The sequence below is a fragment of the Pseudoalteromonas sp. H105 genome, assembly GCF_001469215.1.
In the GTDB taxonomy this organism is placed as follows: domain Bacteria; phylum Pseudomonadota; class Gammaproteobacteria; order Enterobacterales; family Alteromonadaceae; genus Pseudoalteromonas.
This window is the reverse complement of sequence record NZ_LOFH01000007.1, coordinates 173,015-257,710: the sequence shown is the minus strand read 5'-3', so window position 1 is coordinate 257,710 and position 84,696 is coordinate 173,015. Positions and strand designations below refer to the sequence as shown.

The following is an 84,696-nucleotide window of genomic DNA, read 5'->3' as shown; positions in this document are numbered from 1 at the left end:
AGTTAGCCGGTGCTTCTTCTGTCAGTAACGTCACAGCTAGCAGGTATTAACTACTAACCTTTCCTCCTGACTGAAAGTGCTTTACAACCCGAAGGCCTTCTTCACACACGCGGCATGGCTGCATCAGGCTTTCGCCCATTGTGCAATATTCCCCACTGCTGCCTCCCGTAGGAGTCTGGACCGTGTCTCAGTTCCAGTGTGGCTGATCATCCTCTCAAACCAGCTAGGGATCGTTGCCTTGGTGAGCCATTACCTCACCAACTAGCTAATCCCACTTGGGCCAATCTTTAGGCGAGAGCCGAAGCCCCCTTTGGTCCGTAGACGTTATGCGGTATTAGCAGTCGTTTCCAACTGTTGTCCCCCACCTAAAGGCATGTTCCCAAGCATTACTCACCCGTCCGCCGCTCGTCAGCAAAGTAGCAAGCTACTTTCTGTTACCGCTCGACTTGCATGTGTTAGGCCTGCCGCCAGCGTTCAATCTGAGCCATGATCAAACTCTTCAATTAAAAGTTTTTTGTCTTTCGACAGCTCAATGAATTCTGAATTTATTTAATATCTTTCGATATTGAATTGACTGTGCTGCAATTCCTACCGAAGTAGTTATTGCTGTTGGTCACTCAGTTTCAATTGAGACTCTAAATTTTTTGCCTCACTACCTAAGTAGCTTGGCTGTTAGAACTCAATCTGTACGAGTGCCCACACAGATGATTGCTTTATATTGTTAAAGAACGTTGCGGTTAAAGTGTTTACTTTATCTCGCTAGGGCTGCGCATGTTACGCTTTCCATTTTTTTTGTCAATACTTAATTTTAAACTTTCTAAAAAATCTAAACTCAAGTTTTACTCGACTTACTGAGTAGCTGCTTGCCTCGCTAAGCGTTGCCTGCTCTGCCGTCTCAGTGGGGTCGCATTATAGGGAGAACAGATTTTTACGCAAGCATTTTTTTAAGTTATTTGTAATTAATTAGCATTTGGTACAATTTTCAAACGAACAGTGTAAAAACACAGCTAAACTAGCCACAAAACAACCCAAATATCCAAGTTAACTTTATAGTTGAACCTGATTCACACCGTTTAAAATAGAATTATTACTTTAAAAGGCCCCCTTGCACTTGAACATACACAAAATCGAATATACACTTTATTGCATATTAAGTATTAGGCGTTATTTATGAGTAATCAACCTTCAACTAAGCGTTCGGTTTTATTCCTTTGTACTGGTAACTCCGCTCGCTCACAAATGGCTGAAGCATTACTTCGTCACAAAGCAAGCGAGCTATTTGATATCTCCAGTGCAGGCACGTCACCAGAATTGATTGATCCCCGCACCTTAGATGCGCTTGAAAAGTTTGGTTTGACTATAGATGACCTTAAATCTAAAAGTGTCGATGAGCTCTCAGACCAAGAGTTTGACTTTGTTATCACCCTTTGTGATAAAGCAAATCAAGAATGCCGTAATTTCCCTGGTGCCAAGGCGCAATTAGCTTGGGACTTTCCAGACCCTAAAGAACGAAGTTGTAACAACCCTTTTTCTACTACATTAAGTGAATTAAATAATCGCTTGTCTATGTTTCTACTTTTAGAAAGTAAAAACCAGCCAAATAATGAGACGGCATCAAGCCAACGTATTGATGAACAAATCTCTGAACTTGATACCTTTACGATTGATCCTATTTCATTTTATAAGTGCTTAACTGACGAGATACGCATAAAAACATTGATGCTTACTAATTATCACGGCGAGCTATGTGTATGCGAATTGATGGAGGCTCTACAAGAAAACAGTCAACCCAAAGTGTCGCGTAATTTAGCTGTTTTAAAGCGAGCGGGTATTATCATTGATAGAAAGCATGGCCAATGGGTATTCTATAGAATTAATCCGGACCTACCGATATGGACTAAAAAAGTGATCAGTGAAACAACTGAAAACAACCTTCCTCTTATATCTAACAACCTGGACAACCTCGCAAACATGCGGAACCGCCCAAGTAAAACCGACTTTTGTCGCTAATATAGGAGATCACAATGGGAATTTTTGAACGATACTTATCTCTTTGGGTTGGCCTAGCCATCGTCACTGGTGTTGTGCTTGGCCAGTGGCTGCCTGATGTATTTCAAATGATTGCTGATTTTGAAATAGCCCATGTAAATATTGCCGTTGCAGTTTTTATTTGGGTGATGATCTTTCCGATGATGGCGCAAATTGATTTTTCGTCAATTAAAGATGTAGGTAAAAACCCAAAAGGCTTAATCCTTACGCTGATCATCAACTGGTTCATTAAACCCTTCACTATGGCTGCGCTTGGCTGGTTGTTCTTTAATTTTATATTTGCCGACTTAGTTGATGCACAATCTGCGCAAGCGTATATAGCAGGCATGATTTTACTGGGTGTTGCACCGTGTACTGCCATGGTATTTGTATGGTCGCAACTCACTAAGGGTGATGCTAATTACACGCTAATTCAAGTATCTGTTAATGATGTAATTATGATTTTTGCATTTGCACCTATATCCGCCCTGCTGCTAGGTGTTAGTGATATTCAAGTACCGTGGGAAACACTACTTATATCTGTGGTGTTATATGTATTACTGCCATTAACTGCGGGAGTGCTTGCCCGTAAGGCTTTAAATAAAGGCCAAGATGAGCATGCACTTGAACAATTTTTAGCTAAGTTAAAACCATGGTCTATGGTTGGGCTAATAGCAACGGTGGTTTTACTATTTGGTTTTCAAGCGAATACGATTATTTCAGAGCCACAAACGATTGTACTCATTGCTATTCCACTGATTATTCAAACATACGGTATTTTTATCATTGCTTATGCTGCCGCTATTTGGATGAAATTACCACAAAAAATAGCCGCGCCTTCTTGTTTAATTAGTACTTCAAACTTTTTTGAACTCGCTGTCGCGGTCGCTATTTCATTATTTGGTTTACACTCTGGCGCAGCACTTGCCACCGTTGTTGGAGTATTAGTAGAAGTACCTGTGATGCTATCGCTGGTTGCAATCATAAACCGCACCCACCATTGGTTTAAATAAAGATAAAAGAGGATTTTATAATGCAACTTCACCCGTTTGACACATTAACTTTAGATAATGGTGCAAAACTTATTTTTACACCTTGCCCTGGTACTAAACAAGCATCCCTTGAAGAGTCCGTACATACACTTAAACAAGCAGGGACCAGCATGTTACTGACACTGATGTATGATCATGAAATGGCTAAAAATAGCATAGAGCAACTCCCAACACTTTGCACTGAGCATGGTATCACTTGGTTACAACTGCCTATATTAGATGATGAGGCACCAGCAAAAGAGTTTGAAGTGAAGTGGCTACAATATAAAGAGGCTATTCTCGACGCTGTCAATAACCAAGCAACTATTGCGGTACATTGTAAAGGCGGTACAGGCCGCACGGGCTTAGTAATTGCACTTATTTTACTTATTCATGGTTGCCCTAGCGACAAAATCATGCAGCAGGTACAGCAAATAAGGCCTAAAGCACTTAGAAATACGTTTCAACTTAATTATTTTAATTCACAGTTATAATCGAAACTAAGGAATACACAATGACGATTAAAGTAGGTATAAATGGTTTTGGCCGTATGGGTCGCTTGTCTATGCGTGCAGCGTTTGATTGGGATGATATAGAAATCGTCCACATTAATGATCCTGCTGGTAACGCTGAAACTTTCGCTCATTTAATGACATTTGATTCAGTACACGGCAAGTGGCATCACGAAGCAAGCCACACCAACAATGCCATTATTATAAACGGTAAAGAAATTGGCTTTAGTCAAAATACTAAAACACAAGAGACTGATTGGTCGCAATGTGATGTGGTAATTGAAGCGTCCGGTAAAATTAAAACTAAAGCACGACTGCAAGCTTACCTTGCTCAAGGTGTAAAGCGCGTTGTGGTGACAGCGCCGGTAAAAGAAGACGGTATTTTAAATGTTGTGATGGGTGTAAACGACCACCTTTATAATAAAAATACTTACCCAATCGTAACGGCTGCATCATGTACAACAAACTGCTTAGCGCCTGTTGTTAAAGTTATTCATGAAAAAATTGGCATCAAACATGGTTCAATCACCACGATTCACGACATAACAAATACTCAAACAATTATTGATGCCCCACATAAAGACTTACGCCGTGCGCGTTCATGTGGCACGAGTTTAATTCCTACCACTACAGGGTCAGCAACAGCTATCACGCATATTTTCCCTGAATTAAAAGGCAAATTAAACGGTCACGCGATTCGCGTACCACTGACTAATGCATCAATCACTGATTGTGTGTTTGAACTTGAACGCGGCACAACGGTCGATGAAGTTAATACCTTACTTAAAGATGCAGCCGCGGGTGAGCTTAAAGATATTATGGGCTATGAAGAGCGCCCGCTTGTGTCTATCGATTATAAAACTGACCCTCGCTCAAGTGTTATCGATGCTCTTTCAACCATGGTGATCAACGAGACACAAGTAAAACTCTACGTGTGGTACGACAATGAGTGGGGTTATGCAAATCGTACGGCAGAACTTGTGCGCAAAGTTGGCTTAGCTGACAAGGAATAAATACCGTGGACCGATTGAAAGCACTCCCCCCACAAATAAAGCAATACTTAATAATTACTGGTAATTATTGGGCATTTACCCTTACTGATGGCGCATTGCGTATGCTGGTTGTTTTGTATTTTCACCAGCTAGGTTATAGCCCTATTAGCATTGCCATGCTTTTTTTGTTTTATGAAGTTTTTGGGGTGATCACTAATTTAGTGGGTGGATGGCTTGGTGCACGATTCGGTCTCAACAAAACCATGAATATTGGCTTAGGCTTGCAAATTGCTTCCCTAGCCATGCTCATGGCTCCCGTTGAATTGCTTACAGTATTGTATGTTATGGTCGTGCAAGCATTGTCTGGGATCGCAAAGGATCTCAATAAAATGAGTGCAAAAAGCGCGATTAAGCTTCTAGTCCCGCCAGATGCACAAGGACAATTATACAAATGGGTGGCTATTTTAACGGGGTCGAAAAATACGCTGAAAGGGGTTGGTTTTTTCTTAGGTGGGTTATTACTTACCTTACTAGAGTTTCATGGTGCAATACTTAGCATGCTAATTATGCTGTGTTTAGTCTGGGTATTTAGCCTATTCACATTAAAAGAAGATTTAGGCAAAGCTAAAAATAAAGCTAAGTTCAGTGAATTATTTTCAAAGAGTAAAGCTATCAATGTGCTATCTGCAGCAAGGCTATTTTTATTCGGGGCAAGAGATGTCTGGTTTGTTGTTGCTTTGCCTGTATTTTTAGCCGCAACGTTTGACTGGGATCATTGGTGGGTGGGTGGCTTTATGGCCTGCTGGGTTATCGGCTATGGCATAGTACAATCTTTTGCACCTGCCTTCACGGGGAAAAAATCAGGTCATCCTTCTAGTGGCCGTAGTGCATTTTTGTGGGCCTGCTATCTAAGTGTTATCCCAATAATGATTGCATTGGCATTACATTATAACGTCTATATTCAAGCATCCATTATTATCGGCCTACTTTTGTTTGGTGCTGTATTTGCAATAAACTCATCATTACATAGCTACTTAATTGTGAGCCTTGCCGATAGTGATGGCGTGTCATTAGATGTTGGGTTTTACTATATGGCGAATGCCATGGGCAGACTTATTGGAACTATTTTATCTGGTTGGGTATATCAAATGTATGGGCTAGAAGCGTGCTTATGGATCTCAAGTAGTTTTATTGCAATGGCAGCAATATTATCTTTATTTTTACCTCAATCACACAATTATCAGCAATGATGAGTGTGCATACGCTGACTAAATGCTAAAAACGGGTAACTAAGTAGGCATTTTTTTAGCTTTTTAACCAAAGTATCGTATATTTAAAGACAGTAATTAACTACAGAGTTGCACCCATGTTCCTTACTCGTTTAATTTACGCAAGCCGAATTACAGAAAGCTTTTCAAACTCTAGCATTGAGCACATTATCAAAAAAGCATCTGAGGATAACGTCAAAAATCACATAACAGGCATGTTATGTTTTAATAGTAACTATTTCTTGCAATGTTTAGAGGGATCACGCACGCAAGTAAATCAAACCTATAAACGAATTTTAAATGATGAACGCCACACTGACATAACCCTGCTTTGCTATGATGAGATTGCTGTTAGGGAGTTTGCTAACTGGTCAATGGGATATGTACCTTCTTCAAGCCTCAGCAGCCCTATAAACCTTAAGTTTTCCGGCGGCAGTGATTTTAATCCATATAAAATATCAGGAGACAGCGCATATAAAATGATGTTGGAGTTAAAAAGATTATTGCCATCAATAGAATGAATAGATTTAGAAATAAACGGAAGATTTTTTAAAGTGGTGGCCCCTCCCAGACTCGAACTGGGGACCTAACGATTATGAGTCGTGTGCTCTAACCAACTGAGCTAAGGGGCCACTTTTTATTAGCGTGTTATACACAGCTAAATTTTGAAGCGTTTAGTCACTTGATTGACTAAAGCGGGTTGCAGTATAAAAAGTTTTTACTGGCTTGTCACTAGCAAAAACCTTTATTTTAACAATCTGTAAGCCAACTGCCTAAATAGTAATCGCCACAATGCGTTATAGTGGTGTTTATAGCAATTTTAGCTTTAAAAACCACCTTCAAAGCACATAACACAAAGTTAGCAGTATTGCCCTGCTGCAAAACCACAACTCCACGCATACTGAAAATTATAGCCGCCCAGCCAACCCGTTACGTCGGTTACTTCACCAATAAAGTACAGACCTTGGGCTTTTTTCGCTTCAAAGGTTTTTGAACTAAGTTCGTCGGTGTCTACGCCGCCGAGTGTAACTTCTGCGGTGCGATAACCCTCTGTTCCGTTAGGCTTGATTTTCCAGTTATGAATGTAACTAGCTAGTTCGTCAATTTGGCTATGAGTGAGCTGATTTACGTTGCAATCAGGGATTGCTTTGCTTTCATGTAAAATTTCAATAAAGCGTTTTGGTAAAATAGTCGCGAGACTATTTTTTAATGATTTTTGTGCTTGGGTTTCTCGCCATGTTGCTAGCTGCTCTTTTAAATCAAGCTCTGGCAATAAGTTTATTGATACCGCCTGGCCCGCACGCCAAAACGAGCTTATTTGTAATATAGCAGGGCCGGATAAACCACGATGAGTAAAGAGAATATTTTCTTTAAAAGTCGTGCCATCTTCGCTACTAACAATACATGGAATACTAATACCTGATAACCCTTCAAAGCGATCTTTATCATGTTGGTGCAAGGTAAATGGTACAAGAGCGGCCATGGTAGGTAATACTTTTAAGCCAAATTGTTCAGCAATTTTATAGCCAATTGGTGTGGCACCCAACTTTGGCATTGTTAAACCACCAGCAGCAACTACCAATGATTCACACTGATAGGTTTCTTGCTCTGTAATTACCTGATATCCAGTATCAGTTTTTGCAACATTTATTACTTCATTACGAAGCGCAACATTTACCCCTGCCCACTCGCACTCAGTTAGCAAAATATCAACAATGTCTTGTGCACTGTTGTCGCAAAATAACTGCCCAAGCGTTTTATGGTGATAGGCTAAACCATGGCGATCGACCAATTCAATAAAGTCATGCTGGGTATATCGACTTAGGCATGATTTAACAAAATGAGGGTTGCCACATAAGTAGTTTTCAGGGCTGGCATTTTCGTTGGTGAAGTTACAACGTCCTCCTCCGCTTATCAAAATTTTACGCCCAGGCTTTTTCCCCATATCAAGTACTGTAACATTGCGTCCGCGGTAACCAGCTTGTGCAGCGCACATCAAACCTGCGGCACCGGCACCAATCACTATTACATCTACTTGGGTCATTTACTTATCTCGTTGAAGTTTTTTTGGATTATAACAAACTTAGCGCAACAAACTGAGATGTATTTAACTATTAAATTAATCACAATAAAGATTTTATTGGGATTATCACAACCTGAAAAGCAATACTTTAAGACCAAACAAATAGCCATTATTAAATACAAAACCACTATTTAGCCATTTAAACTTCTCTATATAACTAAAATGGAGACAGACATAACGAAACGTTATTTTCACCTTTTTAACAGATCGTTTACTTTTGTACCCCTTCACAAGTATTCATTGTGAAGTAATAAATAACAATCTAGGGATAATTATGACAACAACAAGTTTTAAAAAGTGTGCATTAGCGCTCACATTGGGTACGCTATTTACTGCAACGACTAGCATGGCTAATCCTAGCCAATCAATCATGCCATCAATGGCTGAAACAACGGCAAAACTTCAGGGCCAAGACCCTTTAGGTACGCGTTTCATTATCAAATATAAAAACAATACAAGTGAAATGGCGACACTTTCGGCTGTGGATGCTAGCCCACAGATGATGAACAAAAAAGCGCAAGGGTTTGTTAAAAACTTTACAAGTAAAAAAGGCAAAGTAAAAGCACAGTACGTTCGTGCTATGGCTTTAAACAATCACCACGTTATGCGTGCAGACAAAAAATTAAGCGCTTCTGAAGCACAAGAATACATGCAAGACGTTATCGCAACCGGTAACGTCGAGTATATTGAAATTGACCAAATGCTTAAACCATTTGCAACGCCAAACGATCCTCGCTATTCAGATCAGTGGCATTACTTTGAACAAGCCGGTGGTTTAAACTTGCCAACTGCATGGGATACAGCCACAGGTAGTGGCGTAACGGTTGCAGTACTTGATACGGGTTATCGCCCACACATTGATTTAAATGGTAATATTTTACCTGGCTACGATATGATTTCAGATACATTTGTAGCAAATGATGGTGGTGGCCGTGATAGTGATGCACGCGATCCAGGTGATGCGGTTGCTGCTGGCGAATGTGGCAACAACGGTGCTCAAGGGTCAAGCTGGCATGGTACTCACGTTGCTGGTACAGTTGCAGCCGTTTCAAATAATGGTGAAGGTGTTGCCGGTGTTGCTTATGACGCGAAAGTTGTTCCTGTTCGTGTGCTTGGCAAATGTGGTGGTTTAACATCAGATATTGCTGATGGTATTATCTGGGCTTCTGGTGGTTCTGTTTCTGGGGTTCCTAGCAACGCAAACCCTGCAGATGTCATTAATATGAGTCTGGGTGGTAGCGGTTCATGTAGTTCAACAACGCAATCTGCAATCAACCAAGCACGTGGCAATGGTGCTGTTATTGTTATTGCCGCTGGTAATGACAACGATAACTCAGCGAACTACAATCCAGGTAACTGTAGTGGCATAGTTAATGTTGCATCGGTTGGCCGTAACGGTGGCCGCGCATACTACTCAAACTACGGTAGTAACATCGATGTTGCAGCACCTGGTGGCGCACAAAGTTTTGCTAATGATTCTGAAGGCGTGCTTTCAACACATAACTCAGGTTCATCAAGCCCTTCAAGCGATAGTTATCATTACTCACAAGGTACGTCTATGGCGGCACCTCATGTTGCAGGTGTAGCTGCTCTAATTAAGCAAGCTAAGCCGTCTGCAACTCCGGATGAAATTGAAAGCATTCTAAAATCAACAACTCGTTCATTTGCTGCAACATGTAACAATTGCGGAACAGGTATTGTTGATGCTGCCGCTGCGGTTGCAGCTGCAACAGGTGGTACACCACCACAACCAGGCGGTAATGAATTGCTAGATGGACAAGCACAAACCGGCTTAAATGGCGCTGCTAGCAGCGAAACTTTCTACACAATGACTGTCCCAAGCGGTGCAACCAATGTGACTTTCACTATGAGTGGTGGTACGGGTGATGCTGACTTATACGTACGTGCAGGCAGTGCACCGACAACTTCAACCTATGATTGTCGTCCATATAAAGGTGGTAACAGCGAAGAGTGTTCTATCGATAACCCTACAGCAGGCACTTACCACGTAATGCTACGCGGATACTCTGCCTATTCTGGCGTAAGTTTAGTCGGTAACTTAACAACGCCTGGCGGTGGTACAGGTACTCCGCAACCAGGTGGCGGTACAGTTGAAAATGTATCAGCAAATGCAGGCCAATGGAAACATTATACATTAGATGTTCCAGCAGGTATGGCAAGCTTTACTGTGACAACGTCGGGCGGTTCAGGTGATGCTGACTTATTCGTTAAGTTTGGTAGTCAGCCTACATCGTCAAGCTATGATTGTCGTCCATATAAAAATGGTAATGCTGAAACATGTACATTTAGCAACCCGCAAGCAGGTACTTGGCACATGAGCGTTAACGCCTACAGAACCTTCTCTGGCTTAACGATTGATGCACAGTATCAACCTTAAGTAATAAAAGAGAAGCCTAGTTTATTAGGCTTCTCTTTAACCAGTTCCCCTGGTAATTTTTAGCCGAGCTTTGCTCGGCTTTTTTGCTAAAGTGTAGCTAACACAGCCTCAGCACGGCTCACTGCAAAATCTTTATCTTGCTCAACATACAAACCAGTCACGGTTTGATTTTCTACAACCATTGCATAACGCGTTGAGCGCACACCACCAAACCCAGCAGTGTCTTTGTCTAAACCTAAAGCTTTAGTGAAACTTGCATCACCGTCTGCCAGCATGTCAATTTCTTGCGCATTATGCTGCTCACCCCATGCCTTCATAACAAAAGCATCGTTTACTGATACACAATAAATAGCATCAATGCCTTTGGCTTTAATTTTATCTGCAAGCGCAATAAACTCAGGCAGATGTGCATTTGAGCACGTTGGAGTAAACGCACCAGGTACTGCAAATACAACGACTTTTTTGCCTAAAAAAAGCTCATCACTGGTAAGGGTTTGCAGCCCATCTTCTGTTAATTTTGTTAGGCTAACTGATGGTAATAACTTACCTTGAGTAATCATATTCTTTCCTTTACTGTTTCATCATGTGTGAAGATTTTTTAATGTTTGAAATTAAGTGTAATGTACCAGCCAAGGCATTACTATTAATGCCATCATAGAAAACAAAATTCACTTTCAACTGGGGGTTCCCTCTCTGTTATCATGAATTTGAGTGCACTTAACTTACAATTCCCAAAGGTTGAGCTGTTTTCCATGCACCTCGCGTAAAATCAGGAATATCCACTGATGAACTTCGATTACTCACTGACTGAGCTGATAGTGGCGAAATAACTGACCATGCAGCGCCATCGTAAACATCTTGATCGAGTGCTTCACCATTTCGTAAGCAATAGATCATGCGCCAAAACATCAGGAAGTCCATACCACCATGCCCGCCATTTCGTTGCGCTTCTTCGCCCATCTTAACCCACAATGGATGATCGTATTTTTTATACCATGGAGCCATGTCATGATCCCACTCATGAAAGCTCTTTTCACTTCCCTTTTCAAGTGCGATTCTATTTGGAAAGCCAGCAAACACACCATTTGTCCCTTGAATCAAATTATGACGAGAGTAAGGCCTTGGTGTCGTTGTATCGTGCTGTACCATAATGCTTCGACCCTTCACTGTTTTGATAAGTGTCGTGTTCATATCTCCGGCAATATAATTAAGCTGATTTCGCTGGTGATCTGATGGGAACTCTTGCTCTGCATATGCTTTTCGGCCAAGCGCAGGTGAACTCATAGAGGTTAAAAAGTCAAAGCGATCGCCTCTGTTGATATTCATGTACTGAGAAACGGGGCCTAAGCCATGAGTTGGATATAAGTTTCCATCACGCTCTGCATGCCATTGTGTACGCCATGAACCTGTTTTATGCGCTACCTCTTTCATTTGCCAACGAAGCTCATGAATATAAGCGGCTTCACCATGCAGTAGCTCACCAAATAGTCCTTGGCGAACCATATTAAGCACCATTAACTCATCACGCCCGTAGTTAACGTTTTCCATCATCATGCAGTTCTTTTGCGTACGCTCTGCCGTATCAACAATTTGCCACATTTCCTCTACAGTTAACGCTAAAGGCACTTCAACAAATGCATGTTTACCGCTATTCATGGTGTCGATCGCCATAGGTGCATGCCACACCCAAGGCGTGGAAATGATGACAATATCGATATCATCACGCTCAAGCATTGTTTGGTATGATTTATCTGCGCCTGAATACAATGCTGGCTTTGCTAAACCTCTTTCTGTTAGGTAATTTGATGAACGCTCAAGTACTTCTTCATGAGTATCACATATCGCAACGATTTGAGTGCCATCGATGTGACTCATTCTTTTGACGTGGCCAAATCCACGCTGGCCAACACCAATAAACCCAACCCGCACAACATCCATTTTGGGGGTAATTAAACCGATGACTGACTGCCCTTGTTGCGAAGGAATGATAGGAGTATTAGATGTTGCGCAGCCGGCTACAACGCTGGCTGCGGCAGCTGCACTGGCGGCCTTCAAAAAGTCGCGGCGATTAAACTGTTTCATTATTTTTTTCCTTGATTAACCTCACTTTAACTTACCTAAAATAGGTGTAGAGGTAAAGTCGACCAAGGTAGTTAACAAAAATATGAGATGAGGTAAGAGAAGTGAAGCCTAGCGCACGACACACTAGGCTTATTTATTATACGTCGCTTATTATTGCTTTGAGCGTTTGCTTTTTCGAAAGAATATCACGGTAAAGTGCAAACTGATTTTGAGCACGTTCGAGATTATGTGTTGCATGTTTAGTTGCAAAGTAATTGTCGCCATCGATGTAGTCAGTTAAAAAGCGCAAACCGATCATAAAGGTCATCACTTTTGTACCCAACCAGAAGCTTTGCTTCTCTGCATCGGTAATTAGCCCTTTTAGAGGTTCGAGATAGCCTTTTACCACAGCCGCAAAAATCTCTTCACGCACACGCACATTATCTAAGTTCGTTGAATCTTCTTCTTCTGGTGAACAAAAAGTACGTACCATATCGCCAAAATCATACAGCCAATAACCAGGCATGCAGGTATCTAAATCAATAACCGCTTTAGCCGTATGTGATTTATTACAAAACAACATGTTATTAATTTTTGTATCATTGTGACAAGGCCTAACAGGCACATTGCCCACCAAGGCTTTTAACTCATCAATCAAACCAAACTGAGACAAGCAAAAATCAACCTCAGACTGACAACTTGCTAAACGCGAAACCGGATCTTTTTCAATCACCGCTTTTAAGTTTTTGCCTCGCATGGCCAAATTATGAAAGTCAGGAATAACATGATGAAGTTGTTCAGCATCAAAATCTTCTAATGCCGCTGCAAACTGTCCAAATGCATTGGCGGCAACTTCTGCTTGTGAAGTATTAGATACTACGTCTTCACTATAACTGCCGCCAATAAATTCGAGGGCACGCCAGACACCTTCATCACAATCAACTAAGAATTCACTTGAATGAGTGGGTACATGCCTAATAATATCTAACTCATAATCTCCTGATTGGTGCTTTTTAGTTAAATGGCGCTCAATAAGTCGGGCATTCTTAACTAACATATCGGGCTCAGGAAACACTTCAGTATTTAACTTTTGTACTACCAAGGACTTTTCCGGCATTGTTAATAGCATCGTGCTATTAATATGGCCGTTACCGATTGGTTTTATGCTTACGCATTCAGCGCCAAGCCCAAAGCTTTCTGACAACTGCACTGCAACTGGGTCTAACTTCATACCTATTTCACTATTTTCGTGCCCAGAAAAGGGCTGGGATGGGATTACCTCATCCATGGCGTAGTTCATATAATTTCCCCGCAACATCCTGTAACTCAGACTTATAAGTCACGCCATACCACGACTCTTGGGCCGTATAAACGCACACTTTTTGTTTATTATTAATAATTGATTGCTGTATTTGATCGGGTAAATAATACTCCCTTTTGACATCGCTGTCATCCATTTCTAAAAACGCATTAAAGCCACGCTCCAAATGTTCAAATAAAGACGGCGTAATACCCCAAAAACTCATTGAGCTTAAGGCGTCTAAAGCTACTTTTTTACGTTCGCCTGATGCGCTAATGCCGGTTAACTCTGTATCGCTTTTAGTTATATTTAAGTACTCCTCCACCTCTTGTAAGTAACCACTTTTAACTTGGCAAATCCCTCTATTAACACCACCTTGTGCTGATAATGTGTCTTCGATAGGGTATCCGACCATGGCCCAACTTTGTTGAGACTTAAAATGATTACTGAGTATTTTGAATGACGAAGCACCGTAGTAGTCATCCGCTGTGATCACAATAGCAGGATTTTTAATGTGCTGTTTGGCACATAATAATGCGTGACCTGTCCCCCAAGGTTTCACTCGTTGATTTGCTAATTCAACAAAGCGCTGTGGGACTGAATCAATGCGCTGCTCAACCAGTATCACTTCGAGCCCTTGCGGTAATCGAGGTACAATTGTGCTTTCAATTTCGGCTCTAACAGCTTGGTTAATAATAAGTACAACTTGAGTAACCCCGACTGAATATGCATCAGCGATACTTAACTCCATTATTGTACAACCTAACCCAGTGACTTCTGCTATTTGCTTATTGCCACCAAAACGACTACCTAGACCGCCCGCAAGCACAACCAAGCTTAACGAATGCGTATTTCCGTCCATGCCAAACTCTTATAATGTGTATTACGAGGAATTGTATCAGTTTTCATTGATAGGTCTAGCTGAACGCATAGAGGAAATAACAGCGACACAATAAAAACGGCGGCTTGATCAGCCACCGTTTAGGCACTTTGCTTAACACTGAAGCATGAATAATTTAGTATTTATTCCAAAACTATTACCAAATTTTTACGCGTTCTTCTGGTTTTATGTACATTTCGTCACCTTCTTTGACATCAAATGCTTGATAAAATTCTGGCATGTTAGACAAAATTCCGATTACACGGTAATGGCTTGGTGAGTGAGAATCTGTCATGAGTCGGTTGCGTAACTCTTCATCACGATATTTACGACGCCAGATTTGTGACCACCCCATAAAGAAACGCTGATCCCCCGTGTAACCATCAATGATGGGGGCTTTCGTTTCACCTAGAGATAACTGGTATGCGGTATAAGCAACAGTTAATCCACCTAAATCACCAATATTCTCACCTAAAGTAAGCTCGCCATTCACGGGGGCATCTTCAAATGGTTTATATTCATTATATTGTGCAACAAGCTGTGCTGTTCGCTCTTCAAACTGTTTTAGGTCTGTGTCGCTCCACCAGTTACGTAGATTACCATCTCCATCATATTTTGCGCCTTGGTCATCAAAACCATGGCCCAATTCATGACCAATAACCGCACCGATAGCTCCATAATTAACTGCATCATCAGCCTCTAAATTAAAGAACGGTGGTTGTAATATCGCTGCTGGAAATACGATTTCATTATTAACAGGGTTATAATATGCGTTAACCGTTTGTGGCGTCATATGCCATTCAGACCGATCAACAGGCTGGCCGAGCTTCGCGGTCATATCAGCATACGACCATTCACTATAACGAATATAATTGCCAACTAAGTCATTCGCTTTGATTTCTAACTTAGAATAATCTTTCCATTTGTCAGGGTAACCAATCTTAGGCGTAAACTTGTCCAGCTTTTCTTTTGCTGCCAATTTTGTTTCGGGGCTCATCCATTCAAGATTTTCAATAGCAACGCTATAACCGCGGATCACGTGATCGACTAACTCTTCCATTCGTGCTTTGGCTTCAGGTGGAAAGTTTTCTTTAACGTAAACCTTACCAAGAATTTCACCCAAAACGTTATTAGAGGCATCCACCGTTTTCTTCCATAATGGCGCTTGTTCTTTTACGCCTCTCAAGGTGGTGCTATAAAAGTCAAAATTTAAGTCAACTAAGTCTTTGTTTAAGAACCTTGCATGATTACTAACAAAATGAAACTTTAGGTAGTTTTTCCATGTGTCTAAATCCGTACTGTTATAAATATTGGCAAACTTTTCAAAATAGCTAGGCTGGCCAATAATAATATCAGCGGAGTCTACTCCAGAGGCTGTAAAATACGCCTCTAAGTCAAACGAACCCGTTAACTTGCTTGCATCAGCGATGCTCATCTTATTGTATGATTTGGTTGCATCACGGCTTTCTACCCTGCTCCATTGAGCCTGTGCAATCATTTTTTCTAACGCTAAAATAGTGTGTGCGGCCTCTTGCGCATTGTCTACATTTGCTCGTTCAAGTACAGCAGTAATGTATGCCTTATACTCTTCTCGTATTTTACTAAATTTTTCGTCATCTTTTACATAATAATCACGATCAGGTAAACCTAAACCTGACTGATAAGCATAAAGAGCATATTCACTCGAATTTTTAGCGTCATTGTTAACATACCAACCAAACGGTACGCTACCACCTTGAACTCGCAACTGAGCCATTAACGTGACTAAATCACTTTTTACTTTAACATCATCAATATTCATTAACACTGGCGATAACGGTTGAATCCCCAAAGCTTCACGTTGGGCTTCATTCATATAGCTATTATAAAATGCGGCTAATTTGAATTCATCTGTACCAGCTTGAGCTGCTTTGTTCGCTGCTGCATTTTCCAATACGGCCTTCATTGCTTTTTGAGAGTCGTCATATAGCTGGGTGAAAGAGCCATAATTAGATTTATCACCGGGAATTTCTGTCGTCTTTAACCATTCACCGTTCACGTGATAGTAAAAGTCATCTTGCGCTCGCACTGATTTATCTATATTTGCTAGTTCTATTCCTGAGTCTAATTGCTGCTCATGTTTAACCTGCACTTGAGATGCTGATGTTTCTGATTGTTGTTTTTCACCACATCCTACCAAGCCCAACGCAAGTGCAATACTTGCTGCCGTTAGCGTTACTTTTTTCATGGAATTCTCGTTTATTAGCTATTATTTGAATATTTAGAAGCAATAACTTCATTGTTCTATTCGCTTCCAACATCTTAAACCTGAACTATCAAACAATAAATGGCTTAGCACAGCCTATCGACATTAATGTGTAACAAAGTTTATCAGTTAGCGTGTAATGCAATTCATCGCAGGGCTGTTGTACACATTACTTCAACCATCTATAAGTTTGCAGACACAAAAAAACCGCTAAAAAGCGGCTTTTTATATTATTTACGTTTTATTTTACAACACGTAAATGGGAACCTTTTTTCTTGTCAGGTTTAGATGACACAGGCTCATCAATGATTGGTTCATCAACTAATTCAACCGTCTCTGGCTGTAGTGCAAAATCGTCTTCGTCCTCTAAAAACTCTTCTGCGGTAAATACTGTTCCTTCACCGTTTTCACGTGCATATATTGCAAGTACAGCACCTATTGGTACATATACTTGCATTGGTTGACCACCAAATCGAGCATTAAAACTCAATTGTTGGTTATCCATTGAAAACTGTGTAACGGCTGACGGGCTTACATTCAATACAATTTGACCATCTTGAACAAATTGCGTTGGAATTTGCACTGCAGGAAAATCAGCATTCACAACAAGATGTGGTGTACACTGATTATCAACAATCCAATCAAAAAATGCACGAAGCAAATAAGGACGATTAGAGGTCATTACAAACGGATCTCGCGCTCAGCTTCTGTCAAAGAAGCTTGGAAAGATTCACGTTCAAATAAACGAATCATGTACTCTTTCATTTCTTTAGAGCCTGCACCATTTAGCTCAATACCAAGCTCTGGTAAACGCCATAATAATGGTGCTAAGTAACAATCAACTAAACTGAACTCCTCGCTCATAAAATATGGCGCTTCAGTGAAAATTGCTGATACAGCCAAAAGTGCTTCTGTAAGCTCTTTACGTGCTTGAACAGACTCTGCGCCGTTAGCATAAATCTTTGCTGCTAGGCTATACCAATCAGTGTCGATACGGTGCATCATTAAACGGCTACGACCACGCATTACCGGGTAAACAGGCATTAGTGGAGGGTGAGGAAAACGCTCATCAAGGTATTCCATGATGATGTTTGCCTGATATAAACCAAGCTCACGGTCAATCAGTGTGGGCACTGTACCGTAAGGGTTAATTTCGTGAAGTGCTTCTGGCAGATTATCCTTTTCAGCCAAATGAATATCTACACTTACACCTTTTTCTGCAAGTACAATGCGTACTTGATGACTGTACATACAGTTAGCACCAGAAAAAAGGGTCATTACCGGGCGCTTATTGGCAGCTACGGCCATGCCTACCTCCATTATATAACTAAAACAGCAATAGGGGCTTAAGCCCCTATTGCAAAATTACCTTTAAATATGTTCAAGATTAATGAACATCTCTCCAGTATTCTTTTTTCAGCATGAATGCCAAGATAAAGAGGATAATTAAGAATCCAATTACCTTAATACCTAACGCTTCTGACTCAAGACGTGTAGGTTCACCCACATACTCAAGGAAGTTAGTTAAGTCACGAACCGCTTGGTCGTATTCATCCACACTCATTTCGCCACTACCATCTGTCTCAATGCCGACGACTTTAGTCACTTTCTGACCGTTTTCTTCAACTTCTTCAACAATAGGTGTTGGCAAACCCTGCAATTCTTGCAGAACGTGCGGCATACCTACCGATGGAAATAGCGTATTATTTACGCCAAATGGACGAGATTCGTCTTTGTAAAATGATTTCAAATAAGTATATATCCAATCACTTCCACGAACACGTGCAACATTAGTCAAATCAGGTGGCGCTGCGCCAAACCATTTTGCTGCATCATCTTTTGCCATCGAATTGGTAATGTGGCTACCGACTTTTGAACCATCAAAAATAAGCTGCTCTTGGCCAACTTCCGTTGGAATACCAATATCACGGAAAGTACGTTCATAACGCTGATACTGCATTTGGTGGCAACCAAGACAGTAGTTCATGAACAACTTAGCGCCGCGTTGTAAAGATGGTTGATCAGAAATGTCGTTACCAGCTTCCATTAAAGGAACTGACGGACCTGCCGCCATTGCAGGTAACACGTTTACTGATAAAGCGAATAAACCAATAAGTAGTTTTTTCATCATTTCGTTAACCTCTCAGGCAATGGCTTAGTTTTTTCATTCTTACTGTAAACAAATAACAGTACGAAGAACATAAAGTAAGTCACAGTACAGACTTGCGAAACAATCGTTTTAAAATCAGTTTGTGGTGTAGCACCAACCCAACCTAAAAGAACAAAAGTAACAACAAAACCTGCAATGTTCCATTTGTGGAAACCACAACGGTAACGAACTGAACGAACCGAACCACGGTCAATCCAAGGTAATAATGCTAGCACAACAATTGATGCACCCATTGCAGCAACACCCATTAACTTATCAGGGATTGCACGCAAGATTGCATAGAATGGCGTGAAGTACCAAACAGGGAATATATGCTCTGGTGTTTTAAGCGGGTTAGCTGCTTCAAAGTTTGGCGCTTCTAAGAAGAAACCACCCATTGCTGGCATAAAGAATACAACCCAACAGAACAAGATTAGGAAACCAACTACACCCACAATGTCTTTCACTGTGTAATAAGGGTGGAACGGTATCGCATCAATAATGTCTTTCTTATCTGTATAGTATTCATGGAACTTAAATTTAGGCTTATCTTCTTCTGCCACTGTTCCCTTCTTACGTTTGTTATCAATGCCGTCTGGGTTGTTTGAACCCACTTCATGCAGTGCAACAATGTGTAAGAATACTAAGATAACAATTACCAATGGCAATGCAATTACATGCAATGCAAAGAAGCGGTTAAGCGTTGCACCAGAAATTACGTAGTCACCACGGATCCACAGTGTTAAATCATCACCAATAACCGGTATAGCACCGAATAGTGAAATGATTACCTGCGCACCCCAGAACGACATTTGGCCCCATGGTAATAAATACCCCATGAACGCCTCAGCCATTAGAGCTAAGAAAATGAACATACCAAACAACCACAGTAATTCACGCGGCTTTTGGTAAGAACCGTAGATCATGCCACGGAACATATGAAGGTATACAACAATAAAGAATGCTGATGCACCGGTTGAATGCAGATAGCGTAAAAGCCAGCCATACTCAACATCACGCATGATGTATTCAATAGAAGCAAACGCCCCTTCTGCTGAAGGCACGTAGTTCATTGTCAACCAAATCCCAGTTAGGATTTGGTTTACTAGTACCAGCATGGCTAGAGAGCCAAAGAAGTACCAGAAATTAAAGTTTTTAGGTGCTGGGTACTGTGCAATATGCATGTTCCAAACACGTGTCATTGGGATACGGTCGTCTATCCAATCAACAATTTTACCAAACATTAGGCCACCCCTTGTTCTTCGCCCACTAAGATAGTGGTCTCATCAAGAAAAGTATAGGGTGGAATTTCTAGGTTTAATGGTGCTGGTACCGATTGGAATACACGGCCAGCCATATCAAATTTAGAACCATGACATGGACAGTAAAAACCGTCTTCAGTCCCTTCCACTTTCTCACCAAAACCACCTTGAAGGAAGCTTGGTGAACACCCTAAATGCGTACAAATACCCACAGCGACAAAAATCTCTGGGCGTATTGAACGGAAATCATTCGTTGATGATTCTAATTGTTGTGGCTCTTGCGATTGCGGATCACGAAGTTGGCCTTCGTGAGCTTTCATCTGCTCAAGCATTTTTGGGGTCCGTGATACAACCCATACAGGTTTACCACGCCACTCGACACGTATTAATTGTCCTGGCTCAAGTTTGCTGATATCTACTTCTACAGGCGCACCCGCAGATTTAGCTCGCTCACTTGGATTCCAAGACGCAATAAAAGGAACAGCAGCCCCAGCCGCACCAACACCACCAACAACAGAGGTAGCTATGGTTAAAAAGCGACGTCGGCCATTGTCTACAGGCGCATTGCTCATCCACTTATCTCCACTATGATTCCCAACACTTGCTATATTGAGAACATCAGTTACAGCAGGTTAATTTTTCGAAATTTTAAAATAGAAGCGATCATAATTAAAACCCATTATTAAAACAAGGTTATTAACAGCCTCATGCTCGAATAATCCTGACTTTATCAAAAAGCTGATTAAGTTAGCTCGAGCATAGAGCCGTCTCTATGATATAACTTTTACAAAAACAATATACTGACCAAGATCAACCTCACTAAGAGGAAGCAGATAAACTGCACACGGTGCTGTTGAACTCACTCACATTACTTGCCAGACAATTGTAGCAAAAAAATCCATCAATTAACTGATGGATTTACACTTATTACGATAATTATTGAACTTTTTTTAAAGTTATACGCATCAAATGGACAACAAGATTAATTAATGAGCTGTTATTAAGAGGGTTTAAGTTTTTATGGTGGGTATGAGCGACTCATTGATGAACGCTTTAATACTCTGAAAGCTTGAACGAAACCGAGTGTTTCCGAGTTGAGTTTTTATATTTTCAATATACGTTTTCATTTTAAAATTTCGGCACTAATATTTTATCCAGAAAACAAAAAACCCAGCCGAAGCTGGGTTTTTGGAATTCTGTAAAACGTAATATTAACGTTTTGAGAACTGTGGACGCTTACGTGCTTTCTTAAGACCCACTTTCTTACGCTCAACTTTACGCGCATCACGAGTAACGAAACCGGCTTTACGAAGTTGTGGACGTAGTGACTCGTCAAACTCCATAAGTGCACGAGTGATACCGTGACGGATTGCGCCAGCTTGACCAGTAGTACCACCACCTGCAACAGTGATGTGTAAGTCAAACTTTTCAGTCATATCTACAAGCTCAAGAGCTTGACGAACAACCATGCGTGCTGTTTCGCGACCAAAGTACTCTTCTAAAGAGCGCTTGTTGATTACGATGTTACCAGTGCCTGGGCGTAAGAATACGCGAGCACTTGAACTTTTACGACGACCTGTACCGTAGTATTGATTTGCCATGATAGTGCTCCTTAAATGTCTAGAACCTGAGGCTGTTGTGCAGCATGGTTGTGCTCAGTACCCGCGTAAACTTTCAGTTTACGGTACATAGCGCGGCCTAAAGGACCACGTGGCAACATGCCTTTAACAGCTTTTTCGATGATCATTTCAGGCTTTGCAGCTTGAAGTTTATCAAAAGTAGTAGACTTAAGACCACCTGGGAAACCAGAGTGAGCGTAGTAAACTTTATCTTTGAATTTGTTACCAGTTACAGTAACTTTCTCCGCGTTGATAACGATGATGTAATCACCAGTATCTACGTGTGGAGTATATTCAGCTTTGTGCTTACCGCGTAGGCGATGAGCGATTTCAGTAGCGATGCGACCTAAAGTTTTACCTTCAGCGTCAACTACGTACCAGTCACGTTTTACTGTTTCTGGCTTAGCAACAAACGTTTTCATTTATAAAAATCCAATGTTTTTCAATTAAAACCACAGGTAATTATTATTAATTACCGCTCTAAATGTTTGCTCCAACCCCTTCGAGTTTAAGACTTTTGCGCCATTCAAAAGAGGCTAAGCTAATGAAGGCAATAGAACGCAACGTGGCAGACGCGGGAGTATACCAGCACTTAAACCACATTGCTACCTAGCGCTTGTTTTTTCCACAAGAAATTTAAGTGCTCTATCTAATTAACCAAAGTTCAGGTTGATTAAGCTAAATGCTCTCTTGCAAGATACTCCAGTGACTGCATTTCTTGTAACCGACTAATACAACGCTTGAACTCAAAGTTTAGATTCCCTTGAGTGTAAAGTTCAGTGATCGGTTTTTCTGCTGAGATGATTAATGTGACATTACGTTCATAAAACTCATCGACTAATGCGATAAAGCGGCGCGCGGCGTCATCGTTACTTTGTCCAAGCTGTTTTACATTTGATAAAATAACCGTGTTATACAAGCGGCTTATTTCCATATAATCTACTTGGCTACGGGCCGTTTCACATAACTCAGGGAAATCAAACATAACAATACAATCTGATACTTTACGAGTTTTAATCATTCGCCCTTCAATTTCTATCGCTGTATCCAATACACCGGGCTCAGGGGATAACTTATCAAAATATTCAAACAAATTATTATCAGCCTTTGCATCTAGTGGACTATGAAAAATTTCAGCCTGTTCGAGTGTCCGAAGGCGATAATCTACCCCCGAGTCAACATTAACGATCTCGGTATTTTGATTCACTAACGCAATTGCAGGTAAAAAGCGTGCACGCTGAAGTCCATTGCGATAAAGCTCATCTGGTACAATATTAGACGTAGCCACTAAAACAATGCCACGTTCAAAGAGTGCTTCCATTAGCCCCCCCAACAACATAGCGTCGGTGATGTCTTGCACAAAAAACTCATCAAAACAGATAATATCAGTCTCGGACTTGAATATATCTGCAACGACTTCAAGTGGATTGGATTTATTATGTAATTTTTTTAACTCATCATGAACACGATGCATAAACCGGTGAAAGTGCACGCGCATTTTTCGCGTTCCAGGCAGGGCCTCATAAAAGGTATCAACTAAGTAGGTTTTTCCGCGCCCTACGCCTCCCCAAAAATACAACCCTTTTATTGGCGGCGTGCTATCTTTATTAAAGAGCTTTGCAAACCAGCTTTTTTCAGCTGGATTTGCAGCTGTTAAATCATCGTATAACCGCTGTAGATGACGCACTGCATTTTCTTGTGCAGCATCGTAAACAAAGTCATCGCGCTGTAAATCTTGTTGGTACTTTTGCCAAGGAGTCATAGGTAGTTACAATAAAATACGGTTTAATTTACGCAATATATTAACACGCATCGTAACTCGGGGTATATTAGTCGCAGTAAGATTTATTTAACCTGACCTCAGGTTATCAAAGGACGTATCGAATTATTAATCGTGCGGACTATTGTCAGTTATTTTTGCATTTCCCAAAGGGGTGAATTTTATGGGTACAATTACTTGGGTGGGTATTATCGTAATCGTTGCTGTAGCGGCTTTCTTTCTTGGTGCATTTGTTACCAAAAAACAATTTAAGCAAGACGAACTTGAACAACAAGCTGAACAAGCTAAGCATGCTTTGGAGCAATACCGCCAAGACGTTGCAGATCATTTAGCAAGCACAGGTAAGTTAGTTAATCGTATGAAAGACAATTATGATCAACTGCTAAACCACGTCGATGAAACCAATAAGTTATTACTCAACGATAAAAAGCAGCACCCTGCTGAACCTTTTTTCTCAAAAGAAACCACCGAGCAACTACAACGTTCTTTAAAAGAACGTCAAAGTGACCGCTCATCGGCTCATGCTCAACCTGCAGATTATGTATCCGGTGAGTCAGGTTTATTTGTAGGTGAAGACAAAATTTCGGAACAATCAAAAGCATCTTGAGGAACTTTTTTTTGACCCCATAGTCTTTAGATATAACAGCTTTATATAATATCTATACCTTTATGAGGCTGCTATATGCAGCCTTTTTAGTTTTTACTTTTTCTGTGATGTGGAGTAAACCTTGACTATGAAAATGAAATTATCGTTAATCAGCGCAGCCGTATTATCTGCGAGCATATTATTAACCCCTGCAGTTTCAATGGCAAAAATGCCAGTTGCAGTAAATGGTCAACAACTACCAACCTTAGCGCCAATGCTAGAACAAATCACCCCAGGGGTTGTCAGTATACAAGTATCAGGCTCAAAAGAAGTACGCAGACGCGCAGACCCCCTTGACTTCTTTTTCGGTAACCCTCAACCGCGCAGCCAAAAACGTGAATTTAGCGGGTTAGGGTCTGGCGTTATCATTGACGCTGAAGAAGGTTATGTTGTCACCAATAATCATGTGGTACAAGATGCCGAAAAAATGCTTGTTACACTTGAAGATGGCCGTGAATATGAGGCTAAGCGTATCGGTAGTGATAAAGAATCCGACATTGCATTATTACAAATTGATGCCGATGACTTAGTCGAAATCCAACTAGCCAATTCAGATCAACTGCGTGTTGGCGATTTCGCCGTAGCCATAGGAAACCCATTCGGCTTAAGCCACACTGTGACATCAGGCATTGTTAGTGCTCTCGGCCGCAGTGGCTTGAATATTGAAGGTTATGAAGATTTCATTCAAACTGATGCTGCAATAAACCAAGGAAATTCAGGTGGGGCATTAGTGAACTTAAATGGCGAACTAATTGGTATAAACACCGCTATTTTAGGTGCATCAGGAGGCAATGTAGGTATTGGCTTTGCAATTCCATCTAATATGATGAAAAACCTAGTCGATCAACTTGTCGAACATGGTGAGACACGTAGAGGCTCTTTAGGTATTTCAGGTCGTGCGCTTGACGCTGGCCTCGCTAAAGCGCAAAAGCTAGATGTAAAGCAAGGCGCCTATGTTATGCAAGTAATGGACGACTCTGCAGCAAATAAAGCAGGCATTAAAGCGGGTGATGTAATTACTAGCGTCGATGGCACTAACATCAGCGGATTCCATGAACTGCGCAGTAAGATTGCAACACTCGGCGAAGGTAAAAAAGTAAAATTGGGTATTTACCGTGACGGTAAAGTAAAAACAGTGAATGTAACCCTTGATGGAGCTTCAGGTCAAAGCGCGGCGGGTGATGAATTACACCCTGCCTTCAAAGGCGCAACGTTAGAAACCACGCAGAAAAATGGTATGAAAGGCGTAGAGCTCACATCCATTGACCCTCGTTCACCAGCCGCACGTGTCGGCTTAGAAGAAGGTGACATTATTATGCAGGTTAACCGTCAACGCGTAGAAAATATTAGAGATATGAACAAAATTATCGAAAATACGAGAGGTAATATTGTTCTTGGCGTACAAAGAGGGCGCGAATCTGTGTTTGTACTGATTCAATAATATAAATATCGATTAAATAACTGAATTAATGACAGCGGCACTTGCCGCTGTTATTTTTTTTGTGCCAAAATAAAGGGATTGCCTCCTAATAATAAGAATACCGTGCTGAAATTTTTTAAATTTGTACTTCCTCCTTTATTTGCCGGTCTCGGTATCGCTTTCTTGGTGGTATTTTTTAGTCCGACTATGCGAGCAAGCCTTTTACCGAATGTTGCTCTTCCCAGTGCCATAACAAGTCAACATTTGAGCTTTTCTGATGCAGTAGAGCGCGCAGGCCCCTCCGTTGTCACCATTTTTTCTGAAAGCATCTCAACCCAGCCCCGATATAAGCGACAAAATACAGTGCAAGAACTTGGCTCGGGAGTCATCATGTCGAGTGATGGTTACATACTAACTAACTATCATGTGATCAATAACGCAGATCAAATAATGGTGATCCTCACTGATGGCCGCCGCTTTTTTGATGTGCAACTTATTGGCTTTGACACAATTACTGATTTGGCGTTATTAAAAATTAATGCTGAGCACTTACCTGTTATTCCTGTGAATAATAACTTTAACCCACGTGTAGGTGATGTCGTACTTGCGATAGGAAATCCACTCAATTTAGGGCAAACAATTACACAGGGTATTATCAGCGCAACAGGAAAACAAAAAATCACTGACAGCCCATTTAATAGCTTGTTGCAAATGGATGCTGCTATTAATGTAGGCAACTCAGGCGGCGCGTTAGTCAATTCTAAAGGTGATTTGGTGGGTATAACATCGGCACAGTTTAAAACACGTGAAAATTTGGATATTCAAGGTATTTTCTTCGCTGTGCCTTATTCTTTAGCAAAAGAAGTGATGGATAAGTTAATCCGCCATGGCCGTGTTGTAAGAGGTTATTTAGGCTTCACTGGCACTGCTGTTGATAGTACTGGGAAAGAAGTCAGCGACAATTATACGCCTGTTGCCGGGCTTCGTATAACAAGCCTAGATCCTTTTGGTCCTGCATGGCAGGCTGGTATAAAAGAGCAGGATATAATCGTTAAGATTGCAGGTAAAGATGTTAGTAACCCACAACATACACTCACGTTAATAGGTAACTCAGAGCCTGGTAACGAGATTGAATTTCAGCTTTATCGAAGTGGGGAGATTTTAAAAGTGATGGTCAAAGTGGCCGAACTTGAAACTGAATTATAAACCAAGGGCCTATGGCTAGGCCCTTGGTTTTGCCGATTTACGCGTTTTTCCGCTTGATATTGGCACCTAAAGCACTGAGTTTATCTTCTATACGTTGGTAACCACGGTCAACATGATAGATACGATCGACAATGGTTTCACCTTTAGCGACGATTCCCGTTAAAATCAAGCTCGCAGAAGCACGCAAATCTGTTGCCATCACTTGCGCACCACTTAAGCTTTCAGTCTCACCACAAATTGCAGTGTTTCCTTCTAAACGAATATTAGCACCCATACGTTGTAATTCAGGGACATGCATAAAACGGTTTTCAAAAATCGTTTCAGTGATGGTTGCACTGCCATTAGCCACAACATTAAGTGCTGTGAATTGCGCCTGCATATCAGTGGGAAAACCCGGATGTGGCATGGTTTTGATATTCACCGCTTTTAATTCACGGTTACGCATATCCAAATAAATGCTGTTACCCGTAACATCAACGAGCGCATTAGCTGCGCGAAGCTTTTCAATTACTGGCTCAAGGCTGTGAAAATCTGTAGATTTACATAACACCTCTCCCCCAGCCATGGCTGCAGCCACTAAAAAAGTTCCCGTTTCAATGCGATCAGGTAAAATACGGTGTTCACAACCATGCAGTTTTTCTACGCCTTCGACTTCAATACGACTCGTACCCACACCTGAGATTTTCGCGCCCATCGCTGTTAAACAAGCGGCTAAATCAGCGATTTCTGGCTCACGTGCAGCGTTTTCTAACACCGTTTTACCATCTGCCAAAGTGGCTGCCATTAACAGGTTTTCTGTTGCGCCAACACTGACCATTTCCATGAAAATCTCAGCGCCTTTCAAACGACCTTCAACACTTGCGTTAATATAGCCATTTTCAACTTTAATGGTTGCGCCCATGCGCTCAAGACCTTGAATATGAATATCTACAGGGCGTGCACCGATTGCACAACCACCAGGAAGCGAGACTTGGGCTTCACCAAAACGAGCAATAAGAGGCCCTAACGCTAAAACGGATGCACGCATCTGCTTTACAAGCTCATAAGGCGCAAGTGTTTTATTTACCGTTGCACCGTCAATAATTAACTGTTCATTTTGCCATTGAACTTGTGCACCCAGCGTCTTTAATAGCGCTTCTGTTGTGCCAATATCACGTAAACGAGGAACATTATTGAAGGTACTTTTTCCATCAGCCAACAACGCAGCAAAAAGAATAGGTAAAGCGGCATTTTTTGCGCCAGAAATGGTTACTTCACCAGCTAAGCCAGTGCCACCTTGAATTACAAATTGATCCATTAGGAGGCCTTAACTATTGCGGTAAGATAAATTTTTGTTCACGCTTCCACTCTGTTGGTGTAAATGCACGAATAGACACTGCGTGAATTGTACCGTCAGAAATAGTATTCATTAGTGGGCCATACACTAACTGCTGTTTTTTAACACGGCTTAAGCCATCAAAACAATCACCCACAGCAACCACTTCATAATGGCTACCATTGGCCTTAACATGTACTTCTGTTAATTGTAATTCGTCGCGTAATAATGTTTCGACATCGCTAGTTTGCATAACTCTCACTCAAATAAGGTTGTAACCTGCCCCAGCTGCATTAAATTTTGTAGCTGCTCAGGAATATTTTGCAATTCAAGGCGAATACCTTGTTGCTTTAATTCTGCGAAAGAGTGAATTAACCAAGCTAAGCCCGCTGTGTCAACCCTAGATACCTCAGAAAGGTCAAAATACCATGTTTTATGGTTACTTTGTGAGTGTTTATTAAGAAGTCGTTCAGCTGGAATTGAATTTCGAGTCAGTTCACCACTGATTCGAAATTCATGATCCGTTAATTGAGTAACGTTCACTTTACTCATTACCACCGTCACCTCTAAACTGGACAGGTAACTGGCTTTTTTGCTTAAGCAAGTTGCTTACATGTTCAATACCTTGCTGACGAAGAATACCTTGAAGTTCACTTTGCTTTGCATCAAGTAAACTTATACCTTCTGCCACCATATCGTATGCACGCCATTCACCACTCCTATCTTCACGGACTTTAAAGTCAATTTTGATATCAGGTTTACCAGGGTCAACAATTTTAGTTTTGACCAGCACAACATCTTGTCCGACAAACTCTCGGCTAGGAGCAAATTCCACCTGCTGATTAGTGTATTGGGTAAATACACCCGCATACGTAGCAATTAAGTACTCTTGAAAAACATCAATAAACACTCGGATGTCTTCGATGGCTTGTTTTTGCTCTGCTGGGTCTTTAATAGCCCGAACTTTAGAAACATGGCTACCCAACACCCGCAGCGCAGCGTATTTGTAATCAATATAAGGCATTAACTCTTCGGTAACAATTACGCGTAAATGTTCTTTATCTTTTTCAATCAGTGGCTGATCACGCGTAATACGCTGAAAGGTATTATCTGATACTTGACGCACCATTTTATATGGGTCTTTTAAATTGACCTGTTCTGTATTTGCGTTTGCACTGGTTGCGATAAAAACAAACGCGACTAAAGCTAAAAGTTTTTTAAACATAATAATTACTCGCCACCTTGATTGAATAAGAACTGCCCAATTAATTCTTCAAGCACTAGTGCAGACTTGGTATCCGTAATAAAGTCACCATCATTTAATGCTTTACTCTCGACACCAAACAACTCGTCCAGCCCTAAATCGCCATCATTACTTGTTACTTCAAGACCTAAACACGCTTGTTCAGCTGATTTAGGCGCAATGACGGGGTTAATCCCTAAATATTGTTCACCTAAGATACCTGATGTTAAAATAGACACTGAGCTAGTATCAGAAAAACGACACTGGTATTGCGCATCAATAGTCATATCAACCACTGGCAAAAACTCTTGAGGATGGATAGAGATTGCTTCAACACGGCCAACAACTACGCCCCCAACCTTGATTGGCGCTCGTGCTTTTAATGACCCAATATTATCAAATTTAGCCTTCAATAAATAAGTATCACCATTACCACTAATGCCAGCGTTAGCCACTTTTAGCGCTAACATAGCAAATGCTGCAATTCCTAAAGCAACAAAAAAACCAACTAAAATTTCTAATTTCCGTGAATTCATTATCTATACCTTTATTAGCTGGTAAACATTACCGCTGTCAAAATAAAATCAAACCCTAAAACAGCCAGAGATGAGTGCACAACGGTCTCTGTTGTTGCTTTACTGATGCCTTCCGATGTCGGCACACAGTCATACCCTTTGTAAAGTGCAATCCACGTTACAACGATGGCAAATACGAAACTCTTAATCATGCCATTTAAAATATCTTGCTGGAACGATACTTGAGATTGCATGATTGACCAAAAACTACCAGTATCAACCCCAAGCCAATCAACCCCCACAAGATGAGCACCAATGATAGCGACAGCTGAAAATATCAAAGCAAGTATCGGCATACTAATAAAACCGGCCCAAAATCGAGGTGCTATAATACGTTTTAGTGGATCTATAGCCATCATTTCTAAGCTTGAAAGCTGTTCAGTTGCTTTCATTAAACCAATTTCGGCGGTCAGGGCACTCCCTGCTCGACCAGCAAATAGAAGAGCGGTTACTACAGGACCTAGCTCTCTGAGTAAACTTAGCGCAACTAATGGCCCAAGGCTATCTTCTGCACCATAGCCCACCAATACGGTATACCCTTGCAACGCGAGTACCATACCGATAAATAAGCCTGATACCATAATGATCAGCAAAGATTGCGAACCCACCATATATAACTGACGCACAAGCAGTGGGGTTCCCTTACGAAAATTTGGTAAGTTCCACAACGCGCCAATTAACATTTGTGTAGAGCGCCCTAGCGCAGCAAATCGGCCAAATGTTTTCTGACCTAGCTTTTGTAACATATCTAACATTAGCTAAGCACTCCGAGTAACTCATCATTATAAGGTTCTGCTGGAAAGTGAAATGGCACAGGCCCATCAGAAAGTCCTTTTAAGAACTGTTGAACTAATGGCGATTCATGGTTACGCATTTGCTCGGGAGAACCGCAACCAATAACGCCCTGATCAGCGATAATAATCACGTGATCAGCAATACTCATTACTTCCGTTACATCATGCGTCACAATTAGCGAAGATAATCCGAGCACCTGATTGAGTGACTTAATTAATTTAACCAGAACCCCCATTGAAATAGGATCTTGCCCTGCAAATGGTTCATCATACATAATGAGTTCGGGATCTAGTGCTATTGAACGTGCTAATGCAGCACGCCGAGCCATACCGCCAGATAGTTCCGAAGGCATTAAGTCTTGCGCCCCCCGTAATCCAACGGCTTGCAGTTTCATTAATACAACAAGACGAATTAAATCTTCACTAAGACGAGTATGTTCTCTAAGTGGAAAGGCAATATTGTCAAACACTGACATATCGGTAAATAATGCGCCACTTTGGAATAACATGCTCATTTTTGTACGCGCTGCATAGAGTTCCTTGCGCGTCATCGCGGGGATATTATCACCTTCAAATAAAATAGTGCCGCTATCAGGTTTTAATTGACCACCAATTAAACGCAGCATGGTCGTTTTACCAATGCCGCTAGGCCCCATAATGGCAGTGATTTTACCTTTAGGAACGCTGAAGCTCATATTTTTGTATATGCTTCTGTCGCCCCTTGAAAAGCTTACATCCTTGACTTCTACTATTGGTTGCGACAAGTCGCTCTCCGTTATCATTTTCACTACTTTCCCTATTTTAAAGCTTTTTACCCTCAGATGGAAAAAACAAATCGTAAAATTTTGTAATATTCTATGACATAACAACCTAAGTGGTGCTAATTCAGGTTAGCATAATAACTAACGTTGTATTTTTATTCATACTAATAACGTTTTGCTAACAAGTTGACCTGATTCTTTTATTTATACTTTCAAGCTGGCTTTTGATATTATTTAACTCAATCTGATATTAAGTAATTGGCGTAGTGTAATGGTGACTTCTTTTGTCATTTTGGTTCTTGGATTTGCTGGGCTTGTTTGGAGCGCAGATCGCTTTGTTTATGGCGCAGCTGCGCTGGCAAAAAACTTTGGCGTACCGACATTAATTGTTGGTTTGACGGTTGTTGCTATGGGATCTTCTGCTCCTGAAATGATGGTCTCTGCGTCAGCCGCCCTAGCGGGTAAAACAGACACAGCTGTAGGCAATGCTGTTGGTTCAAATATCACTAACATTTTGCTAGTGCTCGGCCTCACAGCTCTTCTTCGCCCTCTTCTAGTGTCATCCACAACGCTTAAACGTGAAATGCCACTTGTATTAATCGTTTCTTTGGGTGCATGGTATGTTTTTTCTGATAACTATTTCTCATTTGCCGAAGGTATCGCATTATTAATTGCGTTTATCATATTTATCGTCGGACTGATCATCATTTCTATTCGTGCAAAAAACCAAGCTGATGACCCCTTTGTTAATGAAGCGTGTGAAGACGTGCCAGATAACGTGCCAACTAAAACAGCTTTGTTTTGGCTCGTAATAGGTATGGTATTGCTACCATTGAGTTCACATTTTCTCGTTGGTTCAGCTGTTGATATCGCAAAGTATTTTGGCTTGAGCGACCTTGTTATTGGTTTAACAATTATTGCCATTGGCACAAGCTTACCTGAATTAGCAGCCTGTATTGCTGGAGTGTTAAAAAACGAGGATGACCTTGCACTAGGTAATATTGTTGGTTCAAACATATTTAATTTATTAGCCGTTTTGCCTTTAGCAGGTATTATAAACCCATCAATTATAGATCCATCTGCCGCAAATCGTGATGCACTCATTATGATTGGAGCAACTATCGCGCTTATCGCTATGTCTATTAGCATCAGAGGCACTCAGCGCATAAACAGAATGGAAGGTGGTATACTACTCACTGCATTCATAGCATATCAAGGCTATATTTTTAGCCAAGTAGCTTAAAGCCAATTAAAACGGATAACATATGACGCAGTTAGATTTTATCGAACAAGGTAAGAAAGTACTCAAGATTGAGCGCCAAGCCCTTGATGATATTATTCAGTATTTGGATGATAACTTTAATCATGCATGTCAATTAATGTTCCAATGCCAAGGAAGAGTCGTTGTTGTTGGTATGGGTAAGTCTGGCCACATTGGTAATAAAATTGCCGCAACACTTGCAAGCACAGGCACTCCCGCATTTTTTGTTCACCCAGGCGAAGCAAGCCATGGCGATTTAGGGATGATCACGCAAAATGATGTCGTTATGCTTATATCAAACTCCGGCGAAACCAGCGAAGTACTCAATATTATTCCCGTAATCAAGCGCATCGGGGCTAAAATGGTTGCTATGACAGGAAACCAAACCTCTTCGATGGCAAAATGGGCGGATGCACATGTCTGTATAAAAGTGTCACAAGAAGCTTGCCCGCTTGGGTTAGCCCCTACAGCAAGCACCACAGCCACACTTGCGATGGGCGATGCCATTGCTGTCGCTTTACTTGAAACAAGAGGCTTTACCGCGGATGACTTTGCACTGTCTCACCCAGGTGGAAGTCTTGGTAAACGTTTATTATTGTGTTTAAAAGACTTAATGCACGATGGTGATGCAACACCTATCATTAGAGATACTCAGCGCATAAAAGATGCCTTAATTGAAATGTCAGCCAAAGGGCTGGGTATGACCGCTATTGTTAATGATACAGGGCAATTAACAGGACTTTTTACAGATGGTGATTTGCGAAGAATTTTAGAGCAGCGCATTGATATCCACAATACGCTTATCTGTGATGTTATGACTCGCTCTTGTACTACAGCAACAGCCGATATGCTTGCTGCTGAAGCGCTCAATATCATGGAACGTAAACGAATAAATGGCCTTATTGTTATCGATGATAACCAATGCCCCGTTGGCGCGCTTAATATGCAAGACTTGCTAAAAGCAGGAGTTTTATAAATGCAGTTTGCTGATTTATACCAATCATTGAGCCAAGATGCTCAAACAAGAGCAAAAAAGATAAAGTTACTAATATGCGATATCGATGGTGTTTTTTCTGATGGCCGTATTTACCTTGGCAATCAAGGTGAAGAGCTAAAAGCCTTTAACACTAAAGATGGTTTTGGTATTAAAGCATTAATAAATAGCGGTATTGAGGTGGCAGTCATTACAGGTCGCCATTCACATATTGTTCAGCAGCGTATGACTAGTCTCACTGTTAAATATATTTACCAAGGCCAAGAAAATAAGTTGCAAGCCTATCAAGAGTTAAAAGATTCGCTGGCTTTAACTGATGATGAAATTGCTTACATCGGTGATGATGGCCCTGATTTACCTGTAATGGAACAGGTTGGTTTTGCTGTTGCAGTAAATGATGCCCACCCGTTGATAAAACGAATCGCGCATTATACTACGCTTTTACCCGGTGGTTTTGGGGCTGTAAGGGAGCTTACCGATTTATTGATGCTTGAAAATGGCGTATCGCTCACCACTGACGGTAGTAGCTCATGAATAGTGCGCGTTTAATTTTAAGCGTACTCTTTATTGGCTGCATGGTTTGGCTTTGGTACCCCTACTTAAATCAAACACCCACTGAAACAATGATTAAAGATGATATTATTGCTGAACCCGATTACACAGCTGTAGCCTTAAAACAAACGGCCTTTGATGCTCAGGGTAAAATTAGTCACAAAGTAACAGCAGCAAAAATGGAGCTATACCAACAGCTTGGGTTTACTTATTTTGAAAAGCCCATTTTTACACTATACAATCAACAAAAAACGTGGCAGATCAATGCAAATGAAGCCACTTTGTATGAAAATAAACAGTTAATTTTAGAAGGTGATGTCGTCGCGAAAAATTTGACTGATAACGCCATGATTGAACATATTAATGCTAATAACATTCACGTTGATATCGAGCTACAAACAATGGGCTCCGAGCAACCAGTTGAATTAATTGGCCCAAATTTGAAAATTACTGGGCGCGGGCTACAAGCCGATTTAAAAGCCGAAGTAATAGAACTAATCAACCATACGCGAACCATATATTATGACCAATAAACTTGCACAGTTGCTTGTAATCCCAAGCCTATTCGTTGCTTACTCAAGCATTGCGCAAAGTGACCTGCCCGCTGCAAACCAAGTATCTATTAGTGCAGATAAACAACAAGCACAGCTGAAATCTAACGTCGGTATTTTCGAATCAAATGTTGAAATTATTCATGGCGCACGCCGTATTACGGCTGACCGTTTAGAAGTGCACAAACGCGATAAACTCGGTGAGAATAAACAACTGCTCATAGCAACAGGTAACCCTGCTTACTTTGAAGAAAGACAAGCTGATGGCTCAATTATGAGCGCAAGCGCAAACGAAGTCCGCTATGACGTTGCCGAGCGCTATTTAACTTTAATCGGCAATGCCCAAGTCACACAGGCGGGTCAAAAAATTAATGCAAAAAGCATCTCATACGATATGCAGCAGCAATTAATTAGTGCGCAAAAAGATGAAGATTCAGATGATCGCGTCCATACAATTTTGGTGCCTGTTGAAAATAAAAAAACAAAGTCAAAAGGTCAGCCATGAGTGTATTAAAAGCTGAATTTTTAGCAAAAAGCTACAAAGGCCGCCAAGTTGTAAAAAGTGTAGGACTGGAAGTGAGTGCAGGCAGCATCGTTGGGCTACTCGGCCCAAATGGGGCTGGTAAAACAACAACTTTCTATATGATTGTCGGCTTAGTGCCCAGCGATAAAGGCAAAATCAGCATTGATGATAACGACATTACGTTACTGCCTATGCATAGTCGCGCGCGATTAGGTATTGGTTATTTACCCCAAGAGTCGTCTATTTTTCGTAAGTTAACTGTTTATCAAAACTTGATGGCAATTTTAGAAACACGAAGAGAGTTGAATAAACAAAGCAGAGAGCAAGCCTTAGATGGCCTGCTTGATGAATTTAGCATACAGCATATTCGTGATAGCCAAGGTATGGCTTTATCTGGTGGCGAACGCCGCCGTGTTGAAATTGCACGCGCATTAGCCGCAAACCCTAAGTTTATTCTATTAGATGAGCCTTTTGCTGGTGTTGATCCAATTTCGGTGTTAGATATAAAGAAGATCATTGAACACCTTAAAAACCGAGGTATCGGGGTGTTAATCACTGATCATAATGTACGAGAAACCCTTGATGTTTGTGAAAAAGCCTACATTGTTTCTCATGGCGAGTTGATTGCTTCAGGCACTCCTGAACATGTACTTGCCGACCAAACAGTACGCGATGTTTATCTGGGTGAGCAATTTAGGCTATAAACCAACACTCAGCGAACTATCTGCTAAACTTAACTCTGACTACATAATAAAAGGATTGTTAAAGATACATGAGGCAATCACTCCAGCTGCGCATGGGCCAGCAATTGACAATGACACCTCAGTTGCAGCAAGCGATTCGTTTGTTGCAACTAAGTACATTGGATCTCCAACAAGAAATTCAAGAAGCACTCGATAGTAATCCTTTACTTGAAGTAGAAGAGCATGAATTTAGTGATGAAACTGCAGGCAAAAATGAGCAAAAACAAGACACCGATGATGTAACTGTTAGCGCTTCAGCAGATGAAACACCGAGTGAGTACGAACAAGAAAGCAGTGAAGCACTCAATAAAGAAACTGTCAGCGATGAAATGGCCATGGATGTAACATGGGACGAATATATGAGCGCTGCGCCTTCTAGCTCATCGGGTCCGATGCCTGAAGACGAATCTATATACCAAGGTGCTTCTACGGAAACACTCCATGAATATATCATGTGGCAGCTGCAATTAACGCCATTTAGCCCAACTGACGAAGCGATAGCCATTGCGATTGTTGAAGCGATTGATGAATCGGGTATTTTAACACTGAGCTGCGAAGACATTGTTGAAAGCTTAAATAAAGATAATAACGAAGAAGAAATAGAACTTGATGAAGTTCAGGCTGTTTTAAAGCGAATTCAATTATTTGACCCAATAGGGATTGCCGCGCGCAGCTTACAAGAGTGTTTATGTATACAACTCAACCAATTTGACCCTGCAACACCTTGGCTTGCAGAAACGAAAATGATTCTAACAGAGTATATCGATCTTTTAGCGAGTCGCGACTATCGCACTTTGATGAAAAAGACTAAGCTTAAAGAAGATGAATTAAAAGAAGTCATGACACTGATACACAGCCTGAATCCAAAGCCCGCAGATACAATTGTGCGCGAAGAATCAGAGTATGTTATCCCAGATGTCTCAGTGAAAAAGGTTAAAGGCCGCTGGATGGTGGAGTTAAACCCAGACAGCATGCCCAAAATTAGAGTGAACAGCCAATATGCTGCAATGTCTCGGTCAGTAAAATCGAGCAGCGACAGTCAGTTTATCCGTTCACATCTGCAAGAAGCGAAATGGTTTATTAAGAGCTTGGAAAGCCGTAATGAAACATTGCTCAAAGTCACTAATTGCATTGTAAAACAACAGCAAGGTTTTTTTGAACACGGCCCTGAAGCTATGCGCCCAATGGTACTTAATGACGTAGCTGAAATGGTAGAGATGCATGAGTCAACAATTTCACGTGTAACGACTCAGAAATATATGCATACGCCGCGTGGTATTTTTGAGTTAAAGTATTTTTTCTCAAGCCATGTAAGTACCGAAAATGGCGGAGAGTGCTCTTCTACAGCTATTCGCGCATTAATCAAGAAGCTAATTAGTGCAGAAAACTCAGCGAAACCATTGAGTGATAGTAAAATTGCAGATATATTGGCTGAGCAAGGTATCAAAGTAGCTAGACGCACAATTGCAAAATATCGTGAGTCGCTAGCTATTCCACCGTCAAATCAAAGAAAGAGTTTGATTTAAGGCGTAAAAACAAAGAAGGAAAATGCTTATGCAAATTAATTTAACTGGTCGCCACGTAGAGATTACCGATTCACTTAGAGACTATGTATACAATAAGTTTGCGAAGCTTGAAAGGCACTTTGATAGTATTAACAATGTACATGTGATTCTTGACGTAGAAAAATTAAGTCAAAAAGCAGAAGCCACAATACATGTTAGCGGTGCTGATTTATTTGCTTCCACAGAACATCAAGATATGTATGCTGCGATTGACGGACTGATTGATAAATTAGACCGCCAAGTAATCAAACACAAAGAGAAGCACGCTCGACACTAATACTATGAAATTAAGTTCACTTACTTCTGAGGACTGCAGTAAAGCTGCGGTCCTTTTTAATAGCAAAAAACGAATTTTAGAATTTATTAGCCAATTGGCTCATGAAAAGCTACCTCACCTTACACAGCAAGAGATACTGAACGCATTACTAAATAGGGAAAAGCTTGGTAGCACGGGCATTGGTAGAGGCATAGCGATTCCACACGGTCGTATGAGTGGCGCAGAATCTCCTCTAGCACTAATATTAGTAAGTGAAACGCCAATTAACTTTGATGCTATTGATAATCGCCCTGTAGATATTTTTGTTGCACTCATTGTACCTGATGGCGACTGCCAACTTCATTTGAAGACGTTGGCTACAATTGCTGATAAACTTAACGATAAAGAGTTTTGTAAACAACTACGTAGCGCAAAAACAGACCACGATTTATATCAAGTTATTGTTGAGCAGTCTTAAGAAAGCAAAGGAGAGGTTACATGGAGTTGATCATTATCAGTGGGCGTTCTGGTTCAGGTAAATCAGTCGCACTTCGAGTTTTAGAGGATCTTGGCTATTATTGTGTTGATAATATTCCAGTCAATTTACTCCCCTCATTGGTACGTAGTGTCTCAGAAAACTACGATAAGATTGCTGTTAGCATTGATGTGCGTAACTTACCCAAAGAACAAGAAGAGTTTAATGACATCCTTGAGTACTTGCCTGGCTTTGCAAACCCAACCTTGTTTTACCTCGACAGTGATGATCAAACGCTTATTAAGCGCTTTTCTGAGACGAGGCGGTTGCATCCTCTTTCAATAGACTGCTTACCGCTTGATTTAGCAATTAAACAAGAAAAAGTATTACTTGATGTGCTCATCACACGTGCAGACTTTATTTTAGACACGACTGAATTGAGTGTACATCAATTGGCAGAGTCGATTAGAGAAAAAATATTAGGTAAAAAAGATAAAACTCTGATCATTACATTTCAATCTTTTGGCTTTAAACACGGCATCCCCAAGCAAGCTGATTACGTATTTGATGCCCGCTTTTTACCAAACCCACATTGGGAACCTGAGTTAAAGCCGCTTACAGGTTTAGACCAGCCTGTAAAAGATTATTTGGCAAGTCACAGCATAGTGCAAAAATTCACGTGGCAGATACAAACTTTTGTGCAAACTTGGCTCCCACATTTAGAGCGAAACAACCGCAGCTACTTAACAATTGCAATTGGCTGTACTGGAGGCCAACATCGCTCAGTGTATTTAGCACAAACAATAGGTGAAAGTTTTGCAATGAGCCATAACAACGTAAAAATTCGCCATCGCGAACAAGATTAACTCCTAACAAGTGAAGTTGACTATGCGTTCAGAAGGTACATTTTTAATTAAAAATAAATTAGGCTTGCATGCCAGAGCCGCAACGGTTTTAGCTCAACTTGCCATAAAGTTTGATGCAACGATCACGCTTTTCCAAGATGAAAAACAAGCTGCGGGTGACAGCGTATTAGGTCTCATGCTACTTGAAAGCAGCCAAGGTAAAGAAGTTAAAGTTGTGTGCGAAGGCCCCGATGCAGAGCCGGCCCTAGCTTCTATTGGAGAGCTGATAGAGCAACGCTTTCACGAGCATGAATAGTGCGTGGTCAGTCACCTAAAAGTGCGTTAGACTATTCCCGTATGTAAACACTGTAATATTATTAGTTTAAACCTACCCTTAAAACATTCACGATGTAAGGATGCTAATGCCAGAAGCTTTTGAACAAGATTATCCACTACAACAACTAAAACAGGTGACTAAGTCACTCAACAGTGGTCAATTTGTTCAAGTAAGGCGCATGCTGGCAAAAACAGCGCCATGTGATACTGCACTTCTCCTTGAATCTTCACCTCATAAGATACGTACTCTTCTATGGCAACTCGTTGACCCTGATGTCAGAGGCGATGTTTTAGAAGAATTATCAGAAGATGTGCGTCTGGGTATCATAGCTCAAATGGAGCCAGAGCATATTGCTGCGGCTACCGAGGACATGAGCCATGATGATTTAGGTGAAGTGTTACGTAGCCTACCAGAGACCGTCTACCAAGACGTTGTTGGTGCTATGGATAGCCAAGACAGAGAGCGTGCGACACAAGCCCTCTCATACCAAGAGCGTTCTGCTGGCGCACTGATGAACACCGATACAGTGACAATACGCCCTGATGTCACTATTGATGTTGTATTACGCTATTTGCGATTACGTGGTGAACTACCTGAAGGAACAGATGACTTATACGTTGTAGATAAACACAACTGCTTTTTAGGCGCAATGTCACTCACCACCTTATTGACCAATCCACCTGATAAAATTATCCGTGATTTAATGGATGAAGATTGTGAGTCTATTTCTATTGCAATGGATGAAAGTGAAGTCGCTCAGCTATTCGAACGCCATAACTGGATTTCGGCACCTGTGGTTGATGATAATGATCACTTGTTAGGGCGGATCACAATCGATGATATCGTTGACGTCATTCGTGAAGATGCAGAGCATAGCTTACTGAGCCTAGCAGGTCTTGATGATGAAGAAGACACCTTTGCTCCCGTATTAAAAAGCTCTAAAAAGCGTTCAATCTGGTTGGGTGTAAATTTACTGACTGCATTGTTAGCTGCAATTGTGGCCAGTTTTTTTGAAAACACCCTTGCTATCCTACCTATACTGGCCGTACTAAATGGTATTGTGCCATCAATGGGTGGAGTCGCTGGTAGCCAAACATTAACATTGGTTATCCGTGGTATCGCTGTAGGGCATATAAATCAGACGAACCAACGATTCTTATTATTAAAAGAGCTAGCAATCGGTGCTATTAATGGCATGGTGTGGTCTATTTTAATTGCTGGTGTTGTTGCACTGTGGCAATGGGACTTTAAGCTCGGTGGTGTATTAGCATTTGCAATGTTTATGAATTTAGTTGCTGCAGGTATTGCCGGGGCAAGTATTCCTCTGCTATTGAAAAAAATGAAGATAGATCCAGCATTAGCAGGCAGTGTTGTGTTAACAACAGTGACAGACATTGTGGGAATTTTTGCCTTTTTAGGCACTGCGACGTGGCTACTAGTTTAATAATTTAGGTATTAGCACCTTTGCTGAGCTTATAAATGTATATTTATAAGTGTGTACTTATGAGTCGAGAGACACCACCTAGCCACCTCACTACTACCTATTATAAAAACGCAATATCGCTTACTAATGCTCCTACTCTTAATTGATATTATATTAGAAAACTCGGTAATGCAGGGCATTCGTCTGTCATACCAATTCGCTTAATTAAGCGATCTACTTTGAGGCAAAAAAACCTTGTCTATAACATGGCAAAATTTGAAGAGAAGAAAGTTTTACCCATTTATAGGCGTGGCAATAAATTACATACACCTCGGTAATTTATCCTAACCTGCGTCGATTTAACCATTTAATTGCTATATTTATTAATCTATCGTTAATATTGCGATAGTTAAAAATATAAAAAACATAAGCTATTGATTTTATTAACCTTGAATTTTGGCCTAAGCTTTGCTTATTTAACTATCTATATCGAAAGTATCTGCTGAAAAGGAACGACCATGCCAGTTAAAATTGAAGATCGCCCTGTTGAACAAGTCCGTGAGCAAGTTATCGACCAATTAATCTATAATTACAGCCACGGCGTTATCTCTGCAGAGGCTTTTGAGCGCCGCTTAGATGAAGCGATGGCTACAACAGACAACACTGCCTTACTCGAATTAGTAAGCGACCTTGAATTAACAACAGACACACAATACCAAAGTGAAAAACGCGCACAGTTTACGCCAAATTACAGTAGCCAAAATCACAGTGAAACTCTTCACTTGAGAAGTATTATGGGCTCAAATGAACGAAGCGGACAATGGGTGGTGCCAAAGGAAATTCATCTTACTAATTTATTAGGCTCTATTGAGCTGGACTTCACAGACGCTATATTCCAACATCAGCATATTACGCTGCATGTTAATTGCTTATTGGGCAGTGATGAGATTTATGTGCCAGAACATGTCAATGTGGTATCAAAAATGTTTAGTGTTGTCGGCAGCGTAGAAAACAAATCGGTATCACTTAATAAATTACACGGCCCAACAATTACCATTGAAGGTAAAGTGATCCTTGGCTCGGTAGAAATTAAAGTAAAACGTACGATAAAAGAAAAATTTGTTTCATTTGCCAACAACCTGAAAGCGAGTTGGAAAGATATGAATAAATATTAAAAGGTGCTAAGCGTTAGCACCGCCCTTTTTATAAATCATTATTACGTTGTGCAGGTATGTCACTGAAGTATTGAACAAATTCAATCTCAAAGCCTGCAGGATCGACAAAATACACATTTTTACGAAACGGGTTATCAGCGCCCAGTTTATCGACCTTGTAACCTGCTTGCTCTAAGCGTTGTGTCACAGCTTCAATGTTCTGAGTTACATAGGCAAAGTGTGCTAATCCTACTTGATGGCCTGAAAGATCTCTATTTTTTTGCTCTCCGTTATCGCTTAAAGCGAGATATTGATAGTCATCACCAAAGTGTAGCCACTGGCGAGGCTTACCATGCCAGTTACTCTGCCCCTTACTTCTTATACGCCAATGGGGAAACGCGGCTTGGTAAAAATGTAGCATCGCTTCAACATCATCAACAACCAAATTCACATGCTCTAGATACATAATAAAACGCCTTTATTTAAGTAATTAAAGCCATCATAAAACCTTAACTTAAGTTGAGGTAAAGACCTTATTTATTAAAAACCAGCAATAAAAAACGCGGTATACACCGCGTTAAGTATGAGTAGAGTTAAAACAGAATAAGCATTTAGCTACCTGCTATTTGCATTTCTTCAATCAATACAGAACCTGTTTGAATCCCGCCACGGCGTTCTATATCACCACCTAAACCTACAATTGCTTTAAACATATCCTGCAATTTTCCGGCAATGGTAATTTCGCTAACAGGGTATTGTATTTCACCATTTTCAACCCAAAAACCTGCGGCACCGCGAGAGTAATCACCTGTGACTGTGTTAACACCTTGACCCATTAATTCAGTGACCAATAAGCCTGTGCCCATCGTTTTCAATAACTCAGTTAAATCCTGGTGAGTTTTTTCAACTAGCCAGTTATGAATGCCACCAGCATGCCCTGTCGGTACCATGTTCATCTTGCGAGCTGCATAGCTGGCTAATAAATAAGTTTGTAATTCACCACCTTGAATAATTTCACGGTCAATGGTCTTTACACCTTCGCTGTCAAAAGGCGTAGACGCTAAACCTTTTAACAGATGTGGGCGCTCTGAGACATTTACACAATCACTAAATACTTGTGTGCCAAGGCTATCCATTAAAAAGCTTGATTTACGGTATAAAGCACCACCACCAATGGCTGACACCAAGTGACCAAATAAAGAATTAGCAATATCAGCTCTGAAAATCACAGGCACCTTCATGGTACCCAGCTTTTGGCTGTTTAATTTTGCTAAAGTTTCAGTTGCAGCTTCAAGTCCTACGGCCGCGGCATCTTTTAAGCCACTTTGCTCACGAGAAACCGTATAAGCTGAATCGCGTTGCATTTGTTCACCATCTTTACCAATAACCATGGTGCTTATGCTGTGGCGCGTGCGTGGGTAGCCTGCTATTAAGCCATGGCTATTGCCATAAACTCGCAAACCTTGGTGAGATGAAAAACTTGCGCCGTCTGAATTAACAATGCGCTCATCGGCATTGAGTGCAGCTTGCTCCGCACTATGGCAAAGCTCAATACCCTGCTCCGGGCTAACATCCCAAGGGTGGTATAAATCAAGATCCAACGGCGCAAACTCTAATAGCGCTTTATCTGCGACACCATTGTGTGGATCATCTGACGTAAACTTTGCAATATCTATGGCTTTTTCAACAACAGTCCGTAACGTTTTAGGGTTTAAATCAGCCGTTGAAGCAGATCCTTTATGATTACCCACGTACACACTAATACCTAAACCGCCATCTTGGTTAAATTCGATCGTTTCAACTTCACCCATACGCGTACTTACAGATAAACCTGACGTACTCGACATGGCCGCTTCAGCACCGGTAGCACCGAGTTTTTTTGCGTGTTCTAACACTTCTGCTACGGCATCTTTTACTTGAGAAATTTGTGTATAAATAGGATCTTGCTGTTGGCTTTTCATGTTATTGGTCCTGAGCGTGTATCACTTACAATATAGTTAAATGCTAACACACCCAGTGCATTGCATCAGCTAATATTAATCATTAAAAGAATCGCGTATAATGAGGTTAGTTAACGACATTATATGAGCACCTCATGGCGAAGAAAAAAGGCAACCCTGCTGAAATTGAAGAAGAAATTATTTACGTATCCAAAAGTGAGCTTAAGCGAGATGCGCAAGAGTTTCATCAACTAGGCTCTGATATTGCCAAAATGGGGAAAAAACAGCGCGAGCGCTTGCCTCTTAATGACGATTTAAAAGCAGCGATGGTGGTGGCAGACAAAATTAGTAACAAAAGTGATGCGTATCGTCGCCACTTAAATTACATCGCAAAAACGTTACGTACAGTTGAAAACATCGATGAAATAAAAGCAATTATCGACATTATGCTGAACAAAAATAACCAAGCGGAAGTCATGATCAAAAAAATCGAGCAATTACGCAGCGATTTGATCGAGCAAGGTGATGATTTAATCAATCAAACGATTGAAGAATACCCATCACTTGAACGCCAAAAAATGCGCCAGCTAGTGCGCAATGCAGCGAAAGAAGTGAAAGCTGAAAAACCAGCACGTGGCTATAAAGAGTTATTTCAATACCTAAAAGATAGCATGATGTAATCAGCGCCTAGCGCGTTTGTATTGCTTATCACTAATAGGCTTAAACGCTGTGTTTAAGCCTATTTTGGTTCTTAATTACAAACCTAAATTATCTTTAATATTTTTCATTTGTTGCTGTAATCGATCATGTATTTCTTCAACCAAGTGACTTGATTCACTCACCTGTCCCTTCATGTCTTGCATAGACTGACTAAAGTTTTCGAGCAACCTATTTTGCTGCTTTGCAAGCTCCATTGCCTCAAAAGCAACCTTGTTGGCATCTTGAGCATTATTAGCCACACCTTCAGAGTTACGTTTAAGCTCTTGTGCGTTATTAGTTTGTGATTGGGCATCATCCGCTAATGCTGAAATTTGAGTAGATACCATACTGGAGTTTTCGCTCAGTAAATTAAGCTGCTCGTTTATATCACTTAATGATCCCTGAGTTTGGCGCGCAAGTTTACGCACCTCGTCTGCCACAACCGCAAAACCTCGTCCATGTTCTCCGGCTCGTGCAGACTCAATCGCCGCATTCAAAGCCAGTAGATTAGTCTGCTCTGCAATTGTACGTATCACTTCTATCACTTGGCCAACATCCTGCACACCACTAAGTAACTCTTGTAAGCTCTTAAGACCGCCTTCAACACGCGTTTGCGTATTTGAGCTCGCGCCTAACATGCTTTGTGCAAATCCCAAGCTTTGCTCCATCGCTGAAAAGGTTTGCTTAGCGTTATCAGCAACTTGACTATTAATGTCGTTAACTTGCTCACCAATTTGCTGTATGTCATGCAGCAATGCTTGATTTTGCTCTACTTGTTGATGGCTACCATGTGTTTGCTGACTAATTGTATTTAGGTTATCACTCATCTCCTGCATAAAATCATTAATGACCTTAAGCATTTGCGCTCGCTCTTGTGCTTCTAATCGCTGGCGCTCAATTAATTGGTTAAAGTAAGTAGCGATTTCACCCACTTCAGTTTCTGAGTTTTTACTCTCAATATTTTTAAGCTCGTTTGACTCAATTAAAAATGCAAAACCATCACGCAACTGCCTTAATGGCGCAAGAATTTGTTTGCGCTGAACAATATAAACGCCGATTGCTAAAATCACCAGCATGCTTATAGCGATTGAACAAACCAAAAATATATGTTTTTTTAATGTCGCCTGTTCAACTTTTAATTGTTTCTCGGCGTTAATAACCGTCTCTGAAAGCAAAGCAGTTTGTTCACGTAATGACTCAATGCCAGCTTGGCGCTGCTCAGTTTGCTCTAAAGTACTTGATAAATCTCGCGGGTATCTGTTTGGCCAGCTGCTTATTTCTGCTTTTATTTCCTCTGCTAAATCTTCAGCTTCAACACCAAAAAACAGTTCATCTTCATCAACCTCACTCATCACACCCAAGTTATCTAGGTTATTAATCTGCTGTGCTATGCGATTTAAATTGGCTACGCTTTGAAGCAAGCTATCTTTAGTGTCTTGATCAAAGCTAATAATTAATTGATAAGTAAATAATGAAAGCGATGCAACTTCGCTATAGTAGTCACTAGCAAGCACATAATATTCCTCGCTATGAGTCCCCGCTTGATTTGCTTTATTGGCATAATTAATCAATGAAGAAGCAGAACCTGCCATTTGGCGCAAAGCGTTATCTAAAAGAGCCGTCTCATTGCCCGATAATTTGCCTAATGCCCGGTATTTACCATTAATATCTTGGTCAAGCTGAGTAAGCAAAGCTGCTAGCTGTTTCTCTAAGTGGCTGGGTAATATGTTAAGATCATTATTCTGCACCTCACTGATCAGCTCAGACGCTTTTGTAAGGTACAAACTATCACCTTTAGCCAGATAGTCTTCAATTACCCCTTCCAGATCGAGCAGAATTTTATTCTTTAATTGGCTATAAGATTGATCTTGTTGTTCAAGCTTTATCAGGGTTTGGCTAGCCCAAAATAATGTAGCCGATAAAAGTATACTTGCAGAGGCAAGTAACACGGCTAAGAGGCGGGTAAATGAAGATACGCGCATAAGTTTCCCCTTTGGGTTAATCACGCACGTAGATTATTAATTATTTATGACAGTTTAATGAAAACCTAACATGAAATTATCACATGACAAAAATAGCTAAACTAAAAGCATGATAAACATAGTTTGCAATTAACAAATAGCTTACGAACAATGTAAAGTCACACAGCGACATAAAATGAAACTATACTCTGGCATCGCGTTTGTACATGTATGTGTTTGGACTTACCAACTTAAGGCTGTCGTTGGTAAATAGCTATCGTTAGTGAGTTTAAGTATTTACAGAGTATTAGAGCAGCCATTTTTATAGTCTTTCCATAATATAAAGGTTATTTTTGCTGTACTGTTGCTGCAACGCAACAGTCGGTAGCACACTTTAATCTGGGAATCGCTTCACTGCGTTCTCTCAGCACGGCTTTTTAGTAAGGCACACCCCATCCAAACAAACCATACTATCTGGCTTAAGCCGAATGCATCTTTCAACTCTGGCACTGACTGAAACAGCGTGAGCACACCTAAAGCACCAACAACAAGCCCTAGTAAATGTAACCCTTTTGCTAATTGTGCTGCTTTTAGGCCATGAATACTAATAAGCAATACCCATATACCACCGACCAACTCAATTCCCCCGCCTAAACCATTAACCACGGTGGTATAAACATAAAACAAGGTATCCGCATGTGAGCTCCCTTTGGCAAACAACAAAACCATCGTGTTCATACCAACGAGTGCAACCATACCTGAGCCGAACATAAACACGACCCAAATAAAGCCAAATGCGCTTGCGGCGTTTAGAAGATGAGATGATAATACGTTGAGACGTGCATGCGTTGCCTGTACTGCAATAAATAAGAAACCTCCGAATACGAGATAACCAAAAATATTCGCGAGACTAAGTAAGGATTGTTGTGATTCAATATACGCAATTTTATCACTTACAGACGCAGTTTGAGGAATTGAAAGCGCAACGCCATAAATTAAAAACATAACGATGTAGCACATCGGCATGGCAAAAAAAGCGCTCGCGCCCCACCGCATGTGTATATGGTTCGAGGTCTTTTGATCACTTATGTTGTGATTCATGATAAACGGTTCCTTAATATTAAACTGTGTAATTAATGCGTCCATACTAACGAATAAAGTGTCTTCAATCGTCTTTCCTACATAACTCGGACATTTTTTGCTGCTAACGCGCTTATAATACTGTCCGAATGCATTACAACAATTAGTGATGAAGTGAGTTGGGTATTCGCACAATGTGGCGAAGACAAAATACGGCGACGTTGAGCAATAAAAAATAGGAATTGATTGAATGACTGAAATTTTCTTATCAACAATGGCAATGGCGGTCGCAAGTTTTACGCTGATATTAATGCCGATGCAAACGCCTTCACCATCAAAAAAACCGTTGATCCTTATACTGTTATGTTTAGGACTGCTTTCTACTGGCCCTATTATTTCTGCTTTTTTGCCTTGGCTTACTCAGCTGTACATCAGTGTGTTGCCTTTGTTGTTCTTCTTATTATTGCCCAGTCTGTGGTTTTATCACGAAGCATTGATAGCAGAGCATCAATGGCAGTGGACGCCAGCTATGTGGAAGCATCTTTTCCCGCTGCTATTCGCTGGCGCTCTGGGGGGGGCTCTTTTCCTTTTACCAAAACCATCCTTTAACGCCATGTTTTTCTCAGAGCAGAGCCATGACGACACTTATATTCATCTACTTTCCGGTACATTTTTTGCCACGGTGATATTTTGGTGCGTGCTCAGCTGGTGCTACGTTGTCATGATGCTAAAGCGAACGGTCAAATACAGAAATAAGTTGAAGAATGTATTTTCAAATGATCAAGGGAAGAGCCTAAGCTGGTTTAGTGGTGTTTCCTTACTTATCGCCTTTTCCTGGGTATATGCGCTAGCAGTATTGCTGCTTGATAATCGGTTACAGTTTATCGGCGTGTCTGAGAACGGCGCATTGGTAATGCTTGTCACCATTGTCTGGGTAATGTGTGCCAATGGGTTACAACAACGCCCAGGCTTTGAAGACAACCCACCACCAACAGACGTTAAAAGCCAACAACAACCAACAAAAGCATACGAACGCTCAGCATTAACTAACCATGACTTATCAGTGATTTCAGAAAAGCTAACCCGTGCTATAAATGATGATAAGGCACACCTTGATCCTGAGTTAACGCTGGCAAAACTCTCTGCAATAGCAAAAGAGCCCTCGCAATATATATCACAAACATTATCACAGCACTTGGGTACAACATTTTTTGATTTTATCAATGATGCAAGAATAGAGAGTGCCAACCACATGCTTACAGATACCAATCAATCGGTACTTGATATCGCGATGGCGACCGGGTTTAACTCGCGCTCTTCTTTTTACAAAGCGTTCAAAAAATTTAATGGCTTAACGCCAAGTCAGTACAGAAAAGCGCAGAAAGTATGATTCTCTCAGTGTAGTGTCTCGTTACAGTGACTTATTTTCACCGCTCAATCTATGTCAAAGTATGGTGTCAGTGACATGAACGAATAAGCCACATTAATCCTATAAAGCGATTAGACCATGGCCGCTTTAACATACACATCAAAGCGATTCTTCTTGGTTTTGATTTGCATACTGGGTGCTTTGTCATTTAGAAATGGCGCATAATCAGGCCGTTTAACCACAACCCGTTTACTCGCAAGCGGGTAAGCAAAATCTAATAAGTTATCCGCATCGGTATCGGCCCCTACAAGATCTTGAAATACACGCATCTCTTTTTTTACTAATGCTGACTTTTCACGATGAGGAAACATAGGATCAAGATACACAACATCAGGAACGCTCGCACACTGTGCCAGCAACGTATGGCTAGAGCCAAATACCAAGCTCATGTTTTCCTTCATCCAAGGGCCTATTTCAATGTCATTATAGGCTCGCTGTAAACCATCATAGAGTAACGCAGCAACAACAGGGTGACGTTCATGGAGAATCACTTTACAGCCCAAAGAAGCTAAGACAAATCCATCTCGACCTAAGCCTGCGGTAGCATCTAACACAACGGGAGTTGCCCCTTTGTTTAATCCCACCGCTTTTGCGATTGATTGTCCTTTACCACCACCAAACTTACGTCTATGAGCAGCAGCGCCTGTCACAAAATCAACAGAAATTGCACCTAGCTTTGGTTCATCGGTTTTATATAAGCTCAACCCTTTTTCATCATAACGCAGCGCAAACCCAGTCTGTTGAGCAGCCCAGCTATCCAGCCCAAAGCGTTGCTCTAACTCGTTAAGATATGTACGCATTTCTTTAAAAGAACACTGAATAACCAAAATAAAACTCCGACCGTAAGTAGCGTGCGAAGTATATCAATTGCCACAGCCTATAGCACTAAAATAGCTCAATATCTGTTTGCGATGTAATGTCGTTTGTGTGTTCTGGCTCTGCGATTTTACTTAGGCTAATAATTAATTCGTTACGCGATTCAATGATGTGATTCAATTGATATTTAATATAGGTAAGATCTTCGTTGAGAACACTGAAAGATTTTTGTACCTGTGCCAGCTGTTCTATTTGTGTAAGCAATGTTTGATTATCATTTAACGAAGGATGTTGAGCGATTACATCACGCATTTGGTTTAATTGAGCCTCAAACTTTGCTGTTTCCAGATCACGAGCATCGCTGTTTTTATACATCTGTGAAGATAACTCATTAAATGCATTACCAATGGTATGAGCCTGAGATAACGCCCTTTCATTGACTTCCATATCTTGTATCTTGGCGTTTGTTACTTCTAATATATGTGGGAATAGATCTTTAAAACGACCATATAGCGCAGCATCATCCAACGGCATATTTTTAATTAAAAGAGAAACCTTCGGATAATTAACGATTGTACGACTGCTAAAATCGACAAAACGATTTGCATAGCGGTGCTTTTCTAATAACTCTTGTTCTAGCGGGCACACTGCACCATCATCACAGTAAAACACCCCCACTTCTTCGTACCAAAATGCAGCTACGACATCTAAGTTTAAAGGCTTAAAAAAATCAAAAAAGTAACCTGATAGAGTCTCGATATCATGCGCATGATAAGTCTGCCCTACATAACGCATGATTCGTCCCATATCGCCAGAGTCAGTCATCGCAATTTCAGCGGTTATTTGCGCCCGCTCAATATCACTTTTGAGTTTGATTGAGTGCTGTCTGTATTCATATAAAACGCGGATCCGCGCAATCAGCTCTTCAGCATTGAATGGTTTAACTATGTAATCAGCAGCCCCTGAATTATAGCCTTTCACCCGCTCTGGGAGTGCACTTTTACCAGACAAAAACATGATGGGCGTATCTTTGGTTTGCTCAATCGATTTAAGCTCTCGACATACTTCGTAGCCTGTTTTCCCCGGCATTTCGACATCAAGTAAAATAATATCTGGGTTATACTTTTTTGCTTGTCTAAGTCCTTCATCACCATTTTTAGCATGTATGATTTTACAAAACCCTGCTAAAGACTCTTCTATAACACGGTGTACGTACTTATCATCATCAATTGCTAAAACCAGTTTTGACATACCTTGCTCCATTATTGTCACCCACTTAAAAAGCATAGTACGGAGCACTGATTTTGCGATAATTTATTTGTTTTTTCTGCTTTAAAACTAAAAAAGCGCCAGTTCGGCGCTTTTAGTATTTTATTGTGCCTACGAGGCAATACCACTGTGACGTAAAAGTGCATCTACATTAGGCTCTCGTCCACGAAACGCTTTAAATAATTCCATTGGCTCTTCGCTACCGCCCTTTTCCAAAATATTCTCTAAAAATGCTTGGCCTGTTGCTGCATTAAAAATCCCTTCTTCTTCAAAACGAGAAAAAGCATCAGCCGAAAGCACTTCTGCCCATTTGTACGAGTAATACCCCGCACTATAGCCACCAGCAAAGATATGACTAAAGCCATGTTGAAACCGGTTAAACTCAGGAGGCTTAACAACCGATGTGTGACTACGTACTTCGTCAAGTCGAGTCTGAATTTGACACTCTTCACCCGTCTGGTAATCATTATGTATTCTAAAATCAAACAACGAAAACTCAATTTGACGCAGCATTTGCATGCCTGAATTGTAGTTTTTAGCGGCTAATAATTTATCAAGTAGCGCTTTTGGTAATGGTTCACCTGTTTCATAATGACCTGAGATTAAGTTTAACGCCTCTTCATCGTAGCACCAGTTCTCTAAAAACTGACTCGGTAATTCCACTGCATCCCATGCAACACCATTGATACCTGCAACTGGCGCAGCTTCAACTTGAGTAAGCATATGGTGAATACCGTGGCCAAACTCATGAAATAAAGTAGTAACTTCATTATGCGTAAACAGTGCTGGTTTTTCGCCAACCGCTTTATTAAAGTTACATACTAAATAAGCAACGGGTGTTTGCAATTCTCCACTTGCACGAACCTTTCGGCCCATGCAATCGTCCATCCAGGCGCCACCACGCTTGTGGTCACGTGCGTATAAATCTAAATAAAAGCGACCTCGTAGGGTATTGCTGCTATCGTAAATCTCAAAGAAGCGCACATCTTTGTGATAAGTATCTACATCAGCCACTTCTTTTACTGTAATGCCAAATAGGCGGTTTACCGTTTCAAATAGGCCACTCAGGACTTTATTTGCTGGAAAGTAAGGTCGTAATACCTCATCTGATATTGCGTACTTTTCTTGCTTTAGCTTTTCACCATAGTAGCCGTAATCCCATGCAGCAAGTTCATTAATACCGTGTTTCTCTTTGGCATATGCTTGCAGCTCAGCAAGTTCTTGCTCTGCTTGTGGCTTTGACTTAGCGGCTAAATCTTCTAAGAACGAGAATACTTGTTCAGGTGTTTCCGCCATTTTTGTCGCAAGTGACTTTTCGGCATAGCAGTCAAAACCCAGTAATTGAGCCAGCTCATGACGAAGCGCAAGTTCCTCACTCATGATCGCAGAGTTATCAAACTCACCAGCATTCGGACCTTGATCCGAGGCTCGTGTTGAAAATGCGGTGTAAGTCTCTTCGCGTAATTCACGGTTATCTGCATAGGTCATGACAGGCAAATATGATGGGAAGTCTAGCGTGAATAACCATCCTTCTAACTCTTTACTTTTTGCTGTATCTGCCGCAAGCGCTAGTGCTGATTCAGGTAAACCGGCAAGCTGACTTTCATCAGTAATGTGCTTTTGCCAAGCAAGTGTTGCATCCATCACATTATTGCCAAATTTAGCTGCCAATTCAGATAAACGCGCACTAATTTCGCCATAGCGTTTTTGTTGTTCCGGAGCAAGCGCGATACCTGAAAGCTTAAAGTCGCGCAGTGCATTGGTAATTGATTTCTGTTGAGCTTTTGTCAACGTTTGGAATTCATCACTCTCATAAAGCGTAGTATAAGCATCAAATAAGCCTTGATGCTGTCCTACAAAAGTCGAGTATTCTGAAATTAATGGTAAACACTGTTCATACGCTGCTCGAAGCTCATCTGAATTGAGAACTGAGTTCATGTGCGACACCGGTGAGAAAAGGCGTGATAGCTTATCATCCACCTCCTCAAGTGGAAGCACGAGGCCATCCCATGTAAATGACTTATTCGCTAACACTTCATCAATTTTTGATCGACACAACGCTATACTCGCTTTAAGTGCTGGCACAACATGCTCTGGTTTAATCTTTGAAAATGGCGGAAGGCCTTCAAGGCCTATCAGTGGGTTATTTTTTAAATCGCTCATGTTAGCTCACAAATCATTAAGAATATGAATTTGAGGTTGGGGCAAATTAGCGAAATACAAGGGGCTTTTAACGGGTCTACCATGTGTTATCATCAACCCATTACGTTTTAATATACTTGAGGACTGAAAATGGCTCAGCATTTTGATTACATCGCAATTGGCGGCGGCAGTGGTGGAATAGCATCCGCTAATCGCGCTGCAATGCGTGGTGCTAAAGTAGCACTCATTGAAGCACAGCACATGGGTGGAACCTGTGTGAACGTTGGTTGCGTTCCAAAAAAAGTTATGTGGCATGGCGCACAAATTGCTGAAGCAATTAATGCTTATGCACCCGATTATGGCTTTGACGTAGAGCTAAAAGGTTTCAGTTGGGCTAAATTGGTAGAAAGTCGTGAAGCCTATATTGGCCGTATTCACCAGGGCTACGACAAATATTTAGCCAGTAATGGTGTCAATGTAATTAAAGGATTTGCTAAGTTTGTGGATAATAAAACCGTTGAAGTGAACGGTGAATTATACACTGCCGATCATATTCTTGTTGCGGTAGGTGGCCGTCCAACGATTCCTAATATTCCTGGTGCTGAACACGGTATTGATTCAAATGGCTTCTTTGAATTAAGTGAACAACCAAAGCGTGTTGCTGTTATTGGCGCGGGCTACATTGCGGTTGAGATTGCTGGTGTACTGCATAGTCTTGGTACTGAAACGCATTTATTCGTCCGTAAATCTAAGCCTTTACGCACTTTTGACCCTTACATAATAGATACCCTTGTAGATATTATGGCTAAAGAAGGCCCTACGCTTCATACTGAGTGCTCGCCAAAAGAAGTGATAAAAGAAAGCGATGGTAGCTTAACTATTCACTTCGAAAGCGGTTATAGCCAAAACGTTGATGAAGTTATTTGGGCTATTGGCCGCACGCCAACAACCGATAAAATCAATCTTGAAGCAGCCGGTGTTGAAGTTAACGAAAGTGGTTATGTTAAGGTTGATGAATACCAAAACACCACAGCCGAAAACGTCTATGCCGTCGGTGATATAATCGAAAATGGGATCGAGCTAACACCTGTTGCAGTAAAAGCTGGCCGCACCTTATCTGAGCGTTTGTTTAATAAAGACTTGCCTGATGATTTAAAAATGGATTATAAATTAGTCCCAACGGTTGTATTTAGTCATCCGCCAATTGGTACCATTGGCTTAACCGAGCAAGAAGCTATTTCTCAATACGGCGAAGAAAACGTAAAAGTTTATAAATCAAGTTTTGCTGCTATGTACACCGCTGTGACTCAGCACCGTCAAGCCTGTAATATGATGCTTGTGTGTGCTGGCCCTGATGAAAAAGTAGTTGGCTTGCATGGTATTGGCTTCACCGTAGATGAAATGATCCAAGGTTTTGCTGTCGCCATGAAGATGGGTGCAACAAAAGCAGATTTTGACTCTGTTGTAGCGCTTCACCCTACGGGGTCTGAAGAATTTGTTACTATGAGATAAGCATTATCAGCATAGAATTATATAAAAAGCCTTGTCGTTAACGCCACAAGGCTTTTTATTACCTTTCTCGCCTCGTTCAAGCGTGGTGAAAGTAGTCAAACTTAGCTAATATGTTAAGTGTAATAATGACTCCACCCTAGGAAATTATGAATACAGATTTACTACAACACCCTGTTTTCGCTTCATTGGTAGTAATTATCATCGCGTACAGCCTTAAAATTATTGTTGCAAAGCTAGCACGCTACCGCGCTGAAAAAAAAGAAAAAGATATTCGTTATATTTCACATAATATAAAACACTTTATAAACTTAGTGATGGTGCTGCTATTATTGTCCGTGTGGTCAACAGAAATTCAGAATTTTGCGTTATCGATCGCCGCATTTGCTGTTGCTATTGTGCTTGCAACAAGAGAGTTTATTCAGTGTGTGATTGGCTTTTTTTACTTAGTCACTACACGCCCTTTTCGGGTTGGCGACTGGGTGCAGGTCGGTGAATATTATGGTGAGATTGCAGAAACTGATTGGATTAAAACTACCATGCATGAGATTGATATGCATACTTACCAGTTCTCACGTAAGACTATTTACATTCCGAACAATAAGCTTATTACTCACCCAATAAAAAATCTAAACTTTGTAAAGCGCTTTACCACCCATCACTTTAACATTGTACGCAAAGAAAGTTTTAACCCTTATCCTATTTATTCGACTTTAACTGAAAAAGCAAAAGAATACTGTGAGGAATTTAAGGATGTAGCAGGCCGTTACAACTCTATTATTGAGCGAAAGTTAGACGCTAAAATTTCTGGTCCTGAACCAGAAATACACTTTAGCACCACAGAATTAGGGGATTTTAAAGCGAGCTTTACATTATTTTGTCCAACAGAAAAAGCACTTGAAATAGAGCATAAGCTCACCGAATTTTTTATGACTCTTTGGTACAGCGAGGCAAATAAAGGAGCGCCTAAATAGATACCTTAAGTACTTTTAATGCGCTTTAAATTACACACTCACTTTTTTAAAGCGCAAAATATTTATTCCTTGGCTGCCATAGTTGTTACACGCTAAAGTTCATATTCAATATGCAGTGAAGGCAGCTTATTAAGCAAGGGCATTAACGCCCTTTCTCGCCTTAAGTCTTTGCTTTCATCTTCTAATTGCTCACGTTCACGACGTAACTCTTTTCGTTGATTGCTTGTCGAGGCTGAAGCACTCAGCTCACTTCTAATTTCATCAAGCCGCCAATTTATACTATCAAGGCGTGCATCAATCTCAGCTTTTCTTGTCTCGACTTGGTAATGTTCATTCCCTTCTTGCCATGCTTTTCTAAATTGCGTGTTATTGCACACACTGTTGTAAGCTTCACCTCGTAAACCTAATGTAAAACCATTTTCAGGTTCACAATACACAGCAAGTCCTTGTTGATGGCTCGCTTGATACTCATTGAGCTGAGGGGATACACCAAATTCGCGACAGGACAATGCAATTTCTTGGCCTTGCTCCAAGCTATACCCCTTCATGCCATGGCTATAACCTAGTTGCTGCCAATTCGCTTGCAAACACTCATCTTGGGACAAAGAAGTACACCCTGATAGCAATATGATAAACAACACACATAAAAGACGATAAGACATTTAATTTCCTAAAAGTCGGGGTTAGTTAAATACTCATCTTGTGTCACTCTTTTAATAAAGTGAATGATGGAAATGTAACAGAATATTTTACAGCCTAGCCTCCGCTTACCGGCTTTTCAACTTTACGCCTAAAAGGTGACTCCAAACAGTATTAACAATAATTATATTCATGCCCCCTTCTGATGTGAACGTACGTGCGAAATAGTATCGTGATTAACAGGCTCAATTTGAAGAAACGGCCCTACCATCAGAGCTACCTTGTGCTGTTGCTTCAAATTGCATTGAAATAGAAATCTCTTGGCCAACTATCTTATTATTCAGATAAGGGGGCCGCATTTAACAACCCACTACTGTACAGTGCAGTTAAAAGTGTGAGTAAAGATAAAGCCTTCATTTTTATCTCCTAAACTAATTAACGCGGCCCTGCCGTTACTGTGATCTCGGCTGTTTGCAGCGTATGTTGGTGTATGAAAAACCCTGTCAGTGCACTTGTTGCCCCCTGCGGAACAGCTAATTCCTCGACATCTAGGGCATATATTTTGAAAGTGTAACTATGCTTGCGCCCTGCTGGTGGACATGGACCAAAGTATCCGGGCTTACCCATATCTGTATTACCTTCAATGGCTCCTTCGGGCAAAATCGTTGAAGATAACGAGTTACTAGCTAGGGGAATATCATGTACTAGCCAGTGCCAAAAACCACTGCCAGTTGGTGCGTCATTGTCATACACTGTCACGGCAAAGCTTTTGGCTTTTTTAGGCGCATTTTGCCATTTAAGTTGTGGCCTAACATTACTCCCCTGACAGCCAAAGCTATTCCAATATTGTTTACTCTTTATTGCTTGCCCTTGCTGTAAGTCAGGGCTCGATAAACTAAATTCAGCTGAAAAACTGGCACCACTAAACAGCCCACTGATCAGTAAAGTAACTGATGATTTTGAAAAGTTAACCATTTTTAATCCTTATATTCTCAGTTAAAACAAAAACTACTTTTGATAAGCAGGGTAATCGGTATAACCTTTGGCTGTACCGCCAAACAATGTACTACCATCGCTAATGGTATTTAGTGGCAGTTGCTCTTGTATACGATACGGTAAGTCTGGGTTGGCAATAAAACGACGGCCAAATGCAATATAATCAACAAGGCCTTGTTCAATAAGCTGCGCACCTGAATGCTCGGTATAATTACCGGCAACAATAATCGCGCCGCTAAAATACTGGCGAAGTGCGGCTCTAAACTCTGGTGTTACACTAGGTGCATCGTCCCAGTCCGCTTCGGCAAGATGAATATACGCAATACTAATTTGCTCAAATTGCTTTGCTGCTAATAAAATCGTGTCAATTGCTTCACTATCATCCATACCACGCTGAGTGATAAAAGGCGCTAATCTAACACCCACTTTATGAGCACCAATGGCATTACTAATTGCATTAATAATTTCACAGGCAAAACGAATACGGTTTTCTTGGCTACCGCCATATTCATCTGTGCGTTTATTTGCTGAACGTCTTAAAAACTGATCAATTAAATACCCGTTACCTCCATGTATTTCAACGCCATCAAAACCAGCCTCAATCGCGTTAATTGCCGCTTGCTTATAATCATTTACTATTTCTTTAATTTCTTTAACACTTAGAGCTCGTGGAGTTGGGCAGTCAAGCATCCGTCCTTCTCCATCATCGCCTACCACCCAAACTTGTGCATTTGGAGCAAGTGCAGATGGGGCAACTGGCGTTCCATCATGATGAAATGAAGAGTGCGACATTCTACCAACGTGCCAAAGTTGTAAAAATATTTTACCGCCTTCTTTGTGCACAGCCTGTGTTACTTGCTTCCAACCTTCAATTTGTTCTTGCGTGTAAATACCTGGCGTAAATGAGTAACCTTTGCCCTGAGCAGAAATTTGTGTTGCTTCAGAAATAATCAGCCCCGCAGTTGCACGCTGCGCATAATAAGTGGCCATCAGTTCAGTGGGAATATCGCCCGGTTGCGCAGTTCGCGAACGGGTCATAGGTGCCATCACAATTCTATTTTGAGTGACCATGCCACCGAGGGTTTTAGCTTCAAATAAGGATTCTATAGACATAACTAACTCTCTTATAAATAATGTTTATCTGGATTTAAATTAAACTTCATCACTGCTAAATAGCATTTCGACCTTCATCTCTTCTGGCCCTTGGATAAATACTTGGTGCTCTAGTAGCTCTGGCACGGTTCGCTCGAAATAACTTATTCCGGTTTGCGCTAAGCGACTTTTCAAGCCTTGATAACCCATGCTACGAATGGCAATGTGATCTATCACTCCTCGGCCTTGGATTTTGCTGTTTAATGCTGATAAGTAACCCTGTTGCGCTTTATTACCCATGGCATTAACCAAATGAATCAAAGCAACGTTATCGCTGCCGTATAACCACGCCCCCTCGAAAGGAAAAGGCGGACGATACCCTTCACTTAGCCCAACTGAATTAATAAAGAACTGTCGCATCGCTTGGTAATCACAACTAGAAATTAGTACATGATCTAAACGCATAAGCTTTCTCTGTTGATAATGAGTACAACCAGTTTAACTATTTACTTAAATTTGATAATTGAGTTAATATCAAAAACACTATTCATTAATACTGAACTATAAAGAGTAAAGAATGATGGCAAAGATTGATGATATGCAGCTTTTTGTTCATGTGGTGCGCTCTGGTGGGCTTGCTGCAGCGGGGCGAAAAATCGGTTTATCGCCTGCGAGTATGACGGCACGTATCAACCAACTTGAAAATCACTATCAAACCCGACTCTTAATACGTAATACTCGCAGTATTAAATTAACCGAGGCTGGAGAGCAGTTTTATCAAGGCTGTTTAAGAGTAATTGCTGAAATTGATGCCACAGAGCAAAGTATTCAGCTCAGTAAAAACACTCTTTCGGGTAGTCTCAAAATAACCGCGCCCTCTGACTTTGGTCAACAGTTTGTTGCCCCTGCAATAGCTAAATTTGTAGCACAAAACCCACAAGTCAAACCACACCTGCATTTAACCGATGGCTTAGTCAATTTAGTTGAAGAAGGTATAGATATTGCTATTCGCTTTGGAAACTTACCCGATAGCAATTTGATTAGCCGAATGATCAAGGCCAATCAACGTGTGCTATGTGCTTCAGCTGAATATTTAAAAATACATGGCCAACCTTTGCAGCCAAGCGATTTATTAAATCATCGCTGCCTAGTAATGGAGCGATTGGGTCAATCGATGAATGATTGGCATTTTAAAGACCAGGTAATTCGCGTGCCTGTGGCTATGAGTAGCAGTGATGGTGCGGTCATCAGGCAATGGGCAATTGATGGTGCCGGGATTACTCTAAAATCAATGGTAGATATTAGCGATGATCTGACTAAGGGTCATTTAGTGACGCTACTTGATGACTATATTCTCGGTTTTAGTAATAAAGATAAACAACAGATTGGCTTACAGTTTCTTTACCCATCAAGGCTATTTCAGCCACGACAAGTTGTCGCATTTATGGATTTTTTTCAGCAGCAAATTTAACAATAAACAGCCGACAAAATAAAACCTTGGAAGTATGCACTTCCAAGGTTTTATTTGTAGCATTTGGCAGATATAGAATTAAGCCGTGCCACCTACTGTGAGGTTATCTATTTTCAAACTTGGCTGGCCAACACCTACTGGTACACTTTGACCATCTTTACCACAAACACCTACGCCTTTATCCAGCGCAAGGTCATTACCTACCATCGAGATTTGTTGCATAACCTCAGGGCCATTACCAATTAATGTTGCCCCTTTAATAGGCTGGGTAATTTTACCATTCTCGATCAAGTAGGCTTCTGAGGCACTAAATACAAACTTACCTGAGGTAATATCAACTTGTCCGCCACCAAAGTTTGGCGCAAAAATACCTTTTTTAACCGTGCTGATAATATCAGCTTGGCTGTGCTCGCCGCCTAACATGTAAGTATTAGTCATGCGAGGCATAGGTAAATGCGCGTATGATTCACGGCGCGCGTTACCTGTTGGGTTAACCCCCATCAAACGCGCGTTCATCTTATCTTGCATATAACCTTTTAAAATACCGTTTTCGATAAGTACATTGTAAGCCGCAGGTGTACCTTCATCATCTACATTCAATGATCCACGGCGGTCAGCAATCGTACCATCATCAACAACAGTACAAAGCTCTGACGCCACTTTTTCGCCTACTTTGCCGCTAAATGCAGAGGCACCTTTACGGTTAAAGTCGCCCTCGAGGCCATGCCCTACTGCCTCATGCAGTAATACACCTGGCCACCCGGCGCCAAGTACGACTTCCATACTCCCCGCAGGCGCATCAATGGCTTCTAAGTTCACTTTTGCCTGACGAACCGCTTCTTCAGCAAAGCCCATCCAACGAGGTTTCCCGTCTTCGAATTCTTTAAAATAGCCATAATCTAACCGTGCACCGCCACCAGCACCGCCTCGTTCACGACGACCGTTCTTTTCAAGTAATACAGAACAGTTTAAGCGAATAAGTGGACGGATATCTGTTGCAAATGTACCATCGCTAGCCGCGATTAATACCTCTTCATACACCGCTGACATCGAGCTAATCACTTGCTGAGCGTCAGGCGCTAACTCACGAATATAGTTTTCAAGCTCGCGTAATAAGCTTACTTTATCACTGTCGCTCATGCTCTGAATTGGCTGATGCGGTGCGTATTGCTCTTTTGCAGCAATATCACTAAACACTTGAATTGATTTATTATCACCTGCATCGGCAATACTGCGTGCTGCAGTTGCGGCTTTATTTAGCGCTTCTAAATTTATTGCATCTGAGTAAGAAAAACCGGTTTTTTCACCACTTACAGCGCGAACACCTACACCGCGTTCAACATTGTAAGAACCTTCTTTTACCAAACCATCTTCTAACACCCATGATTCATGATGGCTTGATTGAAAATATAAGTCGGCGTAATCAATGTTATGTTGATGTATAAAGCGAAGCGTTTTCTCGAGTTCTTCTCGATTTAGCTGGCTGTCGTGTAATAAATGCTGTTCAACCGTATTCATAATAAATGCTCTCTAAATCGTTGGTGAGATTGCACTGGCATATCTCGTCTAATGGCATGTAACCTGGATAAGTCTGGCTGGCAACTAATATACCCCGTGCCATTTTTAAGCTCACTGAGGATATCGCCCCAAGGAGAAATAATTAAACTGTGACCATAAGTAGCGCGACCATTTTCATGCTGCCCAGCTTGTGCCGCAGCAATAACGTAACTTTGTGTCTCTATTGCACGCGCAGTTAATAAGGGCTGCCAATGCGCTTTACCTGTCACCGTAGTAAATGCGCTGGGGACCAAAATAATCTCTGCGCCTTGGCGCTGTAATGCACTAAATAAGCCACTAAAGCGTAGATCATAGCATACTGTTAGTCCTATTTTACCAAAAGGGGAGTCAACCACGACCAGATCATTACCCGCTTGGGTAAAATTTGATTCGCGATAGACGCCTGTTCCATCAGCCACATCAACATCAAATAAGTGAATTTTATTATATTGTGCAATCACTTTCCCTTGGCTATCAAATAATAACGACGCTGCATAATATTTCGCGTTATCAGCCGCGATAGGGAGTGTGCCCGCTGCCAACCAAATATCGTATTGACGGCACAGCTTACCTAACTGTGCCTGATATGAATCACTTTGTTCGGCAAGCGCAAGTGTATCTGCACCACACGTCGAAAAAATTAAAAAGCTTTCGGGTAAACACACTAATAAAGGGCGAGCACTGGGCAAGCAGCTAAGTTGCTGCGCTAACTGAGCGAGATTTTGTTGAGCATTGATACCCGAACACATTTGTAGTGCGATAATGTGGCCCGGCGAGTAAGATGGGTGCTTCATAGTATTGCCGTTTCCGCTGGATCTTTAGGTGTTAATTCATCTGCCTGCGGGATTTTTTGGGGTTGATCTTGAGCAGCTTGTGGAATTTCAACTTCACGACTTTTTCTATCTATCTCTTGCACGACGGGATCGGTCATGTTTCCCGTTACCTTAAAATTGATCTCAGAAATAACCCGTGCAGAGTGAATCACTTTATCAATTGCTAATGCCGCTAAACCTGTTACCGGGTTTACCATCCACGCCACTATTACGGGAATACTTGACGTTACTTGTGGTGCCACCGCTAAATCATAGTTGATTTCCATGGTGTTTAAATTTGTATGACCTTTAATGGTCAAATCTGCTGGGACTCCATCCATTTTAGTATCTTGGGTATAAGCAACGCCCTTATCTAACTGCATTGTTCCCTTAAAACTGTTATAGAAAAAGCCTTTAGAAAATACATCTCTAAAATCGAGCTTAAGTTTTCGAACTAACGAATCTAAGCTTAATAACGAAAAAACACGTGCCCCGCCATCACTTATTTCAGCAAGGTGACCATCTTCTAAATCCCATGCTAGATCACCGGCTAGTGTGGGTATATCAAACTGATAAGGAGCACCTTGCCATGCTAAATCAAACGTAATGTCGGCATCAGAATCTTTTACCGTAGTTGTAATATCAAACTCATCAAACAGCTCGCCAATGTCATCACTTTGTAGGGTGCCATGAAAACGTGTTTGCCCCGCTTTCCATTGCCCTTTCGCACGCAAAATATGATCGCCTTTATCAACGACAAGCTCTGGAATCATCAATTGTGTCCCATCACCAAATAAGGAAGCACTCACTTTATCCAGCTGGTAGTTTTCGACTTTACAATCTAGACAGGTGAACTCAATCGCTGGAATATTATTTAACCATGTTAAATCGTCAGTCGAAGGTATTTCATTTTGTACGGCGAACGCGTCATCAGACTTTGGAATCAAATTTAACCGTAAATAATCGCTTGTTACTTTAATAGGACGGCTAGTTTGATTAATCGGTATACTTATTTGCGAACGCAGCTCTTTTGCATTAAGCCTTAAATCAAGTGCATTTTGCTGAGGTCTAAGTCGCATTTCAAAATCATTAAAAGCAATATCAGCAATTGTTAAACGGTTTATTTGTCCAACTACCTCTTTTAATGGGGGAAGAAAACCTTCACTTTGAGTTTCAGCTTGGCTAATGGCAATAATTTGATCAATCAGCGCAACCCAAGACGTTAATGGGGTTTCCTCTAAATTTATGGAAACGGAGAAATCTTCTCTGTTTAATCCTAAATCTTGAGGCCCTAAAATTAAGTGCGCGTTCGTCATTTTAGCGCTAGCATTTGCCAAAATAGCATTAAAATAAATCTGATTATTGACACTTGCAGTGATCAAATTAGAAATTTCATCACCCTGTACTTGCGCTGTTAATTGCCATGGAATATCTGCACCTTTTGCAAACGGTACTGGTAACTCACTTGTCAGGCCAACAAGCTGAGAGTTTATTTCTGCAAGGTAATTAAAGCCTGTTGGCAAGAAGTTTAATGTGACATTAATTGCCAGCTCACTTTCACCTTTTAAATAATTGTGAAACAACCCCTGCGCTTCTGTAATTAATGTTTCCGCATTTATTTGCGCAATAATATTAATTTCACCGCGGTAAGTTTCACCTATATTTTTACCATCAAAGTCGAACTTAATGGGCATACCTAACCAATTTGCAGATGCGCTTTTTAAAGCAACATGATCATCGTTAAAGTATAATCTACCGTTCACGGCTGATAACTGAATACCAGGCTGAGCAAGGTATATTGGCATGTCTTTAAGTGTGACAACACCTTTGGCATTAACATTCAACTCATTTAAATCAACGGTCAATTCGATATCGGCATTCGCACTGCCTTGCCCTTGAATCACGGAAAATACGTTGGCGAGTGGTTGTTCAAGTGGAGTCGCTTCGAAAAAAGGTAATAAAGATTGTGCATCAGCACGTTTTTTAATTTTAACGGATAAAATATCAGCATTCATTAAATCAGCAATACTTACATGCACACCATTACCGACAGCTAAATTGACTAACTGACCTTGCTGAGTATAGATATCCATGCGCTCATTTTCAAAATGTAGCTTTGCACTTGCTTGCGTGACACTAGGCCAATCAGGGGTAAATTGATAAGTCGCATTATCAATTTGTGCCAGTACTTCAAATTGCCCTGAATTGTCAGTAAATGGAAAACCCGACAATGGCCCTGAAAACAACACTTGCGCTTGGGTCAATTCACCTTGCTTTATCGCGCCATTTAAGTAGCTAACGAGGTTTTCGCTCATTACTGGTAATGGAAAATAATGCCCAGCAATACTCGCATCAGGTGCATAAATCTCTGCGTATAGGTCTAACCTTGATTGCTCACCCAAGCTGACTTTCATTTCTGCAGCTAACGTCAGTTCTTTATTGTCTAACCATATGTTATCACTGCTTATCTGCCATCCTTGAGGCGTGTGCAATGCATCAATTTCCATATTGAGCTGAGTGTATTTAATGGGATGAGAAAATGTGTCTTCCGTTAACAATACATTGTTTTCACCAAATAAACTGACTCGTCCACGCGATTGGTTTAAGTTCCCTTCAATACGCAACGCATCTGCACCAGGTATTCCTTGATTTGCAAGCCAGCCGATATTGTCTGCCGCGAACCAAAGCTGCCAATCTGATGAGGAATTAAATGATGCGTAGGCTTGGTCTATCACACCACTAGGCTCACGTACAATTAATGGCTCTAAAGATGAAAAATTACTTAGCTGGGCTAATTTAGTGGCTAAATCAAGGTCAAAATCTTGTAACCAAAATTGTTTTTGTGTTCCCAGTTGCGCTTCAAACATCACGTTAGGCCAGGTATGCTGCAAACTGTTCACAGCTAACCCTGTGCTTTTTAACCGCCAGCCTTGTTGCCAAGGAAATAAATGAAAACCGCCTTCGCTAATGCTTAACTGGTAAGGCTTTGCTTCATTGCCTTGCTGCCAATTAATAAAACTAGGTAGCCACTTAACTTTAACATCGGTGATTAAGCCTTTTTCAATGCTCATCCAAGATTCTAAGTTAAGATCTGACTTCAACTCCTGTTTATCTTTATTACTGTATTGCGCCACCCACTTTGAAACATCCACTTGGCTTGCTTGCACATAAATATCACCAGCCATTGTTTCTAAGGTTTCACCTTTTAGCGCAATTCGGGCATCAAACGTCCCCACAGAAATACCCGGTAATGCTAATGTACCGCTGCCGCTATGTTGTTGTGGTTTGTTTTGCCAAACGATGTTCTCAAGAATTAAGCGACGTTCTTTACCATCACCAACTAAAAAGTTGATGCTACTATTTTCAACCGCAAAGTGACCCGTATCACCTAAAAATAAGCCTTCAATGAGTTCCTTTTGCTCAAACGCAACTTCACCTTCATTTGAGTCAAGCAGCGTAGGCAGATTCACATTGGCATGAAACCCGTTGATCACAAAGTAATTTGACTTTAATTGCTGAGTTTTAATGCTTTCCCACACATTTAGCTCTAGGCTGGCTTTTGCTATTGTTAACGCGATGGGCGAAGTGGTGTTATCCTCAAATGAAATATTTTCCATCACAATAGCTGGGCCTTTGCCCTGCCAACTAGCTGAAATAGTTCCAATTGATAGATTGACTGCAAACTTGTCGTAAAGATAACCTTCTAAATCACCTTTATAGTCATTTGCATAGGGGAGCGTGTATTTTAAAACAGAGATAATAACGGCCAAAAATACGAGAGTTACAGCAAATACTTGCCATAACTTCCTCATACAATAAAAACAAACCGTTTTTACCTTCATTACATCATAACCACATCGAACTGCTCTTGGCTGTAGAGGCTTTCTGTTTGAATACTTACTTGCTTACCAATAAATAATTCAAGTTCTGCTAGGTTATGATACTCATCATTAATCAATGCTTCACTTACTGCAGGAGCGGCATAAACCATAAATTTGTCAGCAGCATAGGCACGGTTCACGCGCACAATTTCACGCAGAATCTCATAACAAACTGTTTCAACGGTTTTTTGTGAGCCCCGTCCTGAACAGGCAGGGCATACATCGCATAATATATGTTCTAGGCTCTCACGGGTTCGCTTACGTGTCATTTCAACTAAACCCAGTGCTGATAAACCATTTATGTTTGATTTAGCGCGATCTTTGTCTAGTGCCGATTCAAGAGAGTGTAAAACTCTACGCTTATGCTCTTCGCTAATCATATCAATAAAATCGATAATGATTATGCCCCCTAAATTTCGTAACCTAAGTTGGCGTGCAATAGCTGATGTTGCTTCAACATTGGTATTAAAAATAGTTTCTTCAAGGTTACGATGACCTACAAATGCCCCCGTGTTAACGTCAACAGTCGTCATAGCCTCTGTTTGATCGATAATTAAATAACCGCCTGACTTGAGCTCAACTTTTCTATGCAATGCTTTTTGAATTTCATTTTCAACATCAAATAAATCAAAAATAGGTCGCTCACCGGGGTAATACTCAAGTGCACCAGAAAGGATAGGCACAAACTCTTCTGTAAAGGCTTTTAACTCGTGATAAGTCAACTTAGAGTCAACACGGATACGCTCCATGTCCTCACCAACATAATCCCTTAGCGTTCTGAACGCTAATGTTAAGTCTTCGTGCAGAATGCTTTCTTTGCTGGTTTTTTTACGTTTGCTGACAATTTTTTCCCACAGCTTCTTTAAAAATGCAGCGTCATGGCGTAACTCAGCCTCACTTGCACCTTCAGCGGCTGTACGCACAATAAAGCTGCCATTTTCATCTGAGTAGTCTGCGACAATATGCTTCAAACGACTGCGCTCTTCTTCTGTTTCAATGCGCTGACTCACCCCTACATGGGTCGCATCAGGCATAAAGACTAAATAGCGAGATGGAATGGTAATATCAGTGGTTAATCGCGCCCCTTTTGTACCAAGAGGATCTTTTACCACTTGCACCATAATAAACTGCCCTTGGCGCACTAATTCGCGTATATCTTGGACTTTTTTTACTGGCTGCTCATCAACACCTTCAATAATTGAAGCACTATTAACAATATCTGAGGCATGTAAGAATGCGGCTTTATCTAGCCCAATGTCTACAAAAGCCGCTTGCATACCCGGCAGTACGCGACTTATTTTACCAAGATAAATATTGCCAACAATACCTAGATTGCCAATACGTTCGAGCTGAATTTCTTGCAGTACGCCGTTCTCGATGAGGGCAACACGACTTTCACTTGGGGTGACGTTAATTAGTAATTCTATACTCATGTTACCTACTTAAAAATTCACTTAATAATTTATCGCATTCATATAAAGGTAAGCCCACTACGGCAAAATAGCTACCTGAAATATGCGTTACAAACCGCCCTCCGAGTCCCTGAATACCATAGCCGCCAGCTTTATCCTCTGGCTCACCAGTTAACCAATAACGTTCTAGCTCATCGTTGGATAATGATTTAAAGGTGACGTCAGTTCGAATAATTTGGCTTAGTACGCCTTCAGGATTGGCAAAAGCGATAGCTGTTAACACTTGGTGAGTTCGACCCGATAGGCGCTGCATAGTCGTCATAAAATCAGCTTTATCACTGGGTTTCCCGAGCGCTTCACCATCAATAACGACCACAGTATCACTACCTAGCACAGGGCGATCAATGTAGCCCATCGCCACACCAGTTTGCGCTTTAAGGCACGCTAACCGTTCGACATAATCGACAGCTGATTCATTAATTAATTGGCTTTCGTCTGCATCGACACTAAATTGTGAGAACTCATAACCAAGCTGCATTAACAGCTCTTTTCGCCGCGGAGAAGCCGACGCTAAATAGATTGCACTTTGCATTATCTGATCCTGAAATGGCGACGATATTTACGTAGTAATAAGAAAATCCAAGGCCAACTGAGCATCCCGGTGACCACAGGCCATAGATACTGTGGGTTAAAATAAACGTCCATTAAGAAATGATTTAACCAAAACTGCATAAGGTGGTAAAACATTAAAAATAAACCCACTAAAATCGCTTGTTGCCATATTGAAAAATTGCGAATTTTTTGAAAGTTACTGGCTGTTACAAAAATACAAATAGAGAAGGTCAGTGAATTAACACCTAAAGGTGATCCCGATGCCAAATCAATCAATAGACCAACAATCCACGCAGTGCCAATATTTAACCGATGGGGAACGGCTAATGACCAATACATTAAAACCAACAACACCCAATCAGGCCTAAATGGTTCAAATGAAAAAGGTAAAGGCATAAGAGACATGATCAAAGCAAAGAAAATACTCAACCCAATCAAAAAGCTATGACGGCTATTCACTGCTTATAATCTCCTGCTGCTGACGCCATAAGACAACTAATAAACGAATACGGTCTAATTGAGCCACAGGCTCAGCGTATACTTGAGCAAAAGGGCTGCCTTCATCTCGGTTTATTTCTGTCACGATAGCAACGGGGTAGCCTTCAGGAAATGTGCCACCTAACCCTGATGTGACCAACACATCACCAATACGAACATCTAAACTGTGGGGTACATGTGACAGTTTAACTTGATTTATTTTGCCCATGCCTTCAACGACAGTACGTACTTCATTACGTAAAATACGCACGGGTGTTGCATGAGTAGTGTCTGTCATCAATAACACTCGAGACGTTGTTGACCCAACCTTAGTTAATTGACCAACAACCCCCATCTCATCTATAACCGCTTGCCCTTCACTTAAACCATCAATCGCGCCTCGGTTAATAACCACTTGATGGCTATACGGGTTTGAATGCACAGACAGTATTTGAGCTATAATTTTACGGTTAGGTTGCTTAGCTGAGGAGCCAAGGAGTGCTCTTAGTTTTTGGTTTTCTTTACTTAAAAATTGATATTGCTGTAACTGCTCGCTTTGTAACAATTGTTTTTGTTTAAGTGCTTCATTTTCGGTGAGTAGTTGCTCACGAGTTTGTAAGCTTTTAGCACCAAAACTAAATACTTCATATGGTAAGTTAGCAAGATAAATTAATGGGCTAACAAGTGTGTTTAAACTCGTACGCACTGTTGTACTACCTTGAGTAAACTTATCGCCCACAATCAATACGATACTCAAAAGCACTGCGACAAAGAGTCGCAGTTGCAATGAAATAGTACGCCCAAACATTAGCTTCATTAGTCGTAACTAAATACGTCACCACCATGCATATCTATCATTTCAAGTGCTTTACCACCGCCACGCGCAACACATGTAAGTGGATCATCAGCAACAACAACTGGAATACCGGTTTCTTCCATTAATAAACGATCTAAATCTTTTAGTAATGCACCACCACCTGTTAATACCATGCCCTTTGCAGAGATATCAGATGCAAGCTCCGGCGGTGATTGTTCAAGCGCCACCATAACGGCACTAACAATGCCCATTAACGGCTCTTGTAGCGCTTCTAGAATTTCGTGTGAGTTGAGTGTAAATGAACGCGGTACACCTTCAGCCAGGTTACGACCACGTACTTCAATTTCAACTGGCTCATCTGTTTTAAAAGCTGAGCCAATCTGATGTTTAATATTTTCAGCGGTTGCTTCACCAATCAAACTACCAAAGTTACGACGAACATAATTAATGATTGCTTCATCAAACTTATCACCACCAATACGGACTGATGATGAATAAACCACACCATTTAATGAGATAATGGCAACTTCAGTGGTACCACCACCGATGTCAACAACCATTGAACCAGTTGCTTCCGATACAGGTAAGCCTGCACCAATCGCTGCGGCCATAGGCTCTTCAATTAAATAAACCTCGCGGGCACCCGCCCCCATTGCTGATTCTCTAATCGCACGTTTCTCAACTTGAGTTGCACCGCATGGCACGCAAATTAAAACACGCGGACTTGGGCGCATAAAGTTGTTGTTATGTACTTGCTTGATAAAGTGCTGAAGCATTTTTTCAGTCACATAAAAGTCAGCGATTACACCATCTTTCATTGGACGAATAGCCTTAATATTACCAGGCGTACGGCCTAGCATCTGCTTTGCTTCGGTACCCACAGAAGCTACACTTTTAGGGCCACCAGCACGCTCTTGGCGAATAGCAACAACAGATGGTTCATTGAGGACTATGCCTTCATCTTTGACATAAATAAGGGTATTGGCTGTACCCAAGTCGATCGATAGATCGTTTGAAAAAATACCACGGAGTTTCTTAAACATGAGGCTGGATGACCTTTGAAAATATTCTTATATTAGCTATCAGTCACTTTAACACGCTGAGTTTGTTCAGCAATGAAAAGCATCATTAGCTAGGTAAATGAGCAAAAAGGAAGCACCGCTTCCTTTCAAAATAATTATCGCTCTCGCACTAAGCGAAAGCCGATGTAGTTTGCACGAAAATCAGGCGCTAAAATCAAACGAGTCGCAGCCCTTGCAAGGCTCGGTGCAAAATTCCACGCACCGCCGCGAACGGTTACATCTGATTGACTCGACGATTGATGAGTCCATTCCCAAACATTCCCGACAGTATCGTATAAGCCAAATGCATTGGGTGAAAACGAACCAACTGGCGCTGCACTGCGGTTTGACCATTCACTGCCACACCAACCACAGTTAGCTAAGTTTTTACCGATTTCGTTACCCCAAGGGTATTCGGTTGTCGTACCTGAACGAGCAGCGTATTCCCACTCAACTTCGCTTGGTAGACGGTATTGCTGCGCCGTTTCACCTGATAACCAATTAGCATAAGCTTTAGCATCGTTGTATGTTAAACAGACTGCAGGGAAATTACTTTCTTGTTCAAAGCCGGGATTACGCCAGTTTAAACTGACTTCCCATACAGGTTCACCGTTCAGGTAATAAGCACAGCCACGGTTGAGTTCAGCTTCAGTTTTATAACCTGTGTTTGAGACAAATTTTTGGTACTCGCCAACAGTCACTTCTTTACTTTGCATAGCAAACGAGTTTTCAATTGTTTTTTCGACCACTGGCCGCTCGTTTGCGAGGCCATTACCGTTAATATCACCCATTTTGAATGTACCTGCAGGGATAACAACAACGGCAGCGCTCGACGTGCTACTTACCGATTTATTGCTTTGCTCTCTGGTGAAGGTCGGTGCAGCAATCGACTCAGGCTTTTTTACTAACTTGGCGTTTATCGTGTGCGGCTTTCGTAAATCAACCCTCACTCGATAAGGCTTATACCCCTGCTTGCGTACTTCAATATCATGGATCCCGCGTGGTAGCGAAGTAGCTAACCGAGTAGAACCAAAACTCACTCCATCAATAAACACTTCGTCATCATATACATTGGAACGCAATGTCAACTCGACCATTTGATTCTTCGTATTATCAACAACAAGCTGATTTGTATTAGTGACCGGTTTAACAGCGTAATCTCTAACAGGCTGCTGACTCATCCGCGAGACTGATACGGTATTATTATCCTGACTATCACTGAATGTTAACTGACTGTCGTAAAAACTATTCCCATAGCTTGCTTGATACGATGTACTCAGCGGGGTGCCGTATTCTGAACAATACCTGTTATCAACACTCAAAAGGCTACATAAACGGCTACTGTTAACATCACCACGCATAGTTACACTAAGGTTGACGTTATAATTACCTTGCCCGCTAAATGCACTGTTTACAACGTGACTGCTAATTATTTGCACCTGTGCGCCAGCCATATTCCGCTTAGGCTCAACTAAGCGCTCTTCAGTCAGGTTGGCAAAAATTTGATCAATGAAACGCTTTGTGGCCTTTTGTAAGCCCATTTGTTGGCCGCGTTGCTCACAAGCTGCCAACGTTTCAGTGCGCTTACAGTTAATTGTGTGGTCAACCTCAAGCGTTCCTTCGCGAGTGAATTCATTTCGTAATCGCTCAACTCGTGCTGTGGTTAATTGCTCTTTTAAACTTTCGAGGGTATTTAGCTGAGTATGCTTAGCTACACGAATTTGCTCAATGTCTTTGCGGTGTGATGCAATTGCCGCTAACTGCATCGCGATGTCATCTTTATTTTGTTTATGATCAACAACGGCTTGCTGGTAACGTGACTGAGCAGAACTTATATCAATAGTTGGATCGTCAATAAGGCGACGATACATTTCATTCATCGCATCAAGCGCTTGGTTTTTCTCTTTGTCTAGCTCAGCTGAGCGAGCACGTAATAAATCAAGTTGGCTTTGTAACTGACTTTCTTCTTTTAAGTGTTTTTCTAGTATTTGTGTAGAGTTATCGTATTCAGCTTGTTTAATACTGATCTCAGATTCAATTCCAGATACGGTTGCTGTATCTTGCGCAAATGCACACGATGCAAACAAACTTGCTGAAATTAACAGAGATAAAGGAGCAATTCGCATATATTCCATTCCCAAAAAGCGGCAATTATTTGGTCATTATTTATTTTTTATAATTAAACTCTTATGCTATGTACTTGCAAGGCAAAACACAAGCTTTGTTCAAAAATTATCTGAGTTTACAACTATTACCGCCCATCACGCTAGTAAATAACGGTTTCATTTAATGAAAACCTTCATTTTAACGCTCCTGTCATGAATCATTTTCTTATCGATAATTAATTTGCTAGCCTTACGCAACAATCTACTCAAAGATAAAACCGTGTATTCAATTTTAGAATCTTCGCTTCAGCAAATAGTAAGCCCACAACTCACCAAGCATAATATTACCTTGCATCTAAAGCGTGACGATTTACTACATCCACTGATTAGTGGTAACAAGTGGCGTAAATTAAAATACAATTTAATTGCGATGAACACTCAAGGTAAAAATGAGTTAGTCACTTTTGGAGGGGCCTTTTCAAACCACATCCATGCCTGTGCCGCTGCTGGAAAAGAATTTAACTTTAAAACACACGGTATCATTCGCGGCCCTGAACTTGATTTAAACAACCCAACCCTACAATTTGCCCAACAAGCAGGAATGCAATTACATCCTGTCACTCGGCTAGAGTACCGTGAGCGTAACAAACCCGATTATTTAACTTCATTACAAACACGCTTTCCAAATGCTTACTTACTTCCTGAAGGGGGCACCAATGAAGCCGCCTTATTAGGGTGTAAAGAACTGGCAGAGTCATTACCACACAGTGATTATATTGTGTGTCCGACTGGCAGTGGCGGCACACTCGCAGGATTAATCGAGGGAGCGAGTCTAAACACACATGTCATTGGAGTTGCAGTACTAAAACAAGCTGAATATTTAATTGACGAGATAAAATCACTGAGCAAACGAGCGAACAGCCAGCATAACTGGCAACTCCTGTGTGATCACCACGGTGGCGGTTATGGTAAGTTTAGTGAGCAGTTATGGCAGTTTTGCCAATCAATGCTCGCTGCTCAGCAATTACCTCTTGAACCGATATATTCGGGGAAAATGATGTTTGCACTATGGCAGTTAATTGATCAGGGGTTTTTCCCATCAGGGAGTAAGATTATTGCAATTCATACAGGCGGACTTCAAGGTTTAAATGGGCTGCGGTATAGAAAGCTTATTTAAAAGTTTTTTAATACAGCGTTACCTGAGTAAACTCTTGTAGTGGTTCCGTAAAGTAGAACCCCTGCGCAGCACTGACACCTACTTGTTTTAACGTATGTAGCTCTTGTTGTGTTTCAACACCTACACCATAAACACCAAGATTGAGTTGTTCAGCTTTAGCAACAATATCACGCACAATCTTTTGTTGCTTTAGTTGCTTGTCGATATTATGCATAAGCTCATAACCAAGCTTTAACCCTCTTATTAGGCTCAGTTGAGGTAAAGATGCAAGCTCATCACTTGTAAGTATGTTATCTATAACAATTGATGCGTTAATTGCGGCAATCTGCTCAAAAGCCGAAGTGAGGTGAGTATGGTGTCGGTTAAAATCCTCTGCAGAGATCTCAAATTGTAACTTATCAGCCCCTTTAAATGTACTAATGATGTTTGCAAACTGTTTCCAAAAGTGAGGATTCAGCCAGTTTTGTGAATGCAAATTAATACTTACTACCAATTTTGTAGGCTCATTGTTAAGTATCGATATAACATGCTCAATCACAGTAATGTCTAACTGTATAATTGATGTATCCGTTTTTAAATGAGGAATAAACTGTCTTGCCGATAATAGCCCTAAAGACTCGTGCCTGATCCTGATTAATGCCTCATGCTGAAGCATCTCTCCTGTATGTAAATCAAAAAGAGGTTGAAAAAATAACGTAAATTTTTTCTTTGCAATATACTCTGGTAAATCTTTACTGCTACTTTTGAGCACTTCAAAATGCGTATGGCTAAAAGGTATTCGCAGTATATGCCGCCACGGGCTTTGCTTTGCTTGCTCTAGAGCTGATTTAGTAAGTTGATAAACAATAGACTGATCCGCGCCTAATCGATAATTACAGACCCCAATTTTAATATTTTTACGCGATAAATCTTGTCGATACACTAACGAAGCCTGAAAAATAACTTGGTGTAACCGGTGTGTATAACTATCAAGCTTAGACTGCGGTACGCCTTGTAATGTAATTGCCAAGCCACCAGAATTAAGCAATTTGACAGACGTTTTAGGTAGTTCACTAAACCCTTTGGTGATCACTACTTTAAAATGGCTTTCTAAATCGATATTTTCGGGAAATGGATGTCCGCAATAAAACAACGAGAATAAATGGTAATTCCCCTGCTGTATGTAATACAGCTTTTCCATATCATCATCTTTTATTGGATGACGTAAAGCATTAGGTACTTCAGTATGTTTGTTACTGGTATGATCCACAATACTTTTTGGTAAGCTTTTAGGAGCAGGGCGAGCTGCTTGGCCAAAATTAATGTCATAGCGATTACAAAGAATTCGCCACCAACGGTAACCCCACACGATTGAACCTATAATAACGAGGTTAAGTAATATAAATATATAGCTTTCGACTACCCAAAATGGCCTGTGATAAAGCGTTAAACTAGTGTTTTCATAACTGAATATGTCACTTTTCTCACCTAACAAAGCAGAAAAATAAAAAGGCGCTGAACCACTCTCGGGCTCAAGCATAAAACCATGAGCACTAACCAATGCAGAAACAATCTCTTTATTGGCAATGACATCTAATTTTAGGTCATGCACCTGATGAGCGAGCTCCACCCCGCCTGCATGTACCTTTTTGTGTAAAACGTCACCCAGTAATAGGTTAAATGCACACATAAATATGAGACAAACAGCAATATAAATACTGAGAGTATTCACACGAACATTTTTCGATTTAATTGCCATAACTAGTACAGGATGATCACTGAATAGTTCAAGTGTTGTTCAAGATCCTTATAAACACAAGGCTTGAAGCCGATTTTAAATGTAATCATGATGCTCAAGTTGTAAAACTTACGCATTTATAATTACCTAACCAGCAATAACTACTTTCTTGGTTGCATACATGTATAACACTGATGATCTAACAAGAAGCGAGAGCAACCAACTACTAAATGTTTTACCTTTTGACCGGCTTATCATCTTAGATAAAAGTGCATTGTCACCTCAACACCGCACACCTTTTTTAGCCGTAGATACAGAAAAGCCACTATACAGTGGCTTCAAAGGTTTTTTCTAAATTTTTAAATTTGTCTTGAATTAGAACGGAATGTCGTCATCAAAGTCAATTGGGGGTTCCATTGGGTTTGACGCGCCGCCTTGTGGTGCATTTTGCGGCTTAGGTGCAAAACCACCTTGTTGCGGTGCATTGGCATTACTGCTTTGTTGCTGGTTATAACCACCACCTGATTGGTATTGGTTATTCTGCTGCGGTGCAGCGGCTGGTTGCTGGCGTGCAGCTGGTGCTTGTTGTGGCGCACTTTGTTGCTGCCCGTAACCACCACCTTGTTGTGGTGCACTTTGTTGCTGGCCATAACCGCCACCTTGTTGTGGTGCGCTTTGCTGCTGGTTGTAACCACCTTGTGATTGACCACCTTGAGACTGGCCACCTTGGTAACCACCACCTTGCTGATCACCACCACGTGCACCTAACATTTGCATTTGACCAGTAAAGCCATCAACAACGATTTCTGTGGTGTATTTTTCTTGACCTTGTTGATCGGTCCATTTACGTGTTTGAAGTTTACCTTCAACGTAAATTTGTGAACCTTTACGGCAGTATTCACCCACGATTTCAGCTAACTTGCCGAAAAACACGACACGATGCCATTCAGTTTTATCGACCATTTGGCCGGTGTTTTTGTCTTTATAGCTATCTGAAGTAGCTAAGGTAATGTTTGCTACACCATTACCATTAGGCATATAACGTACTTCTGGATCTTGACCTAAATTACCAACCAAGATTACTTTATTAACACCGCGTGCCATGGACCTTTCTCCTATTTACGTTAGCTTAAACCTGCCACTTTCCGGGCATGGTCTAGGTCAAATTCTTTATCATTAATCTTTAAATAGCTGCGATTTTCTTCGCACACAACTGTTGCTTCAATTACCCCTGGTAAAGCAACCAATTTAGAGGCAAGCGCTTGTGCTTGCTGCTCTGAACTTAATTCCGTCATTAAGCTAATCATTTTACTTCTAGGCGGGACTTGCATTTGCCAAGCAAGGATAAGCCATATTAACCCAACAAGTGCGGCTGCGGCAAACACTGCTTGCGGGCTTGCTGATTGCGCAACGTAACCCCCTAAAATACCACCTAAAAAAGCGCCAAAAAATTGCCCTGAGGAAAACACGCCCATCGCAGAGCCTTTTTGATTTGCAGGCGCTAAGCGCGAAACGAGCGCAGGCATTGTTGCTTCTAAAAAATTGAAAGCGATGAAGTATGCGAGCATACACATCGCCATACCTATCACTGAGTTAACCCCCGCGGCTAGAGCAACCATGCTCAACACCAGCACAATGATAGACCCTAAAAAAGCCTGCTTTTCTTTTTCTTTGCGAATAGCAATCATCATCACTGGAGCCATTAACAAAAACGCTAAAATCAACACTGGAATATAAACTTGCCAATGTGCTTCAGCCGCTAAACCTTTGACAATTAATTGCCCAGGCAGGGCCACAAAGATAGCGGTCAACGTTAAATGCAGTAACATCACACCAAAATCTAATCGAGCGAGCTGCGAATGCTTAACCAATTTTTTTATGTCAGAAAAACTGGCCAATGTATCGCCTTTAGGCGCTTTATTGACAGCTTTAGGCACAAGAAAAAGTACAATAAATATCCCTAATACCGCTAATATTGCCGTTAGCCAGAATACTCCCGCAACTCCCCAAGAAGCCGCGACCATTGGGCCTAGTAACATCGCAAACGCAAAGCTCATACCTATGCTCATGCCAATTACGGCCATTACTTTTGGTCGCTGTTCATCACGGCTTAAATCAGAGGCAAACGCTAATAACGAACTGGCAATTGCACCCATACCTTGTAACGCACGCCCCACTGTTACCATTTGCATTGAATCAGCCGTTGCGGCAATCACAGAACCTAAAGCAAACACACTTAAACCACCGACAATCACTTTTTTGCGGCCGATTTTATCTGATAACCAACCCATGGGTATTTGCAACACCGCTTGTGTAAGTCCGTAAGCACCAATAGCGATACCAATCCATAGCGGAGAAAAGCCTGAAAGCTGCTGACCATAAATAGCCAATACAGGCATCAGCATAAAAAGGCCAAGCATACGAAATGCAAACACGCTCGCTAAGGTAACTGCGGCACGTTTTTCTCGTGAGTTGAGTGAAGAAGCTGTCATGATTCGCGTGTTCTTGCTGTCTATTAGAATTCGAGGGGGGATTCTATCACAAGCTTAAGAATAAATAATCGCCTCAAAGCGATGATTTTTCATTGATCAAGGATTAATCTTCCCGCGTATTATGAGATACTCAATAAATACATTTGGTAATGAAACGAGATAGCATGGAAAACATTGAAGTCCGAGGCGCCCGCACGCACAATTTAAAAGACATCAGCCTAACCATTCCCCGTGATAAATTAATTGTTATCACTGGCCTATCCGGTTCTGGTAAATCGTCTTTAGCATTTGACACATTATATGCAGAAGGGCAACGTCGGTATGTAGAATCGTTATCTGCTTACGCGAGGCAGTTTTTATCATTGATGGAAAAGCCTGACGTTGATCACATAGAAGGCCTTTCTCCTGCCATTTCCATTGAGCAAAAATCAACGTCACACAATCCACGCTCAACGGTAGGTACCATTACCGAAATCTATGATTACCTTCGTTTAATGTTTGCTCGTGTCGGTGAACCACGCTGTCCAACGCATGATTTACCGCTTGCTGCGCAAACCGTTAGTCAAATGGTTGATACTGTATTAGCATTTGAAGAAGGCAGTAAACTCATGTTGCTAGCGCCTGTGGTTAAAGAGCGTAAAGGCGAACATGTTAAGTTATTAGAACAATTAGCAAGTCAGGGTTATATTCGCGCACGCATTGATGGTGAGGTGTGTGATTTATCCGATCCTCCTACCCTGGAGCTACACAAAAAACACACTATTGAAGTCGTCGTTGACCGCTTTAAAGTAAAAGAAGGTCTTCAACAGCGCTTAGCTGAATCATTCGAAACTGCATTAGAGCTTTCATCGGGAGTTGCGATAATCGCTTCGATGGATGACACAAACAGCGAAGAATTGCTGCTCTCTGCAAATTTTGCATGCCCAACATGTGGCTATGCTATGACCGAACTGGAACCTCGATTATTTTCGTTTAATAACCCAGCAGGCGCATGTCAAAGTTGTGATGGTTTAGGGGTAAGACAGTATTTTGACCCTAATCGCGTGATTCAAAACCCTGAACTGAGCTTATCGGGCGGCGCGATAAAAGGATGGGACAAACGCAGTTTCTATTATTTCCAAATGCTACAAGCGGTTGCCGAGCATTATAAATTTGATTTAGAAGTGCCTTTTCAAGAGCTTAGTAAAGAGAATCAGAAAGTTATCCTCGAAGGCTCTGGCAGCACTAAAATTGCGTTTAATTATCGCAATGATCGTGGCGATTTAATAACACGTAATCATGAATTTGAAGGCGTGTTAAATAATATGAACCGCCGCTACCGCGAAACTGAATCAAACTCCGTGCGCGAAGAACTCGCCAAATACCAAACAAGCCAAGCGTGTCCAAGCTGTAAAGGCTCAAGACTTCGACAAGAAGCACGCAGTGTATTTATAGGGCAAACCAACTTACCTGATATCACCTCGATGAGTATCGGTGAGGCTATGGAGTTCTTTCAAACCCTGACTTTAACGGGGCAGCGTGGTCAAATAGCGGAGAAGATCTTAAAAGAGATTCGTGATCGTCTATCGTTCTTAATTAATGTTGGATTAAACTACTTATCGCTTGAACGCAGCGCAGATACACTCTCTGGTGGTGAAGCACAGCGTATTCGTCTTGCAAGTCAAATTGGCGCTGGCCTAGTCGGTGTAATGTATGTACTTGATGAACCGTCTATTGGTTTACACCAACGAGACAATGATCGCCTGTTACAAACACTGGTTCATCTACGTGATTTAGGGAACACAGTGATCGTGGTAGAACACGATGAGGACGCAATACGTGCCGCTGATCATATTATTGATATTGGGCCTGGTGCAGGTGTACACGGTGGGTATGTTATTGCAGAAGGAACGCGCGATGATATTTTAGCCAGTGAGAAGTCTGTTACTGGTCAATTTTTATCTGGAAAACGTAAAATAGAGGTCCCAGCCCAGCGCCACCCAACTAATGACAAATGGCTTGAGCTATTTGGTGCCACAGGTAATAACCTTAAAAATGTTGATTTACACATTCCATTTGGCTTAATGACTTGTATCACTGGTGTTTCTGGTTCAGGTAAATCAACCTTAATCAACGATACATTATTTAAGCTCGCGCATACTGAGCTAAATGGTGCGACCACGGCAGAAGCAGCACCTTATAAAGAAATAAAAGGGCTTGAGCACTTCGATAAAGTCATCGATATTGATCAAAGCCCAATCGGTCGTACACCGCGCTCTAACCCTGCAACCTATACTGGCATCTTTACGGGTATCCGTGAATTGTTTGCGGGCACACAAGAATCGCGCTCTCGCGGTTATAAAGTGGGTCGCTTTAGCTTTAACGTGAAAGGCGGTCGCTGTGAGGCTTGCCAGGGCGATGGCGTTATCAAAGTAGAAATGCACTTTTTACCAGATGTGTATGTACCCTGTGATGTATGTAAAGGTCAACGCTACAACCGTGAAACCTTAGAAGTACAATATAAAGGTAAAAACATTCACCAAGTCCTTGAGATGACCGTTGAAGATGCGCACGACTACTTCGATAAAATACCGGCCATTGCGCGTAAACTAAAAACATTAATGGATGTAGGGTTATCTTATATTCGTTTAGGCCAAGCTGCTACAACACTGTCTGGTGGTGAAGCACAGCGCGTTAAACTTGCCCGTGAGCTTTCTAAACGTGATACAGGTAAAACTTTATACATTCTTGATGAGCCAACGACCGGCTTGCATTTTGCTGATATAGAACAATTATTAGTTGTACTGCATCGCTTGCGTGATCATGGCAATACCATAGTCGTGATTGAGCACAACCTTGATGTGATAAAAACAGCAGACTGGATTGTCGATTTAGGCCCTGAAGGAGGTGCCGGAGGTGGTGAAATTCTTATTGCCGATACACCAGAGAAAGTAGCTGAATGTGAGCGTTCACATACTGGGCATTATTTGAAACCATTACTTTAATACATAATATTAAAACACCAAGCAGTTTAACTGCTTGGTGTTTTTTATGCATAACACTTTACATTTATTGGTGTAATCGCTTCCTACTCATCCCAACTAATTTGTATTATCTGCATATCCTTGTACTTAGCACCAGTAAATAAAATTTCGTTATCTGAACTCACTTCAAAAGCAATAGGTCGAAAATCGACGTGCGTATCTTGAATGGTTTGCTCCTGTAAATTAAGCCTAGCGATTCTCGAAATAGAGTCGGAATAGTAGAAATAGTCTTTGCTAATCCCATATACATTGGCTTTTCTGGCGCTTTCAGGTAACTCCCAACTGTGCTTATCTGCAAGTCGAATTAACTGATTATGGCTGACAGCATACGCGTTGCCTTCATTATCTGAAATGAGTTTATTGGCATTCATTCCCTCTATTACACGGGTATCTCGAGTGAGTAAATTAAGTTCAGCTACGTTATTTTTTGAGTCAAGCTGCTCAATATAAATAATGCTTTCGTTATTTTTCGACCAAATATAACTGACTATTTTACGTCCGTTAAATTCGTCTAGCGGATAAAGTTTTTGAGCATTTACATCATAAAAAGCATGGCTTTTACCTTTTACCAGTAATATGCGCTGCTTATTAGGGGAGACGCTTAGCCCTCGTAACATATAAGTCGTTGATGCGCCGTCATAGTCAAAGAAACTCAGTTGTTTTGTAAGTCCATTTTGAGAGCTCCATAATTGACTACTGCCAGAACGCTCGGATACAAAAATATGCGCTGGCCCCACTTTATTAATTACCTCAACAATGTTGTAGTCATCTTTATCACTTTTATACAATGGCTCATATTCAGGGTTATCGCTAAAAAGGTTGGTCGCTTTAATTAACGAGTATGCTTGTGTTTTATTGGCTGAATAAAACAGGCTATTAGCAGATTGAACCGCAATGTAATAAGGTGAAATTGCAGGTATAACCGAAAATGTCCGTGTAACAACATTATTTTTATCAAATACTATGCTTGAGAGATCAGAGTCTTCAAACACAATCACGCCTTTATCGTTTGCAAGCCAGTCAAACGCGAAACTAATTGATCTTCTCTTCGCCTTAAATAACCGCTTAGTCTCACGCGTTGTGAAGTCGTAACTAAATACAGAAAAAGGCAGGCCTTTTTGACTCAATATATACGCTATTTTATTACCTGAATGAGATAGACGTGGCAGCATCACACCATACATTACACCTGGCGGCGGAATAACTATGGACTCCTTTTGTAATGCCAAATCAAATTTATATAAGCCTGAACCGTCTTGTTCATTCTTATACTCAGTATAATAAATATGCTCACGCATTTGATCTACTTGCGCATAACCTGTGTATCTTAAGTCACATTTTTTTATACGTTGAGCGTCTCCAATTATGGGAAACTGGCTTAAATCAACCAATACCATTTCGCACTGTTGCTGTTTTAAGTTTGTCGCTTGTAATAGCACTGCATGCTGGTTTAACTGCCATGATAAAACGGACACTTGAAACCCTGGGTACGTAAGCTCGACTTCTCGTTGATCTGAAAGACGCTTAACGAATGCACGATTAAAATCCCCTTCCGGCTCAACATTTGTATAAGCTAAATATTGTTTATCTGAGGATATCTCAGGGTGAACTTCACTGCCTATATTCCAGGTACTTGCGACCTTATTCACCGTGATCTGTTCAACCTTTTCTGCAGAAGAGGGATTTATAAAAATAAACCCTAACCATACTAAAAAGCACAGGCAAGCAGTGACTAAACAAACATAAGGCACTAACTTTTTAATCGTCTTACTTTTAACCGGTTGCGAAATAATTGTCTTGGCAGCATTTTCATTTACTGTATTTATAATCGTGGTTTCAGGCGACGGATTTGCTGGTTGCTCACTTTCATTCGCTTGCGCTAAGTTCTTTGGTATTACAGTTAAGCTGTAACCTTTTCGGTAATGTGTTTTTAAAAGGGGTGCTTTTTCAGTTGGGTGGGCGAGCTGCTTTCTTAACTCTGAAATTGCTCGGTTAATCGCATTATCATCAACAAAGCTTTGCTGCCACACATTCTCAATTAGCGTTTGACGAGAAATTATTTGCTGAGGCTTATTTATAAAATGCAGTAGTAACTTAACTAAAAGTGGATCTAATTCCCTTTCTAAGTTATCTGAAGTAATCACACACCGATTACTAATAAATTGCCAAGGTCCGATTTGATAATTCATAGTCTTTACGTATTTTTATTTTTGTAAACCGTACCACATCTACAGATTATTTTGTAGAAAAAGCATTTTAAACCTTATATTGGCAATATAAGGTTTAAAGATAACTCACTAAATTAAAACAAATAATTAATCATGAAACCTTATCTATTAATTGCTCATAACTAGATAAGCGACTCTTAATAAATTCAGCGATATTCTTTAAACCGTCATCAACAAGCAGCTTAACAACAATCATGTGTGATTCTAAATTAGCTGCAATTAAAAATATAAAAGGTTTAATTATGAACAGCACAATGAAAAAAACTTTACCTGCTTTACTACTAGCCGCCGCGTTTAATACTACTTCAGCTATCGCAGTTGATACAAAACAACATGCTTTTCACGTAAGCCTTGAGCAATGCATGATTGGTGAACAGATAGAAACAACCAAGCCAATGAATGAAAAGCAACAAGCGACCAACAAAATAGACACAACAGAGTCTTTAACAAGTTATGTTGATACGCAAACGCTACTTTCTTCAATAGATGAAAAAATAACAACAGAGCTTGACTCTTCAATGAACAAAATAAACGCACAAATTGATAAAAACCTTTCAAAAGTAACATCGTCAATTTCTGCTTATTTCAGCGCTGCACTCTCTAACTAAAAACAATTAATTTAAAATTAGATTAAGGAATCACCATGAAAAACTTCACAAAAAAATTAGTCTCTGCAAGCGCTTTACTCGGATGTAGTTTCATAGCCAATTCAGCACATGCACAAAGCTCTGTATGGCAAATAAGCAAAGGAAATGACTCGCTATTTATTGGCGGTACAGTACATATTTTACCTAAAGCTGAAATGCCATTGCCTGCTGAGTTTGGCCATGCTTATGAACAAGCAGATACGATTATTTTTGAAGCGCCTGTTCCTGACCCTGCTGATACCAATGCACAAATGCAAATGCTAGGTGCGCTGTCATACACAAATAACGAAACGCTAAGTCAGAAACTAGAACCCGAAGTTAAAGTCTCACTTGAAAATAAGCTTGGTGAGTTTGGCGCTAATCTCGCTAAATTAGATGGTTTTCGCCCTGCGATGGTGAGTATTGTTTTAATGT

78 protein-coding genes, 1 tRNA gene and 1 rRNA gene (1 of these 80 running past the window's edge) are annotated in these 84,696 nt (G+C 41.0%); 33 read left to right on the top strand and 47 right to left on the bottom strand.

Translation table 11 applies throughout. The features are described 5' to 3' along the window. Nucleotides 1-506: ribosomal RNA gene (locus ATS75_RS13705) — 16S ribosomal RNA — on the bottom strand; the annotation flags it as partial. A gap of 664 nt (nucleotides 507-1,170) precedes the next feature. On the opposite strand from ATS75_RS13705, the gene ATS75_RS13700 reads away from it, so the two are divergent. The 6 genes from ATS75_RS13700 to ATS75_RS13675 all read left to right on the top strand — a co-directional run bounded on the left by ATS75_RS13700 (nucleotide 1,171) and on the right by ATS75_RS13675 (nucleotide 6,352). Further along, entirely contained in the window at nucleotides 1,171-2,010 is an 840-nt protein-coding gene (locus ATS75_RS13700) for a metalloregulator ArsR/SmtB family transcription factor (protein ID WP_058560978.1), read from the top strand. A gap of 14 nt (nucleotides 2,011-2,024) precedes the next feature. Next, nucleotides 2,025-3,041, top strand: coding sequence for an ACR3 family arsenite efflux transporter (arsB, locus tag ATS75_RS13695; RefSeq protein ID WP_058560977.1), 1,017 nt, complete (start codon nucleotides 2,025-2,027; stop codon nucleotides 3,039-3,041). 20 nt (nucleotides 3,042-3,061) lie between these two features. Next, nucleotides 3,062-3,553, top strand: coding sequence for a dual specificity protein phosphatase family protein (locus ATS75_RS13690; protein WP_058560976.1), 492 nt, complete (start codon nucleotides 3,062-3,064; stop codon nucleotides 3,551-3,553). 20 nt (nucleotides 3,554-3,573) lie between these two features. After that, the gene (locus tag ATS75_RS13685; RefSeq protein ID WP_058560975.1) at nucleotides 3,574-4,584 is read left to right on the top strand and encodes an ArsJ-associated glyceraldehyde-3-phosphate dehydrogenase; all 1,011 of its coding nucleotides are present in this window, start codon (nucleotides 3,574-3,576) and stop codon (nucleotides 4,582-4,584) included. A 5-nt stretch (nucleotides 4,585-4,589) separates the two neighbouring features. Then, entirely contained in the window at nucleotides 4,590-5,813 is a 1,224-nt protein-coding gene (gene arsJ / locus ATS75_RS13680; RefSeq protein ID WP_058560974.1) for an organoarsenical effux MFS transporter ArsJ, read from the top strand. A gap of 116 nt (nucleotides 5,814-5,929) precedes the next feature. Further along, nucleotides 5,930-6,352, top strand: a complete 423-nt coding sequence (locus tag ATS75_RS13675) for a BLUF domain-containing protein (protein ID WP_058560973.1) — start codon at nucleotides 5,930-5,932, stop codon at nucleotides 6,350-6,352. A gap of 34 nt (nucleotides 6,353-6,386) precedes the next feature. Here the strand turns inward: ATS75_RS13675 and ATS75_RS13670 are convergent. Together ATS75_RS13670 and ATS75_RS13665 are read right to left on the bottom strand one after the other, a co-directional pair. After that, nucleotides 6,387-6,463: transfer RNA gene (locus ATS75_RS13670), tRNA-Ile, on the bottom strand. A gap of 227 nt (nucleotides 6,464-6,690) precedes the next feature. Continuing rightward, on the bottom strand, nucleotides 6,691-7,875 hold the full coding sequence (locus tag ATS75_RS13665; RefSeq protein ID WP_058560972.1) for an NAD(P)/FAD-dependent oxidoreductase: 1,185 nt from the start codon (nucleotides 7,873-7,875) through the stop codon (nucleotides 6,691-6,693). 313 nt (nucleotides 7,876-8,188) lie between these two features. Between ATS75_RS13665 and ATS75_RS13660 the strand changes: the two genes are divergently transcribed. Beyond that, complete coding sequence (locus tag ATS75_RS13660) at nucleotides 8,189-10,312, top strand: S8 family serine peptidase (protein WP_414858287.1); 2,124 nt, start codon at nucleotides 8,189-8,191, stop codon at nucleotides 10,310-10,312. 86 nt (nucleotides 10,313-10,398) lie between these two features. Here the strand turns inward: ATS75_RS13660 and ATS75_RS13655 are convergent, their stop codons facing one another. From ATS75_RS13655 to zapE, 13 genes are all read right to left on the bottom strand, one after another. Then, nucleotides 10,399-10,872, bottom strand: a complete 474-nt coding sequence (locus tag ATS75_RS13655; protein WP_058560971.1) for a peroxiredoxin — start codon at nucleotides 10,870-10,872, stop codon at nucleotides 10,399-10,401. A 157-nt stretch (nucleotides 10,873-11,029) separates the two neighbouring features. Then, on the bottom strand, nucleotides 11,030-12,394 hold the full coding sequence (locus ATS75_RS13650) for a Gfo/Idh/MocA family protein (protein WP_058560970.1): 1,365 nt from the start codon (nucleotides 12,392-12,394) through the stop codon (nucleotides 11,030-11,032). Nucleotides 12,395-12,530: 136 nt separating this feature from the next. After that, complete coding sequence (locus ATS75_RS13645) at nucleotides 12,531-13,604, bottom strand: phosphotransferase enzyme family protein (RefSeq protein ID WP_058560989.1); 1,074 nt, start codon at nucleotides 13,602-13,604, stop codon at nucleotides 12,531-12,533. Between the two features lie 49 nt (nucleotides 13,605-13,653). Next, entirely contained in the window at nucleotides 13,654-14,535 is an 882-nt protein-coding gene (locus tag ATS75_RS13640) for an NTP transferase domain-containing protein (protein ID WP_058560969.1), read from the bottom strand. A 175-nt stretch (nucleotides 14,536-14,710) separates the two neighbouring features. Continuing rightward, on the bottom strand, nucleotides 14,711-16,780 hold the full coding sequence (locus ATS75_RS13635) for a M13 family metallopeptidase (RefSeq protein ID WP_058560968.1): 2,070 nt from the start codon (nucleotides 16,778-16,780) through the stop codon (nucleotides 14,711-14,713). A gap of 259 nt (nucleotides 16,781-17,039) precedes the next feature. Next, entirely contained in the window at nucleotides 17,040-17,480 is a 441-nt protein-coding gene (locus ATS75_RS13630) for a ClpXP protease specificity-enhancing factor (RefSeq protein ID WP_058560967.1), read from the bottom strand. Continuing rightward, a complete protein-coding gene (gene sspA, locus ATS75_RS13625; protein WP_058560966.1) occupies nucleotides 17,480-18,106 on the bottom strand; it encodes a stringent starvation protein SspA in 627 nt (208 codons plus the stop codon). The genes ATS75_RS13630 and sspA overlap by 1 nt, the downstream gene beginning before the upstream one ends. Nucleotides 18,107-18,185: 79 nt before the next feature. Further along, nucleotides 18,186-18,929, bottom strand: a complete 744-nt coding sequence (locus ATS75_RS13620; RefSeq protein ID WP_058560965.1) for a cytochrome c1 — start codon at nucleotides 18,927-18,929, stop codon at nucleotides 18,186-18,188. Continuing rightward, nucleotides 18,926-20,191, bottom strand: coding sequence for a cytochrome b (locus tag ATS75_RS13615; protein ID WP_058560964.1), 1,266 nt, complete (start codon nucleotides 20,189-20,191; stop codon nucleotides 18,926-18,928). Before ATS75_RS13615 ends, ATS75_RS13620 begins: the two co-directional genes overlap by 4 nt. Then, nucleotides 20,191-20,781, bottom strand: coding sequence for a ubiquinol-cytochrome c reductase iron-sulfur subunit (gene petA / locus ATS75_RS13610; protein ID WP_058560963.1), 591 nt, complete (start codon nucleotides 20,779-20,781; stop codon nucleotides 20,191-20,193). The genes ATS75_RS13615 and petA overlap by 1 nt, the downstream gene beginning before the upstream one ends. A gap of 639 nt (nucleotides 20,782-21,420) precedes the next feature. Then, nucleotides 21,421-21,813 (bottom strand): 30S ribosomal protein S9, encoded by a 393-nt coding sequence (gene rpsI, locus ATS75_RS13605; protein ID WP_024600778.1) that lies wholly within the window; start codon nucleotides 21,811-21,813, stop codon nucleotides 21,421-21,423. Nucleotides 21,814-21,821: 8 nt separating this feature from the next. Continuing rightward, nucleotides 21,822-22,250, bottom strand: a complete 429-nt coding sequence (gene rplM, locus ATS75_RS13600) for a 50S ribosomal protein L13 (protein ID WP_002957960.1) — start codon at nucleotides 22,248-22,250, stop codon at nucleotides 21,822-21,824. A gap of 251 nt (nucleotides 22,251-22,501) precedes the next feature. Continuing rightward, nucleotides 22,502-23,590: a cell division protein ZapE gene (gene zapE / locus ATS75_RS13595; protein ID WP_058560962.1), complete on the bottom strand. Its 1,089-nt coding sequence runs from the start codon at nucleotides 23,588-23,590 to the stop codon at nucleotides 22,502-22,504. A 181-nt stretch (nucleotides 23,591-23,771) separates the two neighbouring features. On the opposite strand from zapE, the gene ATS75_RS13590 reads away from it, so the two are divergent. The 3 genes from ATS75_RS13590 (at nucleotide 23,772) to ATS75_RS13580 (ending at nucleotide 26,880) form a co-directional block, all read left to right on the top strand. Then, nucleotides 23,772-24,215, top strand: coding sequence for a YhcB family protein (locus tag ATS75_RS13590; protein ID WP_058560961.1), 444 nt, complete (start codon nucleotides 23,772-23,774; stop codon nucleotides 24,213-24,215). Nucleotides 24,216-24,342: 127 nt separating this feature from the next. Further along, entirely contained in the window at nucleotides 24,343-25,695 is a 1,353-nt protein-coding gene (locus tag ATS75_RS13585; RefSeq protein WP_058560960.1) for a Do family serine endopeptidase, read from the top strand. A 102-nt stretch (nucleotides 25,696-25,797) separates the two neighbouring features. Continuing rightward, nucleotides 25,798-26,880 (top strand): trypsin-like peptidase domain-containing protein, encoded by a 1,083-nt coding sequence (locus tag ATS75_RS13580; RefSeq protein ID WP_058560959.1) that lies wholly within the window; start codon nucleotides 25,798-25,800, stop codon nucleotides 26,878-26,880. A gap of 37 nt (nucleotides 26,881-26,917) precedes the next feature. Here ATS75_RS13580 and murA read toward each other — a convergent pair whose 3' ends face one another. The 7 genes from murA to ATS75_RS13545 are packed head-to-tail and all read right to left on the bottom strand — an operon-like array spanning nucleotide 26,918 to nucleotide 31,571. Then, nucleotides 26,918-28,177, bottom strand: coding sequence for a UDP-N-acetylglucosamine 1-carboxyvinyltransferase (gene murA, locus ATS75_RS13575; protein ID WP_058560958.1), 1,260 nt, complete (start codon nucleotides 28,175-28,177; stop codon nucleotides 26,918-26,920). A gap of 13 nt (nucleotides 28,178-28,190) precedes the next feature. After that, on the bottom strand, nucleotides 28,191-28,448 hold the full coding sequence (locus tag ATS75_RS13570; protein ID WP_058560957.1) for a BolA family protein: 258 nt from the start codon (nucleotides 28,446-28,448) through the stop codon (nucleotides 28,191-28,193). Nucleotides 28,449-28,453: 5 nt separating this feature from the next. After that, nucleotides 28,454-28,747, bottom strand: coding sequence for a lipid asymmetry maintenance protein MlaB (locus ATS75_RS13565; protein ID WP_058560956.1), 294 nt, complete (start codon nucleotides 28,745-28,747; stop codon nucleotides 28,454-28,456). Then, nucleotides 28,740-29,420, bottom strand: coding sequence for a phospholipid-binding protein MlaC (locus ATS75_RS13560; RefSeq protein WP_058560955.1), 681 nt, complete (start codon nucleotides 29,418-29,420; stop codon nucleotides 28,740-28,742). Before ATS75_RS13560 ends, ATS75_RS13565 begins: the two co-directional genes overlap by 8 nt. Before the next feature lie 5 nt (nucleotides 29,421-29,425). Beyond that, nucleotides 29,426-29,974, bottom strand: coding sequence for an outer membrane lipid asymmetry maintenance protein MlaD (gene mlaD / locus ATS75_RS13555; RefSeq protein WP_058560954.1), 549 nt, complete (start codon nucleotides 29,972-29,974; stop codon nucleotides 29,426-29,428). 14 nt (nucleotides 29,975-29,988) lie between these two features. Then, complete coding sequence (gene mlaE / locus ATS75_RS13550) at nucleotides 29,989-30,768, bottom strand: lipid asymmetry maintenance ABC transporter permease subunit MlaE (protein WP_058560953.1); 780 nt, start codon at nucleotides 30,766-30,768, stop codon at nucleotides 29,989-29,991. Then, nucleotides 30,768-31,571, bottom strand: coding sequence for an ATP-binding cassette domain-containing protein (locus tag ATS75_RS13545; protein ID WP_201020967.1), 804 nt, complete (start codon nucleotides 31,569-31,571; stop codon nucleotides 30,768-30,770). Before ATS75_RS13545 ends, mlaE begins: the two co-directional genes overlap by 1 nt. A 268-nt stretch (nucleotides 31,572-31,839) precedes the next feature. Here ATS75_RS13545 and ATS75_RS13540 point away from each other — a divergent pair, with 268 nt between their 5' ends. The 13 genes from ATS75_RS13540 to ATS75_RS13480 all read left to right on the top strand — a co-directional run bounded on the left by ATS75_RS13540 (nucleotide 31,840) and on the right by ATS75_RS13480 (nucleotide 42,268). Next, a complete protein-coding gene (locus ATS75_RS13540) occupies nucleotides 31,840-32,811 on the top strand; it encodes a calcium/sodium antiporter (protein ID WP_058560951.1) in 972 nt (323 codons plus the stop codon). A gap of 22 nt (nucleotides 32,812-32,833) precedes the next feature. Then, entirely contained in the window at nucleotides 32,834-33,805 is a 972-nt protein-coding gene (locus ATS75_RS13535) for a KpsF/GutQ family sugar-phosphate isomerase (RefSeq protein ID WP_058560950.1), read from the top strand. Next, on the top strand, nucleotides 33,806-34,357 hold the full coding sequence (gene kdsC / locus ATS75_RS13530; protein ID WP_058560949.1) for a 3-deoxy-manno-octulosonate-8-phosphatase KdsC: 552 nt from the start codon (nucleotides 33,806-33,808) through the stop codon (nucleotides 34,355-34,357). Continuing rightward, the gene (gene lptC / locus ATS75_RS13525; RefSeq protein ID WP_058560948.1) at nucleotides 34,354-34,908 is read left to right on the top strand and encodes an LPS export ABC transporter periplasmic protein LptC; all 555 of its coding nucleotides are present in this window, start codon (nucleotides 34,354-34,356) and stop codon (nucleotides 34,906-34,908) included. The genes kdsC and lptC overlap by 4 nt, the downstream gene beginning before the upstream one ends. After that, the gene (gene lptA / locus ATS75_RS13520; RefSeq protein WP_058560947.1) at nucleotides 34,898-35,431 is read left to right on the top strand and encodes a lipopolysaccharide transport periplasmic protein LptA; all 534 of its coding nucleotides are present in this window, start codon (nucleotides 34,898-34,900) and stop codon (nucleotides 35,429-35,431) included. The genes lptC and lptA overlap by 11 nt, the downstream gene beginning before the upstream one ends. Further along, the gene (gene lptB / locus ATS75_RS13515) at nucleotides 35,428-36,153 is read left to right on the top strand and encodes an LPS export ABC transporter ATP-binding protein (protein WP_058560946.1); all 726 of its coding nucleotides are present in this window, start codon (nucleotides 35,428-35,430) and stop codon (nucleotides 36,151-36,153) included. The genes lptA and lptB overlap by 4 nt, the downstream gene beginning before the upstream one ends. A gap of 68 nt (nucleotides 36,154-36,221) precedes the next feature. Further along, nucleotides 36,222-37,718, top strand: a complete 1,497-nt coding sequence (locus tag ATS75_RS13510) for an RNA polymerase factor sigma-54 (protein WP_058560945.1) — start codon at nucleotides 36,222-36,224, stop codon at nucleotides 37,716-37,718. A 28-nt stretch (nucleotides 37,719-37,746) separates the two neighbouring features. Continuing rightward, nucleotides 37,747-38,034 (top strand): ribosome hibernation promoting factor, encoded by a 288-nt coding sequence (gene hpf / locus ATS75_RS13505; RefSeq protein WP_058560944.1) that lies wholly within the window; start codon nucleotides 37,747-37,749, stop codon nucleotides 38,032-38,034. 4 nt (nucleotides 38,035-38,038) lie between these two features. After that, nucleotides 38,039-38,491, top strand: a complete 453-nt coding sequence (gene ptsN, locus ATS75_RS13500) for a PTS IIA-like nitrogen regulatory protein PtsN (protein ID WP_058560943.1) — start codon at nucleotides 38,039-38,041, stop codon at nucleotides 38,489-38,491. A gap of 20 nt (nucleotides 38,492-38,511) precedes the next feature. Then, a complete protein-coding gene (gene rapZ, locus ATS75_RS13495) occupies nucleotides 38,512-39,354 on the top strand; it encodes an RNase adapter RapZ (RefSeq protein ID WP_058560942.1) in 843 nt (280 codons plus the stop codon). Between the two features lie 22 nt (nucleotides 39,355-39,376). Beyond that, entirely contained in the window at nucleotides 39,377-39,649 is a 273-nt protein-coding gene (locus tag ATS75_RS13490) for an HPr family phosphocarrier protein (RefSeq protein WP_058560941.1), read from the top strand. A 106-nt stretch (nucleotides 39,650-39,755) separates the two neighbouring features. After that, nucleotides 39,756-41,114 carry a magnesium transporter gene (gene mgtE, locus ATS75_RS13485; RefSeq protein ID WP_058560940.1) on the top strand — a complete coding sequence of 453 codons (1,359 nt, stop codon included), beginning with the start codon at nucleotides 39,756-39,758 and terminating at the stop codon, nucleotides 41,112-41,114. Between the two features lie 497 nt (nucleotides 41,115-41,611). Continuing rightward, nucleotides 41,612-42,268, top strand: coding sequence for a LiaF domain-containing protein (locus tag ATS75_RS13480; protein ID WP_058560939.1), 657 nt, complete (start codon nucleotides 41,612-41,614; stop codon nucleotides 42,266-42,268). Between the two features lie 28 nt (nucleotides 42,269-42,296). Here the strand turns inward: ATS75_RS13480 and ATS75_RS13475 are convergent, their stop codons facing one another. Both ATS75_RS13475 and pmbA read right to left on the bottom strand, forming a co-directional pair. Beyond that, nucleotides 42,297-42,713 (bottom strand): VOC family protein, encoded by a 417-nt coding sequence (locus ATS75_RS13475; protein ID WP_058560938.1) that lies wholly within the window; start codon nucleotides 42,711-42,713, stop codon nucleotides 42,297-42,299. Between the two features lie 145 nt (nucleotides 42,714-42,858). Beyond that, nucleotides 42,859-44,208 (bottom strand): metalloprotease PmbA, encoded by a 1,350-nt coding sequence (gene pmbA / locus ATS75_RS13470; RefSeq protein WP_058560937.1) that lies wholly within the window; start codon nucleotides 44,206-44,208, stop codon nucleotides 42,859-42,861. 134 nt (nucleotides 44,209-44,342) lie between these two features. Here pmbA and yjgA point away from each other — a divergent pair, with 134 nt between their 5' ends. After that, nucleotides 44,343-44,867: a ribosome biogenesis factor YjgA gene (gene yjgA / locus ATS75_RS13465; RefSeq protein ID WP_058560936.1), complete on the top strand. Its 525-nt coding sequence runs from the start codon at nucleotides 44,343-44,345 to the stop codon at nucleotides 44,865-44,867. A gap of 75 nt (nucleotides 44,868-44,942) precedes the next feature. Here yjgA and ATS75_RS13460 read toward each other — a convergent pair whose 3' ends face one another. Then, a complete protein-coding gene (locus ATS75_RS13460) occupies nucleotides 44,943-46,868 on the bottom strand; it encodes a methyl-accepting chemotaxis protein (protein WP_058560935.1) in 1,926 nt (641 codons plus the stop codon). 390 nt (nucleotides 46,869-47,258) lie between these two features. After that, entirely contained in the window at nucleotides 47,259-47,948 is a 690-nt protein-coding gene (locus ATS75_RS13455; RefSeq protein ID WP_152996226.1) for a hypothetical protein, read from the bottom strand. Between the two features lie 229 nt (nucleotides 47,949-48,177). Between ATS75_RS13455 and ATS75_RS13450 the strand changes: the two genes are divergently transcribed. Then, nucleotides 48,178-49,317 carry a helix-turn-helix domain-containing protein gene (locus ATS75_RS13450; RefSeq protein ID WP_058560933.1) on the top strand — a complete coding sequence of 380 codons (1,140 nt, stop codon included), beginning with the start codon at nucleotides 48,178-48,180 and terminating at the stop codon, nucleotides 49,315-49,317. A 110-nt stretch (nucleotides 49,318-49,427) separates the two neighbouring features. Here the strand turns inward: ATS75_RS13450 and ATS75_RS13445 are convergent, their stop codons facing one another. The 3 genes from ATS75_RS13445 to prlC all read right to left on the bottom strand — a co-directional run bounded on the left by ATS75_RS13445 (nucleotide 49,428) and on the right by prlC (nucleotide 53,604). Next, complete coding sequence (locus tag ATS75_RS13445; protein ID WP_058560932.1) at nucleotides 49,428-50,183, bottom strand: class I SAM-dependent methyltransferase; 756 nt, start codon at nucleotides 50,181-50,183, stop codon at nucleotides 49,428-49,430. A 58-nt stretch (nucleotides 50,184-50,241) separates the two neighbouring features. Continuing rightward, the gene (locus tag ATS75_RS13440) at nucleotides 50,242-51,423 is read right to left on the bottom strand and encodes a response regulator transcription factor (protein ID WP_058560988.1); all 1,182 of its coding nucleotides are present in this window, start codon (nucleotides 51,421-51,423) and stop codon (nucleotides 50,242-50,244) included. Between the two features lie 129 nt (nucleotides 51,424-51,552). Continuing rightward, complete coding sequence (gene prlC / locus ATS75_RS13435; RefSeq protein ID WP_058560931.1) at nucleotides 51,553-53,604, bottom strand: oligopeptidase A; 2,052 nt, start codon at nucleotides 53,602-53,604, stop codon at nucleotides 51,553-51,555. Between the two features lie 129 nt (nucleotides 53,605-53,733). Here prlC and gorA point away from each other — a divergent pair, with 129 nt between their 5' ends. Both gorA and ATS75_RS13425 read left to right on the top strand, forming a co-directional pair. Then, nucleotides 53,734-55,095 carry a glutathione-disulfide reductase gene (gene gorA, locus ATS75_RS13430; protein WP_058560930.1) on the top strand — a complete coding sequence of 454 codons (1,362 nt, stop codon included), beginning with the start codon at nucleotides 53,734-53,736 and terminating at the stop codon, nucleotides 55,093-55,095. A 146-nt stretch (nucleotides 55,096-55,241) separates the two neighbouring features. Beyond that, on the top strand, nucleotides 55,242-56,066 hold the full coding sequence (locus tag ATS75_RS13425) for a mechanosensitive ion channel family protein (RefSeq protein WP_058560929.1): 825 nt from the start codon (nucleotides 55,242-55,244) through the stop codon (nucleotides 56,064-56,066). 92 nt (nucleotides 56,067-56,158) lie between these two features. On the opposite strand, the gene ATS75_RS13420 is transcribed toward ATS75_RS13425, so the two are convergent. The 4 genes from ATS75_RS13420 to ATS75_RS13405 form a co-directional block, all read right to left on the bottom strand. Next, nucleotides 56,159-56,728 carry a DUF2799 domain-containing protein gene (locus ATS75_RS13420; protein ID WP_082665483.1) on the bottom strand — a complete coding sequence of 190 codons (570 nt, stop codon included), beginning with the start codon at nucleotides 56,726-56,728 and terminating at the stop codon, nucleotides 56,159-56,161. A gap of 412 nt (nucleotides 56,729-57,140) precedes the next feature. Beyond that, the gene (locus ATS75_RS13415; protein ID WP_058560928.1) at nucleotides 57,141-57,680 is read right to left on the bottom strand and encodes a YbhB/YbcL family Raf kinase inhibitor-like protein; all 540 of its coding nucleotides are present in this window, start codon (nucleotides 57,678-57,680) and stop codon (nucleotides 57,141-57,143) included. Between the two features lie 33 nt (nucleotides 57,681-57,713). After that, nucleotides 57,714-58,814, bottom strand: coding sequence for an alkene reductase (locus ATS75_RS13410; RefSeq protein WP_058560927.1), 1,101 nt, complete (start codon nucleotides 58,812-58,814; stop codon nucleotides 57,714-57,716). Between the two features lie 39 nt (nucleotides 58,815-58,853). After that, nucleotides 58,854-59,258: a hypothetical protein gene (locus ATS75_RS13405; protein WP_058560926.1), complete on the bottom strand. Its 405-nt coding sequence runs from the start codon at nucleotides 59,256-59,258 to the stop codon at nucleotides 58,854-58,856. 112 nt (nucleotides 59,259-59,370) lie between these two features. Between ATS75_RS13405 and ATS75_RS13400 the strand changes: the two genes are divergently transcribed. After that, the gene (locus ATS75_RS13400) at nucleotides 59,371-60,264 is read left to right on the top strand and encodes a LysR family transcriptional regulator (protein WP_058560925.1); all 894 of its coding nucleotides are present in this window, start codon (nucleotides 59,371-59,373) and stop codon (nucleotides 60,262-60,264) included. Nucleotides 60,265-60,342: 78 nt separating this feature from the next. On the opposite strand, the gene tldD is transcribed toward ATS75_RS13400, so the two are convergent. From tldD to ATS75_RS13355, 9 genes are all read right to left on the bottom strand, one after another. Continuing rightward, the gene (gene tldD / locus ATS75_RS13395) at nucleotides 60,343-61,782 is read right to left on the bottom strand and encodes a metalloprotease TldD (RefSeq protein WP_058560924.1); all 1,440 of its coding nucleotides are present in this window, start codon (nucleotides 61,780-61,782) and stop codon (nucleotides 60,343-60,345) included. Further along, nucleotides 61,779-62,615: a carbon-nitrogen hydrolase family protein gene (locus ATS75_RS13390; protein WP_058560923.1), complete on the bottom strand. Its 837-nt coding sequence runs from the start codon at nucleotides 62,613-62,615 to the stop codon at nucleotides 61,779-61,781. The genes tldD and ATS75_RS13390 overlap by 4 nt, the downstream gene beginning before the upstream one ends. Continuing rightward, on the bottom strand, nucleotides 62,612-66,475 hold the full coding sequence (locus ATS75_RS13385; protein ID WP_058560922.1) for a YhdP family protein: 3,864 nt from the start codon (nucleotides 66,473-66,475) through the stop codon (nucleotides 62,612-62,614). The genes ATS75_RS13390 and ATS75_RS13385 overlap by 4 nt, the downstream gene beginning before the upstream one ends. Next, entirely contained in the window at nucleotides 66,475-67,947 is a 1,473-nt protein-coding gene (gene rng / locus ATS75_RS13380) for a ribonuclease G (protein ID WP_058560921.1), read from the bottom strand. Before rng ends, ATS75_RS13385 begins: the two co-directional genes overlap by 1 nt. A gap of 1 nt (nucleotide 67,948) precedes the next feature. Further along, complete coding sequence (locus ATS75_RS13375) at nucleotides 67,949-68,518, bottom strand: Maf family protein (RefSeq protein ID WP_058560920.1); 570 nt, start codon at nucleotides 68,516-68,518, stop codon at nucleotides 67,949-67,951. After that, complete coding sequence (gene mreD, locus ATS75_RS13370) at nucleotides 68,518-68,997, bottom strand: rod shape-determining protein MreD (protein ID WP_082665482.1); 480 nt, start codon at nucleotides 68,995-68,997, stop codon at nucleotides 68,518-68,520. Before mreD ends, ATS75_RS13375 begins: the two co-directional genes overlap by 1 nt. Beyond that, nucleotides 68,990-69,832: a rod shape-determining protein MreC gene (gene mreC / locus ATS75_RS13365; RefSeq protein WP_201020966.1), complete on the bottom strand. Its 843-nt coding sequence runs from the start codon at nucleotides 69,830-69,832 to the stop codon at nucleotides 68,990-68,992. The genes mreD and mreC overlap by 8 nt, the downstream gene beginning before the upstream one ends. Next, nucleotides 69,832-70,875, bottom strand: a complete 1,044-nt coding sequence (locus ATS75_RS13360) for a rod shape-determining protein (RefSeq protein ID WP_058560919.1) — start codon at nucleotides 70,873-70,875, stop codon at nucleotides 69,832-69,834. Before ATS75_RS13360 ends, mreC begins: the two co-directional genes overlap by 1 nt. 134 nt (nucleotides 70,876-71,009) lie before the next feature. Next, entirely contained in the window at nucleotides 71,010-73,019 is a 2,010-nt protein-coding gene (locus ATS75_RS13355; protein WP_058560918.1) for an SUMF1/EgtB/PvdO family nonheme iron enzyme, read from the bottom strand. Between the two features lie 268 nt (nucleotides 73,020-73,287). Between ATS75_RS13355 and ATS75_RS13350 the strand changes: the two genes are divergently transcribed. Then, the gene (locus ATS75_RS13350) at nucleotides 73,288-74,175 is read left to right on the top strand and encodes a 1-aminocyclopropane-1-carboxylate deaminase/D-cysteine desulfhydrase (protein ID WP_414858289.1); all 888 of its coding nucleotides are present in this window, start codon (nucleotides 73,288-73,290) and stop codon (nucleotides 74,173-74,175) included. 7 nt (nucleotides 74,176-74,182) lie between these two features. On the opposite strand, the gene ATS75_RS13345 is transcribed toward ATS75_RS13350, so the two are convergent. Next, nucleotides 74,183-75,913 (bottom strand): EAL domain-containing protein, encoded by a 1,731-nt coding sequence (locus ATS75_RS13345; RefSeq protein ID WP_082665481.1) that lies wholly within the window; start codon nucleotides 75,911-75,913, stop codon nucleotides 74,183-74,185. A 160-nt stretch (nucleotides 75,914-76,073) separates the two neighbouring features. Between ATS75_RS13345 and ATS75_RS20455 the strand changes: the two genes are divergently transcribed. Then, on the top strand, nucleotides 76,074-76,247 hold the full coding sequence (locus tag ATS75_RS20455; RefSeq protein ID WP_161936901.1) for a hypothetical protein: 174 nt from the start codon (nucleotides 76,074-76,076) through the stop codon (nucleotides 76,245-76,247). Nucleotides 76,248-76,267: 20 nt separating this feature from the next. On the opposite strand, the gene ssb is transcribed toward ATS75_RS20455, so the two are convergent. Continuing rightward, complete coding sequence (gene ssb, locus ATS75_RS13340) at nucleotides 76,268-76,996, bottom strand: single-stranded DNA-binding protein (protein WP_058560915.1); 729 nt, start codon at nucleotides 76,994-76,996, stop codon at nucleotides 76,268-76,270. 20 nt (nucleotides 76,997-77,016) lie between these two features. Next, nucleotides 77,017-78,384: an MFS transporter gene (locus ATS75_RS13335; protein ID WP_058560914.1), complete on the bottom strand. Its 1,368-nt coding sequence runs from the start codon at nucleotides 78,382-78,384 to the stop codon at nucleotides 77,017-77,019. Between the two features lie 164 nt (nucleotides 78,385-78,548). On the opposite strand from ATS75_RS13335, the gene uvrA reads away from it, so the two are divergent. After that, entirely contained in the window at nucleotides 78,549-81,368 is a 2,820-nt protein-coding gene (gene uvrA, locus ATS75_RS13330; RefSeq protein WP_058560913.1) for an excinuclease ABC subunit UvrA, read from the top strand. A gap of 83 nt (nucleotides 81,369-81,451) precedes the next feature. On the opposite strand, the gene ATS75_RS13325 is transcribed toward uvrA, so the two are convergent. Beyond that, nucleotides 81,452-83,596, bottom strand: coding sequence for a transcriptional regulator (locus ATS75_RS13325; RefSeq protein WP_058560912.1), 2,145 nt, complete (start codon nucleotides 83,594-83,596; stop codon nucleotides 81,452-81,454). Nucleotides 83,597-83,889: 293 nt separating this feature from the next. Here ATS75_RS13325 and ATS75_RS13320 point away from each other — a divergent pair, with 293 nt between their 5' ends. Together ATS75_RS13320 and ATS75_RS13315 are read left to right on the top strand one after the other, a co-directional pair. Then, nucleotides 83,890-84,243, top strand: coding sequence for a hypothetical protein (locus tag ATS75_RS13320; protein WP_235591181.1), 354 nt, complete (start codon nucleotides 83,890-83,892; stop codon nucleotides 84,241-84,243). Between the two features lie 35 nt (nucleotides 84,244-84,278). Next, nucleotides 84,279-84,696, top strand: partial view of a TraB/GumN family protein gene (locus ATS75_RS13315; protein ID WP_058560910.1) — the beginning only. The gene runs 503 nt beyond the window's last position; only the first 418 of its 921 coding nucleotides appear in the window; it begins with the start codon at nucleotides 84,279-84,281; its stop codon lies beyond the right edge, outside the window.

What these genes read in the sequence shown, in the direction of transcription:
- kdsC (WP_058560949.1), top strand. Translation starts at nt 33,806, where the DNA reads ATGCAGTTTGCTGATTTATACCAATCATTGAGCCAAGATGCTCAAACA.
- ATS75_RS13560 (WP_058560955.1), bottom strand. Translation starts at nt 29,420, where the DNA reads ATGTTTAAAAAACTTTTAGCTTTAGTCGCGTTTGTTTTTATCGCAACC.
- ATS75_RS13390 (WP_058560923.1), bottom strand. Translation starts at nt 62,615, where the DNA reads ATGAAGCACCCATCTTACTCGCCGGGCCACATTATCGCACTACAAATG.
- uvrA (WP_058560913.1), top strand. Translation starts at nt 78,549, where the DNA reads ATGGAAAACATTGAAGTCCGAGGCGCCCGCACGCACAATTTAAAAGAC.
- ATS75_RS20455 (WP_161936901.1), top strand. Translation starts at nt 76,074, where the DNA reads ATGTATAACACTGATGATCTAACAAGAAGCGAGAGCAACCAACTACTA.
- ATS75_RS13345 (WP_082665481.1), bottom strand. Translation starts at nt 75,913, where the DNA reads ATGGCAATTAAATCGAAAAATGTTCGTGTGAATACTCTCAGTATTTAT.
- ATS75_RS13640 (WP_058560969.1), bottom strand. Translation starts at nt 14,535, where the DNA reads ATGGACGGAAATACGCATTCGTTAAGCTTGGTTGTGCTTGCGGGCGGT.
- tldD (WP_058560924.1), bottom strand. Translation starts at nt 61,782, where the DNA reads ATGAATACGGTTGAACAGCATTTATTACACGACAGCCAGCTAAATCGA.
- ATS75_RS13620 (WP_058560965.1), bottom strand. Translation starts at nt 18,929, where the DNA reads ATGATGAAAAAACTACTTATTGGTTTATTCGCTTTATCAGTAAACGTG.
- ATS75_RS13565 (WP_058560956.1), bottom strand. Translation starts at nt 28,747, where the DNA reads ATGAGTAAAGTGAACGTTACTCAATTAACGGATCATGAATTTCGAATC.
- ATS75_RS13335 (WP_058560914.1), bottom strand. Translation starts at nt 78,384, where the DNA reads ATGACAGCTTCTTCACTCAACTCACGAGAAAAACGTGCCGCAGTTACC.
- ATS75_RS13405 (WP_058560926.1), bottom strand. Translation starts at nt 59,258, where the DNA reads ATGCGTTTAGATCATGTACTAATTTCTAGTTGTGATTACCAAGCGATG.
- ATS75_RS13360 (WP_058560919.1), bottom strand. Translation starts at nt 70,875, where the DNA reads ATGTTTAAGAAACTCCGTGGTATTTTTTCAAACGATCTATCGATCGAC.
- ssb (WP_058560915.1), bottom strand. Translation starts at nt 76,996, where the DNA reads ATGGCACGCGGTGTTAATAAAGTAATCTTGGTTGGTAATTTAGGTCAA.
- ATS75_RS13700 (WP_058560978.1), top strand. Translation starts at nt 1,171, where the DNA reads ATGAGTAATCAACCTTCAACTAAGCGTTCGGTTTTATTCCTTTGTACT.
- rng (WP_058560921.1), bottom strand. Translation starts at nt 67,947, where the DNA reads ATGAGTATAGAATTACTAATTAACGTCACCCCAAGTGAAAGTCGTGTT.
- ATS75_RS13650 (WP_058560970.1), bottom strand. Translation starts at nt 12,394, where the DNA reads ATGAAACAGTTTAATCGCCGCGACTTTTTGAAGGCCGCCAGTGCAGCT.
- ATS75_RS13385 (WP_058560922.1), bottom strand. Translation starts at nt 66,475, where the DNA reads ATGAAGGTAAAAACGGTTTGTTTTTATTGTATGAGGAAGTTATGGCAA.
- hpf (WP_058560944.1), top strand. Translation starts at nt 37,747, where the DNA reads ATGCAAATTAATTTAACTGGTCGCCACGTAGAGATTACCGATTCACTT.
- ATS75_RS13685 (WP_058560975.1), top strand. Translation starts at nt 3,574, where the DNA reads ATGACGATTAAAGTAGGTATAAATGGTTTTGGCCGTATGGGTCGCTTG.
- gorA (WP_058560930.1), top strand. Translation starts at nt 53,734, where the DNA reads ATGGCTCAGCATTTTGATTACATCGCAATTGGCGGCGGCAGTGGTGGA.
- ATS75_RS13440 (WP_058560988.1), bottom strand. Translation starts at nt 51,423, where the DNA reads ATGTCAAAACTGGTTTTAGCAATTGATGATGATAAGTACGTACACCGT.
- ATS75_RS13635 (WP_058560968.1), bottom strand. Translation starts at nt 16,780, where the DNA reads ATGAAAAAAGTAACGCTAACGGCAGCAAGTATTGCACTTGCGTTGGGC.
- rapZ (WP_058560942.1), top strand. Translation starts at nt 38,512, where the DNA reads ATGGAGTTGATCATTATCAGTGGGCGTTCTGGTTCAGGTAAATCAGTC.
- ATS75_RS13325 (WP_058560912.1), bottom strand. Translation starts at nt 83,596, where the DNA reads ATGAATTATCAAATCGGACCTTGGCAATTTATTAGTAATCGGTGTGTG.
- ATS75_RS13665 (WP_058560972.1), bottom strand. Translation starts at nt 7,875, where the DNA reads ATGACCCAAGTAGATGTAATAGTGATTGGTGCCGGTGCCGCAGGTTTG.
- ATS75_RS13355 (WP_058560918.1), bottom strand. Translation starts at nt 73,019, where the DNA reads ATGCGAATTGCTCCTTTATCTCTGTTAATTTCAGCAAGTTTGTTTGCA.
- ATS75_RS13460 (WP_058560935.1), bottom strand. Translation starts at nt 46,868, where the DNA reads ATGCGCGTATCTTCATTTACCCGCCTCTTAGCCGTGTTACTTGCCTCT.
- ATS75_RS13410 (WP_058560927.1), bottom strand. Translation starts at nt 58,814, where the DNA reads ATGTCTATAGAATCCTTATTTGAAGCTAAAACCCTCGGTGGCATGGTC.
- zapE (WP_058560962.1), bottom strand. Translation starts at nt 23,590, where the DNA reads ATGACTCCTTGGCAAAAGTACCAACAAGATTTACAGCGCGATGACTTT.
- ATS75_RS13480 (WP_058560939.1), top strand. Translation starts at nt 41,612, where the DNA reads ATGCCAGTTAAAATTGAAGATCGCCCTGTTGAACAAGTCCGTGAGCAA.
- ATS75_RS13475 (WP_058560938.1), bottom strand. Translation starts at nt 42,713, where the DNA reads ATGTATCTAGAGCATGTGAATTTGGTTGTTGATGATGTTGAAGCGATG.
- ATS75_RS13570 (WP_058560957.1), bottom strand. Translation starts at nt 28,448, where the DNA reads ATGCAAACTAGCGATGTCGAAACATTATTACGCGACGAATTACAATTA.
- petA (WP_058560963.1), bottom strand. Translation starts at nt 20,781, where the DNA reads ATGAGCAATGCGCCTGTAGACAATGGCCGACGTCGCTTTTTAACCATA.
- ATS75_RS13615 (WP_058560964.1), bottom strand. Translation starts at nt 20,191, where the DNA reads ATGTTTGGTAAAATTGTTGATTGGATAGACGACCGTATCCCAATGACA.
- lptB (WP_058560946.1), top strand. Translation starts at nt 35,428, where the DNA reads ATGAGTGTATTAAAAGCTGAATTTTTAGCAAAAAGCTACAAAGGCCGC.
- sspA (WP_058560966.1), bottom strand. Translation starts at nt 18,106, where the DNA reads ATGGCCGTAGCTGCCAATAAGCGCCCGGTAATGACCCTTTTTTCTGGT.
- yjgA (WP_058560936.1), top strand. Translation starts at nt 44,343, where the DNA reads ATGGCGAAGAAAAAAGGCAACCCTGCTGAAATTGAAGAAGAAATTATT.
- ATS75_RS13400 (WP_058560925.1), top strand. Translation starts at nt 59,371, where the DNA reads ATGATGGCAAAGATTGATGATATGCAGCTTTTTGTTCATGTGGTGCGC.
- lptA (WP_058560947.1), top strand. Translation starts at nt 34,898, where the DNA reads ATGACCAATAAACTTGCACAGTTGCTTGTAATCCCAAGCCTATTCGTT.
- ATS75_RS13675 (WP_058560973.1), top strand. Translation starts at nt 5,930, where the DNA reads ATGTTCCTTACTCGTTTAATTTACGCAAGCCGAATTACAGAAAGCTTT.
- pmbA (WP_058560937.1), bottom strand. Translation starts at nt 44,208, where the DNA reads ATGAAAAGCCAACAGCAAGATCCTATTTATACACAAATTTCTCAAGTA.
- mlaE (WP_058560953.1), bottom strand. Translation starts at nt 30,768, where the DNA reads ATGTTAGATATGTTACAAAAGCTAGGTCAGAAAACATTTGGCCGATTT.
- ATS75_RS13540 (WP_058560951.1), top strand. Translation starts at nt 31,840, where the DNA reads ATGGTGACTTCTTTTGTCATTTTGGTTCTTGGATTTGCTGGGCTTGTT.
- ATS75_RS13585 (WP_058560960.1), top strand. Translation starts at nt 24,343, where the DNA reads ATGAAAATGAAATTATCGTTAATCAGCGCAGCCGTATTATCTGCGAGC.
- mreC (WP_201020966.1), bottom strand. Translation starts at nt 69,832, where the DNA reads ATGAAGCTAATGTTTGGGCGTACTATTTCATTGCAACTGCGACTCTTT.
- ATS75_RS13590 (WP_058560961.1), top strand. Translation starts at nt 23,772, where the DNA reads ATGGGTACAATTACTTGGGTGGGTATTATCGTAATCGTTGCTGTAGCG.
- ATS75_RS13425 (WP_058560929.1), top strand. Translation starts at nt 55,242, where the DNA reads ATGAATACAGATTTACTACAACACCCTGTTTTCGCTTCATTGGTAGTA.
- prlC (WP_058560931.1), bottom strand. Translation starts at nt 53,604, where the DNA reads ATGAGCGATTTAAAAAATAACCCACTGATAGGCCTTGAAGGCCTTCCG.
- mlaD (WP_058560954.1), bottom strand. Translation starts at nt 29,974, where the DNA reads ATGAATTCACGGAAATTAGAAATTTTAGTTGGTTTTTTTGTTGCTTTA.
- ATS75_RS13510 (WP_058560945.1), top strand. Translation starts at nt 36,222, where the DNA reads ATGAGGCAATCACTCCAGCTGCGCATGGGCCAGCAATTGACAATGACA.
- ATS75_RS13655 (WP_058560971.1), bottom strand. Translation starts at nt 10,872, where the DNA reads ATGATTACTCAAGGTAAGTTATTACCATCAGTTAGCCTAACAAAATTA.
- ATS75_RS13490 (WP_058560941.1), top strand. Translation starts at nt 39,377, where the DNA reads ATGCGTTCAGAAGGTACATTTTTAATTAAAAATAAATTAGGCTTGCAT.
- ATS75_RS13660 (WP_414858287.1), top strand. Translation starts at nt 8,189, where the DNA reads ATGACAACAACAAGTTTTAAAAAGTGTGCATTAGCGCTCACATTGGGT.
- ptsN (WP_058560943.1), top strand. Translation starts at nt 38,039, where the DNA reads ATGAAATTAAGTTCACTTACTTCTGAGGACTGCAGTAAAGCTGCGGTC.
- murA (WP_058560958.1), bottom strand. Translation starts at nt 28,177, where the DNA reads ATGGATCAATTTGTAATTCAAGGTGGCACTGGCTTAGCTGGTGAAGTA.
- ATS75_RS13415 (WP_058560928.1), bottom strand. Translation starts at nt 57,680, where the DNA reads ATGGTTAACTTTTCAAAATCATCAGTTACTTTACTGATCAGTGGGCTG.
- ATS75_RS13420 (WP_082665483.1), bottom strand. Translation starts at nt 56,728, where the DNA reads ATGTCTTATCGTCTTTTATGTGTGTTGTTTATCATATTGCTATCAGGG.
- arsB (WP_058560977.1), top strand. Translation starts at nt 2,025, where the DNA reads ATGGGAATTTTTGAACGATACTTATCTCTTTGGGTTGGCCTAGCCATC.
- ATS75_RS13630 (WP_058560967.1), bottom strand. Translation starts at nt 17,480, where the DNA reads ATGACCTCTAATCGTCCTTATTTGCTTCGTGCATTTTTTGATTGGATT.
- ATS75_RS13450 (WP_058560933.1), top strand. Translation starts at nt 48,178, where the DNA reads ATGACTGAAATTTTCTTATCAACAATGGCAATGGCGGTCGCAAGTTTT.
- mgtE (WP_058560940.1), top strand. Translation starts at nt 39,756, where the DNA reads ATGCCAGAAGCTTTTGAACAAGATTATCCACTACAACAACTAAAACAG.
- ATS75_RS13320 (WP_235591181.1), top strand. Translation starts at nt 83,890, where the DNA reads ATGAAAAAAACTTTACCTGCTTTACTACTAGCCGCCGCGTTTAATACT.
- ATS75_RS13375 (WP_058560920.1), bottom strand. Translation starts at nt 68,518, where the DNA reads ATGCAAAGTGCAATCTATTTAGCGTCGGCTTCTCCGCGGCGAAAAGAG.
- rplM (WP_002957960.1), bottom strand. Translation starts at nt 22,250, where the DNA reads ATGAAAACGTTTGTTGCTAAGCCAGAAACAGTAAAACGTGACTGGTAC.
- lptC (WP_058560948.1), top strand. Translation starts at nt 34,354, where the DNA reads ATGAATAGTGCGCGTTTAATTTTAAGCGTACTCTTTATTGGCTGCATG.
- ATS75_RS13690 (WP_058560976.1), top strand. Translation starts at nt 3,062, where the DNA reads ATGCAACTTCACCCGTTTGACACATTAACTTTAGATAATGGTGCAAAA.
- ATS75_RS13645 (WP_058560989.1), bottom strand. Translation starts at nt 13,604, where the DNA reads ATGAAGTTAGACCCAGTTGCAGTGCAGTTGTCAGAAAGCTTTGGGCTT.
- ATS75_RS13455 (WP_152996226.1), bottom strand. Translation starts at nt 47,948, where the DNA reads ATGAATCACAACATAAGTGATCAAAAGACCTCGAACCATATACACATG.
- ATS75_RS13535 (WP_058560950.1), top strand. Translation starts at nt 32,834, where the DNA reads ATGACGCAGTTAGATTTTATCGAACAAGGTAAGAAAGTACTCAAGATT.